The organism is Bacteroidales bacterium (assembly GCA_035647615.1).
Taxonomy (GTDB): Bacteria; Bacteroidota; Bacteroidia; order Bacteroidales; family 4484-276; genus SABY01.
On record DASRND010000002.1, the window covers coordinates 1 to 103849 of the forward strand.

The 103849-nt window shown below is 44.1% G+C and carries 69 protein-coding genes and 1 pseudogene; 48 read left to right on the forward strand and 22 right to left on the reverse strand.

What is annotated here, in order from left to right; all coding sequences use genetic code 11:
* Positions 1-89 precede the first annotated feature (89 nt).
* Positions 90-542, reverse strand: a complete 453-nt coding sequence (locus VFC92_00325; protein ID HZK06619.1) for a DUF1573 domain-containing protein — start codon at positions 540-542, stop codon at positions 90-92.
* Positions 543-823: 281 nt separating this feature from the next.
* Here VFC92_00325 and VFC92_00330 point away from each other — a divergent pair, with 281 nt between their 5' ends.
* Positions 824-2158 (forward strand): BamA/TamA family outer membrane protein, encoded by a 1335-nt coding sequence (locus VFC92_00330; GenBank protein HZK06620.1) that lies wholly within the window; start codon positions 824-826, stop codon positions 2156-2158.
* 430 nt (positions 2159-2588) lie between these two features.
* Positions 2589-3569, forward strand: coding sequence for a trypsin-like peptidase domain-containing protein (locus VFC92_00335; protein HZK06621.1), 981 nt, complete (start codon positions 2589-2591; stop codon positions 3567-3569).
* Between the two features lie 139 nt (positions 3570-3708).
* Here VFC92_00335 and VFC92_00340 read toward each other — a convergent pair whose 3' ends face one another.
* Positions 3709-6519, reverse strand: coding sequence for a prolyl oligopeptidase family serine peptidase (locus VFC92_00340; GenBank protein HZK06622.1), 2811 nt, complete (start codon positions 6517-6519; stop codon positions 3709-3711).
* 431 nt (positions 6520-6950) lie between these two features.
* Between VFC92_00340 and VFC92_00345 the strand changes: the two genes are divergently transcribed.
* The 5 genes and pseudogenes from VFC92_00345 to VFC92_00365 all read left to right on the forward strand — a co-directional run bounded on the left by VFC92_00345 (position 6951) and on the right by VFC92_00365 (position 13223).
* Positions 6951-8897: an amylo-alpha-1,6-glucosidase gene (locus VFC92_00345; GenBank protein HZK06623.1), complete on the forward strand. Its 1947-nt coding sequence runs from the start codon at positions 6951-6953 to the stop codon at positions 8895-8897.
* Positions 8898-9102: 205 nt separating this feature from the next.
* Positions 9103-10398 carry a glycosyltransferase family 4 protein gene (locus VFC92_00350; protein HZK06624.1) on the forward strand — a complete coding sequence of 432 codons (1296 nt, stop codon included), beginning with the start codon at positions 9103-9105 and terminating at the stop codon, positions 10396-10398.
* A gap of 146 nt (positions 10399-10544) precedes the next feature.
* Positions 10545-11723, forward strand: a pseudogene (locus VFC92_00355) (glycoside hydrolase family 57 protein).
* A complete protein-coding gene (locus VFC92_00360) occupies positions 11715-12104 on the forward strand; it encodes a FliG C-terminal domain-containing protein (protein HZK06625.1) in 390 nt (129 codons plus the stop codon). The pseudogene VFC92_00355 and the gene VFC92_00360 overlap by 9 nt, the downstream one beginning before the upstream one ends.
* 129 nt (positions 12105-12233) lie before the next feature.
* Entirely contained in the window at positions 12234-13223 is a 990-nt protein-coding gene (locus VFC92_00365) for a D-alanine--D-alanine ligase (GenBank protein ID HZK06626.1), read from the forward strand.
* Between the two features lie 32 nt (positions 13224-13255).
* Here VFC92_00365 and VFC92_00370 read toward each other — a convergent pair whose 3' ends face one another.
* On the reverse strand, positions 13256-14494 hold the full coding sequence (locus VFC92_00370; protein HZK06627.1) for a diaminopropionate ammonia-lyase: 1239 nt from the start codon (positions 14492-14494) through the stop codon (positions 13256-13258).
* A gap of 123 nt (positions 14495-14617) precedes the next feature.
* Here VFC92_00370 and VFC92_00375 point away from each other — a divergent pair, with 123 nt between their 5' ends.
* A complete protein-coding gene (locus VFC92_00375; GenBank protein ID HZK06628.1) occupies positions 14618-15430 on the forward strand; it encodes a 5'-nucleotidase, lipoprotein e(P4) family in 813 nt (270 codons plus the stop codon).
* Positions 15431-15788: 358 nt separating this feature from the next.
* Here the strand turns inward: VFC92_00375 and sprA are convergent, their stop codons facing one another.
* Together sprA and ruvA are read right to left on the reverse strand one after the other, a co-directional pair.
* A complete protein-coding gene (gene sprA / locus VFC92_00380) occupies positions 15789-23012 on the reverse strand; it encodes a cell surface protein SprA (protein HZK06629.1) in 7224 nt (2407 codons plus the stop codon).
* Between the two features lie 170 nt (positions 23013-23182).
* Positions 23183-23779, reverse strand: a complete 597-nt coding sequence (ruvA, locus tag VFC92_00385; GenBank protein HZK06630.1) for a Holliday junction branch migration protein RuvA — start codon at positions 23777-23779, stop codon at positions 23183-23185.
* 555 nt (positions 23780-24334) lie between these two features.
* Between ruvA and VFC92_00390 the strand changes: the two genes are divergently transcribed.
* From VFC92_00390 to VFC92_00400, 3 genes are all read left to right on the forward strand, one after another.
* The gene (locus VFC92_00390) at positions 24335-26653 is read left to right on the forward strand and encodes an NADP-dependent malic enzyme (GenBank protein ID HZK06631.1); all 2319 of its coding nucleotides are present in this window, start codon (positions 24335-24337) and stop codon (positions 26651-26653) included.
* 291 nt (positions 26654-26944) lie between these two features.
* Positions 26945-28651, forward strand: a complete 1707-nt coding sequence (locus tag VFC92_00395; GenBank protein ID HZK06632.1) for a Na/Pi symporter — start codon at positions 26945-26947, stop codon at positions 28649-28651.
* A gap of 8 nt (positions 28652-28659) precedes the next feature.
* Positions 28660-30927 carry an inorganic phosphate transporter gene (locus VFC92_00400; protein ID HZK06633.1) on the forward strand — a complete coding sequence of 756 codons (2268 nt, stop codon included), beginning with the start codon at positions 28660-28662 and terminating at the stop codon, positions 30925-30927.
* A 954-nt stretch (positions 30928-31881) separates the two neighbouring features.
* Here the strand turns inward: VFC92_00400 and prmC are convergent.
* Positions 31882-32754 carry a peptide chain release factor N(5)-glutamine methyltransferase gene (prmC, locus tag VFC92_00405; protein HZK06634.1) on the reverse strand — a complete coding sequence of 291 codons (873 nt, stop codon included), beginning with the start codon at positions 32752-32754 and terminating at the stop codon, positions 31882-31884.
* Between the two features lie 20 nt (positions 32755-32774).
* Between prmC and VFC92_00410 the strand changes: the two genes are divergently transcribed.
* From VFC92_00410 to VFC92_00420, 3 genes are all read left to right on the forward strand, one after another.
* Complete coding sequence (locus VFC92_00410; protein HZK06635.1) at positions 32775-33536, forward strand: XdhC family protein; 762 nt, start codon at positions 32775-32777, stop codon at positions 33534-33536.
* Positions 33537-33791: 255 nt separating this feature from the next.
* Positions 33792-36398 carry a M14 family metallopeptidase gene (locus VFC92_00415; protein HZK06636.1) on the forward strand — a complete coding sequence of 869 codons (2607 nt, stop codon included), beginning with the start codon at positions 33792-33794 and terminating at the stop codon, positions 36396-36398.
* A gap of 144 nt (positions 36399-36542) precedes the next feature.
* Positions 36543-37922: a redoxin domain-containing protein gene (locus tag VFC92_00420; protein ID HZK06637.1), complete on the forward strand. Its 1380-nt coding sequence runs from the start codon at positions 36543-36545 to the stop codon at positions 37920-37922.
* A 124-nt stretch (positions 37923-38046) separates the two neighbouring features.
* On the opposite strand, the gene VFC92_00425 is transcribed toward VFC92_00420, so the two are convergent.
* Together VFC92_00425 and VFC92_00430 are read right to left on the reverse strand one after the other, a co-directional pair.
* Entirely contained in the window at positions 38047-38598 is a 552-nt protein-coding gene (locus VFC92_00425; GenBank protein ID HZK06638.1) for an HDIG domain-containing protein, read from the reverse strand.
* A gap of 12 nt (positions 38599-38610) precedes the next feature.
* On the reverse strand, positions 38611-39807 hold the full coding sequence (locus VFC92_00430) for an isocitrate/isopropylmalate family dehydrogenase (GenBank protein HZK06639.1): 1197 nt from the start codon (positions 39805-39807) through the stop codon (positions 38611-38613).
* 378 nt (positions 39808-40185) lie between these two features.
* On the opposite strand from VFC92_00430, the gene VFC92_00435 reads away from it, so the two are divergent.
* The 6 genes from VFC92_00435 (at position 40186) to VFC92_00460 (ending at position 52274) form a co-directional block, all read left to right on the forward strand.
* Positions 40186-41433 carry a radical SAM protein gene (locus tag VFC92_00435; GenBank protein ID HZK06640.1) on the forward strand — a complete coding sequence of 416 codons (1248 nt, stop codon included), beginning with the start codon at positions 40186-40188 and terminating at the stop codon, positions 41431-41433.
* Between the two features lie 3 nt (positions 41434-41436).
* Positions 41437-43401 (forward strand): GNAT family N-acetyltransferase, encoded by a 1965-nt coding sequence (locus tag VFC92_00440; GenBank protein ID HZK06641.1) that lies wholly within the window; start codon positions 41437-41439, stop codon positions 43399-43401.
* Between the two features lie 163 nt (positions 43402-43564).
* Positions 43565-47812, forward strand: coding sequence for an alpha-glucan family phosphorylase (gene glgP / locus VFC92_00445; protein HZK06642.1), 4248 nt, complete (start codon positions 43565-43567; stop codon positions 47810-47812).
* Positions 47813-48111: 299 nt separating this feature from the next.
* Complete coding sequence (locus VFC92_00450) at positions 48112-48945, forward strand: PASTA domain-containing protein (protein ID HZK06643.1); 834 nt, start codon at positions 48112-48114, stop codon at positions 48943-48945.
* Positions 48942-51101, forward strand: a complete 2160-nt coding sequence (locus tag VFC92_00455; protein HZK06644.1) for a T9SS type A sorting domain-containing protein — start codon at positions 48942-48944, stop codon at positions 51099-51101. Before VFC92_00450 ends, VFC92_00455 begins: the two co-directional genes overlap by 4 nt.
* 132 nt (positions 51102-51233) lie before the next feature.
* The gene (locus tag VFC92_00460) at positions 51234-52274 is read left to right on the forward strand and encodes an RluA family pseudouridine synthase (protein ID HZK06645.1); all 1041 of its coding nucleotides are present in this window, start codon (positions 51234-51236) and stop codon (positions 52272-52274) included.
* Between the two features lie 179 nt (positions 52275-52453).
* Here VFC92_00460 and VFC92_00465 read toward each other — a convergent pair whose 3' ends face one another.
* The 4 genes from VFC92_00465 to VFC92_00480 all read right to left on the reverse strand — a co-directional run bounded on the left by VFC92_00465 (position 52454) and on the right by VFC92_00480 (position 56622).
* The gene (locus VFC92_00465) at positions 52454-52645 is read right to left on the reverse strand and encodes a cold shock domain-containing protein (GenBank protein HZK06646.1); all 192 of its coding nucleotides are present in this window, start codon (positions 52643-52645) and stop codon (positions 52454-52456) included.
* Between the two features lie 295 nt (positions 52646-52940).
* Positions 52941-54059: a peptidoglycan bridge formation glycyltransferase FemA/FemB family protein gene (locus VFC92_00470; protein HZK06647.1), complete on the reverse strand. Its 1119-nt coding sequence runs from the start codon at positions 54057-54059 to the stop codon at positions 52941-52943.
* A gap of 155 nt (positions 54060-54214) precedes the next feature.
* Positions 54215-55171 carry an aldo/keto reductase gene (locus VFC92_00475; protein HZK06648.1) on the reverse strand — a complete coding sequence of 319 codons (957 nt, stop codon included), beginning with the start codon at positions 55169-55171 and terminating at the stop codon, positions 54215-54217.
* 71 nt (positions 55172-55242) lie between these two features.
* Positions 55243-56622 (reverse strand): MATE family efflux transporter, encoded by a 1380-nt coding sequence (locus VFC92_00480; GenBank protein ID HZK06649.1) that lies wholly within the window; start codon positions 56620-56622, stop codon positions 55243-55245.
* Between the two features lie 1156 nt (positions 56623-57778).
* On the opposite strand from VFC92_00480, the gene VFC92_00485 reads away from it, so the two are divergent.
* A complete protein-coding gene (locus tag VFC92_00485; protein HZK06650.1) occupies positions 57779-60082 on the forward strand; it encodes a cbb3-type cytochrome c oxidase subunit I in 2304 nt (767 codons plus the stop codon).
* 174 nt (positions 60083-60256) lie between these two features.
* Here the strand turns inward: VFC92_00485 and VFC92_00490 are convergent, their stop codons facing one another.
* Complete coding sequence (locus VFC92_00490) at positions 60257-60748, reverse strand: hypothetical protein (protein HZK06651.1); 492 nt, start codon at positions 60746-60748, stop codon at positions 60257-60259.
* 153 nt (positions 60749-60901) lie between these two features.
* Between VFC92_00490 and VFC92_00495 the strand changes: the two genes are divergently transcribed.
* The 5 genes from VFC92_00495 (at position 60902) to VFC92_00515 (ending at position 66509) form a co-directional block, all read left to right on the forward strand.
* Positions 60902-62020, forward strand: a complete 1119-nt coding sequence (locus VFC92_00495) for a site-specific integrase (protein ID HZK06652.1) — start codon at positions 60902-60904, stop codon at positions 62018-62020.
* Between the two features lie 121 nt (positions 62021-62141).
* Positions 62142-63296 (forward strand): alpha/beta hydrolase-fold protein, encoded by a 1155-nt coding sequence (locus VFC92_00500; GenBank protein HZK06653.1) that lies wholly within the window; start codon positions 62142-62144, stop codon positions 63294-63296.
* A 105-nt stretch (positions 63297-63401) separates the two neighbouring features.
* The gene (locus tag VFC92_00505) at positions 63402-64157 is read left to right on the forward strand and encodes a CPBP family glutamic-type intramembrane protease (protein HZK06654.1); all 756 of its coding nucleotides are present in this window, start codon (positions 63402-63404) and stop codon (positions 64155-64157) included.
* A 34-nt stretch (positions 64158-64191) separates the two neighbouring features.
* The gene (locus VFC92_00510; GenBank protein HZK06655.1) at positions 64192-65301 is read left to right on the forward strand and encodes a serine hydrolase; all 1110 of its coding nucleotides are present in this window, start codon (positions 64192-64194) and stop codon (positions 65299-65301) included.
* Positions 65302-65684: 383 nt separating this feature from the next.
* A complete protein-coding gene (locus VFC92_00515) occupies positions 65685-66509 on the forward strand; it encodes an SDR family NAD(P)-dependent oxidoreductase (GenBank protein ID HZK06656.1) in 825 nt (274 codons plus the stop codon).
* Between the two features lie 452 nt (positions 66510-66961).
* Here VFC92_00515 and VFC92_00520 read toward each other — a convergent pair whose 3' ends face one another.
* The 3 genes from VFC92_00520 to VFC92_00530 all read right to left on the reverse strand — a co-directional run bounded on the left by VFC92_00520 (position 66962) and on the right by VFC92_00530 (position 69241).
* Positions 66962-67561 (reverse strand): nuclear transport factor 2 family protein, encoded by a 600-nt coding sequence (locus tag VFC92_00520; GenBank protein HZK06657.1) that lies wholly within the window; start codon positions 67559-67561, stop codon positions 66962-66964.
* A 564-nt stretch (positions 67562-68125) separates the two neighbouring features.
* Positions 68126-68767, reverse strand: coding sequence for a hypothetical protein (locus tag VFC92_00525; GenBank protein ID HZK06658.1), 642 nt, complete (start codon positions 68765-68767; stop codon positions 68126-68128).
* A 90-nt stretch (positions 68768-68857) separates the two neighbouring features.
* A complete protein-coding gene (locus VFC92_00530; protein ID HZK06659.1) occupies positions 68858-69241 on the reverse strand; it encodes a hypothetical protein in 384 nt (127 codons plus the stop codon).
* A gap of 120 nt (positions 69242-69361) precedes the next feature.
* On the opposite strand from VFC92_00530, the gene VFC92_00535 reads away from it, so the two are divergent.
* The 4 genes from VFC92_00535 to VFC92_00550 all read left to right on the forward strand — a co-directional run bounded on the left by VFC92_00535 (position 69362) and on the right by VFC92_00550 (position 73031).
* Positions 69362-70036, forward strand: coding sequence for an RNA polymerase sigma factor (locus VFC92_00535; protein ID HZK06660.1), 675 nt, complete (start codon positions 69362-69364; stop codon positions 70034-70036).
* Positions 70037-70286: 250 nt separating this feature from the next.
* Entirely contained in the window at positions 70287-71090 is an 804-nt protein-coding gene (locus VFC92_00540; GenBank protein HZK06661.1) for a hypothetical protein, read from the forward strand.
* A 241-nt stretch (positions 71091-71331) separates the two neighbouring features.
* The gene (locus VFC92_00545) at positions 71332-72381 is read left to right on the forward strand and encodes a DUF5655 domain-containing protein (GenBank protein HZK06662.1); all 1050 of its coding nucleotides are present in this window, start codon (positions 71332-71334) and stop codon (positions 72379-72381) included.
* Between the two features lie 146 nt (positions 72382-72527).
* The gene (locus tag VFC92_00550; GenBank protein ID HZK06663.1) at positions 72528-73031 is read left to right on the forward strand and encodes a DUF4405 domain-containing protein; all 504 of its coding nucleotides are present in this window, start codon (positions 72528-72530) and stop codon (positions 73029-73031) included.
* Between the two features lie 324 nt (positions 73032-73355).
* On the opposite strand, the gene VFC92_00555 is transcribed toward VFC92_00550, so the two are convergent.
* The 4 genes from VFC92_00555 to VFC92_00570 form a co-directional block, all read right to left on the reverse strand.
* Positions 73356-74837, reverse strand: coding sequence for a glycoside hydrolase family 130 protein (locus VFC92_00555; GenBank protein ID HZK06664.1), 1482 nt, complete (start codon positions 74835-74837; stop codon positions 73356-73358).
* Positions 74838-74851: 14 nt separating this feature from the next.
* Positions 74852-75865 carry a glycosyltransferase family 4 protein gene (locus VFC92_00560; GenBank protein HZK06665.1) on the reverse strand — a complete coding sequence of 338 codons (1014 nt, stop codon included), beginning with the start codon at positions 75863-75865 and terminating at the stop codon, positions 74852-74854.
* Between the two features lie 306 nt (positions 75866-76171).
* Entirely contained in the window at positions 76172-77107 is a 936-nt protein-coding gene (locus VFC92_00565; protein ID HZK06666.1) for a glycoside hydrolase family 130 protein, read from the reverse strand.
* A 234-nt stretch (positions 77108-77341) separates the two neighbouring features.
* A complete protein-coding gene (locus VFC92_00570; protein HZK06667.1) occupies positions 77342-79576 on the reverse strand; it encodes a glycosyltransferase family 4 protein in 2235 nt (744 codons plus the stop codon).
* An 824-nt stretch (positions 79577-80400) separates the two neighbouring features.
* Here VFC92_00570 and VFC92_00575 point away from each other — a divergent pair.
* Positions 80401-81681, forward strand: a complete 1281-nt coding sequence (locus VFC92_00575; protein HZK06668.1) for a DEAD/DEAH box helicase — start codon at positions 80401-80403, stop codon at positions 81679-81681.
* Between the two features lie 522 nt (positions 81682-82203).
* Here VFC92_00575 and VFC92_00580 read toward each other — a convergent pair.
* Positions 82204-82830: a hypothetical protein gene (locus tag VFC92_00580; GenBank protein HZK06669.1), complete on the reverse strand. Its 627-nt coding sequence runs from the start codon at positions 82828-82830 to the stop codon at positions 82204-82206.
* 646 nt (positions 82831-83476) lie between these two features.
* On the opposite strand from VFC92_00580, the gene VFC92_00585 reads away from it, so the two are divergent.
* The 14 genes from VFC92_00585 (at position 83477) to VFC92_00650 (ending at position 93641) form a co-directional block, all read left to right on the forward strand.
* Entirely contained in the window at positions 83477-83704 is a 228-nt protein-coding gene (locus VFC92_00585) for a hypothetical protein (GenBank protein HZK06670.1), read from the forward strand.
* Entirely contained in the window at positions 83685-84107 is a 423-nt protein-coding gene (locus VFC92_00590) for a putative toxin-antitoxin system toxin component, PIN family (GenBank protein ID HZK06671.1), read from the forward strand. The genes VFC92_00585 and VFC92_00590 overlap by 20 nt, the downstream gene beginning before the upstream one ends.
* A gap of 22 nt (positions 84108-84129) precedes the next feature.
* Positions 84130-87783 carry a TaqI-like C-terminal specificity domain-containing protein gene (locus VFC92_00595; protein HZK06672.1) on the forward strand — a complete coding sequence of 1218 codons (3654 nt, stop codon included), beginning with the start codon at positions 84130-84132 and terminating at the stop codon, positions 87781-87783.
* A gap of 65 nt (positions 87784-87848) precedes the next feature.
* Positions 87849-88088, forward strand: a complete 240-nt coding sequence (locus tag VFC92_00600) for a KilA-N domain-containing protein (GenBank protein ID HZK06673.1) — start codon at positions 87849-87851, stop codon at positions 88086-88088.
* Positions 88089-88210: 122 nt separating this feature from the next.
* Positions 88211-89011: a KilA-N domain-containing protein gene (locus tag VFC92_00605; GenBank protein ID HZK06674.1), complete on the forward strand. Its 801-nt coding sequence runs from the start codon at positions 88211-88213 to the stop codon at positions 89009-89011.
* A 19-nt stretch (positions 89012-89030) separates the two neighbouring features.
* The gene (locus VFC92_00610) at positions 89031-89336 is read left to right on the forward strand and encodes an ASCH domain-containing protein (protein ID HZK06675.1); all 306 of its coding nucleotides are present in this window, start codon (positions 89031-89033) and stop codon (positions 89334-89336) included.
* A 268-nt stretch (positions 89337-89604) separates the two neighbouring features.
* The gene (locus tag VFC92_00615; protein ID HZK06676.1) at positions 89605-90168 is read left to right on the forward strand and encodes a hypothetical protein; all 564 of its coding nucleotides are present in this window, start codon (positions 89605-89607) and stop codon (positions 90166-90168) included.
* Positions 90169-90683: 515 nt separating this feature from the next.
* A complete protein-coding gene (locus VFC92_00620) occupies positions 90684-90866 on the forward strand; it encodes a hypothetical protein (GenBank protein ID HZK06677.1) in 183 nt (60 codons plus the stop codon).
* Entirely contained in the window at positions 90854-91153 is a 300-nt protein-coding gene (locus VFC92_00625; GenBank protein HZK06678.1) for a type II toxin-antitoxin system RelE/ParE family toxin, read from the forward strand. The genes VFC92_00620 and VFC92_00625 overlap by 13 nt, the downstream gene beginning before the upstream one ends.
* A gap of 11 nt (positions 91154-91164) precedes the next feature.
* Positions 91165-91356 (forward strand): hypothetical protein, encoded by a 192-nt coding sequence (locus VFC92_00630; protein HZK06679.1) that lies wholly within the window; start codon positions 91165-91167, stop codon positions 91354-91356.
* A 14-nt stretch (positions 91357-91370) separates the two neighbouring features.
* Positions 91371-91592: a hypothetical protein gene (locus tag VFC92_00635; protein ID HZK06680.1), complete on the forward strand. Its 222-nt coding sequence runs from the start codon at positions 91371-91373 to the stop codon at positions 91590-91592.
* Entirely contained in the window at positions 91582-91737 is a 156-nt protein-coding gene (locus VFC92_00640) for a hypothetical protein (protein ID HZK06681.1), read from the forward strand. Before VFC92_00635 ends, VFC92_00640 begins: the two co-directional genes overlap by 11 nt.
* Positions 91738-92069: 332 nt before the next feature.
* On the forward strand, positions 92070-92489 hold the full coding sequence (locus VFC92_00645; protein HZK06682.1) for a putative toxin-antitoxin system toxin component, PIN family: 420 nt from the start codon (positions 92070-92072) through the stop codon (positions 92487-92489).
* 171 nt (positions 92490-92660) lie between these two features.
* Positions 92661-93641, forward strand: coding sequence for a phosphatidylserine decarboxylase (locus VFC92_00650; GenBank protein HZK06683.1), 981 nt, complete (start codon positions 92661-92663; stop codon positions 93639-93641).
* 307 nt (positions 93642-93948) lie between these two features.
* Here the strand turns inward: VFC92_00650 and VFC92_00655 are convergent, their stop codons facing one another.
* On the reverse strand, positions 93949-100242 hold the full coding sequence (locus tag VFC92_00655; protein HZK06684.1) for a T9SS type A sorting domain-containing protein: 6294 nt from the start codon (positions 100240-100242) through the stop codon (positions 93949-93951).
* Between the two features lie 559 nt (positions 100243-100801).
* Here VFC92_00655 and VFC92_00660 point away from each other — a divergent pair.
* The 3 genes from VFC92_00660 to VFC92_00670 all read left to right on the forward strand — a co-directional run.
* Complete coding sequence (locus VFC92_00660) at positions 100802-102286, forward strand: potassium/proton antiporter (GenBank protein HZK06685.1); 1485 nt, start codon at positions 100802-100804, stop codon at positions 102284-102286.
* A 1-nt stretch (position 102287) separates the two neighbouring features.
* On the forward strand, positions 102288-103106 hold the full coding sequence (locus VFC92_00665) for a universal stress protein (protein HZK06686.1): 819 nt from the start codon (positions 102288-102290) through the stop codon (positions 103104-103106).
* Positions 103107-103417: 311 nt separating this feature from the next.
* Positions 103418-103849, forward strand: a 432-nt coding sequence (locus VFC92_00670; GenBank protein HZK06687.1) for a hypothetical protein, incomplete at its 3' end; no start/stop codon positions are given.

Genomic DNA, 103849 nt, shown 5'->3' on the forward strand with positions numbered 1-103849 from the left:
GTCTTCACTTGTGTGAAGACCGGGACAAATTTCAGCATTTTATTACGCTTGCAAGCGGATGTAAGAAAAACTAATATCCGCAAGTGGTATTAATTGCCACCCATTGGCTTTGCGTTTTCAGGAGGCGTTGTTTGTTCGGGCTGCATCACCTGACCGGTGACACGCAATACCACGTTAGAACTCTTGGCATTGCTCTGTACGGTAACTGTTTTGTTGATTTTACCGATGCGGTTGGTTTTGTATTCCACGTTGATAATGCCGGTTTGGCCGGGAAGGATCGGTTCTCTTGGCCATTTGGGCACAGTGCATCCGCAAGAAGAACGGACATTGGTGAGGATCAGCGGCTCTTTGCCCACATTGGTAAAGGTAAACTCGCAGTTGCCGTCGCCATTATAAGGAACGGTGCCATAGTCGTGAACGTTGTTTTCAAACTCAATTTCAGGTGCATTCGGGTTTTCTTGCGGTGCAGCCTGATCCGGTGCCTGCGCCATCGCGAAAGCGGCAAACATCAGCATTGTGAACATTAAAGCGATCTTTTTCATGTGTTTGTTGGATTTATGTTATTGACTGTTATTAAAATTTCTTTTTCAAAACTATGCTGACAAAAATAGGAAAGATTAACCGGCTCTCCGAAAATTATCATTTTATTTATTTAATAAAACAAAAATACCTTTCGTGTAATCTGAATATCATCACATTAAAGCCGTTTTTTCTTTGTTAACGAAATGTAAACTAAACATACTATTTTTGGCGCCATCAATCAAAACCAGACTTTATGTCGAATATGCAGATAAAAAGAATAAATGTTTTAATAACAATTTTATTGTCTTTAATAGCGGTTACTGCAAATGGGCAGAAAAGCATTGCCGATACTACCGTGATGCAGGATAAAGTAAAAACCGGCTGGAACTTTGGCTTGCTGCCGGCCATCTCCTGGGACAACGACCTGGGCTTTCAGTATGGCGGCCTGATCAATCTTTATCATTACGGCGACGGAGCTCGCTATCCACTCTACAACCATTCTATTTACTTGGAAGTGTCGGCATATACCCGTGGCAGTGGCATTTACCGAATGATGTACGACAGCGACCAACTGATAAAAGGCATTGGTCTCACCATCGACGTGAGTTATCTTCCCAACCAGGCCTACAATTTTTATGGCTGGAATGGCTACGAAGCGGCCTATCAGCCGGAGTGGGAAGATGATGGAGAGCCTGCCGAAATTTACCGGTCGCGTGTATTTTATCGTTATGACAATCGCATGTTTCGTTTCAAAACAGACGTAAACGGGAAACTATCCGGGAAGTTCCGTTGGCTGGCAGGCCTGCAGTATTACCATTTCGATATTGCAACAGTTGATGTAGATAAGCTCAACAAAGGCAAAAACGATGACGATAGACTTCCGCCCACCAGCGAGCAACCCGGACTTTACGATAAATATGTCGATTGGGGATTGATCCCTTTCGACGAAGCTACGGGCGGCAGCCTTGCGCTACTCAAGGGCGGCGTGATGTACGACAGCCGCGACAACAAACCCAACCCCATGCGCGGCATTTGGAGTGAAGCTGCAATCGAAGTTGCGCCCAAAGCACTGGGGACCATCAGTAAGGGTTATGCTAAACTTAGCATCACGCATCGCCAGTATTTTACAATTATTCCGCGCCAGCTCGCTTTCGCTGCCAGAGTATCCATGCAAACCACCGTGGCCGGACATACACCTTTTTATATGCAGCCGCTCATCATCACTTCGCTGCTGCGTGGCGCCACCGAAGAAGGGTTGGGAGGAGTGCGCAACCTGCGCGGCGCACCCCGCAACCGCGTGGTGGGAGATGGAATTGCATATGGAAATTTTGAGCTGCGTTGGAAAGCGCTAAGAGCCACGTTCTGGAATCAAAACTTTTACCTGGGCGTCAATGCTTTTGCCGACGCTGGGCAGGTAATCAAGAAAATAGATATCCGGGAACACGTGGAATCGCTGAAATTCCCCGATCAGGATGATTATTTCGATTTTGGGGCTGAGGGGTTGCATGTTACGTATGGCCTGGGAATCCGCATCGCTATGAATCAAAACTTTATCGTTGCCGCCGATTATGGCATCGCCGTCGATAAACGCGATGGCACAAGCGGTTTCTACATCGGGCTGAACTATTTGTTTTAAACAAATTTCAAACACGCACAACGGTTTGGATTTTTTGAATTTTGATCGTTGAGATTTATTTGGAATTGTTTACTCCGACTACTGGCGAATGCTTTATTGTCTTGTGGAATTTTTCCTTCTGGACGTTTGGACGAGGCTTCGGTGGCTGTGGTGGCTGTGGTGGCTGAGCTTGTCGAAGCCAGCTTGTCGAAGTCCTCGTCCACATTATTCTTACAGGCTTTGCCAGCTGAAGCAAATGGATAATGCAAGCAGGCAAAGCCTGCAAAAATAGATACAGCTTAGGTTGAGTTGGTTGAGCGTCGGCTGGTGAGCGGAGCCGAACCAAGTCGAAACCAGCGTTGGTTGGTGAGCGGAGTCGAACCAAGGAGTGGCAGTTGCTATATTGTCTTTTGGATTTTGTTAAAGTAATTTCATTAAAAGTAGAAATAGTATGTTCAAAACAAAAAACACCTCCTCTGATAAAAATGACCAGTCGCTGCTGGATAGTTATTCGCAAACCATTGTCGGCGTTGCACGTCGCGCTTCGGGATCGGTGGTCAACATTCGCATCACCAAAGAAAATATGCCACAGCCTGCCAACGCACCTCAGCCTTTTGGGGCGGGATCAGGTTTTGCAATAGCCGAAAAGGGAATCATCCTCACCAACCATCATGTGATACACCAGCACAAAGAATTGATGGTGACGCTACCTTCGGGCAAAATGCTTCGCCCGACGGTGATAGGCGTCGATGCAGCCACAGACCTGGCAGTTTTGAAAATTGACGACAATAGCCTGCCACCGTTATCCTTTGCTGATTCCGACAAACTGCAGCCCGGGCAAATCGCCATAGCAATTGGCAATCCGCTGGGCTTTCAGCATACGGTGACGGCGGGCGTGGTGAGCGCGCTGGGACGCAGCCTGCGCTCGCAAAGCGGCCGCATGATCGATGATATCATACAAACCGACGCAGCCCTGAATCCCGGCAGCTCCGGCGGCCCATTGATGGACTCTGCCGGAAATGTGATTGGTGTCAACACAGCCATCATCAAACAGGCCCAGGGCATCTGCTTTGCCGTTTCTTCCAACATGGCCAAATACATTTCCGAAACCCTAATCAACGATGGGAAAATTCGCCGCGCCTGGCTGGGTATCACAGCTCAAACCATCAGACTGCAACCGGAAATGATCAAAACACATGTTTTGAAGCAAAACTCGGCAGTATATGTTTCGGCAGTAAGCCAAGTGCCGGGTATCGACAACAGCGGGCTGCATAAAGGCGACCTACTGGTGGCAATCGACAGCCGGGCGATATCCTCCATCGACGATCTGCACAAAGCACTCACAAAGGAAACTATCGGAAAACCTTTATCAGCAACGCTGCTGCGCAACAACCAACTGATAGAGCAAAAGCTGGTGCCAGCGGAAATGTAAGTGGAAGGTTGAGGTGGTTGAGCGTCGGCTGGTGAGCGGAGCCGAACCAAGTCGAAACCAGCCTAAGCCGAACGAGGATTTATTTGGAACTGTTTACTCCGACTACTGGCGGATGCTTTATTGGCTTTTTAAAATTTTATTATTCCTCTTCCAACTCGTATCCTCTTTCGGTAGCCTTGTCGATGGCGGGCACGCCGTCTTTCATCCACACAGGTTCCGGCGCATCTTTTAGGTAGTGATCGAAAAACTGCATCATTCGTATGCTAAGATCTACACGATTGGGCCAACGGGTGAGATTGTGCTCTTCGTCGTTGTAGGTAAGCATCCACACAGGTTTTTGCAGTCGCCGTAAGGCCATAAACATTTCGATGCCCTGATACCACGGCACGGCACCGTCGTTATCGTTGTGCATGATGAGCAGCGGCGTTTCTACTTTATCAGCAAAAAACAGAGGGGAATTTTCTATGTATCGTAATGGCATTTCCCAAAGTGAACCGCCCAGCCGGCTTTGCGTTTTTTCATACAGAAACATTCGGCTCATGCCACTACCCCAGCGTATGCCGCCATAAGCACTCGCCATGTTGCTCACCGGAGCGCCCGCCATAGCAGCAGCATACAGGTTAGTTTGCGTCACCAGATAAGCCACCTGATAGCCGCCCCAACTCTGACCCTGGATGCCCATTCTATTGCGGTCGATGTAGGGAAATTGTCCAGCCATTGCCAACGTGCCGCTCACGATAGCATTTTCGGCACTTTGGCCCGGAAACCCGGTTGTGTAGGGAATGTCGGGTACAAAAACCACGTAGCCATTGCTCACGCACCATGCCGGATTGATAATAGAGCGGCTTGGAGTGACGTGATAAAAGCGATGAAAGTTGTCGGCATTGCGCTCGTAGAAATATGCCAACATCGGATATTTTGTGGAAGCATCCAGGTTTTCCGGGGTGTAAAGCAGGCCTTCGAGGGAATCACCATTGGCGGAGATCCACTGCACCTGCTGCACATCGCCCCAGCGCCAAGGTGCACGCTGACTATCGAGGTGGGAAATCCGCACAGGATTCTCAAAGTTTTCGTCACTGTAATAAAGATCGGGATAGAGATCGAAATCCGATTTCCGCCAGATCAGCGTTTTGGCATCGCGAGCCTGGCTCAGGTCGTCGAAGCTATACGGCTGCATAATCAGCTTGCGGGCTGCTGCAGCTTTTTCCGCTGTAGCGGAATAAAATCCACTTGCACGGCTCTTCAGGTCAAAAGCATAAAGCATCATTTCCTTCTCAATGTAATCCTGACGCCGGTCGAGTTTCCAATATCTAAACTGCAAATTGTTGTCACGCCCCACTCCATCGGTGATACGCACCGGCGCCTCTTTGCCACGCATATCGAAGCGCCAGATATCGTAGCGATCGTTGATGAGCACATATCGGTCATCTTTGGTAAAGCCTGCATAACCATAATTGCCCGGCAGTTGCGGCACATCGTTCAGCTCGTCGTAAAAAGCAAAAGGCAATGGTTTGGTAAGCGAACGGACCTCGTCGGTTTTCACATCGCGCAGGTACCAGGCCGAATCGGTGGGTGAATACCAAACGAAATATTTCCCTTCCGGCGAAAGCGCTACCGACGAAGAAGCTTTGGCCGTGAGCAATTTTTTGCTGCCATCGTTCACGTCGATGGTGTAAAAGTCGCGATAGAAACCATCCCACTGCGCCTCAATCCGATATGGTTTGTTAGAATAGCCCAGCACAAAAGGCGTTTTATCTTTTCCCGGAGTTGCTACATCCTGCACCAGCTCATCTGCGAGCTGCACCATGCGCCGGCCATCGGGATGCCACACAGCCAGGTAGCTGCGTTTGCGCTCATTGTCGACCATTTTCTTTTGCTGGGGCTGGATATAGTCGTCGCGCCAGTTCCAAACATCTACCAAAACTTTTTCGTCTTTGGGGACCGTATCTTTTGGCTCCGGCTCGTTTCGGGGAGCCGTACCGAAATAAAGCTGCGCTCCGTCACGCGTAAAAGTAGGCGCACGGTGCTCGCTCACACGCCATCCGGCAGTCAATCCGTCGGCAGCGCTATCTACAATGATGGCAGCCAGCGCTTTTTCTTTCTGCCAATATGCGAGGTCGAAATTTTTAGTTTTGGATGTGTCAGCCGAATAAACAAAAGCGAGTTGGTCTCCCTGCTCATCCACGGCCAACTGTCGCGCAAAACCTTGGCTGTTAAATAAGGTATCTGCAATTGCCAATTTTGGGTCGAACCTGAACACGCGCGTGCTGTCGATAGAATCGCTGGTGCAGGTAATGAAAGCAATCAGTTGTTCATTTCGCGAAAGCGAATAATCCGTCACATCTTCAAAACGGTACATGCTGTCGTTGGCCATATTGAGCAGTACCAGCCGCGATCCTTCGGCTTTTTTCTTTTTCTTTTTGCCACGAACCGGCTTTTCTTTTTCGGTTTTGGCGGTATCCGATTTATCGGTTGTATCTTTTACAGGCTGCAGCTTTTCATGCAGAAAAGCCACCCAATCGCCGCCTTCCTCCGCAACTTTAAACGATTTTACCTGCGCAAACTTACGCACCGGCACTCCCGGCGCAAAGATACCCAGCGAATCTTTGGGCAAATCATCCTTCTCTTTTTTGGCCAGCTTTGCTTTGCGCAATGTATCTTCAGTAGGTTTAATTTTAAAAACAATGTATTCCGAATTTCCTGCAAACCGGGCACCATAGCCACGCGCCACGGAATCGGTGGTTTGGCTTTTTGTATTAAAAAAATAGAGCATACCGTCGCCCTTGCCGGGATTTACTTCGTAGGTCACCCACTCTCCGTTTGGCGAGATGTTGGTTTTTTCGAGAACTTTCCACTTATCGTAAATGGTGTGATCAAGGGGTTGTTGCTGCGCATGCGCAATCATTACCAACATCGAAATAGCAAGAAAAGCAAAGGGTTTCTTAATCATAATATTCTATATTTTGAGGCCAAAAATAATTGAAATTTAGGAAAAACAGTAAGCCGGCTCGCTACTCAGTTAGTAAAAGTCAGATGAGTTCTGATTTTATGAATGTAGCATCATAAGTTTTCGATCTAATATTTTAATTGGTGGTTGTAATAGGCACAGCCTATAAGAATAGAGTGGATGAGGCTAAGCCTCGCCCAAATCGCGAAACTGTGATTTGAGAACGATTAGTAAAATCCATCAAATACACTTCTGATTCACAATTGCTCCGAGCGCCAGTACTTCGTATTTTGCGCCCTGAGGCACGCGCCACGCACATCATTTGTTAATAAACCTAAAAAATTACTGTGCCAAAAGGAATTAATTATCTTTGATTTTTCATTTTACCAACGAAAAATTAAACCCAATTTATTGATAACAAACACATTGTCATCATGGCTTACATTTATTTCGATAAAGAGCAGCTGATCAACCTGGAGTATTGCCTCAAGCGGGAGTGGCTGCGCACCAACCGTGCAGGGGCTTATTCGGCGAGTACCATCGTCAACTGCAACACACGCAAATACCATGGATTGCTGGTGGTTCCGCAGCCACATTTTGGAGATACGCCGCATGTGCTGCTCTCGGCACTGCACGAAACTGTGATACAGCACGATGCCGAGTTCAACCTGGGAATTCACAAATACCAAAACAACGTTTACCATCCCAAAGGTCATAAATATGTTAGGGATTTTCAGGTGGATCCGGTGCCGGTAATCACCTATCGCGTCGGTGGTGTGGTGCTAATGAAGGAAATCGTGTTTTCGTCGAACGAAGAGATGGTGATGATTAAATATACGCTCAAAGAAGCACACTCTCCTACTACATTGCGGCTCACGCCATTTCTGGCTTTCCGGCAAATCCATGCACTCAGCAATGCCAATAACGATGTGCTTACAGATTATCAACCGGTGCCACACGGCGCTGCTTTTTGCATGTATCCGGGTTATTCCACATTATTTTTACAAACGTCAGTAGAAAATAAATACACACACCAGCCCGACTGGTATTACAATGTGGAATACACGCACGAAAAGCTGAGAGGGTATGACTATTTGGAAGATCTGTATGTGCCGGGGTACATGGAGTTTAAACTTAAAAAAGACGAGAGCATCGTCCTCTCGGCCAGCATCCGGCAGATAAAACCCAAAGCTCTTGAAATGAAATTTGCTCAGGAGCTAAAAAGCCGCTCCGCCGCCACCGACTTCCGTTCGGCACTCGAAAACACCGCGCAGCAGTTTGTCATCACCAAAAACGACAAACCCGAAATAGTGGCCGGCTACCCGTGGTACGGCTTGTTGGGGCGCGACACTTTTATGGCTTTGCCGGGCTTGCTGCTCACACGCGGCGACACCACCACTTATCTTCGCATCATCGACAATATGATTGCCCGCATGAAGGGAATTTTCTTCCCGACCGCCGTGCTCGACACACATACGGAGTATCATTCGGTGGACACGCAGCTTTGGTTTTTCTGGGCTTTACAAAAATATGCAGCTCATACACATCAGGAGCTGAACCTTTGGCAGCAATACCAGGAGGTGATGAAGAATATTTTGAACGCTTACGCCGAAGGAACCTGGTTCAACATACGGATGCAAAGCAATGGACTGCTCGCCGCCGGAGAAGAGGGCTATCCACTTACGTGGATGAACGCTGTGGATGAGGGACGTCCCGTTACGCCTCGTGCCGGTAATCCTGTGGAGGTAAATGCACTGTGGTACAATGCGATAATGTTTGCTTTGGATTTGGCGAAAGCCGCCGGCGATAAACCCTTTATAAAAAAGTGGATGAACATCAGCCATCAGATTAGGATGGCTTTTGTGGAAAACTTCTGGAGTGAAGCAAACAGCTACCTGGCCGACTTCACCAGTGCTGATTTCAAAGACTTCTCGGTACGTCCTAATATGCTGCTGGCTGCAAGCCTTCCGCACTCGCCGCTCGACGAGCTGAAGCGCAAAAAAATCCTCGATATCATCGCCCGTGAGCTACTCACCCCGCGCGGTTTGCGCACCCTCTCGCCCAAACATATTCGCTACAAAGGCGTCTATCAAGGCAACAGCCAACAACGCGACGAAGCCTGCCATCAGGGTACGGTGGTGGCGTGGCTCGCAGGACATTACGCTGAAGCCTACCTGATGCTTTACGGAAAGAGTGGCTTGCCAGTAGTAAAAAACATTTTTAAATCTTTTGAAGAAGAAATACAGAAATCCGGATTGGGCTCCATCTCCGAATATTTTGACGGTGACCCACCCCACGATTCTGCCGGCGCAACGCACATGGCCACCGCAGTGGCCGAATTGCTGCGCATCGATCAAATGATAAGACAGGTGGAAAAGTAAATTTTAAATTATAAAACTCAAAAGACAAAGGATAAAAGACAAATAAATCTCAATATTTGAAATCCGAGAAATCGTATTTCAGAATTTACTTGAAAATTGAAATTTGTATTTTGGGATTTTATTTGGAATCTGGAATTTGCAATTTGGAACTTCTTAATGGGTTTCAAAAGCGTAAAGTAAATGCATTAAATAAGAATTATTGTTCATGAAAATACTCATGTTTGGCTGGGAATTCCCACCACATATCACCGGCGGACTAGGAACCGCCTGCTACGGACTCACCCAGAGTCTGGCGGGCGAAGGCGCCGAAATCATTTTTGTAGCACCCAAAGCTTACGGCGACGAAGACCAGTCGGCAGTAAGGCTGATGGGCGCTTCCGACATCGAAATTGACGCCTCTGATCCCGACACCATCGAATTTTGGAAACGTGTGACTTATCTCGAAATCGGTTCTAACCTAATCCCGTACGTAACTCCTGAAGCATTTCGCCGCATCGTGGAGGAACAACAGCAGCAAAAAGAATCCACCGAAGACCTGGTACTTAAAACGAAATTCATCTTTAACGGAGGATATGGCGCCGACCTTCTAGCCGAGGTGTCGAGGTATGCTCTGATTGCGGCAGGTCTGGCAGGTAAACAACAATTTGACGTGATTCATGCACACGACTGGCCCACCTATCCGGCAGGAATCACTGCCGCCACCATCAGTGGAAAGCCACTGATAGTGCACGTGCACGCTACCGAATTTGACCGCTCAGGGCCCAACATAAACAAGGAAGTGTACGACATCGAACGGCGTGGAATGATAGCTGCCGACCGCGTGATAGCGGTGAGCAACTACACCCGCAACACCATCATCGAAAAATACGGCATCGCACCGGAAAAGGTGGTGACGGTACACAATGGCATTGCAGCAGCAACAAATTACACAGGAAATAAAACGCGCCATCTGAAAGAAAAAATAGTGACTTTTCTGGGGCGTCTCACGCAACAGAAAGGACCCGAATATTTTATAGAGGCAGCGCACTTGCTGTTGCAACACAGCGACAATGTTCGTTTTGTAATGGCCGGCTCCGGCGATATGCTCCCCAAATTGGTACGTCAGGTGGCACGGCTGGGGATTGGTACACGCTTTCATTTTACGGGCTTCCTCGACGAGCAGGAGGTGCAGCAGCTTTTTGCCGTAAGCGACGTCTTTGTGATGCCATCGGTATCGGAGCCTTTCGGGCTGGTACCTTTGGAAGCTATCCGCGCCAACGTGCCTGTGGTTATCTCGCGGCAGTCGGGCGTATCGGAGGTACTCGACCATGTATTGAAAGTAGATTTCTGGGACGTGGATGCTTTGGCCGACGCGATCCATGGCTTGCTCAGCTATAATTCGCTGGCAAATGAATTTAAAAAACATGGCAAAAACGAAGTGAACCAACTGAATTGGGATAATGCTGCGCGCGAAGTGATGAAAGTGTACGAGGATGTTGTCGCCGTAAGTCAACTCACCTGAGGCAGCCTTGATATTAACAATTGAAAAACTGTAATCCGAGACAAAAAAATGGGTTAAGAAATTATTAAACTTCAATCAGTAGAAAATAAGTAGCGTCTTAAATCATTGAAGTGCGCTGGCATTCATACTATATTTTTCAAAAATTTATGAGATCAATTTGCTTTTACTTCCAGGTTCACCAGCCTTACCGGCTGCGCACGTATCGCTTTTTCGAGATGGGTCACGAGCATCATTATTACAATGATTTCGAGAACAAGCACATCCTGAACCGTGTGGCACAAAAATGTTATCTACCCATGAATGAGCTGCTGCTGAGCCTGATTAGCCGCTACGGCGATAAATTTAAGGTAGCTTTTTCTATTTCGGGAAGTGCCCTCGAACAGTTCCGCGACTATGCTCCCGAAGTAATCGAGAGCTTTGCGCAACTGGCACGCACGGGCAACGTGGAGTTTCTTGCCGAAACCTACGCCCACTCGCTGGCTTCGCTCAAAAGCAAAGCGGAGTTTGGACGGCAGGTAAATCTACATCGCAAAACCATCGAAGAACTCTTTGGCCAAAAGCCGACAACTTTTCGCAACACCGAATTGATCTATTCGGACGAAATCGGCGAAATGGTGTACGACCTGGGCTTTGACACCATGCTCACCGAAGGCGCCAAACACGTACTTGGATGGAAGAGCCCCAACCACCTCTACAGCAGCGTCCACAAGCCGGAGCTTAAAATTCTATTAAAAAACTTCAAACTCTCCGACGACCTTGCCTTCCGCTTTTCGCAACAGAGCTGGAAAGAGTGGCCACTGACACCTGAAAAATTCACCGGCTGGCTTGCCAAAACCGACAAAACCGACGAGGTGGTAAATCTTTTTATGGATTACGAAACCTTTGGCGAGCACCAATGGCGCGAAACCGGCATCTTTGACTTTATGAAAACCTTGCCGGAAAAGGTTTTGAAAAACACCGATTTTACTTTTCGCACACCGTCGGAAGTTTCCAAAATTTTGCAGCCTGTGGCAGCGATTCATGTCCCCTACCCCATCTCCTGGGCCGACGAAGAGCGCGACCTCACCGCCTGGCTGGGCAACGAAATGCAGGACGAAGCCTTCGGTAAACTGCTTGGCCTCGAAAACAAAATCGATCACTGCAAGCAAACTGACATTTTGCGCGACTGGTACCGCCTGCAAAACAGCGATCATTTTTATTACATGTGCACCAAATGGTTTTCGGATGGCGACGTGCACAAATATTTCAACCCCTACACTTCGCCCTACGAGGCTTTTATCAATTATATGAATGTGCTTTCTGATTTTACTATTCGTGTGGATAAGCAATGCGGGGCACAAAACGTTGAAGAAACTGCAGATGGAAAATCTTATCGGCAAGCAGAGCCGGAGAATGCAGATGCCGGCGGCGCTAAAAAACAAACCGACGAACGTGACCGGAGCAGTGATTTTTCATTTGAACATCTTAAAGATATTTCCAATGAAAAGCTGAAAAAACTCCTAAAAGACATCGATGCCGAAAACCTGGCTTATGCGCTGCGCGATGCTGGCGAGGACATTCGCGACCGCGTGCTGCCCAACCTCACCAAGTCGGCACGCCAGGAATACGATCAGATGATGGAGAAAATGAAGAAGATCAAAAAAGAAGACATCGCCCGTGGCCGCGAAAAGATTGCGCAAGCTTTCAGCCGGCTTTTTAATTCATAGTTTTTTCAGATAATCAATCTTAAATTTCACTTTTGAAAAGATAAAATCAGATGCTGCTATCCGAGAGCTGCATCCGATGCTGTAGCAGCATTTTGTTACATTTGCGCACTTAAAAAATTGATTGCTGTGATGACAAAAAAAACGATAGCCGTTATTGCCGGTGGCGACTCAGGCGAATATGATATTTCGATAAAAAGCGGCGCTGTTGTGGCCGAAACGCTCGATACCCAAAAATACGATGCCTTCCTGATCCATATCCGCGGAAGCGAATGGTTTTACCAAAGTGGTGAAGAAAAGATTGCTATTGATAAAAATGATTTCAGCCTTTTGCTGCCTGGTGGACGCATCCATTTCGACTGTGTTTTTTGCGCCATCCACGGCACTCCCGGCGAGAATGGGCGTATGCCGGCTTATTTTGAGATGCTCGGCATCCCTTTTACTGCTTCAGGTTCGTTGATCTCGGCGCTCACGTTCAACAAAAATTACTGCAATCGTGTGGTTGCTTCTTACGGCGTGCTTACAGCGCGTTCTATTCATCTTTTTGCCGGAGATCAGGTGGATGCAGATGAAATTTTGCAACAGCTCACCCTTCCGGTTTTTGTAAAACCCAATGCCGGTGGGTCGAGTGTGGGGATGAGCAAAGTAAAGCTTGAAGAAGAGCTCTTGCCTGCCATCAAAAAGGCTTTTGCCGAAGACACCGAAATACTCATCGAAGAATATGTGGAAGGTCGCGAGCTGACCTGTGGCGTGTTTCGCAATAATGGGGAGCTGCTGGTGCTGCCGCTGTGCGAAGTTGTGAGCAAGAATGATTTTTTTGATTTTGAAGCCAAATACAATCCATCGCTTGCCAGTGAACTGGTGCCGGCACCTATTCCCGAAGAACTGGCAGAGCGCATCGCCGACATTTCGCAGTTTGTATATCAAAAGCTCAATTGCAAAGGTGTGGTTCGTGCCGACTATATTTATTCCGCGAAAAGCGACCAACTTTATTTTATCGAAATCAACACAGTTCCCGGCCTCACCCGCGAGAGTATCGTGCCCAAGATGGCGGCCGCAGCGGACATCTCCCTTACCGGGCTTTTTACCATGCTCGTCGAGGAAACACTAAAAGATGAGTGATGAGCGGTGAGCGCTGCATTTTTTCGCTTTCGCTAAATATTCTCTTGTTTTTCCGGTAACGGAAATCTTCCATCCCACACTATCTTCAAATAATCCTCCGGATCGGTATCGCCTTCGGTATTAAGAAGCAAAACCTGCGAATTTTTATCCAAGCCAAGCTTTTGGCGCAAAGCCTCATATTCAGGTTCCATTATCGTCAGCAGTGCTCCGAGTGTTACCGCGCCCGACTCACCCGAAATAACGCGCGGGTCGTTGCCGGCAGGAGCGCCATACACGCGCATTCCGCGTGCGGCCACATAATCGGGGCAGGTTACGAAAACATCTGCGTAATCGCACAGGATGTTCCATCCCAACGGACTGGGATCACCACACGCCAGACCTGCCATGATAGTGTTTAGGTCTCCGGGAAAGCTGTGCGCCTGACCGTCGGCACTGCGGCATGAACTAAACAGACAGGCTGCGGCTTCTGGTTCTACCACCACAAAACGGGGTGGAGCTTCGTAATAAAGTTGCTTAAAAAAGCCCACTACGGCTGCTGCCAATGCTCCCACACCGCCTTGCACAAAAACGTGCGTTGGTTTGCTGATATGCATAACTTTCATCTGCTGCTGTGCCTCGGCAAGCATGGTGGTGTATCCCTGCATAACCCACCGTGGTATCTCTTCGTAGCTTTCCCAGGAAGTATCTGAAATCACCTGCCAGCCATTTTTTTCGGCATCAGCACCTGCCTGTCTCACGGCATCGTCATAGGTTCCAGGCACGACCACTACGCGCGCTCCCTGCCGGGCTATGGCGTCGATGCGCCCGCGGCTGGTAAGCTGATGCACGTATATAATGGCCTGATACCCCAGCTCCCGTGCAGCCCACGCCACCCCAATACCGTGGTTGCCATCGGTGGCAGCTACAAAAACGTATGGTTCAGCATTCGCATACAAGTTTGTGCTGCGAATTTCATCAAAAGTGAGCGGCTGACCGTTCGCGTGTATCTGCTGCAACCGTTTGTAAATTGCATAGGAGCCGCCAAGCACCTTGAAAGCATTCAAACCAAGTCGCAACGATTCGTCTTTTACAAGGATATCTTTTACACCGGCTTTGTCAGCAAGCACCGAAAGCCGTTGCAGCGGAGTTGACGCAAAGCCGGGAATCTGATGGTGGAATTTCTGTGCTTCTTCAGCGGCATCAGCAGGAAATAAAGTGTCGAGCACTTTTCGATCGGCTGGGCGTGTCGCAAGATTATTGGCAACCCATTGGAGGGCATGAGAACTTTTCATTGGATTTTTCTGTTTTGTTTTGACCGGCAAAGGTAAATTTTTGAGCGATAAAGTAAATATCTTTGCGCCCTGTTTGGCTTTGCCATCCAAAACCATTTAATTATTGAATAAAATTTAAAGATTATGAACCAACGCACCCTCCTCATTCCATTGATTATAATACTAATGTCAGCCCTTGCTTGTAACCGGCCTCAGCCTGCATCCAAAACCACAAAAGACAGCAACGACTATTTGCTTGCTGCTACGCTTTATCAGCAGCAGGCCGCAGAGTTCCGTGCGCTGTGCTATCAGGCCTACAACATTGCGCACAGCAACATGAACGCCATTTACGACACCGCCACCGATCTCAGCCGCCTTGCCATTGTGATGGATCTTGACGAAACAGTGCTGGACAACAGCGCCTACGAAGCACAAATCATTCTCGACTCGCTGGCCTACCCTCATGGTTGGGATGAATGGATGTACGCGGCAAGCGCCAAAGCACTCCCTGGAGCTGTCGATTTTATAAAGTCTGTCGAAGCAAAGGGTGTACACGTGTTTTACATCACCAATCGCCGTGAGAAATACCGCGAGGCAACAATAGAAAATCTTAAGAAACTGGACATAGCTCCTTTGGATAGCAGCTATCTAATGTTGCGCCTGGAGCAATCGACCAAAGAACCCCGCCGCCTGAAGGTGCTCGAAAACTACCAGATCGTAATGCTCTTTGGTGACAATCTGGTCGATTTTGCTAAAGCCTTCGACGGGCCCCAAAGCAGTAGTCGCCGGGCCGAAGTTACCGACAGCCTACGAGATGCGTTTGGCAATCGTTTTATCGTTTTCCCCAACGTTATGTACGGCGACTGGCTCAACGCGATTACAGATAATGACCATAGCTTTTCGCCACAACAAAAACTGGAGAAATACAAAGCTGTTCTGGAAGGTTTTGAATATTGATATCATGAAGTAGCAGCCGGCAGCTTCAGAGACGCATTGCATGCGTCTAGAAATGATCAATTCCATTCAATTGCTTCGACAAAGTTCAACTTAGGCCTGGCCTATGCTGCATCTATCTTTGCTGACTTTGCCTGCTTTCCTACTTAAATGTTTTAAAAAAAATAGGCAAAGCCTATAAAAAATAGAAAGGACGAGGACTTCGACAAGCTCAGCCACAAAGCCTCGTCCAAACACCAGACATCATACAAACGTCAGTATCGAATCCTGCTGGCAAGGAAATTTCATGAATTTTCTTCACATCAACCCGACAAAGTCTTTGTCTTCAATGGATTCAGATTCGTAAATCAGATATGCATATCTATTGCGCCAGCGTAAAGCGCAGGCTGATACCGCCATTGGTGGTAGAGTTGTGATATTGTGAGGATACGTAGGGATTGTTGATAACCTTGTCGAAGAACAGACGAATGTTCAGCCGTTGGTTCACCATATAATCAGCTGAGGTGTTGATAGAAAGCACCTGTTGGCCCGACGAAACCTGGTTGATTTCCTCATCGATACGGCGCAGAATGGTTTTGTTGTTGCGGATGGAGAAGTCGGCGCGAACGTTCAGGTCGCTCTTCACATTTTGCTTGCCCCCGCTACCGCCCATGCTTTTCACAGCAAATTTCACATCTTTAAAACGATAGCCCAGTCCGATCACAAACTCCTCTGTGTTGACTTCAGTAAGCTGGTTATTCACAAAACTCATCGATAGGTTACGCGATTTCTTGATTTCAAATTTCGTCATCAGACTGTTGATCCAGGTCATGTCGAAGGCAATGAGTGGATTGAATTGCTCGATGATGCTCACCTGCGCATATTGATATTCGGGAATAAAGTTGTCGTTGCTCTTGTATTTAGACGCCGGAAAGCCGTCAATTTCGCGGTAGTCGATCACCGACTGGAAGGAATTGATAGAGTAGTTGCTTCGATAGCCGTGAGTGATGGTGAGGTTGCGCAGGAATTTCTTGAAAGGCTCCACGCGCGACAGTCCGTTGTATGTAACGCGCCAGTTGAGCATGGGTATGTCGGGCATGGGATTGAGGCTGTAGCCGCCGGCAGATTTTCCGGAATAGGCTGCCAAAAACGAGTAGAGAAGTACGTCCTGTTGTGTGGGTCCATATCCTTCCGGATAAAACTGCCCGGTGACGCTGTCTACGACAATTTGCCCGTTGTAGTTGGGATTTTCCGCTGCCAGCCGATAGGCAACCTCCTGCCGGTTATCTTTGAGCTTGATGAAGTTCTCGTTCTGATCTTTGTCGTTATCCTTTACCCAGGCGGTGCCCCACGAGAAAAACGACATACTGAAGCTGCCCTGTTCTACGGGCGAGAACGACGAGAAATCGCCATTTGCATCTGCTTTAAAATATTCCTGATGACTAAGGCTGAAGGTACGGTCGGCGCTCAGTTCTATTTTAAAATCCTGGAATGGCTCGATGGTTCCTCTGAAGTTGAGCTGTTGGTTGTATTTGGTAATGTAGGCCGAGTTGAGCAATGTGTCGGTGGTAAGCCAGCCATTGCGGACAGCTTCGCCACGTATGTCGGCCTGGCTCCCAAACACAAACCCAAGACCGGGAGCATCCATCGCCCAGTTGTTGCCTATCAACGAAGGTTCGGGGATAAAACCGGGCATATAGATTCCGTTGCCTTCGGTGTAGGAAAGCGAAGCACGCTTGAAACTCATGAGTATTTTAAGAAAACCATTGCCAACAATTTTGAAATAATCTTTTTTGGGCTTTGTGGTATCCGCTTCTACACTCTGGGGTTTCTGGTTAGGTTGCCGCGGCGCTGCCCGTTGGTTTCGTTTTGCGCCACTACCCTGGTTAACCTTGGCCAGGAATGGCAGCTTATTGTAAAGTTTGTCGAGCGACACGTTGCCGTTGAGCTGAATGGTATTGGCATTTTCTATCTGGTTGCCGAGCCGTTCCTGCAGCGAAATAGGCGATGCCTGCCACTTGTAGTTAGTCTGGTAGCGTGCTGTTGCCGTCACCCAGTCGAGCAGTGGTATTTTATTGATCGGTAATGTATAGGTCACATTCAGATTGTGGGTGTAGGTATTTATGGTACCCAGATCGAGAATCTGATCGTGTATTCGCTCTCGTTTCACATCGTAGTTGGGATCATCTTTTTCAAGCGATCCGGGTAGCTCGTCGATGTAAGCGAGCACATTGGCTTTGTAATCAAAACGCAGCGATGTGGCGAGATCCCAGCGTAAATCGTAAATGCGCCGCCAGTCCCACTTTTTCATGTAGGTAGGTTCTATAAGCACCTCGTACTCACTCTTGTTGCGCAGCAGCCGCTTGCCATACTCACGCGTCATGTCGGTGCGCACGGAGAAAAGCTTGGGCATCAGGTAAAAGTTGAAATCTTTGATTAGCGCAAAAGCCTTGCCCTTGAACAGTTTCATAGTACCAAATGGCTTGAAATTCTTGGGGTTGTTATTAAAATTATAACCTATACCTCCCTGGTAGATTTTCTTTGAATCGTAGGCAATATCAATATTTCGTGCAAAGGTTTCTGAATAAGAAAAGGTAAAGTCGAGATTTTCGACATCATAAAAATGGCTTTTGTTGGTAGCTCCCACACGATCCTTGCGCATATTAATAAAGTTGAGATTTTTGCGCATAACAAAATCCTCATTCATGGCTTTTATCGAGTCACGTGCTGAAGGGTTGTGGGTTTCCAAATCTTTTTTAAGGATAATGTCCGGGTCGAGCTGGTTGTATTTGGGCGTGATGCGTGATTCCGAATAGTCGAAATGCATCGGTATGCGTATGCCAAATTTCTCCGGAAAGAATTTACCCAGCTCCAGGTTGGTGGAGATGTCGAAGTTTTTAACGAATTCCTGCGAACGCTGGGTGGTTTTTTTCTCAATGCTACCATAGCCGGGCGTGCTGTAAAGGCCGGAAATGGAGAGATTACCCAGATCGGCCAGGTCTGTTTTTATACGTGCAGTAGCTGCCAGTCCACCTTCGTCGTTGAAATCGGTGAGGCGCATTTCGTTTATCCAAATTTCAGCAGATTTGCTCAGGCCATCGTCGCTGCTGGTAGCCGAAGTTTTCTTGGGATTGCGCACTCCGATCATAATGGCTTTTACATCGCTGATGCTCGGGCTTCCTAATACCGTAACTTTGTTGGGACCATCAAAACCATAATAGGGTACATTGAGCGAAACACCAGAGCCGGCGGTACGCATCTGCACATTACGCTGAAGTTTAAAATCCACCAATCGTTTCAGGTCGATGTTAAAACTATTTTCACTGGGCCAAATGGCTTCGACGCTGGACCTGGAGGTACCCCATGGCGTGAAGGTGAGCGGTATTTCATACTCATAATAGTTCTCGGTAAGGTCGGCACCAATGCGCATAAACACGGTGAGGTCGCCGTAGCTGAGATCTTGCTCTTCGAGTAGCTTTTCGGCATGGACAAACATTTGTAGTTTTCCATATTGACGGAAGTCAAAATCAGTGGTTTTGTAGGCACCGCGGGCATCCCCATCCAAGAGGTTGTTTACGCGCAGCACCATGGCCTGTTCGTTGAGCTGCTGCAGGTTGGTGGTACCGATGTTTATTTCGCGTTCGATGCCGGGAGGAATAACGTAAGGGATAGGCTGCCGGCTGCCGTTTTCTTCGATATTTACCGAAAGGATATCAAAGGCTGTTTCACTTTGGATGTCGTTGGGAATATATTCGCCGGGCGAAAGCAGATCGTAGCGATAACGCCGCCAGTTGCCGCGCACCAGCTCGAGGGTTGCAAAGCGCAAAACAGTAGGTGCATTAAAACCTTTCATAAACATGCGCATGAAGCGGATGCTCTGGAAATCCTGAATTCCGCCCACAATTTTATCCGGGTCGCGCACGGGTATTTTAAACTGATACCATTTCACTTCCCCAACCTGGTTGTTGGGCAAACGAATTCCTTTGGCATCATAAACATCGGTGATGTAGTTCTGGCCGACTTGCATAGTGTTTGGATCGAGCACCACCTTGTACTGGAAATAGCGTTCCGATTCGCTCAGCGTGTTGTCGCGGTTGATGTCTTCCACGTCGGGCAGATTGGTGGCAAGGGTGGAGTTGCCTCCGACATTATCGCCTTGTTCGGGTGAGTTGCCTTCGGTACCGTTGTATCTTTTATAACGTTCCAGAATACTGCTGTAGGTTGGATCTTCGTCGTAGTCGGCACCTCTGAAATAATGGTAATTGTCGTTGGAAGGGTCTTCATAGGCACGCTGGAAAGCTTCTGAATTGTTGCCATGCAATGCGATGATGCGCTGCAGATAGATGGGATCGAAGAAGCTTCGTTCGTCATCATCGCCTAGGCCGTCGAGGCCCACATCCTGAAACTTGCGGGCGCCAGGCTCATTGCTAAAGTTAGGCACCAGTGCCTGCAGCGTGGGTACACGTCCCCAGATAGTTGTGTCAACATTTTCGACAACAGCAGAGGTAGGAAGACCGTGTTCGTATGATTTACGCGAATCGCGCAGAATATCTTCGGAGATGTCGCCCAGGTTAAAATAGAGTGCTCCCGCGGAATTCTGGCCACTGGTAAAAGGATCCATCATCCAGAACTCGATATACTCCACGTTGGTGGCCTCAAAATCCGTTGATGATATTTCGCGCATAACGCCACCCCAGCGGCTTTCGGGATCTTTGAGCGTTCCGTCCGGGTTGATACCCGCCGAGATGCCCGGCTGTCCCTCTACGTCGTAGTTGTAAGGACCACGCTTGTTAGGATAAAAAGCCAGGTTGAGAATAGGAATATTGGTAGGAATGCCGTTGATAACATCTTTGTTGGGAAACACTTCGGTTTCGAGTACCTGACGCACCAGGTTGTCGGAGAGTTCATTCAGGTCGACGTTGGGTGGCCGCGTGGTTCCGGTTTGTTCGTAGAACAGCGGGTCTATAACGTACCAGGCCAGCCTGCCGCGGTTGTAACCATACATCCGTCCTGTTCCCGGAGCACCTTCCGGAAAGAGGCCGGTTTCGGTTTGCTTTTCTGGCGTACTGGCCAGTTTCCACCAGTGTGGCTGCTTCAGGTCGATGGTAGATTTGCTGCCTTCAAAGTCGTCGATGTAGGAGGTGCCGCTGCGACCAATAGCCTTGCTGTGTCCCGGAATAAAATGCGCAAACTCCCCATCGATGGTCACACGCGATTCCTTTTTGGTTTTGATAAAAGGGAGCGCATCCACCATTTTGGTGATAAATCGCGATTTGGTCTGCCAGGCAAAATCCATCCCCCAGATGGTGTTGGAGATGGGGTCGTCGCCATAGTTTACTTTTTGCGTAAGCGGGCGCTCGGTAAGGTTGAGGATTGTACCACCAATGTTAAAATCTTCGTTTATGCGATAATCGATGTGGGTACCTATCAGCCGCTTTGTCTGGATATTAAAAAAAGACTGGCTTTCCATCGAAATATTAATAGGCGTTCCAGAATTGAGTACGCCTTCGTTGATAATGTTGACGCGGCCTAGCGTGTAATCTACTGTATAGTCGACATTTTCTGCGAGCGGCACTCCACCTGCAGTAACCCTTACCGAACCCTGTGGTACATTGATGGCATTGAGCGAAATCTCCGATCCCGAAGAGGATTTATAAAAGCCATCCAACATGAATTTATTTTTTTCAGGATATTGTTGCGCCCCGTTTTTGGTGAGGGTGTACAAAGAGTCGTAGGCGTAGCGGTCAGCGATTTCAGGGTCTCCGATTTTGGAGCGGAGGTAGTTGCCGAAAGGCTGCAACATTGTAAAGTAAATGCGGCCGTTGGAACCCTGGATTGTACCACCACTGGTGGACGCGCCATTAATAAAGTCGAAGATGCCATCGTGGGGCGGGTTGAGCTGCGGATCGAGATTATCAAAATTCAATACCCTAATCAGCGGTATACCACTGGCGTTGCCGGCATCCACAAGATAACTGGTAGGAACACCATTGTCGTTTCCCGAATAGAGAATATTGAGAATAAAATCTTCGGCCTGCACCTGATAGGCTCCGATGGCGTAAACGTTTTTCATCATCAGATTCCAGATGGGCACGCGGGTGTTGAGCGATGTGCTCTTAAGCAGTTTAACAATCAGGTTTTTGGGCGTGTTGATCCCTTCATCCGAAAATTCGCCCACCTGATAAATAGTGGTGTCGCCAATCACATTGTATTGATAAGCTACTCCCAGCATCTGGTCGCTGTTGAGAGTGGTGTTGAGCGAGATAAATCCCAGCTTGCTGTTGAAGCTAAATTCATTTTGCGAAAGCTTCCTTGCGTTTTCCACTTTTACAAACTCGATACCTGCATCATAACCAAAGGGAGGCCCTTCGAGCAGCGTCGATACGGTGTTGATGTCGCGGACTTGCGTTTGGTACTGCATCAGCATCTCCATCAGGTTGTTGGAGCGGTACATGTCGGGAAACACGAAGTAACCGGGGGTGAGGTTGCCGGAGTATGGATTGCGTTCGCCCAAATCCTGGAAAGCTATGATGTTGCGGTTTTCGGTAACGGCAGCGCCAATGTTGGTAACCCACACCTCTATCTTGGTGATGTTCACATTGGAGCGCACTACGGGCAACTCGGTGAGGGCGCTGTCGTAGTTATTTACAAAATATTGTGCCAGCAGGAAGTGCTTATTTTCTTCGTATTGGTCGGCCCGAAGGGTAAAGGCATTGGTTTGCCCGCCGCCCTGCACTGTGATGTTGCTGGTCTCACTTTTTTGTTCTGAATAAATGGCTGTAACAGTGGCGCGCCCAAACTTGAGTTGTGTCTTGATACCAAATAGTGCCTGGCTTCCGGTGATCAGCGTGCTGTTGAGCGGCAGGGTAACGTTACCGGCTTCGATGAGCTGGATGATTTCGTCTTCTTTGCCTTCGTATTTTAGGTTGAGTTTGTTTTCAAATTCAAAAGTAGCCTCGGTGTTGTAGTTGGTCTGAAACTCTATTTTGTCACCAATCTTGGCCAGCACGCTCATCTGGATGTTTTGCCTGAAGTCGAAATTCACCACATTACGCTGCCGTACGTTGAGGGCCGGGTCATCGCGACGGTTGGCCAGGATGCCAAAGGTAAGTTCGGCCGATCCTTGCGGGCGGATGTCGATGGTGTTGGAGCCGAAGATGCGCTCGAAAGCCTCGCCGCCGATATAAATCTGCGGGATGATGCCGTCGCCGCGAGCATTGGCGCCGGATGCTCCGGCACGCTCGCGCCAATAGTTGTCGACAGAACGATCCAGGTCATATTTCAGATAATCATCCAGAGTCATGCTATAGGGCGAACGATAGTCGATATTGCCCATCTTGCGCCGGATGATGTATTCGTTGGTTTCCGGATTGTATTCAGTTTGGGTGGTAATGTTGGAAGGCTCTTTGAGATAAAGCGGCGATTGCGCCGGAACGTCTGTGGCGTTCACCGTTTTGTCGCGAAAGGGATAAATAAGATCCAGGCTGTCGGGGGGAGCTATCAGCACCATTCCGCCTTTTCCTTTCGCCGTGGGGTTGCCAAAGCTGGTAAAATTAAGGAGTGTAAAGAGTGAAAGGATCAGCAGGTATGTTGTTTTCTTTCTCAAAAAAAGGCCTTTTTAACTGGTTTTTGCTCTAGGGTCGACTTGCACGTAAAAAGTGGCCTGGAACTCCGACGGGCAAAACATTGCTCTATTGGCGTACGCGATGAAAATGTGTATGCTAAAAAGATTTGTCCCCGATTCATTATGGCTGGTTTTCCGAAGCTCTGTATTTATCACAAAATTTTTAACGCATCTCTTATCAGTAGCTCTACCGACAAGTCGGGATTTTTGCTTAGCAGTTTCTCCAAAGCCTTTGCAGCCGTCGCTTTGCTAAACCCCAGCGTAGTAAGTCCAATTAACGCCTCATCCTTACGGGTATTGTGCGCAGTTCCTAAAAATTCAAGTGCCGAAGTTTCTTTGCCAATCTTATCCTGAAGGTCTACGATGATGCGTTGTGCCGTTTTGTTGCCGATGCCTTTTACAGCTTTAAGTGCTACCAGGTCGCCCTGCGAAATGGCTGTAATAATTTTGTCGGGCGAGAGCGACGAAAGCATCAGCAAGGCCGTGCTGTTGCCCACTCCCGACACGGAAATGAGTAACTTAAACAACTGCCGCTCTTCCTTCTGAAAAAATCCGTACAGCACAATTCCAACCGGTGTGGTGGCCTCCACGCGAAAAGTCTGATGAGCGAAAAGCCGCACTCGCTCCAGGTCTTTAATATTAGAAAAAGTTTGCAAAGAGATATGCATCAGGTAGCCTATGCCGCCATTTTCGATGACAACAAAAGCCGGATTTTTTTCGATAAGTTTCCCATCAATAAATTCAATCATAACCGTAGTATCTTAATAATTTTTGTGTTGATGCAAAAGTAATAATTAGTGCCTGCCTGGGAAATCGAAGAAAATAGGTTGTCGCGTTGATGGGTTATCTGGTTGTCTCGTCGAAGGAGTAGTAGCCGGCATTTGGACGAGGCTGTGACTCGTCCTTTCTATTTCTTAGGCTCTGCCTGGTAAAATTTAAAAAACATTTGTGTAGAAAACTGCCGAAGCCTGCAAGGAATAGATGTATCATAGGCAGAGGCAGAAGCAAAGCCAAGGCTGAACTGTTGGGATGTCGGCCAGAAGATTCATGAGTTTTTAGAAACTTTTTTTAATAACGAACCGCAACTACCGGCTGCGGACTGGCGACTGACCCGTTCTGCTGTCGGTCTCGAAATTTATAAAGGTTCTAAATAACAATTTGATTCGCTGATAAACAACACGATAGGCAACGATCAAAATATTTAATTGGCCAAAAACAGGGAATAAAAGAAATAACGTCAGGTTATTCGTAAATTTGTCCGAATAACAATTTTCGATACAAAAAAAATAAATGAACAAATAGTTATGGATACATTATTCAGAAAAGACGCCCTAACCTATCATGCGGAAGGACGCCCGGGGAAACTTGAAGTAATCCCCACCAAACCCTACAACACCAGACGTGACCTCTCACTGGCCTACTCTCCCGGAGTAGCCGATCCATGTCTGAAAATCGCCGACAATCCCGATGATGTTTATAAATACACCGGCAAAGGCAACCTTGTGGCAGTTATCTCCAATTGCACTGCGGTACTTGGGCTGGGCGACATCGGCCCGCTGGCAGGCAAGCCTGTGATGGAAGGCAAAGGACTGCTGTTTAAGGTTTTTGCCGACATCGATGTTTACGATATCGAAGTTGACCTGAAAGACACCCAAAAATTTATTGATACTGTGGTGGCCATCGCTCCTACTTTTGGCGGTATCAATCTGGAAGACATCAAAGCTCCCGAATGTTTCGAGATAGAGCGCCGGATACAAGAAGCAGTAGATATTCCGGTTATGCACGACGATCAGCATGGTACGGCCATTATTACTTCTGCCGGATTGCTTAACGCGCTCAAGATTAACAAAAAGAAAATCGAAGAGGTAAAAATCGTTGTCAATGGCGCCGGAGCTGCGGCTATCTCTTGCTCGCGGCTTTACCTCAAGCTGGGCGCCAGGGCCGAAAACCTCGTGATGCTCGACAGCAAAGGCGTGCTGCGCCGCGATCGTACCGATCTGAACGAGACCAAGAAGGAATTCGCTACCGACAAGGATATCCATACCCTCGCTGAAGCCATCGACGGTGCCGATATGTTTTTGGGACTTTCCAAAGGTGGCGTGCTCAAAAAAGAGCTGCTGCTCAAGATGGCCAAAGACCCCATTGTTTTCGCCCTGGCCAATCCTGATCCTGAAATAACCTACGAGGATGCCATGTCTACCCGCGACGATATTATTATGGGCACCGGCCGCAGCGACTACCCCAATCAGATCAATAATTTACTGGGATTTCCTTTCATTTTCAGAGGAGCGCTCGATGTGCGCGCCACCAGCATCAACGATGAGATGAAGCTGGCAGCCAGCTACGCACTGGCCAACCTGGCCACCGAGCCGGTGCCTGATCAGGTAAATGTGGCTTATCACGCCTCCAACTTTACCTTTGGGCGCGAGTACATCATTCCCAAACCTTTCGATCAGCGGCTTATCACCCGCTTAGCTCCGGCAGTAGCCAAGGCAGCCATGGCCAGCGGCGTGGCGCGAAATGAAATTACCGACTGGGCTGCCTACAACGAACGCCTTGTAAAAATGATTGGCATCAGCAATCCGTTGTTGCGCCAGTTGCGCTTCCGCGCAATGGCTGATCCAAAAACCGTAGTGTTTTCGGAGGCTGAGAATTTTACGATGCTCAAAGCTGCCGAACATGTATTCAACCAGAAATTGGCTACACCCATCCTGCTAGGCAACGAAACGAAGATAAAAGATCTCATCAGACAGCACGAACTTGAGCTGCCCGACATCGAAATTATCGATCCCACCAGCGAAAAGGAAACCGGACGACGTGAGCAGTTTGCCAGGTTGCTGTTCGATAAACGCAAGCGCAAAGGTATTACCTTACAAGCAGCGCTGGGCCTTATGAACAACCGCAACTATTTTGCACCCATGCTTGTCGAAACAGGATTTGCAGATGCTATGGTTTCGGGGCTTACCGACAACTATCCGGCTACCATCGGCCCTGCTCTGCAAGTGATAGGAACGAAGAAAAACGCCAGCGTGGTTTCAGGAATGTATATCGTCAACACCAAAGAAGGTCCGATCTTTTTGGCCGATTGCACTGTAAATAAAAATCCTGATACCGAAAAAATGGTTGAGATCGCTCTGCAAACGGCTTCTGCTGTAAAGCAGCTCAAGCTGGTTCCACGTGTGGCGCTGGTCACCTATTCCAACTTTGGCAGCAATCGCGGGCGCGTTCCTGATATGGCTTCCGATGCCGCAAAGATTTTGCACCGCGACTATCCCGAGCTGGTGGTGGATGGTGATATACAAGCCAATGTGGCGCTTAATCAGGAATTGCTCGAAGAAAACTTCCCGTTCTCCAAACTCATAGGCGGACCGGCCAATGTATTGATTTTCCCCTATCTCACTGCAGCCAACATTGCTTACAAATTACTGCAGCAGTTGGGCAAATTTGATGTGATAGGCCCTGTGATTACCGGGATGAACAAGTCGGTACACGTTCTTCAAATGGGCAGTTCTGTTCAGGAGATAATTAATATGGTGATGGTTGCTGTGATAGATGCACAATGCACACAAAAACGTGAAGCCAGCGGCGAAGACGATAACTTTTTTCAAAAAAAGGAGGAATAGGAAAAGGTTGTCGGGTTCCGGAGTTTTGATTTTATATTTGTTTGAGATTTATTTTATGATATCAGCAGACAGCCTTTGCTTGCTGTCTGGCAATTGATAGTCCTTTTAATCCGAAAAAGAGGCTGACAGTAATTACCGAAAATTACGTCAGCCTCTGGTTTTTATTGGCGACCTTTCATATTAACAAATCCTTAAGTTTTGGTTAAATATTTTGTTGCCCGAAACGAAAACAGGAGTTTTGTACCACTTTTTAATGCTTGATACAAATCGTGAAAACAGGTAACAAAACGAATGACTCCAGGTGAGATAATATTGCAGATACTTTCGCTTGCAGGATCAGTAGTGATTTTTCTGTATGGGCTGAAAACCATGAGCGAGTCGCTGCAGAAGCTTGCCGGAGAACAGTTGCGCAGGTTGCTGTCACGCATAACTACCAATCCCTTCAGAGGTGTAATTACGGGCGTAGGTGTTACGGCAATCGTTCAATCTTCATCGGCTGTTACGGTGATGCTGGTAAGCTTTGTTAATGCCGGTCTGATCACTTTTACGCAGTCGCTCGGCGTAATCTTTGGCGCTAACATCGGCACCACCATTACTGTCTGGGTCATTTATCTCCTCGGATTCAGCACCCCCTTTAATATCCAACAATTGCTGCTGCCTTTGGCGGCGCTGGCTTTGCCACTTCTGTTCCTACGCAAAGCAAAAAATAAGGCTTTCGCCGAAATGATTATCGGCTTCGTGCTGATCTTTACCGGCCTAATCTTTTTTAGGGAGGTTCTGCCGGCTATCAGCGAAAATTTCGTCCTTTCACATCACCTGCTTTTCCCTGATAATTTTTATCTCAACTCTTTTTTATTTGTTTTGATGGGTATTCTTGCAGCGCTGATATTTCAGTCGTCGGTTGTTACCATCACGCTCACCATGGTTCTTGCATCGCAAGGCTGGCTTGGCTGCAGTGCAGCTCTGGCCCTGTTACTGGGCGCAAATGTCGGAACTACTTTAACAGCTAATCTTGCTGCAATCGTCACCAACCGACCAGCCAAAAGAACCGCATTGGCGCATCTGCTTTTCAATACGCTGGGTGTAGTTTTGATTTTCCCGTTTATCAATATTATCGCCCATTTCATCGAAGGTTTTACCCTGCCAGCGACTAATCCTGAAAATTCAATTCCGCTGGGGCTGGCTATTTTTCATACAATTTTTAATATCATCAATACAGTGATAATAATAGGGCTGCTGACACCTTTTAGTAAAATGTGCTTTGGGTTTTTGCCCAAACAAAAAAGTTCAGCAAAACGTTTTTCATTGAAATTTTTGAGTGGAAACCTATTTTCAACAGCCGAGCTGAGCATTCTGCAAGACAAAAGAAAGCTCGATGATTTTATCAAAATCATTTCAGAAATGTTTACTATCGTATCCTCATTACTGAATGAGAAAGACGATCGGAAATTTGCCAGGAAACACAAAGCGCTACGGCGCAATTATAAAATGGTAAAGGAAACACAACAGGAAATCGACGTGTATCTGCAAAAGCTTTCACAGGAAAAGCTGACGCCCAGCGGAGGCTCGCATTTGAAAGCTATGACTCAAATCAACGAAAGTCTGGCAGACATAGCCGCCACAGTCATGAAGATGGTGCAGGTAATCGAACAAAAAAATGAAGCGAAAGCCTGGTTTTCGCAGGAACTAAGAAATAAACTGACGCATAGTCTGCAACTTATCCCGGAAGCTCTGGCCCATAATAACAATATGTTTGCAGGCGACTTATCCAATCCATTAGATTCCTCAATTCACGAACTCCGATTTTACCCTGAAACTTTGGCACAGGAGCCCGAAGCATTAAAAACCCAAATCGCCTCCAATGCCGCATCGCATTACCAACAACTTCTGGATTTGATCATTATCTCGGGCGGGCTGGCTGGGCGCATCGATGCTGCTGTTTTGGAGCTTGACGAAAACATCTCTTTACGTAATAACCGAACGAAAAATAAACTTTAGAAGAAGCTATGGAAACACTCTATTTGATTATTGTCGTAGTGCTACTTATGCTGGCCGTCTCCGATCTGATTATCGGCGTAAGCAACGATGCCGTCAATTTTCTCAATTCGGCTGTCGGTTCACGCGTAGCGCCTATGCACGTCATTATGATTATTGCCAGCGCCGGCGTGCTCATTGGTACCACCTTTTCGAGTGGACTGATGGAGGTGGCCCGTAAAGGAATTTTTCATCCTGAGCAATTTGCCTTCTCAGAAATCATGATCATTTTTCTGGCGGTAATGATTACCGACGTCATGCTGCTCGACCTTTTCAACACTTTTGGATTGCCCACCTCCACCACGGTATCCATTGTATTCGACTTGCTGGGAGCATCCGTAGCCATGTCGGTGATCAAGATCAGCCAATCGCCACTGGAAACATTGCACGACATCGGCAAATACATCAACTCCGAAAAGGCGCTGGCCATTATTACAGGTATCCTGCTCTCGGTGATCATAGCTTTTGTTGTCGGAGCGGTGGTGATGTATCTCTCGCGATTGCTCTTCACTTTTCGCTACGAGAAAAAACTCAAATATTTCGGCTCGGTATGGGGCAGCATCGCCATCACCGCCATTACTTTTTTTATGTTGATAAAAGGAGCCAAAGGCGCAAGCTTTATCACCCCGGATATGAACATCTGGATTGAAAGCCATACGTTTACCATCATCACCTATAGCCTGATTGGCTGGACTGTTATTCTGCAATTGTTGTATTGGATTTTTAAAATAAGTGCGCCCAAGCTCATTGTTCTGATAGGAACTTTTGCGCTGGCCATGGCCTTTGCCGGCAACGACCTGGTAAACTTTATCGGAGTGCCGCTGGCAGGTTTAAAATCATACCAGTTGTTTATGGCCGATGGGGGTGCCAATCCCGATGGTTTTATGATGAAGGCGCTGGCAGATCCGGTAAATACGCCCACTTACGTCCTGTTGCTGGCCGGAATGGTGATGGTACTAGCACTCTGGTTCTCCAAAAAAGCCCGTTCAGTGCTGGCCACAAGCATCGATCTTAGCCGCCAGAGTCATGGCGAGGAGCGCTTTGGCGCTTCGGGGCTTTCCCGCTCGGTAGTGCGTGGCGCCCTTAACATCAACAAAAGCATTTCAGCATTGATTCCTGCGTCCATCAGTGCCCGTCTCGAAAAGCGTCTTGAATATCCCAAAGACCTGAAAAAGAAAGCCAAGGCCAAAGATGCTCCTTCTTTTGATGTCATCCGCGCCTCGATGAACCTGCTGGTAGCAAGTATTCTCATCGCTATAGGGACTTCTATAAAATTACCGCTCTCTACCACCTACGTTACTTTTATGGTAGCCATGGGTACCTCGTTGGCCGATCGCGCATGGAATCGCGACAGCGCGGTGTATCGTATACAGGGCGTATTTTCAGTTGTCGGCGGATGGTTTCTTACAGCCATCATGGCTTTTACGGTTGCTTTTACCGTTGCCAACATCATTTACTGGGGCGGCGTAGCAGCTATTTTCATCATGCTACTGTTGGTTGCAGTATTGATTTATCGTACCCATGTGATGCACAAATCCAAAGAGACTGAAAAACTTGAAGAGGAAAAAGAAAACATGTATGTTCAAGAAATCCGCAACATGTCGTCGGTCTATGCCGAATGTCAACATCAGACCACACATGCCCTCACCAAGGTACCGCAGTTTTTTGAAGCTTTGGTGAATGGTATTAATAATGAAGATCGTATTGCTCTGAAGGAGCTTAGAAAGGATGTTAAGAAATTCAACAAGAAAACTAAGAAAGCCAAAGACAACATCGACGAAACCTTGCGTAATCTTCAATTTGAACAGATAGGTACCGGTCATTTTTATGTTCAGAGCATCGACTATCAGCGAGAAATTGCCCATTGTATCAATTACATGGTCAATCCGTCTTACGAACACATTCGCAACAACCACACGGGCTTCAACGAGAAGCAGGCCGAAGAGATGCTGCAACTCGCCAAAGGCATTACCAAAATGTACCGCGACATTATCAAAAGCATCGACTCGGGCAACTATGTTGGTCTCGACAACATTTTGCTGCTACAGCAAAAATTGCTGGACTTGATCAATGAGATACGCATCAACCAGGTGAAACGTATCCGTACCGACGACAAGCACCCGCGCACCAGCCTCCTGTTCCTCGATGTTTTAGCGGAAACAAAAAATATGTTGTTGTATTCTATCAACCTGTTGAAATCGCAGCGTGATTTCATTAATGAGATCAACAACAAAAAATAGAATTTAAATATACAAGACAACAGAATTCTAAGAAACAAAGCAATTCGTACAGTAAATATTTCAGCTTCCAAGCAGGAGATCTCCCCTCTCCTGACTTCGACAATGCGTCACCCTAAATTTTTTGTCCGGATTTTCTACCTTGTTTTGTAGGCCACTTTATAGCTTCGTAACCGATTAAAATCCTACGACAATTTATTAAATTTCAAGGGGGGAAAAAGCTCCGTAGGAGCGATATTATGGTAGAATGAAGTAACGGTAAAAACGCAAATCTCCTCAGGAGCGGCATTATCGAGAACTAAAGATATTTTCTGTTGAATTATCAATTTTAATGCTTCCATAATATCGCCTCTACGAGGCTTTTTTCTCCGGTTCTCAATTTTCTACCATACTGTCACCTCTACGAGGCTCTTGCCACAAGCCTTTATTTCATTCAAGTACTACTCAAAAATAATTTTTTGTCACTATTGTTGCCCTGTTCCCCAGTACAGTAAATATTTCTGCTTCCAAGCAGGAGATCTCCCCTCTCCTGACTTCGACAATGCGTCACCTTAAATTTTTTGTCCGGATTTTCTGTTTTGTTTTGTAGGCTCACTTTATAGCTTCGTAACCGATTAAAATCCTACGACAATTTATTACATTTCAAGGGGAAAAAAAGCTCCGTAGGAGCGATATTATGGTAGAATGAAGTAACGGTGAAAACGCAAAGCTCCGTAGGAGCGGCATTATCGAGAACTAAAGATATTTTCTGTTGAATTATCAATTTTAATGCTCCCATAATGTCGCCTCTACGAGGCTTTTTTCTCCGGTTCTCAATTTTCTACCATAATGTCACCTCTACGAGGCTCTTGCCACAAGCCGTTATTTCATTCAAGTAGTACTCAAAAATAATTTTTCGTCACTATTGTTGCCCTGTTCCCCAGCATAACGACTGATACCTGTTTTGCCTATCCTTAGTTATTCCGACTTTTGCGCCCTCACCATACGGATGCATCCACGCAGATCGTGGCGCAGCTCAATGTTTTGATAACCTGATGCGGCCAATATCCCGCGCGTTTCATTACCAAAGCGTTCATTTATTTCCATAAAAATATTGCCACCCGAAGTCAGATGCGTTTGCGCAAAAGCTATGATGTGCCGATAAAATAGCAGTGGATCGGCATCGCTTACGTAAAGAGCGCCCGCCGGTTCGTAATCCAAAACGTTGGCCTGCATCTGAGCTTTGTCCGATTCGGTGACATAAGGCGGATTGCTGACGATAACATCAAACAGAGGGAATTGATGGTGTTGACTGCTGTCGGTAATATCGATTCTGAACCATTTCACCGATAGCTGCAAAGCTGCACCATTGGCCGCAGCAACTTCGAGTGCTTCGGCGTTTACATCCAATCCCCAAATTTCGGCTTTAGCCAAACCTTTACAAAGTGCCAAAGCTATGGCTCCGCTGCCGGTGCCGATGTCGAGAAACCTTAATGAATCAGTGGTTTTGTATGTTTTAACAATCCATTCCACAAGCTCTTCCGTTTCCGGGCGGGGTATCAGCACCCGCTCATCCACGAGCAGCCGAAGGCCATAAAAGTCGGTATGACCAAGGATGTATTGAATAGGCCGATGCTGCAGAAGCTCTTTGCATGCAAAATGTATTTTAAGGATTTGAGATTCCGAGAGACGCAAATCTTTATTGGCAATACGCTCTACCCGGCTAATGCCTGCAGTTTCTGAAAGTAAAATATCGAATAGGCTGTTTGCTTCCTGCTCAGGATATAGCTTTCGAAGGTTTCCAGTGTAGGTTGCCCTGATATCTGTAACTTTGTTGCTTTTAATGTTCAAAACAAAACCTTGTTGATAAAATGGAAAATATTTTTGCAAAAATAGACGAAATAAAAAGCTCGGGACAAGTGGCCGCGTTGTGCATTATAACTGATACCAGCGGCTCGGCACCGCGCAAAGCGGGCGCCAAGATGATTGTAACAGAAGCAGGCGCGTCGTACGGCACCATTGGCGGTGGCCAGCTGGAGCAACAGGTAACGGAGCAGGCACTCAGGCTTTGCCGCGAGCGTCAGCAACCTGTCACGCTACACATCGATCTCAAAGACGACACCTCCATGCACTGTGGCGGCAAAGTGTCGGTGTATGTGGAACCGCTGCTGCCCGATGAGCGGCTCGTGATCTTTGGCGCCGGACATGTTGGAGCAGCCCTGGCGCGTCTGGCACGTATGCTTGGTTTTTCGGTAACGCTGGTCGACAATCGTGAAAATCTTACCAAACCATTGATCGAAGAAGGTTTTGAAGTGATCGCGGAGGAGTATATTCCGGCAGCACAAAATCTCGCAACCAATGATCATAGTTTTTTGGTTGTGACAACACCGCAGCACCGGTACGATCATGAGGTGACGGGCATCCTGGCGCAAAAACCAAACAGATATCTGGGCATGATTGGCAGCCGCCGCAAGGTAGCAGAAGCGCAACAATATTTTCTCGACAATAAAATTATCGATCAACCGACAATTGATAAGATAGACATGCCCATCGGGATTCCTTTCAATGCACAAACGCCCGCCGAAATAGCCATAAGCATCCTTGCCAAAATTATCGACGTGCGGAATAGCTGATGGAAGAAGAGCATGGCGCGTGGCGCGTGGAGCATGGCGCGTGGAGCATGGCGCTTGATCGAGAAAAAAATTTTTTGAATTTCCTGAAACTTTTTTTGAATATTTAATGATGAAATTAAAAACCACCTGCTGTGGGCTGGCAACTGCGAACTCTTGACTGTCGGCTCACTAACCTCTAATTTCTAACCTTTTATATCCAATTTCTATTTCTAAAATAGTCATTCGTTATTCATGGGCAAAAAAATAGTTTGATGAATGGGTCGCGAACTCATAGTTTTGGATACATTTGCCCTGTTAATAGAGACCAAAGGCATGGTGAGACGATTATTGTTATTGATAATTCTTTGCGGAACAGCAAGCGTTATTTCTGCACAGGAGACTGATTATTACCTCATACAAATTAATTCTGATGCTGCTTTGCTTCGGCAGATTTCCGAAATGGGAATTTCTATCGACCTCCAGGGAGCAGATGGAACAGCTACTTTGGAGGTTTCGGCTGACGAGCTGAAGCTGCTCGACCGTCATCATATCAGATATAAAACACTAATTACTAACTTATCGGGATACTATGCTGACCGCAATAAAGGCATGAATCCGACGGAAGTCACCGAACATTTCCGAAATTCTAAAGCGTATCGTGTTCCCGAAAACTTTTCCCTGGGCAGCATGGGTGGCTTTTGTACTTACGACGAAATGCTGGCACACCTCGACAACATGCGCGCGCTCTACCCTGAGCTTATCAGTGCACGTGAGGCGCTGCCCGGTTTTACCATCGAAGGACAACAGGTGTTCTGGCTTCGCATCTCTGACAATCCTGACCAGGACGAACCGGAACCTGCAGTTTTTTACAACTCCCTGATCCACTCCCGCGAACCAGTATCGATGCAGCAGATGCTTTATTACATGTATTTCCTGCTCGAAAATTATTACTCTGATGCTAACATCCAGCGCCTGGTGGACAACACCGAGATGTATTTTGTCCCCTGCATCAATCCCGACGGTTATTTGCACAATCAGGCTACCAATCCTAATGGCGGCGGCATGTGGCGCAAAAACCGGCGGCGGATCAACAACAAGCCTGTTGGTGTGGATATAAACCGCAATTTTGGCTACAAATGGGGATACGATAATTATGGCTCCTCGGCTATTCACAGTAGTAGCACCTACCGGGGGGAAAGTCCTTTTTCGGAACCGGAGACTTGTATAATCCGCGATTTCGCCCTGCAACACTCCTTTAACATCGTGCTCAATTGTCACTCTTACGGCAATTATCTGTTACAACCTTTTGGCTATTCCAACACTGCCAATCCCGCCGATTGTGATTTGTTGCAGCACACCTCCGACCGGCTCACCGGCTGGAATAATTTTACCGGCGGATCTACCTCGCGTTTGCTTTATCTGGTGAATGGCGACGCCACCGATTGGTTTTACGCCGACACCACCAAACAGATGGCGCTAGCCTATACCGTGGAGATCGGTAACAATCTCGATGGCTTCTGGCCGTCGATGGCGCGCATCATTCCGCTTTGTGAGCAGATGGTGCAGGTTAATCTGGAGGCTGCCAGGATTGCCGGATCGTATGTGGAGGCGCACGATTTCTCACCGATGAATCTTTCTGAAAAGAATGGTTATTTAAAAATTGGTTTAAATCGCTCAGGATTGGAAGATGCTCCCGTAACACTTTCGATAAAACCATTGGGCGAAACGTTTGCTTCGACTGGCGCCGCCAAAGTCATCCCATCATTGCCATTGCACGAGCTGATGATCGATTCGATAAGTTATGCGCTAAAACCCGGATTGCTGACGGGACAAAAGTTGCAATATGTAATTACCATCCAAAATGAAAGATTTGTAACGCACGACACGATTACTAAATACACGGGCGAAGCGGAGCTAATCTTCTACGACAATTGCGACGATGCCAGCCATTGGATCAGCAATGCATGGATTTCCGATACACTGCATGCGCACTCAGCGCCGGGCAGCATCATCAGCAACAGTGGTTCGTATTATCCGGTAAATCAGGAGGCGCTGATCGTACTTGACAGAAATATTCCCGTTGCCGGAACTGACGCTCTATGGGTGCGTTTTTTTACAAAGTGGGATTTGGATGGCGGGCGCGATTTTGTGCGTTTTATTGTCTCAAGCGATGGCGGCACCAGTTGGGAGCCGCTTGCCGGACGCTATACTTTGCCAGCCTGGATCGACGGGGAGCAGATGCCCGTTTTTATGAATAAATGCAACAAGTGGGTGGAAGTGTGGATTTTGGTGCCGTTAAAAGATACCGCGCCGCTGCAGCTTGGGTTTTTGCTAACGAGCGATCACAAGATAAGCAAAGCAGGGTTTTGGTTTGATGATTTCCGTATCGAAGCCCTTAGAAATTCAGAGCAGCAGCTAATCACTATTCCTGAAGGCTGGTCGGGTATCAGCTGCTATTTGTATTCCGGCGCTCCGGAACTGCCCGAATTTTTTGGGGAGCATCTCGGTGAAGTTGTTTTCCTGGAGGATGAGCAGGATTTCTATCAGCCCGGCAACGGCAACAGCACGCTCTCGGCGTGGGATTCAGATTATGGCTATCTCATCAAAACAGCGGCGCCCTTTGTCCTTGAAGTGAAAGGACAAACAAAAAAAACCGGGTCGTATCTGCTTTCGGCCGGCTGGAGCCTGATGCCTGTATTTTCGGATACTGAAATAGCGGTAAATACGATCTTCAGCGAGCCGGCCTCCAGTATTGTGATGCTAAAAGAAGCTGCCGGAACACAGATTTATTGGCCGGCCAAAGGAATCGAAACTTTGCAGACCTTGCAGCCCGGCAAATCCTATTTTATCTTTTTGAATAATGAAGCGACGATTACATACTAGGGAGTTTTCGGGTTATCAGTTTGTTGGGTTATTGATATTATGACTTGTTAATTTTTTGTTTTTTTGCTTTTGGAAATTAATTATGAAATGAAGGAATTGTAAGCAACGATAAATTACCCAAAGCTGATGAATGCAAGAAGAGTTATGAGACGAAACTTTTTATTTTTAATAATCATTCTTTTGCCTGCCGGGCTTTTGGCACAGCAGGCAACCATTACAGGCACCATCACCGGGTTGCCGGATGCCGCCATCAAAATCACCGATTTTTACGGTAACGAAAACCGGTTGATCGATTCGGTGAGAACGGATGCCACGGGATCTTTTGGCGTTTCTTTTTCGCAACAGCAGCCTACAGGTCTTTATCGGCTGCGCTGGAACGACCGCGATTATCTCGATATTATTTACGATCAGCAGCCTGTGGTTTATAAAACTGACCTCAGCGCTTTGATTGATAGCCTTGTTTTTATTAAATCATTGCAAAACCAGCATTATTATCAATATCTCAATCTGCGCAATATGACGCAGTTTAAGCTGGAGCTGATAGAGCCGGTGCTGACCTATTATCCTGCCGACAGCACCGATTTTTATAATGCCGTACGCACCGAACATGAGGAAGTGCAGCAGCAACTGGCCGATCTTGTTGCTTCCATTCGCAACCAACACCCCGAAAGCTTTGCTGCCAGCCTGGTGCAGGCCGACTATATGCCGCCGATGCCCGAAACCTTGCAGCCAGAAGAACAGTTGCAATACCTGCGTGTTCACTTTTTTGATGCCGTCAATTTTGAAGACACTTCGCTGCTTTACAGCAATATCGTTTCTAATAAAATTCTTCAATATCTTTCTTTGTATCAAAATAACCGGCTCAACAAAGACCAGCTTGAGATTGAGTTTATCAAGGCTGTCGATCGCATCATGGCGGTTACCAGCGTCAACCAGATGATGTACGAATATGCGCTCGACTTTCTCATACGTGGATTTGAGAGTTATGGTTTTGATAAAGTAAATAATTACATTGCCGATCATATTTCTTTCGACGAAAGCTGCGTGAACAGTGAGCGCAAGGCAGCTCTTGAGAAAAAGGTGGAGCGTTTCAAAAAATTCGCCATCGGCGAAAAAGCACCCGACTTTACTGCGGCAACCCTCGACGGCAAAAAGATCACCTTGTCGGAAATGAAATCTGGTTACACGCTGCTTCTGTTCTGGGCGACGTGGTGCGCACATTGCCCGCAATTGGTAAAAGATATTGCCACCATTTACGAACCGGCACACAACAAAGGTCTCGAAATTGTCGCCGTTTCGATGGACGATAATCCCGAAAAACTGCAAAGATTTCTTAGCGAAGGAAATTTCCCGTGGATACAAATTGCCGACTATCAGAAATGGCAGGGGCCGCTGGTGCAGCAATACGATATTTACGCCACGCCCACCATGCTGTTGCTCTTCAGCGACCAGACCATCCTGGCGCGTCCGGTCAACTTCGATGAGCTGAAGAATGCGCTGTTTGAACGAAATATCCTGCACTAGCAAATTTCATCGACAATAAGATCGATTCTAATTTCCAACCTCTAACTTCAAAAATCATCAATAAAAAAAGGCTGTTGCAAATCAATGCAGCAGCCTTTTTTCAATTTATTCTAAAATTAAAAACCTAAACTTTCAATCTTTCTTTAAAGGGCAGGAAGGTCATAAAGTCGGCGTGGTGAACCACGTAGGCTTCGGTGGTGCGCTTTACGAGGTTGCCTTCGCCGGCGTGTGTGGCAATGATATGACAAACTTCGGGCGGACAGCCGCAGGCCTCGGCCAGCGAGACACCCGAAAACGGATGACGTAGATATTTGCCATAGCTTCCCTGCACTGCAGTTCCGCTGGCGTCGAGTTCATATTCGAGCAGCTTGCCCACATCGGCCAGGATGGCGCCGGAGATGACCACATCCATATCCACGGTAAGTTCGCCATTGTACATGCCGTTGATGGTGTTGCCGGCATCGCGGGCAATGTGCACCACCGAGCGTTTGTGCTCCATAAAACTTACCTTGAGGTCGGGGCCGCAAAGCAGCGTGAAGGGGATACGACGCAGGTCGTCGGCGGTTAGCACACTCTTTTCGAGTGCCAGCTCCCAGGTGCGGGCGGTTTGTTCGCGCAGCGTTTCGTCTTTAATCCATTCCAGCTCGGGCCACAGATCCAATATTTCTTTTTTCATTATTAAAAGCTTTTAAAGTTTTGCAATAATGGCGTCGGCCATCTGATGGGTAGAGGCAGCACCTTTTTCAATAACGTCGGCACGACCGGTCATCTTCATCATATCATAAGTACGCACCTTGCCTTCGGCGATAACTTCGGCTACTGCTTTGCGGATACGTTCAGCCATTTTCTTTTCGCCAACAAAGTCAAGCATCATGCAAGTCGATTCGATCATGGCGATGGGGTTGACGATGGATACGGGATAGTCGGCATATTTGGGCGCCGATCCGTGGGTAGGCTCAAACAGGCCGATGCCGCTGTCGGGGTTGAACTGCGCGGAACAGGCAAAGCCCAGTCCGCCGATGAGGCCTGCAAAACCGTCGGAAGCGATGTCGCCAAACATGTTGCCGGCCACGATCACACCGTATTTTTCGGGATTTTTGGTGAGCCACATCATCTGTGCGTCGATGTTGGTGTTCCAAAGTTCGATGCCGGGATAGTCGGCTTTTTGAATCTCTTTGGCCAATTTATACATCATGCCGGAAGTTTCGCGGATGACGTTGGGCTTTTCGGCAAGTGTCACGGATTTGTAGCCGTAGTTTTTGGCATGCTCAAAAGCGGCGCGCAGAATGCGTTCGGTATGTTTCCGGGAGAAGATACGCGTAGAGATGGAAATCTCAGCTTTTGGATGCATGCCGAAGTTCTTCTTAAACTTGGTATGTGTAAGCATAGCTTCATAAACTTGCTGTGGAGGGTCGCTCCATTCCACGCCGCCATAAAGGCCTTCGGTGTTTTGACGGAAGATCACCACATCTACTTCCGGTTCTTCGATGGTACCACCTGCGCCACGGCGGATAAAGTTGAGCGGGTTGCCTTTGTAAGTATGGCAGGGCCGCACACAGATGTCGAGGCCAAAGTGCTGGCGCAGTCCTACAATTGGGCTAGCATACACAAGACCTTTTTCTTTGAGTTCGGGTTTTAGTTCGTCGAAGGCAGCATCTTTGGGCTTGGAGGTGATGGCGCCAAAGAGTCCGATTTTGTGTTTTTCGAGCAGTTGGAGAGTGCGGTCGGGCAGCGGGTTGCCTTCGTTGCACCAAAAATCCCAGCCGATGTCACCGTGTACGTATTCGGCTTCAAAGCCCGCGGCATCCAGCACGCGGATGGCTTCTTCCAAAACAACTTTTCCAATGCCGTCGCCGGGCATCGTTACAATTTTTCGTTTTCCCATAGCAGATTCTCTTTTCGTTTATCAATTATTAAAAATAAAGTTTGTCTTCATTTTGATGAATGGTGCAAAATTAGGAACTTCTTTGGTACCTGAGGACCCAGCCTTTGATTTTTAATAATTTCTCTCCAATTGGAGGATTTATTGCGGAACGTGTTCCATTAAATAGCAGTACAAAAGCAATTGATAATAAACTACTTTTGACGCCATTATGAACCGGAAATCTGCAACACATCAACCCGCCAAAAGCCGCTCAAGCACGCACAAGCTGCTGATGTTTCTGTACATCTTTTCCTTTTTTTAAGATTGCATCCTTCCCTTACGGAATCTTCTTCTTGTTTCTCTTTTCTTCTTTTTTAAAAAATAATTTTGACTTGTTCCATGGAAGCGTTGTACTCATATTTCAATCAGCTGTTATCAACACAAAAAAAGGCTTTTGCCTCCTGGCCGCAGTTGCGGTGGCTCAATGCCTGGGAAAATACCGCATTAGGCGATCGTCGCCAGAGTCTTTTGCAGGACGAGCGTCACGGATGGTTATTTAAAAACACCAAACCCTTTCACAAGCACATTTCCAAAGGATGCATGCAATGCGGGCTTGGTCGCTGGAGCTGTTTGTTTATCACCAACAAGTGCAACGGCGGTTGTTTCTACTGTCCGTCGGCGCAAGTGACCGACACGGTGCCATCGTCGCAGATGCTCACCTTCGACACGCCGGAGGCTTACGCCGAATATGTGCGATGGATGAACTTTGCCGGGGTGAGCTTTAGCGGAGGCGAGCCGCTGCTTTACTTTGAACGTACATTGTCTTACCTCCAAAGCGTTCGCCGGCATTGCGATGCTTCCGTTTACATCTGGCTTTACACAAATGGCATTGCCGGAAATACCGACATGTACCGGCGACTGGCAGCCGAAGGTCTCGACGAGATACGCTTTGATATTGGCGCCACCGCCAACAGCCTGGAAAATGTGAAGCAGGCCTGCGGCATCATTCCCAACATCACCATCGAAATACCGGCAGTGCCCGAAGACGTCGAAACGCTGAAAGCCTTGCTTCCGCAAATGATTGATCTGGGAATTACCAACCTAAACCTGCATCAGATGCGATTGACGCAACATAATGTAAAACATTTGGCCAAAAGAAATTATACTTTTGTGGCTGCCGAACGACCTGTTGTGCTGGAGTCAGAAATGGCGGCGTTGGAAATATTGGATTTTACCCACAGCCTGGATTGGAATATCGGCATCAACTATTGTGCTTTTGATTATAAAAACAGATTTCAAAAGGCCGGCTATCGGCACATGTTGGCCGAAAGATTTGCGGAAGCCGGAGAGACGATAACAGAAAATGGATACATCAGAAAATATAATGAACAAGCGTTGAGTTATGAAAATATTTTGCTGACCGACGATCAGCGCCTGGTGGCAAATCATTTGAAAACAATCACATTAAAACATAAAGTTTATTCATTGATGAGGACAGAATCGGTAAGTGTCGACATAGAAACAGAAGCGCAGGTAGAAATAACCGCTCTGATGGAGCAACGCCCGGCGCAGCCTCCGGAGCAGCAGCACCTGTTTGAGATATGGCGACACGAATACATCGAGGAAGGTCTTCGGAATTATTTTTAAATAATGGACAGAAAATTCAAACGTGCCGAAATCGACGATTTGCCCTTTTTGGAAAAAGTAGAAGAGGCATGTTTCCCCACATTTCAACAGACTTCGCGACGGATGCTCCGACTGGGCATCACCAGCCTCTTTCAGGACGTGCTGATTTGTCGCATCAAAATTAAAAATCAATGGACCGAAGTGGGATCGCTGGTGATGCATCTGCACAAGCACACCCTGCGCCTTTATTCCATTGGTGTGCTACCCGAATACCGCGGCATGAACCTGGGCAAGATGATGCTGACATACTGCATCGATCTGGCGCGCGGCAAAGGTTTCGAGAAAGTTACACTCGAAGCTTACGCCGGCGATGAGATGCTGATAGCCTGGTACGAGAGTTTTGGTTTTAAAATTGCCGGACATCTGAGCGATTATTACGAAAAAGGCAAGGACGCCGTAAAAATGAACTACCAGCTAAAGGTGGTGAAAGAAAAAACCACCCGCGAAAATATCGTGGTGGTGGACAGCGTGCGCAACTTCCGCCCTGACATCGAAAATGTGAAAGTGGTCTCGGCCAAAAAGTACATCTCCGATCAGAAATACCAGGAGCTGAAGAATGCCCGGGTATTCAACCTTTGTAACTCCTATCGCTACCAAAGCATGGGATATTATGTTTCGCTGCTGGCTTCGGCGCGCGACCACCGCGTGATACCCAGCGTGGCCACCATCGGCGACTACCGCAATATCTCCATTATCAAAAGCATTTCTACGGAGGTAGATGATCTGATACAAAAATCGCTCAACGGGCTGGAGCAAACGAGGCTGTCGATTGTGTTGTACTTTGGGTACACCCTAAATGAGAAATACAAACTGCTGGCCGGACGACTTTACAAACTTTTCGAGACGCCCATCCTGCAAATTAGCTTTACCAAAAGCGACAAATGGTACATCCAGAAGGTAACGCCCATGGGCATCAATAAACTCGACGACGCCGACAAAGAGCAGCTTTACGAGTTTATGCAGGAGTTTTTTGCGCGAAAGCGCTTTGCGATCCCCAGGTTGAAAAACTACAAATACGACCTGGCCATTTTGGTGAATCCTGATGAGAAGAATCCTCCATCTGACGCGCGGGCACTCGAGAAGTTTAAGGCTGTGGCCGACAAACGCGGGTTTTATACCGAATTTATCACGCGCGAAGACCTGAACCGATTGAGTGAGTTCGACGCACTTTTTATTCGCGAAACCACCAATGTGAACAACTACACCTACAGCTTTTCGCGCATGGCCTACAGCGAAGGCCTTGTGGTGATTGACGATCCGTGGTCGATCCTCAGGTGTTCTAACAAAATTTATCTCTACGAGCGGATGGCGCTCAACAAGATAAAAATGCCTTACTCCAAAGTGATCAGCAAGTGGGGCTTCAAAAGTAACTCGATGGCCGGGCTTAAGTTCCCGATGGTACTCAAGCAGCCCGATGGCTCTTTTTCGCTTGGCGTAACCAAGGTGGAAAACCATGAAGATATGAACGAGCAACTGAAGGAGCTTTTCAAAAATTCAGAGCTTATCATCGCACAGTCGTTTATGCCCAGCGAATACGACTGGCGCATTGGCATACTGGATCACCAGGTACTTTTTGGGTGCAAATATTATATGGCCAAAGGACATTGGCAAATTTACAACTGGAAAGGCAAAGCCGCCGACCAGGAAGGCAACTTCGAAACGGTGCCGCTGCATCTGATACCACCCAAAATCATCAAGACGGCGCTGAAGGCTTCGGCGCTCATCGGCGACGGACTTTATGGCGTAGACCTGAAGGAGGTGAACGGCGAAGTTTATCTCATCGAGGTAAACGACAATCCCAACATCGACGCGGGCGTGGAAGACAAGCTGCTCAAAGACGATCTCTACCGCCGCATCGTCGATTCGCTTTTCAACCGCATCGAACTCTCGCGCAACATGTCCAAATTTATCGCCGCCGACCCGGTGTAAAGGCCGATGGGGATAGAGAATTAGCACAAGCTATTGTTAAAAAATGAATTAGCAAAACAGTTATCACTACTATCCTTTTAATAAAGTAGCGAAAACCGGGTTCGGCCAAAAACCATATTTTTGCATGCTTTTAAAGGAAACGTCATTCAACTAAATTTCAACTATGGAAACTAAAGAATTAAAAAAGCCTAACTATATTTTCGAAACGAGCTGGGAAATCTGCAACATGATCGGTGGCATCTACACGGTGCTGTCGACCAAAGCGCCTCTGCTGCAACATGAATATGGCGACCACTACATTACCATTGGACCGGACGTATGGAAAGAAACGCGCGCCAACCCCGATTTTATCGAAGACCACGAACTACTGGCCGAGTGGCGTGAGGCTGCCGCCGACGAAGGTCTGCATTTCAGGGTGGGCAGATGGAACATCCCCTCCCACCCTATCGCTCTGCTGGTGGACTTTACAGGCCTTTTCCCGGAAAAAGACATCATCTTTTCCAGGTTGTGGGAAAAATACAAAGTCGACTCCATCAGCGGCGGCTGGGATTACGCAGAGCCGGCAATGTTTGGCTATGCCGTGGGAAGAGTGATAGAGAATTTTTACAAATACAATCTTTCGTTCAGCGACCGTGTGGTAGCACATTTTCATGAATGGATGACGGGAACGGGGGTACTTTATCTCAACGAGTTTGTGCCTCAGGTTGCCACCATTTTTACTACACACGCCACCACCATCGGGCGCGCCATTTCCGGAAACGGCCTGCCTTTGTATGGTAAGATGGATCAATACAACGGCGAAGATATGGCCCGTCGTTTTGGAATGATTTCGCGCTTTTCGCTGGAACAGAAAACTGCACAAAACGCCGACGCCTTCACAGTGGTGAGCAATACCACCGCCCGCGAAGCCGATAAACTGCTTAAAAAAGCGGTTGACGTTGTTACACCCAATGGCTTTTCAAAGTCGATGATACTCGACGAAAAACCTGCAACAGAGAAACGCGAAAAAGCACGTGCAAAACTTTTCCAGGTTGCCGATGCACTTTTTAATCAAAAAGTACCCCGCGACACATTTATCACCCTCACCAGCGGTCGTTACGAATTTCGCAACAAAGGCATCAATCTTTTCATTGAAGCCATCGGACAACTGGCGCAGCAACATCCCGATAAGGAAATTTTAGCTTTTGTAAAAATTCCCGGAAATCAAAGCGGCCCGCGTGCTGAGCTAAAAAAACGCATGGAAAATCCGGATTTTGATCATCCCACCTCCGGCGAATTACTGACGCATGACTTATACGAAATAGATCAGGACGCCATCCTGAAAGAGATCAAAAAAGTTGGTCTTAAAAATCAGCCCGGCGACAAGGTGCGCGTCATCTTCGTGCCCGCCTACCTCAACGGGCATGATGGCATTTTCGATTTGAGTTATTACACACTTCTTACCGGCTGCGACTTTACGGTATTTCCATCCTACTACGAACCTTGGGGATATACTCCGCTGGAGAGCGTTGCCTTCCGTGTGCCAACACTTACCACCGAGCAGGCTGGCTTTGGCCAATGGGTAAAAAGCTCATTCAAAGACAAACACCCCGGCGTAGTGGTGGCCAACCGAACTGACGACAATGATGCCGAAATGGTGGTGCAAATCACCGAATCGATACTGCACTATGCCGGCATGGATAAAAACCAAATGCTTGCAGCACGCGAGAATGCTGCGCAAGTAGCAATGGCCGCTCAATGGGAAAACTTTATCGACTTCTATCGCCAGGCGTATTCTATTGCACTCGAAAAAGTAGCCGGACGCACAAAAACTTTCCCGACAAGTATTATCAAGGGCACAAAGAAAAAACTCACCGAAGCTCCAAGCAAAGACATGCCGATATGGAAGCGGGTGACTATAGAACCCAGTATTCCCGAAAAGCTCAAAGGCTTGCAGGAGCTTTCGCGCAACATGTGGTGGTCGTGGAATTACAAAGCTACTGAGCTGTTCGAATCCATCAACCCGCCCCTTTGGAAAGAATTTAGCCAAAACCCCATTGCCCTGCTCGACACGCTAAACATTTATGAGTGGGAGAAGCTGGAGAAAAATAAGGACTTTATTAAACGCTACCATGAAACTTACGACAAGTTCAAGAAATATCTGGATGAATCCAAAAATAAACCCTCCAAACAAATCGCCTATTTCAGCATGGAATATGGCCTGCACCAGTCACTGAAACTCTATTCGGGCGGTCTGGGAATTCTGGCAGGCGACTACCTTAAAGAATGCAGCGACTCCAACGAGAATTTGGTAGGCGTTGGGCTGCTGTATCGTTTTGGCTATTTCCAGCAAAGCATCTCCTTGTTTGGTGATCAGGTGGCGGAATATCAGACACAGAAGTTTTCGAAGTTGCCCGTGCAAAAAGTTATGGATACGGATGGCGACCAACTGACAATAAAAATCGGGCTGCCGGGTCGGGTGCTTTTTGCGCGCGTATGGCGGTGCGACGTAGGTCGTATCCCTCTGATTTTGCTCGACACCGACTTTGAGAAAAACGCTGATTTTGACCGCTCGATTACGCATCAGCTTTACGGCGGTGATCTGGAAAACCGGCTCAAACAGGAAATACTGCTTGGCGTAGGTGGCATACGAGTCTTGAAAGCTATGGGGATAGAACCTGACATATACCACAGCAATGAGGGGCACTCTGCTTTTATCGGACTCGAGAGGCTGCGATATCTTATTCAGGCCGAAAAACTCGACTTCAACAAAGCCCTCGAAGTAGTGCGTTCTTCTACGTTGTTTACAACTCATACTCCCGTACCGGCAGGACACGATTATTTTAGCGAAGACCTCCTGCGTACCTACTTTCCACACTACCCCGACCGGCTCAATATTTCGTGGAACGACATGATGAATCTGGGCAAGTTTCACCCCAACAGTCCGCACGAGATGTTTTCGATGAGTGTGCTGGCGGCGCGCCTGTCGCAGGAGATCAACGGTGTAAGCCGCATCCACGGGCGTGTATCGAAAACGATGTTTGCGCCACTTTTTGAAGGGTATTTTCCCGAAGAAAACCAAATTGGGTACGTTACCAACGGCGTGCATCTACCCACCTGGGCCGCCAAGCCCTGGAAAACGGTCTATAAAAAAGAATTTGGTGAAGACTACAAAAACAATCAGCTCAACTTCGATATGTGGAAACGCATACAGAAGGTGGATGATGCTGAGATATGGAAAACGCGCAAGCAGCTCAAAAAAGAGCTGATCGAATACATCTGCGATCGTCTGGGTAGCGACATGACCAAACGTCAGGAAAATCCAAAGCTGGTGATCAACACCATAGAAGCCATAAAAGACAATGCGCTGACAATAGGGTTTGCCCGCCGTTTTGCAACTTACAAACGCGCCAAGCTTCTATTCTCCAATCTGGATCGTTTGGCTCGCCTTGTTAACGCTACCGGACGCCCAATGCTGTTTATCTACGCCGGAAAAGCCCATCCGCGCGATACTATGGGACAGGAGCTTATCAAAAGAATTATCGAGATCAGCAAAACGCCCAACTTTATCGGAAAAGTCATTTTTATCGAAAATTACGATATCGATCTGGCGCAAAAACTTATCCCCGGTGTCGATATCTGGCTCAATACACCTACCCGACCACTGGAAGCTTCCGGAACGAGTGGAATAAAAGCCGTCATGAATGGCGTAGTCAATTTCTCGGTACTCGACGGCTGGTGGGCCGAAGGATATCAGCCCAATGCAGGCTTTGCCGTCTCCGAAGCCCGCACCTATGCCAACCAGCAGTTTCAGGACGAACTCGACGCCGAAATCATCTACAACCTCTTTGAAGAAGAAATCGTTCCGTTGTATTTCGATGTAAACGAGCAGGGAATTCCCACACGATGGATTCAGCATATCAAAAACACCATCTCGGAGATTGCCCCCAACTTTACCATGAAACGAATGCTCGAAGATTATCACACAAAATTTTATGATAAACTCATCGACCGTGCCAAAACCATGAATCGCGACAACTACAAGCTGGCAGGCGAATATGCCGCCTGGAAGCAGGAAATGACCAACAAATGGCCGCATCTGCGTCTCGAAAAACTAATGGTACCCGATTCCAGCACACAAGCGCTCACCATCGCGGATGATTTTTCGACAGAAGTCGTCATCTACACCAACGGCATAAAAGCTGAACACCTGGGTGTAGAAGTGCTCTTTGGCAAAAAATCGGAAGGGAAAATCAGCAAAATACTTTTCAGCAAAGAGATGCCGCTGGTAGAGGTAAAAGACCAAATGGCGCGTTTTGCTACTGATATTCATGCTTTCAAAGCGGGCACCTACAACTATTCTTTCCGCATCTTCCCGAAGCATGAGCTTATGCCCCACCGTCAGGATTTCTGCCTGCAGAAGTGGGTGTAGAGAAATAGTTTTTTATCAATAACCAATAAAAGATGCCGGAATGTTTTTCCGGCATCTTTTGCTTTCTGAATATCATTGACGAAAATTTGTCATTTAATCATAAGGGGTTACCACACAAAACGCCATCCGATTCTCTCACTTTCGGAAAGTCATTTATCTGCTATCTTTGCCCTGCTGCAACTGCAATAAAAACAAGCATTAGCAGTTATTATTTTTTAAAAATTAGTGTCTTTTATTCATAAAGAAAAGGATATGACGGCTCCTGGTCATCAAAAGAATGTATGCGGATAACAACGTTTTTGAAAAGCAAAATTTTTCTTAAAAATCTGGCCATAGCTGTGGTAGCTTTGGCGCTGCTGCTGTGGATTGCCATGATGAGCATCAATTTATACACACGTCACGGTGAGAATATCCGGGTACCGATGTTTACCGGCTTACATGCCGCACAGCTTGCAGAGCATAATCAGGCCAACGATTTTGAATTTATCATCGTCGACTCCATTTACGACGACAAATATCACAAAGGAGAAGTTGTGCTGCAAAATCCCTATCCCGGCGCCACCGTAAAACGTGGACGCAAAATTTATGTCACGATCGTTGCCAGCGCTCCCGAAATGGTGAAGATGCCCAACCTTAGGGATTTGTCGCTGCGCCAGGCCGTAAACCAACTCAAGATTGCCGGTTTGCAGGCAGGCACCCTCACCTATGAAATCAACTTTGCCCGTAACGCCGTGCTGGATCAGCAGCTCAACGACACCACCGTCGTCCCCGGCACCGAGGTGATGAAAGGCACACACATCGACCTGACGCTGGGCACCGGCCTGAACAATGAAAAAACCATCGTGCCGTTTTTACTTGGTATGACTTTGCAGCAAGCATCCGAGGCTATCCTCAACGCTTCGCTTAATATGGGTAGAATAAAATATTTTGACGGCAGCAGCAACGATCCCATGCGTGTTTATGCGCAACATCCCGACTGGCGGGAAACGGAATGGGTTGATATGGGCACACCGATGGAGCTGTGGCTGCGCTCAGATGAATTTTACGATTTCGATTCGCTTGTGCAATCGATAAATGATCCTCCAGAAGAAATCGACGAAATCATTAATCAAGAGGAAGAACCAACAGAATGAAGTATTTTTTTATTTCGATATTAATATGTCTTTTAGCGGTTAATCTGCCGGCACAGGAAATCCTGACAGGATTACCTGTTAATCCTATCATAAAGCAGGCACCACCGCAACAACAAAAGGCTTTTGAACAAAACTTTTTGAAATCTTCCAAACTGGAAATTCCACAACCTGTGACGCTGCCATTTTTCGACGACTTCAAGCAGCCGGGCATTTTTCCGGACACCGCACGGTGGATGAACAATGACGTCTATATCAACAGCGACTTCGCCTTGTTTCCTCCTTCGTGGGGTGCAGCCACCTTCGATGCCATCGACAGCAAGGGCAACATTTATGGCAACGCCAATCCATTGCAATTCAAAGCTGACCAACTCATCTCCCGCCCCATCCGACTCGACTCTATTTTTTCGCCATCGAAAAAAGCTCTTTCACCGGCCGATTCGATTTATCTGAGTTTTTATTACCAGCCTGAAGGAATTGGTAACGATCCGCAGCCTCAGGATTCGCTGGTGCTCCACTTTGGCTACTATACCGGCAACACCGCCTACAGTCGTATAGATTCTATTACGGTTCCAATGGATATTTATAATGTCGACACCATCTTTCCCGGCGACACTTTGTTTTCGCCGTGCGACTTTTCCTGGGGAACACGCATCCTCGACACACTCTTTCGTGGCGACATGGTGACGCTGCCATGCGATTCGGTATTTATTCCGGAAACTCGCTGGCAGCCGGTTTGGGGGGTTCCGGGCTCTACGCTTGAGGAGTTCCGTGCCGCAAACGATTCGCAATATTTCAAACAGGTTTTTATCCCAATCATCGATTCGATATGGTTTAGAAACGACTTTCAGTTCAGACTGATGAACTACGCCAGCATTGCCAGCGACAACCTGCAGAGCTGGCAGAGCAACTGCGACTACTGGAATGTTGATTATATCGTGCTGGATCGCAACCGCCGCCGCCTCGACACCACGCACCGTGATGTTACCTTTTCGCAGCGGGCACCTTCATTTCTCAAAGAGTTTCAAAGAATGCCTTTTTATCAATACAGCAATGATCCGGGGGAAGCCATGAAAACTGTTTTTGAAATGTATGTCAGTAACCTCGACAACGGTAACCAGACAGTGAAATACATGTACGAAGTTTTTAATGATTTGGGACAACTCGAATTTGACAAAGATCAAGGCAGCGGCGACTTGCAGCCTTTCAATATTAGCGGCTTTTCTAACTACGCCAACTTCGCCTACCCACCGGTTAACGGTGTTTATCCGCCTTTCGGCAATCGCGACAGTATCTATTTCGACATCCGGCACTACCTGCAGGGCGACCTTGTACTCGGACTTGGCGACACGATGACTTTTCGCCAGAAGTTTTATAACTACTACGCTTACGACGATGGTACCGCCGAATTTGGCTATGGACTTACCCCTGCCGGTTCACAGCTCGCCTACCAGTTTCAGCTAAACCGGCGCGACACATTGCGTGCTATCGATTTTTATTTTAATAAAACACTGAGTGGTTCCAACCAGCAGTTTTTCACTTTGACGGTATGGAACGACCTGAATGGCAAGCCCGGCGACATCATCTACGCCAAAGAGCGACGTAAGCCACAATTTAGCGACAGCCTCTATCAATTTTACCGGGTCCCTCTGGATGAGCCGCTGCCGGTGCAAGGGACCATTTATGTGGGATGGATTCAAAACACAACGCACAATCTCAACGTAGGATTTGATGCTAATAACGACGTGAGCCACCGCATTTTTTACAACACCACCGGAACCTGGACCCGCTCCAGCTACAAGGGAGCGCTGATGATACGGCCTGTGCTTGGAAAATCTCCCGCCACCCAACCAGACAGCAAATCATCACCCATCGAACTCTTTCGCCTCACCCCTAACCCAAGCTACGACGGACAAATCAGCTTTAAATTCCTGAACTACCCCAACCAAACCAGTGAACCTGGATTTGTCTCACCACAGGAAGATGAGCTTTCGCGGATAAAGGTGCTGGTGTACAATCTGATGGGGCAGCGTGTGTACGACGGGCAATACCAACCCACAATCAATCTCTCTCATTTGTACAACGGAATTTATATCGTACGACTAATCGATCCTGTAAAAGGACGCGACATGTCGGAAAAGTTGCAGATTCTTAGATAGAATTTCCTGATTGCAAATGGTATGAAGATCTAAATCATACAATGCAAATAAAATCCCCATGCTGAACAAGTGGGTTAAAGGGTAAATCTATTCGATAAAAGATTTTAATTCTAAAACAGATACTACATAATTATGCGCGACATTACCCCCGCCTCCGACGCCGAACAGGAAGATCAGGAAGAACTTTTTGAGCATTATCGAATCGTTTCCGACCCGGGGCAAGGCGCTATGCGGCTGGATAAATTCCTCTTTAACCGCCTGGAAAACATCTCGCGCAACAAAATTCAGAACGCCGCCAGAGCCGGCAATATCCTGGTAAACGACCTACCACAAAAACCCAATTATAAAATTCGTCCTAACGACGTAATCAGTATCGTGTTGCCACAGCCGGTGCAGGACTTTGAGCTTATCGCCGAAGATATTCCCATCGAAATTGTATATGAAGACGCCGACGTGCTGGTGGTAAACAAAGCTGCCGGCATGGTGGTGCATCCCGGTCACGGCAACTACACCGGCACCCTGCTCAATGCGCTGGCATATTATTTCAAAGATCAGCCCGACGTGTTGCCGGCGCTGGTGCATCGCATCGACAAAGATACTTCCGGGCTGCTACTGGTAGGAAAAAATGAGCTGGCGCAAACGATCCTGGGCAAACAGTTTTTCGATCACGACATCCACCGCGAATATCTGGCGCTGGTGTGGGGCGATTTTGATGAAGACCAGGGAACCATCACCGGCAATATCGGTCGAAACCCCGACAACCGCCTGCAAATGTTTGTTTTTGACGACGAAACTCAAGGGAAGCCGGCCATCACGCATTACCAGGTGATAGAGCGCTTTGGTTACGTCACCTTGCTGAGCTGCCGATTAGAGACAGGCCGCACGCACCAGATCAGAGCGCACATGAGATATATAGGCCACCCAATCTTTAATGACGAACGCTATGGCGGCGACAAAATTCTGAAAGGAACCACCTTTACAAAGTACAAACAGTTTGTCGAAAACTGCCGCCAGATGCTGCCTCGACAAGCACTGCACGCACATTCGTTGGGATTTGAACACCCAATCTCCCTCCGCATGATGCATTTCGAATCTGATTTACCGACCGACATGCAGCAAACCATCGACAAATGGCGCCATTATGCGAAGCACATGGCGGAGGAAAGGGATTAAAAGCTTTCTTTCAAATCAATTTCATTGCGCAAAGCCCTAAACAAAATTACCCAACCTCAAGTAGCCGGTGTAATCAGGGCAAATAAATTTTCAATAAAAAAATTCCTAACCACTGTAAAACAAAAAAGCCCGCTTCTTTTGAAGCAGGCTTTTTCTACTTAAAGTATTAAGAAAGACGATTACGCAACTTTAACGTTGATTGCGTTCAATCCTTTTTTACCTTCTGTAATGTCAAACTCGACAGCGTCGCCTTCCTGAATTTCGTCAACCAGGCCGGTAGCGTGTACAAAGTATTCTTTTTTCGAGTCGTCCTCGACAATAAATCCAAAACCTTTGGATTCATTGAAAAATTTCACTGTTCCTTTTCTCATTGTAATAATTGTAATGTAATGGTAATTGTATTGAATTAATTTATAAACGGCAAAAGTATATTTTAATTGAATACAACAAGTAGTTATTTTATTTTATTTTTTCGAAAAGTTAGGTATTGACAACAAAAGTTCAAGAATCACCAACTCCAGCCTTCAGGCTAAGGATAAACGGTGTAAAACAAAAGGACTTTAGCCCAAATATTTATTTACACGACGGATCCAACAACCGGAACATTACCAATCAAAACTCAAAAGCCTGTGTGGTTTATGACTTCGTGATGTACGATTTGTTTTTTTAATTGATATGAAATCCCTGTCGCTGCATTTCGCAAGCGGTAAGTTGCACATATTCATCTGCCAATAGCGGATAATCCCAGCATCCAAGCGCATGGAAAACATCTCCACCAAATCCTTTTTTAAACTGATAAAGTCCGTTCATAGGATGCGCCGGATCGGCGCCGGGCGACACGCCGAACATATCATACTCCGTGCAGCCATGTTTCTGTGCCATTTTTATGGCATACCATTGCAGCGCATAGGTTGGCATCAGGTTGCGATGCTCCGACGAGGAAGCGCCGTATAAATAGGAACAGCGTCGACCCGACATAACCAGAAACATAGCGGCCAGCGGAATCCCGTTAAATTCGGCTATCAGCAATTTCACCTTTACTGAATCATTGTCGGGATGCGTAGAAAGTACGGTTTTGAAATAATCGATATCGTTGAGGAAAATGCCGTTGCGACGCGCAGTTTCCTGATAGAGCTTATTCCAAATCTCTATCTCATCGACACCTGCCGTGCGCACCTGCACGCCTTTACGCGCCGAAAGCCTAATGTTGTAGCGTGTCTTTGGTTTCATTGCGCCAAGCAACTGATCGGTTTGCTTTTTTAAATTTAGAAAAATGGTATTGCTGGGAAGAATGTTGGAAGGTGCTTTTCGCAGATTCCAGTTTACAGTGTTGTAGTTGAGTCGCATCTCCTGAATGCGACTGTCGGGCGTCCCCAGCCAGGCTCCTCTTTCATCAAAAAATGATTCCTCAGTAGCCCAGGGCGATTCCCAGAGCAGATCGTAACGAATCATGATGCACGAAACAGGCAAATAAGGCCGCAGACTCTCCGAGAGTTCTTCGAGGAAAGCCCCCTGATTTTCAGCCAGCGGCTCCAGCTCCGGCCCGTAAGGCACATAAGCATAGGTGTGTTTGCTGTCGATGGGTTGAAGTATCACCAGCAAATCTGAAAGCACTGAGGCAGATGCAGCGACAGCATCATTTGTTTCATCTTGTGGTAATTTATAATCGAGCGCCAGGGTTTGGTAGCCCATATTTTTCTTTACATCCGACCAATAGGCTGTTTGGTGTAAAATAGGTGTGTCGAACAGGTATTCGGTATCTTTTTGAAAAACCTCACTAATCATGCTCTTGCCCTTAACTGGTGAAACATTTCATTTCTGTTGTTAGACAGGCAAATATAGAATTAAGGGCACTATTTCCGGGAATCGCAACATTTTGTAATACGCAGGGCGTGAGACGCAAGGCGCAAAGAGCAAGGCGCGGAGCCTGCCAACTGAGATTACTTTTCGTCCCAAAGACTGTCGGAGGTGTAAGGCGCACCTTTCATGTACCAAAAGCTTCCGGTGACGTAGCGGAAATGCCGGTCGAGACGAGCAGTTTTTTCCATCTCATCAGCGGTAAGCTCAAAGTCGATGGCTTTTAGGTTTTCGATGAGGCGCTCTTTGTGCACCGATTTGGGAATAACAATAGTGCCACGCGCCACCGCCCAGTTGATGAGCACCTGTGCCGGTGTCATGCCGTGGTTATTGGCCACCTCATTGATAACAGGGTTTTCGAGCAGGCTGGGTTCGTTGTCGCCTTTCATCGACGGGTGCCGGTCGCGCGAACCAAGCGGCGCATAAGCTGTCAGAAGAATATCGTTATGGTGGCACCATTGGAGCATCTTTTCCTGTTGCAGGTAGGGATGCAGCTCTATCTGGTTGAGTTCGGGTTTTACGTTGGCCTTGCCGGTAATTATTTTGAGTTTTTCGAGGCTAAAATTGGATACGCCAATGTGACGCGCCAGCCCATTTTTCTGAGCCTGCTCCATGCCGCGCCAGGTTTCACTTAGCGGCAGCTCGTCGGGTGCGAAAATATCTTCGCCCTTGTCGGGAAAAACCACACCATTTTTGAGCGCCACCGGCCAATGGATCAGATAGAGATCGAGATAATCGAGCTGCAGATCGATAAGTGTCGATTTGAGCGCAGGCAGCACCTGATCGGCACGATGAGCATTGTTCCAAAGTTTGGAAGTGATAAAAAGTTCGTGACGACGCACAATACCTGAGCTAAAAAGATGATCGAGCGCCAGACCAATTTCGCGTTCGTTGCCGTAGACAGGTGCACAATCGATGTGACGGTAGCCGGCTTTTACAGCATCTATCACTGCCTGATACACGTCGCCAGGCTCCGACTTCCAGGTGCCAAGTCCCACCATCGGGATGGTGTCGTTGTTTTTGAATACCAGTGTTTTCATGATGTTTTGTCTTTATTACAAATATGATAAAGTGAGGTTTTTATTGATACTCCTTTAACACCTGCAACGCCTTAAAGTTTTTCGGTATCAGATGCTTGCGATGCTACGAGTGGTATTTTGCGAAGTTTTTTTGTCACGTAAATTACCGCAAAAATCGCTGCTGTCCAGTTGATGGCAACAAGTCCCCACCAGATGGCCGTTAGCTCCAGCTTCATCACCCACGAAAAAATCCCAAAAAGCGTAATGGGCATCACCACCTGCCTAAACAAACCTATCCACACAGCAAACATTGGTTTTTTCATACCCTGCAGCGCGGCCACGGAAACATTCAGCAGCACATAGCTATAAAACATCATCACAGCAATTTTGAGATAAGTGGCGCCAATGCCAATCACGGGTGGGTCGACGGTAAAAAACTTCATAAGCAGGTCGCTGAGCAGAAATACCCAAACCATACCGGCGCCCATAATGATAGCACCATATTTTAAACTTTTGCGATAAGCTTCATGAACTCGTTCGTAATGACCAGCGCCGAAATTTTGTCCGACGATGGCCAACACCGCTATGTTGAGGCCGATGGTAGGCAAGAGCGCAATCTGCTCGATGCGGGTGGCAATACCATAAGCTGCGACAGTGTCGTTGCCGTAGCCGCTGATAAACCAGGTGATGATAAAAATTCCGATGGCAACGGTCATCATGTTGAGGCTGGCAGGAAATCCCTGCTGGGCAATTTCTTTGAAATATTCCTTTCGCGGGATGAAATAACGGGGCCTGATACGAATAAAAAGTTCGGTACGGCTCACGCGGTAACCCATATAGATGAGGCCGGCGGCTTGTATGAGTACGGTAGAGAGCGCAATGCCCTGAATACCCATTGCCGGAAACGGCCCCCAGCCAAACAATAGCAGCGGGTCGAACCCAATATTGAGGATACTTCCAACTACCAAAACATTGCGATACGAGCGGGCATCGCCACGTGACGACAAAATTCCATTGAGGATGCCGTTGAGCAAAAAGGTGACAGTCGAAATCAGAATCACATTCATGTAGTCGAGCGCAAGTTGCAGGTATTCGCCGGTGGCATTCATAAATCTAAAAAGATAAGGTACCACCAGATAGCCAACCACACTCAGCAGCAGCGAGAGCAGAAAGCCAAAGGTAATGGCCTGTCGTGCAAACATGCGCGCCTTCTGTAGATTACGCCGTCCAAGCGCGTTGGCGATCAAGGCGGTGGTACCGGTGCCGATGCCCATGCCCACCGACAGGATGATGAAAAACACCGGGAACGAGATGGCCAGCCCGGCCTGCGCCAGCGTGGAAATTTGGCCGGCATAAATGGTATCCACCACGTTGAACATGGTGTTGAAAAAGAAACCCACGCTGGTGGGAATGGCCAGCCGCCGGATAAGCAGCGGGATGGGTGTATTGATAAATTCGAGCCGTGGGGGCATTAAATGTTTCGTTGGTTAAGTTCTGTTATAAAATTTTGTTGACAAAATGCAATCATGGTTAAACCCGCCGGGCGGGCAAATGTTCGTGAAGGGAGGGTGAGGATTTGAAATATTTAGTCTGATTTAATTGGCTTGTTGATTCCCTACAAGAGTTTTCTCCACGAATTAGCGCCAATTAGGCGAATTAGCGTTAATTATTATCTTAGTGTTTCCACCTTCTCGTTTCCTGAGCGATGGAAGGTTGTTCGCTGAAGGAAATATTATTTCGTCAGCCAATTGCCTTACCTTGTGTCCTCATAATAAAAATGAAAAATTGAGGAAATGCTCTCCGCAATGAAATAGTTTGTTAGTTTTGGCTTCTAATAAAAATATCCTTCTGCAAATGAGAAATCCTGTTATCAAGTTGGCTAACAACACACACCGCGACATACCGTTGGTGAGCAAGAACTCTGAGAGGGAACGAGTGTTCGATGGGAAGCAATTTCTAAGAGGCAAGAACATTAAAACAACGGAAATTTACACGCACGTATCGAAAAAGGAATTGGGTAAAATTGTCAATCCACTAGATGATTACGGCTAAGTTTTGCAAAAGGTACACATACACGACCAAATTTGGCTGTGTAAGTGTAACTTTTGCAAGTAGTAATGAAGAAATAAACGTAATATTACATTTACACAGACGTTGTGTGCAAGCAAAACAGAAAAATATCTATCTGTATTTAACTAAAAATAATTAAATTGCAGAAAAAATATTATGAATACTAAAACAGTATTTAAGGAAATTAAAAACACCAATGAAAATTGGGCGAGAATTTTAGAGTGAGAGAGGATTGTTTACAGTTTTAGAATAAGTCAAATGGGACAAGTTTTTAATTGTTGTTGATAAAGCAAGGCAGGCATGTCAAAGCATAGGACAAGAACCAGAAGACCATTTTCCCCGTGTGGAGAAAAGGGATTGAAAAAAAGTCAAAATATTCTTGACCATATGGGGAGCACCGAATTAGCTGCAAATTTATTTCGTGCTACTCAAACAAAGGGTAAACTAAAACGAATGAGCAAATAATAGAAGTACATGTTCTCATATTCAATCATATACAATCCAGTAAACAAACATACTTGAATTAATTATAGTGCTAATTTAAAATCAAAGAACAATATGGAAGATCAAGAGCATTATTTTGAACCAAAAAAACTATCTCCTTGGTGGAAAAGAGGGATAGTACTTATTCTGATTCTAGAGTTTGCAGTGCTTATATGGGTAACAACCGGACAGCATTACCAAGAATCAAAACCACCCGTACCAGAAAAGGTTGTGAATGAAAGCGGACAAGTTATTTTTTCCAAAACTGACATTGAAACCGGACAGCAAATCTTTCTAAAAAAGGGATTGATGAACAATGGGAGTATTTGGGGGCATGGTGCTTACATTGGACCTGATTTTTCTGCTCAGTACCTTCATAATCTCTCCCTTAATGTGCGAAATAAAATCGCAACCGAACAGTTCGATGCTAAAGCATCTGAACTTAGTTCAGAACAAGAAGGAGCCCTTGTTAGCAGAACTGGTGATTATCTGAAAAAAAACAGATACGATTACAACACACACACTTTAGTTTACACGTCAGTTGAAATAACTACGTTTGAAGAACAAATAGGCTATTGGGAAAATTATTTCCAACGAGGAGAAATCAATCGTGGACTTGCCAAAGACCAATTGGTTGACAAAGAAGAGTTGAGACAACTCATTGCTTTCTTTTCATGGGCTGCATGGGCATCAGTTGCTAAGGGACCAGGAAGAAACAGCTCTTACACTAACAATTTCCCTTATGAACCACTAATTGGCAATGGTCCTTCAGGTCCAACCATTCTATGGAGTGCATTAAGTTTGATAAACTTATTAGCTGGAATTGGCTTAATTCTGTTTTTCTTTGGACGCTACAATCATTTGGGATGGAAACGTACAAGAGAGCCCATACTTCCACAGATAATTCCTGGCGCAGCCACCCCAGTTCAACGTGCATCGCTTAAATTCTTTCTTGTAGCAATAGTTCTCCTATTATTTCAAACTTTTGCCGGAGGCACAATGGCTCACTACTTTGCAGAACCCGGAGAGTTTTTCGGATTCGATTTAACTACTATTTTCCCTTCAAATATTCTTAGAACATGGCATGTGCAATCCGCCATTCTGTGGATTGCAACAGCATTTGTGGGCGGAGGAATTTTCATTTCATCTATACTTTCCAAAAAAGAGCCTAAAGGACAGGTTGGTTTGATAAACTTTCTTTTTGGCGCTTTTGCAGTCGTAATTTTCGGAAGTTTGATTGGCCAATATCTTGGTGTGAAAGATATGCTAAAAGATCTTTGGTTTTGGTTTGGAAATCAAGGTTGGGAATATCTGGAAATTGGCCGAGGCTGGCAAATATTGATGGCAATTGGTCTGGTGATTTGGTTTCTATTACTTTATAGATCTGTAAAACCGAAAAAGAATGATCCTGACAGAGAGTTAAAAATATTATTCCTTATTGCAGCTTTTTCAATTCCATTTTTCTATTTACCAGCGTTTTTCTACGGTTCAGCAACCAATTTTTCACTTGTTGATACATGGCGATTCTGGATTATCCACTTGTGGGTAGAAGGTTTCTTCGAAGTTTTTGCCACTGTGATGGTAGCTATTATGTTTTATAAAATGGGATTGGTGGCAAAGCAAACAGCTATTCGTATCATCTATTTAGATGCGGTGCTATTCTTAGGCGCAGGAATTTTGGGAACGGGGCATCACTGGTATTGGAATGGACAAACAGAGGCCTCTATGGCTATTTCTGCTTCTTTCTCTGCACTCGAAATTGTTCCTTTGATATTGCTCACGCTGGAAGCATCTGACTTTGGGCGACTCATAAAAACGCAGCGTGACGCACTTGGTAATAAAATACCTTTTCCACACCGTTGGACATTCAATTTTTTAATTGCAGTAGGTGTGTGGAACTTTATTGGTGCGGGAATATTTGGATTCTTGATAAATCTGCCAGTAATAAGTTATTACGAAACTGGTACAAATTTAACTCCTAATCATGGACATGGTGCAATGATGGGTGTTTTCGGAATGTTAGGTGTAGCTTTCGCTGTCTTTGCTTTACGCCAAATATCGTATGAAGATCACTGGCGTAAAATAGAAAAATATATCAAAATATCATTTTGGGGACTTAATATTGGATTGGCGTTGATGCTATTACTTCAATTGTTCCCAAGTGGAGTGCTTCAACTCATTGACGTGATTGAAAATGGCTACTGGCATGCAAGAAGTCTTGAGTTTTCAGGACAATCACATATTGTTGGTTTAGCGTGGTTGCGTATGCCTGCGGATGTTATCTTTATTGGTGCAGGAGTGTTACCCTTATTATGGGCTATTTTTATTACGTATATAAACATGTTGAAAACAAAAGGAGGAAAAGTAACTTCTAAATAATTTTTCTTTTCTACATGAAGATGGCGCAAGGTTAAAGCTTAGCGTCATCTTTTTTATATACTTACTATTTTTTAGATGGTTAAGGTTTATTCTTTTTTCTCACTGAAAAACAATTACTTTTCTATAATTAAAAGAGATACATGCAAAAAGAGAAGAATAGTAAAATCCACTTTGCTATGCAAGCCACTTTTTGTCGGGCGAAGCCTTTTCGTTGTCGTTGGTTTTCGCTTCGGCGGGAGATAGCTCCTCCGTATGGTTTTCCGTGTTGAGCAGCCAGGTTTTCCCTCGGGCTGTTATCAGCAATTTGCCGGCGGCTTTGAGTTCTATTTTATCAATGGGAAGGTCGTTGGCTTCAATCTCAGCGCCCACCGAATCCGACAGTATCTGCGCCAGCTTCAGCTGATCGAAAAGTGGCGACTGCGCGAGATCAGGGAAAGTTATTTTTAGAAATTGCTTCTCATCCGCCGATTGACGGATCCACCACACGCCCGTGCTATCCGGAAACCAGTTGGCGCGGATATTCAGATTAAACACCTTTTTGTTGTAATAATTTTTGTGGAGGTACCCGATGGCGCGGTTGTAATCTTCAATAGTAATTGCGTCCTGGGCGGACAATGTGCCCGAAGGGAGCATTGCGAGTAGGAGCAGCGTGGTGAAGCGTTTCATAGCGTTTTCTATTCATTTTTAAACTAAGTGCAAAACTACAAACATAAGAGATTATGATCTTTTCAGATTTCAATGTTAAAAAAATAAATTTTTGAGCCGTTCTCAAAATGAAATTGTTCTTATGCGGTTCGGTTCATTAAATGTATTTGGCAAATGAGATCTCCTGAGAACACATTGGCTATTGACACCCGCCACGGCAACCCTATGGTGAGCATAAGCTTTGAGAATGATTTTGCGCTCATCGCCAAAGTAAAAACGCTCAAAGGAGCTATCTGGAGCCAGAGCCGGGGGTTTTGGCACATCGCCAAAAGCGATTTTAAACTGAACAGCGTTTTTGAAACCTTGAAGGATGTGGCCTGGGTAGATTATTCGGCGTTGAAAAGTAATACGTCGAATGAGGCATCGAAAACCGAAAAACAAAAGCCAGATTCTAAACCGAAGATTACACTTCCACAAGCCTACACCGATTTGCTGGGGCAAAAGCGCTATGCCGAAAACACCAAAGCAATTTACCAAAATTACTTTGCTGATTTTATTCGACGTTTTGACGGAAGGGATTTACAAGAAGTTACAAAAGAAGAGATCAATGGCTACATCCTGGAGTTGATCAGGGAAAAGAAAATTTCTTCAAGCCAGCAGAATCAGCGGATAAATGCCATCAAGTTTTACTATGAGAAAGTTTTGGGCAGGCAAAAAGAATATTATGACATTGAGCGGCCGAGGCAGGAGAAAAGGCTGCCCTCGGTACTCAGCAAAACAGAGGTAATTAAAATCATTGCTGTATTAGAAAATCTTAAACATCGAGCAATCATCAGCACAATCTATTCAGCGGGTTTGCGCAGGAGTGAGGTAGTGAGGCTAAAACCTGAACATATTGATTCGGATCGAATGCTGATTAAAATTTGTGGAGCTAAAGGCAAAAAAGATCGCTACACATTATTATCGCAAAAATTACTAGTGCTACTGCGTGAATACTTCAGGGAGTACAAGCCAGGGGAGTGGCTATTTGAAGGACAAACAGGAGGAATGTACAGCGTCGAAAGTATCGCCAGCATTTTATTCTGGGCTGTTCAAAAGAGCGGCATTAAAAAGCATGTCACACCCCATAAGCTGCGTCATAGTTTTGCCACACACTTACTCGAGCAAGGAGTTGATCTGAGATACATACAAGAGCTACTGGGGCATGCGAGCAGTAAAACAACGGAAATTTATACGTACGTATCGAAAAAGGAATTGGGTAAAATTGTCAATCCACTAGATGATTACGGCTAAGTTTTGCAAAAGGTACACATACACGCCCAAATTTGGCTGTGTAAGTGTAACTTTTGCAAGTAGTAATGAAGAAATAAACGTAATATTACATTTACACAGAAGTTAGCAAATATTAAAACAAATGAAAAAAACCATTTACCTGCTCTTATTTATCTTTATCTGTTCAAATAATCTATTTGGACAGAATTATGAGAGATATAAAAAACTACGCGATACAACGATAACTTCAAAGTATCTTGGTTTTGACAAGAATATCACGATTACTGTTCCGTTTGAATGGCAAAAAGACCAAAAGCGAGATTACCCATTGATAATTATTTTTGACAGACAAAATCAAAGAAGCCATAATTATATCTTAAATACAATTGATTACCTCACTAGTAATGAGCAAATACCTTCAGCTATAATCATAGGTGTTGAATCAGAACAAAAGTACCGTTATTTAGAAACACTGCATAAAGCTTCAAGTCAAAAAGGACTTGCGGAGGAAAATGAAAGTTTCATATTTAATGAACTGATACCGCTCGCTGAAGAGCAATACTATGCTTCTAATTTCAGACTATTTATAGGACATTCGCGCTATGGCTATTTCACAAGTTATCTTCTAGTATCAAGAATTAATGAATTGAATGGGGTTATTTCATTAAGTCCATTTTTTACTCAAAATAATGTCGATTTAACTGATTCAATAAGGACAATAAAAAATCAGGTCTTTAATTCAAAAAAATATTATCGTTTTGGAATTGGAAAAGACTACCCCTCAGACTTTAGTAAAATGGATTCCACAATTAAACAACTCAATAATTCCAAATTAGATTGTAAAGGATTTCTTTTTAAAGAAGCAGACCACAATGTAACCCCGGGTTTAACAATTGGTACTTCACTTTATGAAATATTCGAAGATTGGTCCAAAATTCAATCTAAATACATTTCTAATGAACAGAAAGAATTAGAGATAATAGATTCCTTAGAAGAAGAAGTTCTTTCTATTTATGGAAATAGATTAGAATTTTCTCTTGGAATATTAAACGGTAAAGGATGGTATTTTTACAATGAGGAAGAATATGAAAAAGCAATTGAAGCTTGGACAATAATGTTGAAGGCTTATCCCAATTTCTCAGAAGGATATTTATACATTATTGATGCTCAAATTAAACTAAACCAAGATATATCTAAAAATATAAAAAGGTTTAATCAATCATTAGTAACTTCTCAAATCTATTCTGAAAAAGACAAGAAAGAATTGAAAGATGAGTTAAATATTATGATGAAGTAAACATTTACTAACATTCTGTATAGTGCATACCCTGCGGGATACGCACCATACACAAAACGTTAGCAGCAAGCATTTTGACAGACAACAAAACTTAAACGATAAATTATGACATTTAAAATAAAGTTAGGACTTACATTATTTGCCTTGGGAGCATTAGGCATTTTATCATTGCTAACTGTATCTATTCCACTTGACAATTTGCCAAAACAAGTCTTAGATAAATTCACACCAGAGACTATTAAACTTTTGACTTTGATAAAACCAGCAATATTATTGCTTGTTTCTGTTGTTATTGGGACGATTTTGTTTGAAAAAGTTAAACTTACTGTCCCAACAATCACGTCTCTTCTTAAATCAGAGAATGAACAAATTTCATTTTTAGAGCAAATAAAATTTGGGGTCATTTTAGGCCTAATAACAGGCATTTTGACAATAACTGTTGGGATTATTTTTAAATCTTCATTACCGCAAGAGTTTGTAGAACTAGGCAACAAAATTAAAATAACAATAATTGCGAGATTTGCATATGGTGGTCTGACAGAAGAGTTATTAATGCGATTTGGGTTTATGACTTTAATCGTTTGGCTTGTTTTTAAAATGACCAAACAACTTAATAGCTATACTTATTGGACAGGTATAATTTTGGCTACTATTCTTTTTGCATTTGGACATTTTCCAGTTGCCTTCAGTGTTGTTAGTAATCCAACAATTTCATTATTAACTTATATTTTAGTTGGTAATTCAATCGCAGGAATTTTCTTTGGATGGCTTTATTGGAAAAAAGGACTTGAAGCTGCATTTGTTGGACATATATTTGCTCACGTTGCAATGTTGGTTGGAGAACAATTATTTCGACTCTAAAAAGAATAAAATTAATAATTAAACAAAATAAAATATGACTAAATTAAAATTGTATCGAATAGGAATTGTAATTATTATTTCAATTGTTTTTTCATCCTGTAAACTTGGTCGATTTGTGGTTTATAACTTCGCTGATATAAAAGATTATAAAAAATTTCCATCACGACAATTAACGTCTAATGAAAGTAAATTTAAGTTCAATTCAATTTCAAAAGGTAAATATCCAGATACATTAAAATATGGTGGTAAATCTGTAGCTTTTGACAAGGTATTAGAAGATAATAAAACTGTTGCTTTTCTAATTATTAAAAACGATACTATTCAATATGAAAAATATTTTAAAGGATATAATCAAGAAAGTATTATTCCTTCGTTTTCTATGGCTAAATCAGTTACTTCCATTTTAATTGGTTGCGCAATCGATGATGGTTTAATAAAATCCATAGATGAACCAATAACAAATTATATTCCTGAATTGAAAAAAAATGGATTTGAAAAAGTCACAATTAAGCATTTGTTACAAATGACTTCTGGAATAAAATTCAGTGAGAGTTATTTCAATCCATTTGGCGAAACTGCATCATTTTATTACGGTAGAAATTTAAAGCTTGAGGTTTCTAAATTAAAATTAAAAAGAACACCTGGAGAAAAATTTGAATACGTCAGTGGAAATACACAACTTCTAGGTTCTGTTTTACAAAGCGCATTGGAAGAGAAAACGATTACGCAGTATTTTCAGGAAAAATTATGGACACCTCTTGAAATGGAATATGATGCTTCTTGGAGTATCGATAAAAAAAGTGAAGGAACTGAAAAAACGTTTTGTTGCATTAATGCGAGAGCAAGAGATTTTGCAAAAATTGGGAGACTATATTTGAATAAAGGAAATTGGAACGGCAAACAAATAGTGTCTAAAAAATGGGTAGAAGAATCTACAAAAATTGATGTAACCGAAGGAAGCGATGAAGGGTATCAATACCAATGGTGGTTGCCATCGAATAATGGTGAATTTATAGCTGAAGGAATATTAGGTCAATTTATTTATGTTAACCCATCTAAAAATATTGTTATTGTAAGAATGGGTAAAAATTACGGAAAAGTAAATTGGTCAGACTTATTTAGTTTATTAGCGAAATATCCTTAAAAATAAATTACCACTGGATATAACAGCGGTTACAAGAAATGGCGAAAAATGCGGTAAATTCACATTTTTCTTTTGCAAGAAATTTTATCTTAGCAGAAAAATCTCGGTTCCGAAGTTCACCACTTCTTGTAGCTGCAAACCGTTGTAGGTACTGGGCTATTACTAAGCTGCGCCCTCAAAAAAACCGGAAAAGCGAGAGCCAGAAAACGTATGCGTTTAATGGTGAAGCTATCGACACCCCGGCGGTTGTTGACCCCTTGTGGGAAGGTTTTTAGAGCCTTATCCTTTTCGCTAATTTGATTTTTTCAACCCGTTAGCAATTGCAACAAACCAAACTGCCAGCTGTTAACGAATCTGACACTTTACATTAAAACTATATCAAAATGATAGAAAACAAAGTAGCAATAATAACGGGTGGTAGCGAGGGCATTGGCTTTGGGATAGCTTCCGCTTTGGCGGCGCAGGGTGCGCGCGTTTATTTGGTGGCACGAACACTGGAAAAGTTGGAGAAAGCACAGGAGAAATTACTAAAACAAGGTGGGAATGTAGATATCAGATCTGCTGACATTACTGATTTTGATGCCATGAAGACGGTGATTGAAGGTGTTTACAACGACAATGGCCGCCTCGATATTTTTATTAATAACGCCGGAACCTGGAAAGGCCAGTCACTGGATACCCCTTTTGCCGACATCTGGAAACTCATTGAGCTCGACATGAAAGCGCCTTACGAAATAGCGCATTATCTGGCCGGCAGGTTTAAGGATGAGAAAAAAAATGAATTAAGGATATTGACGGTTGTTTCTCAGTCAGCACTTGTCGTTATGGGTTCTGGACTTGGCTATGGCACAGCAAAGATGGGTCTTGCTGCCGGACTATTCCATCTCGAAAAAGATCTGCAAAAAGAGAGCGTCGAAAATATCAAACTTTACAGGTTGTACCCCAACACTGTTGCTACCGATAAAATGATCGACACGATGAAAGCTCACGGGGCCATGGATGCGGTGAAAGTAGAAGCTGTGGCCGACACAGCGGTTGATATGCTCCTGGACAAAACGCCTACCCGAGACGTTCGGGTTGGATATTATAAAGGCAGAGGCATTGTAAGAACCTATTTCCCATCAGACCCCGGCGATTTCTATCACCCGGCCGAAACATCCGAAGAGGTTATAGATGCTGACTTTACTCCTCAAGAGCTATTGAAATAATATTGTAATCAATTAAGTGCTAATGCTCCATCACCGATCTTTTCGTCCGCCCACTGACGGACGGAAAGGGAACTCTCTTCCATGACATAATAGGTTGGCTCAAGTCAAAGCAATTTGTTTAACAAACTCTCTTATAGCCATGCAGAGAGTTCACCTCTCCAATTGACTAAGGTGTGCAAACATACAAGGATTACTAACCCCGGCCTGAAGGTCGGGGATCAAAGGATGCGAGAATCAGTAGGGCTTTAGCCTCAAACATAAAAAAGGCTATGATTTTATGAAGAAATACGGACTTCAAAGGACAGCTGGCTAAAGCCCGCGAATATTTTGGTGGTTTACCTGACCCCCGCCCTGAAGGGCAGGGTTAGTGAATAATGCGTGCGCACTGTTGCTCCAATTGGGGAGGTAAAAAAAGCGTTAATTATTAAAATTCCCCGATGAGCTGTGTGGGATTATTCTGTCGCTGGTTTGCGATTCGTTGGCCCCCAGAAGGCGCGCATTGAAACAATCTTTCCTGCTTCATCAAAACGGAATACATCAATGATATCGGTTACCATCGGTGTGCCGTCTACATTCATCAGCAACTGAAATGGAAACGCTATTTCAATACCGGCAACACGCACCGGACCCGTCCGCGTGAGCTTCAGGTCAATGTTAACAGCCCCGGAATAGAATTTCCGCAGCGCCGCCATTCCGATCACCAGTTCGCTACCAACCGGGTCTTCTACGGTAGCATTATCTGCGTAGAGCGAAAGAATACCTTCCAGGTTTTTTTCGTTCAGATAAAGCAAGTAGTTGTCTGCGACCTCATTATAGTGTTGTGCTTTCATAAAAGTGTTTGCGTTGCCAACAATTTGTTCGGTGTCTGCCTTGCTTTGCGCCGAAGTAAAACTAAAAAGCATTAACCCAAATGACAGGGTTAAAAACATAGGTAAAATTCTCATTTTATGCATCCTTTTAAATTTAAAAAACGAAACATTTTCAAAACTAATAATGAGCGGGTAAACACGCATGAAAACACCAACAAGCCAAACATGAGAAAAGTTGACCATTAAGATTCATTTTACACAAAACATGGCCGATAGCGATTTTGCTTTCATTAGTTGACCTTGCGTTATTCACGGAGTGATTTTTTAAAACAGTTCTTTTTATGTTTTTATTTCTTCAAAGGTCGGATCGCAAGAAGTTGTACTCCGACGGCGACATTCGATCGTCCACAGGACATCGAATCGTCAAAAAATAAATCCCAGTCAGCCGTTGAATTTGATCTAAACCGAGTGGCTATTAAGCTTGTACGATTTCAAGGGATTTCTATCATAATCCAACTAATTCTTTGTCCTCCTATTCGCTAATACCTTATCCATTAATGCTCGTTTTGCAGCTTAATAGCTAAACTAATGGCCGATGATAGCTGACGGGAAGTTACTTTTTAAACTCCAGAAGCGATATTACCTTTTCGTGTTCATTAGCATCATTCGCGTGAATTCGTGGATTCGATTTATCATTAGCTCCAAAAACAACATCACGCAGCGGGTTTTAGGCCACTACGTGATGTGTAGAGTTTTTTAAGCTTTCTCACGTCAGGACAGCGTTTCCCTGAGCTTTCCGGTTTTTAATTAAAACCTATCGGGAAAATGTTTTGCGATTCCATCTGCGATCCCATCAGACATGTGCATCAATTGCTCATAAACGTGATCATAAGCTTCTATTTCGGCAGCGTAATTCCCTTGTAAGTGAGCAACTGCTTCGGCCAGGGTGAAATCCAAATGGTCTTTCATGTGCTGCTTCATGTGATCGAGCGCCCAGTTTTCAGGGTTTGCAGTATTTAAGAATATAGCTATGTCGTCGCCATTCTTATACCATTTGGCATTTGCATCATCAAAACCCCGCGTATCCCCATCCCTGGCCGCAACGAGTAACTCGCCTGCCACAACAATATGTTCGGTGAGCAGATCAGTTAATGCCTGACCGCCAGCATCGCCATAATAGGGCTTGATAGCATTGCCGATGTCCACCTGATTTGCCAGCAACCGCTGTAATGAAGCGTCTGTAACAGCGCTTTGGTCTAGGATTGCAACAATTACATCGCGTGTCCATACGGCATGATCAGACCATAAGTACCGCATTTGCTCTTTAAACACAGCATTATTCAATCCGGTGTCTGGTACTACAACATCATCTTTTTTGCAGCTTGTGAAAAACATTGCGCCAATGCACAGTGAAAGTATGACCAACTTTTTTAGATTTAGATTTTTCATAATTATATTGTATTAATTATTAATGATTTATTGAAGTTTGTTTGTCAATGAGCATTGGATTTAGAATGCCGGAAAAGGTTACAAATCTTTTTAATTATTTGATTTAATGAGATTATTCTCTGATAGCTTCGCTAACGAAAAAGCAGCAATGGCCATCACCAGATCGCGCACGGCCACATCCATATAGCTCCAGCTAAATAGCAGTGACAATGCAATGGCTGCCAGCCAGGCGGAAACCACGTAGGCACCGATTTTCGTTTTTACTAAAACGAGTATCCCCGCTACAATTTCGATAACCCCGACGATCATCATAAAGGTAGAAGGTTCGAAAGGAAGCATGGCAGCCATGCCATCAGAGACATAATGACTCCACGTAGTTAAAATGTTGAGGAACTTGTCGAGCCCTGCAACGATTGGCACCAAAACAAAGGTGTACTTTAAAATGTTTCTTACTAAAATCGCATTTGAGTTCATAGTATTAATATTTAATTGTTTATAAATTTGTTACAGCTTTTGATGAGGGATTACGAAAAAAGTTACAAAACCCTGTAACCTTTTTCAATCTTTCCAATCTAAACCTAAAAGACTATTAAAATGGAAGCTATAAAATTCAATGATTTTAACAACCACAAAATTGAAGAGAGCGAAGTCATCAAACGCATCATAGGTGGCGAAAAAGAGCTTTATGAAATTTTGGTCAGAAGGAATAATCAAAAACTGTATCGGGTAATCAGAAGCTACATAAAAGAGGAGGCTGAGGTTGAAGACATAATGCAGGATAGCTATGTTAAGGCTTTTACCAAACTGTATCAGTTTAAATTAGAATCCTCTTTTTCCACCTGGCTTATCCGCATAGGAATAAACGAGACGCTGGCCCGATTGAGAGAAAAAGGCAAGTTGTACGATTTTAACGGGCAATCGGATGACCTGAAGAGTGACCTGATTTTCGAAATTCCAGATGACAAACAACTAAATCCGCAGGATAAAATGATACGGAATGAAGCCAAACAACTATTGGAAAACGCCATAGACCAGCTGGACATTAAGTACCGGACGGTTTACATAATGAAGGAAGTGGAAGAGATGAGCATAAATGAAATCGCGACTGCTTTGGATTTGACGGAGGTGAATGTAAAAGTACGCATACACCGCTCGAAAGAGATGCTAAAAGAGAAGCTCTACGAAGTTACAAATGACAATAACGTCTTTGAATTTGGATTCAGCCGATGCGACCGAATCACCGAAGGCGTGATGCAACGAATTAGATAAATTAAACTTGTAATACTTCTCAAAAGCTTCCTCAGGCCAGTGCGCCTTCGGGAGCTTTTTTTATTAAAACGTACTACCAAAATCGATCGTGTTCGAAGAAAACTATGTGGATTTCAAATGCATAATGTGTGATTGATGTAAATTTTATTCTGAATTTTGTAATGCTGTTATTCATAAGGTTATTACTTTTGCACCGTGAAAATATTTTCACAACTGACCCATCAGTTATGGGAAATTTATTCAAGGTAAAATGATAAAAATAAAAAAAGCATACACTGCATTTGCAATGGTTTTGGCGGCATTTCTATTATTAACCGTAACCTCTTGCAAAAAAGATGATTCACCTGCAAGAGAAACAAGCTACACGCTGAAGACGCAAGATGTTCTTGGTGTTACAGGCACTGTCACTTTCATCGAAACAAGCTCGACCACATCAACCATTACTATCAAGTTGTCTGGTGCTCCTTCAGGAAGTCATCCCGCTGCTTTGTACAGTAATTCAATTGCCGAAGGAGGCACAATTGTTCAGGTGCTTAATCCTGTTGATGCTTCCGGCACCAGTTCTACCGAAGTAAATTCTTTAACCTACAATCAGTTGATAGTTTATGACGGATTTGTAAAAGTCGTTAAAAGTAGCACCGAACCCAATGTAATTTTGGCCCAGGGCGACATTGGCGGAAATGTACTTACTGCCCTGAAAAAAACCTATACAATGGATACGATTGGCACATTCGGAGTATCCGGAATCGCAACGTTTGAAAAAAGGGTAAACGGGAATACGCTTGTAACCCTCGACCTTTCAGGAGTTATTGCCGAGGAGGTTTATCCCGCAGCCATTCACGTGGGTTCGATTACAACAACTGGACCTGTAACAAAAACACTGAGCAGTGTTGACGGTACCACCGGCAAAAGCTACACAAATATCAGCAAACTGAACAGTGGTGAGGTTATCACTTATGATACCTGGCTGGTTTACGCTGGCTATATTAATATTTATCAAACAGCAGTGGCGCCTAACAACATTATTTGCCACGGAAACATAGGTGCTAATTAAACGAAAGTTGTTTTTAAAGAGAACTACCTGCGTTTTTTACAAAAAGCCATAACACAACAAGCTCCCGAAGGTCAATCGATCTTCGGGAGTTTTTTATTTAAATAGAAATGACCACAGTTAAAGAATGCTATTAACAGGTAGCGATGATAAAGAAAATAGGTGATGCTGTTGTTCCCTATCAAAATCCTTTTTAACTTTGGGCGATTTTTAGAATATAAAAAAAGGAATAAAATGTTTGTACTTGATAAAGAAAAAAATAGCACTACAAAATATGAATACAGTAATTTATCAAAACGGAATAAGATATTGTGAGAAACAATACAAATTAGAATCAGACTTTGAGAGAGTAGTTGTTGAAAACTCTAAAACTTTTTTTGGAGAGAACACAATCTACGTTGATGCAAAAAAGAAAATTGATAATGACACTTTTGGTGGCGTAATTCCAGATGGGTTTTTAATCGATTTTTCTGACAAAAACAATCCTGAATTTTATTTGGTTGAAGTTGAATTAGTTAAACACAGCTTCTTTAACCACATATTCCCTCAGATAACAAAGTTTTTTGCTTTCTTTAAAAACCCGAATAGTCAAGGGAAGTTAATTGAAAAGCTATATTCAATATTTGAAAATGACGAACTGTTGCGACAGGAATTGAAATCAAAGATTGGGTTTAAGGAGATTTTTAAATTTATAAAAGACACAATTGAAAACAGCCAAAACATTCTCTTAATCATCGATGGAGAGAAGAGGGAACTGCCGGAAATAACAGAAACCTATACAGATACCTGGGGAAAATTGGTGAAAGTCGCCATTTTAAAAGAGTATTGCCACAATGGCAATCCGACTAATTCAATATTTACATTAACACCTGACTTCGAAAACATTGAAAACATTGACATTGTTTCGGAAAAACAAGACGAAGAAAAGGCGAAATCAGTATACTCTGAAAGCTTCCATTTGGAAGATGTTGACGAAAATGTTAAGGCAATTTATTTAAAGATTAAAGGAATTTTAGCTGAAAAAATTCCCACTTTACAATTTAACTCTCAGAGATATTATATCTCATTACGCAAGAAAAAGAATTTTGCGTTTTTGAAAATCCGAAAAAAGAAAATTATCATTGTTGCAATGATGAAAGAAGAAGAAATTAGAGAAATAATTACAAACCACGAAATAGCAACCTTATCAGAAGGAGTTCAGAAGTTTTATAATGGACCATGTGCAAAAATTGAAATTGTTAATGATGAAAACTTGAGTGAGATAATAAATTTGCTAATAGAAATTCAGAAATGATAAAATCTCAAATTGTTGTTTAGCAAAAAATGCAATAAGATTAAAACCAATGTAATAGAAAACACTAGCCTAAAGGTAGACGATCTAATTTGTAAACTCATTGATTTGCCAACAAAAGAGATAAAAATTATGGAGGAGAGCGCATCATGAAAAAATCAACAATCAATTTTATAATAGACGTTTTAATGTTCATCTGCATGGCAGCCGTTGCCGGAATCGGGTTTTTAATAAAATACACATTGATCTCCGGGCGAGAAAGCTGGATTGTGTACGGCGACAAAGTTGATCTTTATTTCCTTGGAATTTACAGGCACGAATGGGGGACAATTCATCTCATAATAGGATTTGTATTACTTGCATTAGTAGCGCTTCACGTCATTTTACATTGGAAGCTGATTGTTAGTTTGTACAATAGAATGTTTCAAGGAAAGCTGGTAAGGAGAATAATTACAGTAGTATTCATCGCTATTTGTGCCCTGTTTATTATTGTTCCTTTTTTGATAAAGCCTGATGTAGTCAAAATTGAACATGGCAGAGGAAGACATACAACAATTGATAATATTAGTACCAATAAGAAAAGTAGTAAGGCTAACACCAATAAAAATAAAAGACTAAAGAACTTCAGAAAAAAAAGGAATAGACAACACTGACGAACACTTTGTATCGGTAATCACTACTGTTCGGTTAAAATCCATAGATTCTTCGCATCGCTACTACTAATGACAAGTTTTTGTAAATAATTGGAATGCAGTAGATTCCGACTGGAAAACTCTGCGTGGCAGAGTTTGGAGGGAGAAAACTATTTCAAAAAACCAATATCATTAACACCATGACTTTAGTGCTATGAAAACGGTTTTGTCATATCGTTATGTGGACCAATTTTTTCTTGGTCTTCTCACTCAGAATGACAAAGGTTCTGTAAGTTTTGGGTTGTGGAGTGGCGGTTGGCGGCTTTGCCGCCAACCGCCACTCCCCTATTTAACTTTAGCACTGAATTTCATTTTCCCAAAGAGCTCATCCAAATTTACCACAGCAATTCGGGATGCAATATCAGACATGGCATACGGAAGAATCAGGGTATTATTAAACACCATCCCTCCACAGGAATAGATAACGTTTGGGACATATCCTTCCCGTTCTTCTTCGGTGGCCGATAACAACGGTTGTTCTAGACGCGCAATTATCTTGGTAGGGTCGTCGAGGTCCAGCAAAATCACTCCAATTGCATATTGGCGCATGCTACCCACACCGTGCGTGAGTACCAGCCAGCCTTTATCTGTTTCTATGGGCGAGCCACAATTTCCAATCTGCACAAATTCCCACGGTTGTCTGGGCCGCTGGATGAGCTTGGAACTGTTCCAGAAGTGCATATTATCGGAAAACATGATGTAATTGTTCTCACCGTCCTGCCGCGACAACATAGCAAATTTGCCATTCACCCTTCTGGGAAAAAGAGCCATACCTTTGTTCTTTACCCCTTCCCCGTTAAGGGTTATGATGTCGAAAGTTTGAAAATCTTTTGTCGCAATTAATTGGGGCAAAATGCTCTGCCCGTTGAAAGCAGTATAGGTTGCGTAATATTTTACGGTTCCGTTTTCATGGGTGAATTTAACGAAACGGGCATCCTCAATACCTTTACTTTCATTAGATGAAACAGGAAATATTACCCGTTCGGAAACAGCAGTTTCATCATCAAATTTCACCTTGTAGTTAGAGTCTGCCAACCAATTAATAACATTGATAGTCCAGCCGTCTGCTTCAAAATCGGTATTTGAATAAATCTCCTGAATACTCAGTTTCAAATCCGCATAGGTAAAAAACGCAGGGACCTGGCTCAAAATCCTCTTGCTGGTTTCGTTCCAGGCTTTTATGTCTTCTAATTTCAGTTTAAACAACTCATTGTTATAGAAAGGATCGTGAACCATGGCCGGAGTTTCCACAAATTCTGAAACACTATCGAAGTTGAACAGGAAATTTTTATCTACTGTTCCACTTCTAAAAACGATGGACGAAATATGTCCTTCACCCGTTGCCCGCAAACTCATAATAAACCTCATGCTCCCTTTTGGAAGTAAGGTTTGATCGGGATGAGGAACAATGGATGGATTGAAAAGTGCAGCAGATTCAATGGAATACTCCATGGTGAGATAGGCTCCAATAAGTAGTTTTTTGGTTTTGTTAATAATGGTGACCTTTGGAACGTAGTCAGCTATTTTGTCGTAATGTTTCAAAAATTGCTCTTGAATGTTTTTATGACGATCGGCAAACAGAAATAAGGTTTCCTGCAAAAGTTTTTCAGCCTTCTTATCAGTAAGTTTTAGAACTCTGAATATTATATTTCCTATTCGTGACAACTCGGTCGGAATATGAGGTAATGCAATTACCCGAGAGGGATCTCCTGCTATTTTTATTTTTTTTCGTTTTACAATTCGTTGTAAATCCATTGACTTCATCATAACTATTTTATCAATTACTTTTTGTGTAAAATTCGTTTATAAACATCCTGATAGCCATCCACCATTTTTTCGAGGCTAAAATTAGACAATGCCCAATCACGGCAATTTTTTCGGCTGATGGAATCTATTTTGCTTAAAGCTTCAACGGCTTCTTCCACAGTATTTACAAGAAACCCCGTTTTTGAATGATCTATTAATTCGGGCATAGAACCTCGGTTGAAAGCTATTACAGGCGTTCCGCAGAACATAGCCTCAGCCACGCTCAGTCCGAAGGGTTCGTCAAAGCTAATGGGATGAAGCAAAGCAAGGGCTTCTCCCAGCAATTTATCTCTTTCTTTTGGCCCGGAATTGCCAACAAAAACAATATCCTTATCGTTGATAAAAGGTTTTACTTTCTCATTGAAATAGGCTTCATCCTGAATTAAACCCGAAATGATCAATTTCTTGTTTGCCTTTTTTGCTATCTGAATGGATTCCGAGGTTCCCTTCTCAGGATGTATTCTGCCAAAAAACAATAGATAGTCTTTAGGATTTGCGTTAAAAGTAAAATCCTTGCTTTCTATCCCGTTGTAAACTGTGGCAGTATAGTCAAGTTCAGGGCTTCGGTCGGAATTGCTAATTGAAACATAGAAATTGTTGCTGTTGTATTTTTTAAAAACCGGAATTATTTTTTGAGACGAAAAGCCGTGGATAGTTGTAACAATTGGCGTTTCGATTAATCGGGAATATGTAAGCGGAAGAAAATCGAAGTTGTTGTGAATGATGTCAAACTTCGATGCCTGTTCCATTACGTGGCTGATGTGCAGACACTCCCACACCTTGGGATCAAGCGAATGATCTTCGGCATAGGCCGTTTGCGAAACATATTGCAGCTTTCCTTTGGTGTGCGAATTGCCCGAGGCAAACAAAGTTACATCCACTCCTTTTTTTACAAGTCCTTCGGTAATATTAGATGCCACCTGTTCCCAGGGACCATATTTTTCGGGCGGTGTGCGCCAGGCTATGGGTGATAAAATTGCGACTTTCATAGTTATGCTGTTTTTATTTTAAATGCTTTTGTCCGACAAACATAATATCCTTTTAAATAGATTTCTCCCTCCAAATTTGCTTCGTACATTTTCCAGTCGAAATGACACGCTGTGTTAGGGATTAGGGGTGGAAGGTTCGCGCGCTACGCGCCCGAACCTTCCACCCCCTCTACCCGCGCCAATCGTGTCATTCCGACTGAAAGGAGGAATCTACTGCGTTCCAATTAATTACAAAAACTTGTCATTAATAGCGTAGCGAAGAATCTTTGGATTTTAACCGTACACAAATAATTAGAAATTTTCATGCTACAGAGCGCTTCTGCTGCTGTTGAGACAGTGATCCACGAGTTCCTCTATGTTTGCTGTCCCGACACACATCACCGTATCGGCTGCGCCCCAATAAATTTTTACGGTTCCGTCAGGTTCGGGAATTGCGCCACACGAAAACACAACATTGGGCACATAGCCCGTAATTTCGTAGGTTTCCTCCGGCTGAAGAATCCATTCATCGCCTACTGCTATTATTTTTGCAGGATTATTTAAATCGTGCAAAGCAACACCAAGCCGATAAACACTGCCCGACATGGTTGGGTAAACACCATGATAAATATTGAGCCATCCGCGCGGAGTTTTAATGGGCGTTGCACCGGGCCCGATTTTCATTTCATCCCAATGATACTGCACGGGCTTCATTATCAATTCCGAATCTCCCCAATACCTCAGGTCGGGCGAAAAAGAAATCCAGATAGCCCAGGGCGAAATGTCGGAATGAGGACGATCCAGGCGCGCATACAATCCGTTAAACTTTTCGGGGAAAATTACCACATTTCTAAAATCGGCTTCGGTAATCATCGAAAATCGTTCTACGGATTGAAAATCTTTGGTTTTTGCCAGTCCAATCCTCACACCATGCTGCGAATAAGCACTGTAGGTGATTAGGTACTCACCATCGATAAATACAATGCGGGGATCTTCTACTCCATAAGCTTCGTAGGTTTTAAAAACTCCTTCGGTAGCAGGTGTTAAAAACGGTTCTGAATCTACCTTAAAATTAAACCCATCGCTACTCACAGCTTTTCCAATAATGCTCCGACCATTTAGGTTGTGTGACCTAAAAAGCATGATGTATTCGTCATTGTGTTTTGCCATGCCGGCATTGTGTACCGTTGCCACCGGATACGGAATATCGTCCTTAGTGAGAATAGGATTGTTGGGATATCTTTTAATTAATGTTTTCTTCATTTTTAGTGTTTTAATTATTGTTGTCCATTAAATTATGTCGTCCCTGCGGGTCTTGATTATTTCTCTCAACTTTTTCTCTACCCATATTTTGTCCCTAAAGAAACAGCTCCGTTAAAAGCTAAATTTAGGTAGAAAAAATTAGGAAACACCAATTTAACCAAGTCCCGCAGGGACGCAATTTATCAGACATTTAAGCATCAATCGTTTCATTTTACCAGACAACAATGTGTTATCTTATTCTTTAAGGTAGTAATCCTCTTGTGCTTTCAACACATTTAAATAGGAAATTAAATAGGCCAAAGTACTTTCAGCTCCCTGATTTTGGTTTACGCCATAGCTCTCAAGGCCATCAAAACAACCTTTTGTTTCATGGTTAAAGAGATTCATTCGCAAATCATTTTCTCCCAGGAACCATTTAAAGGATTTGAATAATTTACTTAAATATTTTTTGTCGTTCGAGATATTGTAGGCTTGTCGAAACATCAAAACCATCCCCATAGCATCGATAGGCTGCTGGGCAAATACAGATCGTTCACCATCTTTTTTAAACCATTTTTCGTTTCCAATAACAGATAAGTATCCATTACGCATGGTGTGATCCATTAAAAAATGCATCGAATCGAAAGCAACTTTTCTAACAGCATCTTCATTCAAAATCTCAGCTGCATGGAGCATTGCTAAGGGAAGTATGGCATTATCATAGGCCAATAGCTGTTCAAACCAATTCCAGTTATCATGTGAGTTTTGCTCATAATGCTCAACTAAAACATGGGTCAGCTTTCTCAGTCTTTCGATCATCACATCATCCGACATATTACTCCTTAAATAGTGACAAACGCCTGTTACTGTATTGGCAATGCTTCTAATGGATTTCAGCTTATCGAAAACCGGTGTGGCTTTATCGAAAATAAGTCTGCCAATTTGGTAATAAGAGTCGTTAGGTGAATTATCCAGCATATATCCAATTGCCCAAATCGTTCTTCCAAAAGAATCTTCCGATCCTACCTCGTCGAGGAATTGCCTGTTAAAGCTCATGAAGTTTCTAAAAGTGCCACCGGGATTTTGCATATAATGAATGTAACTCAGATAGATCGGGCACAACCTAAGGGCAGAAGTGTCTTTTTTAACTTTATAGGTCATCAGAGCCATCAGCAGCGCCCTGGAATTATCGTCAAGGCAATAGCCCTCTTTAAGGTTGGGTATTCCAAATTTCGCATGTTGAATTATGCCGGCATCATCGGTAAGACGCTTTACATGCTCAATAGAAAACGCTGGTAAAAGAGAAATATCGAAGGGGATAACCTCTTTCTTTTCAATTTTAATATCTTCATCAACTACTTTTTCAACTATGTCATTGTAGATGGAACCAATTTTTGGCCAGGTTATCTTTCTTCCGTGCTCTAAAGCTTTCTTGCGTATCGCAAGGCGCTTTTCGGGATTATCAAGCAGGTCTATTAAAATGTTTGACAACTCATCGGTATCGCCGAAATCAAAGAGAACACCTCTGCCGTGGCTCAATAGCTCAGTAGCATGCCAGTAGGGAGTTGAGACAACTGCAGAGCCTGTTCCCACGGCATAAGCGAGCGTTCCACTGGTTATCTGTGCCTCATTTAAATAGGGTGTAATGTAGATATCGGATGCATACAAATACTTAAAGAGCTCTTCTTGTGTTGCAAATTTGTTGAGCAAAACCACATTTTTCTCAAGTTTTAAGTCTTCGATGAGTTGGGTTAAGTAAAGACGATACTCCTCTCCCGAATGCCTGATTACGTTGGGATGGGTTTTACCCAAAACAATATATAAAACATCCGGATGCTTTTCGACTACCTTGGGCAGCGCTTGTATGGCAGTCTCAATACCCTTGTTTCGGCCAACAAAGCCAAATGTGAGCATGACCTTTTTCTTTTCGAGCTTAAACTCCTTCTTTACCTCCTCCTGAATATACCGGAAGTTGGGCACACCATGTTCTGCATAGGCAATCTTCTCTCTTGGGACTTCATAAATCTCAACAAGCATTTCTATTGCTTTGTAGCTCATAACCACTATCCGGTTGGCCATCTTACAAATCCGTTGCAGTATTTCTTTCTGGGCGAAAGAGGGAGATTGTATCACGGTGTGCAGTGTTACTATAAGCGGCACATCCAACTGGTGGAGCAAGGGCAAAATATACACCCCGTCCTTGCCACCAAAAACACCAAACTCATGCTGCAATATGCAACAATCGGCACCGCTCATGTTTATGTATTTTGCGGCAACCAGATAATCTTCCTGAAACTCTTGCCTAATGGAAAGCTTCACCTCTTCGGGATAGTTTAACTCCTCCTCAGAATCGTTGATGGCTATGATGAAACTCTTTTTATGGTGAGGTTCATCAATATCCGAAGCCACCATGGAATTGAAAAGATTTCTGGTAAAAGTCCCTATCCCACATTGGCGGGGAGGATATGTTGCAATATAAGCATTTTTCATACTTTATGTTTTAGTTCAAAAAACTAACGGGCTGTTCAACAAATGGTTCACTTGGCATTTACCCTGTTTCAAGAGTAGTTTCGCGTGTTTTTATTTACAATTAACCATTATGATTTCGTTCTAAAAAGTCAGCGTTCATCGAATTTAAATTCACTTACCGCTACCCTTCCGATAAATTTAAAGGATAAAGGCATTTGACTTTTTGAAATGGACTTAATCATATAAATCTTGGCCCGAATCGGAATAAGACTCATAAAATGAACGGATTATAGAAACATGTTTCGAAAAGGAGGGCTACGGGTGTTTGACTAATGTGCAGAATTACGCATCGCATCAAGAGCTTTTTTGTGTAGGATTACAACTTTTATGAAAAAGTAAAATCCCTACCAGTTTCAACCCGTAAGCCAAAGCTGGAAACTTTTGGCACATCGCCAGAAATGACATCAAACTGAACGAAAATGTTAACCAGTTAAATGGGTTCGACTAATTGGAGGAAGGTTCACAATAGATCCCCAATCAGGTGTACATATCTATCTTTTCGAATAAACGTTTTAGTTGAAGACCCACCAGATGAGTTTCTTAACCAAGTAAAAACTCCCGAAGGCCAATGCGTCTTCGGGAGCTTTTTTATTATAAATCAGTCACCTTGTGAATTCGGTCTAAACCTAAAACATTAGTCAGAAGGTTCGTTTGTTGGCCTGGCGGTATTCACCGGGTGACTTTTTCTAAACACCAGTCACCATTGGGAATTATCGCGGCTTTCTGCTGAATAATATTGGTAGTTTTGTAAAATGACAGCTAGAAATAAAAATCTGCAATCCATATTGGATAAATTGGGAATCCAGGAGCTCAATCAGATGCAGCAGGATGCGCACAAAGCCATCCGAACACATTCCGAGATAGTGCTTTTATCACCCACGGGAACGGGAAAAACCCTGGGTTTCCTCTTGCCCATTATTGCCGATCTCGATCCTGACTGCAAGGAAGTCCAGGTTTTGATTTTAGTCCCTTCACGCGAATTAGCCATCCAGATAGAGCAAGTTACACGTGAAATGGGAAGCGGTTTTAAAACCAATGCTGTGTATGGTGGAAGGGTCGGATCGAAGGATAAAATTGATCTGGCGCACCCTCCGGCTATTTTAATTGGAACTCCGGGTAGAATTGCCGATCACATGCGGCGACAAACCGTTTCGACGAAAAGAATAAAAACTTTGGTGTTGGATGAGTTTGATAAATCCCTGGAAGTGGGCTTTGAAAAAGAGATGATGGAAATCGTTGAAGCCTTACCAGCTGTCGAAAAAAAGATCCTCACCTCTGCTACCCAAAACATTGAAATACCTGAATTTGTCGGGATCAAAAATGCCGAAAGGTTGGATTACCTGCATGAGGCTCCAAAACTACTCACCATCAAAACCATTATTTCTCCATCAAAAGATAAGTTGAATACCCTTGTGAAATTGCTGGCATTCGTTGGTGATGCAAGCGGAATTGTATTTTGTAATTTCAAGGAAACCATTCAATATGTGAGCGACTTTCTCAACGAAAATCACATCCCCCATGCTTGTTTTTATGGCGGGCTTGAGCAAATTGATCGCGAACGCGCATTGATAAAATTCAGAAACGGCACCCATCGTTTATTGGTCGCCACCGATCTGGCTGCCCGGGGCATCGATGTCCCCGAAATGGATTTCATCATCCATTATCAGCTTCCACCAAAGGAGCGTGAATTTATACACCGCAACGGACGAACAGCAAGGATGCACAGCAATGGCACCGCCTACGTTTTGAAATGGGAAAATGAAGATCTACCTGATTTCATCAAAGGATCGGAAGAGCAAGAAATTAAAGCCATATATGCACCGGTTAAAAGTAAATGGGCAACGCTTTTCGTTTCGGGTGGTAAGAAGGATAAGATTTCCAAAGGCGACATTGCTGGATTGTTTTTCAAGCTGGGAAATCTTGACAAGGACGAACTGGGAACCATCGAATTAAAACAGGATTGTGCTTTCGTAGCGGTACCTGCCACAAAATCGGCTGAATTGATTAAACAGTTAAACAACAGCAAACTTAAAAAGAAAAAGGTGCGGGTAAGTTTGCTGGAATAAAACGAATAGAATTATTGGTCAAGTGGCTGACATCGAATCGTCAAAAATAAACCCATCAGGAGTCACCCGGTGAATGCTGTTTGAGATTGAAACGTTCCTTTGAGAGGCAGAGCTTCTATTTGAAGTTATTCACGGAGTGACTTTTCACAAACACCAGTCACACCGTGAATTCTGCTTGAGCATAAAACGCTATTTTCGGGGAGCAGAACTTCTGCCTTGGGTTATTCACGGCGTGACTTTTACCAGCATTTCGCAGTCACACCGGGAATTTTGTCTGAGATCGAAACGCTCTTTTTGAAAGGCAGAGCTTCTGTTTGGAGTTATTCACGGCGTGACTTTCACGAGTGTTTTGCAGTCACACCGTGAATTCTGCTTGAGCATAAAACGCTCTTTTCGGGGAGCAGAACTTCTGCCTTGGGTTATTCACGGCGTGACTTTTACCAGCATTTTGCAGTCACACCGTGAATTTTGTCTGAGATTGAAACGCTCTTTTCGGGAAGCAGAGCTTCTGTCTTGGGTTATTCACGGCGTGACTTGTCGCCCAGATACATCAACATATTTTGCAGCAAGCGTCTTATTCACGAGCTTTCCCTGCCTCAAGCCTGCATAATCTCTTGCCGAAGAGTATTCCCAGTCTGTACTTCGTTTCACCAACCCTGCTCTTACAGGATTTTGATGGATGTAATCGAAACATATTTGCGGGTATTGCATTTCAGGAATGGTAATGTTCATTTGTGTAATTCCATCTTGTATAAAAAAAGATGGTGCTATTCCTTTCGGACAATTTATACATTCTGCTTTTGTTTTTTCGCGAAATAATTTTCCGCTTAGGCCATTTTGAATATTGAAAGCACGGGTGTAAGAACGCAGCATAATCCCAATGGAGTCATTAAGTGATCGTGGCTTTTGTCTGTTTTTATCTTGAACAGCCTCTTTTATGCTTGAACATTCTATTTCTACCTTATTCACTAACACCATAAAATGAAAGTGATTGGGCATTAAACACCATGCAAGAAGGTCAGCATAGGGGCTGATAAATGTTTTGACCTTTTTCAGAAAGTAAAAATAGTTGTCCTGATTTAAAAAAACCTTACACCTGTTGTTGCCCTGATTGTAAATGTGGTAGAGGTATCCTGTTTCAAAAATCATAGTATTTTTTGGGGTTAAAGATAGAATGTTTTTATCAGTCACAAGTATTTTGCAGTCACACCGTGAATTCTGTCTGAGATTGAAGCGCTCTTTTCGGGAATCAGAGCTGCTATTTGAAGTTATTCACGGAGTGACTTTTCACAAACACCAGTCACACCGTGAATTCTGCTTGAGCATAAAATGCTCTTTTCGGGGAGCAGAACTTCTGCCTTGGGTTATTCACGGCGTGACTTTTACCAGCATTTCGCAGTCACACCGTGAATTTTGTCTGGGATCGAAACATTCTTTTGGAAAGCAGAACTTCTGCCTTGGGTTATTCACGGCGTGACTTTCACCGAAACTTTATCAGTCACACCGTGAATTCTGCCTGAGATCGAAACGCTCTGTTAGGAAGCAGAGCTTCTGTCTTGGGTTATTCACGGCGTGACTTTCACCGAAACTTTAACAGTCACACCGTGAATTTTGTCTGAGATCGAAACACCTATTCAAAATCCTTTTTAACTTTGGGCGATTTTTTAGAATCAATCATTTTGGGAATGAGTAGCAAACCGTCATGGGCATGGCAAAAAACCGATTCAACGGGTAAATAACTATGACCTTGAGAAAAAAGTCGTAATTTTGAAACTGAATTTAAACACAAAAAGTGATGCAAACTATACAGATAAAGATAAGCAATAGCGACTTTCAAAAGTATAACTTAGGAAATAGGGAAATCAAATTTACGGATTTGGTGGATTTGATTAGTAAAGAATATGCTCGAAAAGCACTCTTGGAATGCAATGAAATTGCAGGAAAAGAAGGGCTTTCACAAATGACAATGGATGAAATAAACGCTGAAATAAAGGCTGTAAGAGATGCGAAAACTCATTCTTGATACAAACATTATTGTCTCAGCTCTGATTTCAAACTCTATCCCGACAAAAATTTTATATGAATTGGTGTTAACCCAAAAGGTAAAAACTTGTCTTTCAGAAGAAATATTCGCAGAGTATGTGGAAGTGATGAATAGGGAAAAATTCACCAAATACACCAACTTCAAGTTAAAAACGGATATTGTGTTAAACAAGCTTCGTGAAATATCAAAATTTTACAAAACAGACCGAAAGATTGAAATTTTAACTGATACAAGTGATAACAAATTTTTGGAGCTGGCTGCCGTAAGTTCAGCAGACTATTTAATCACGGGGAACATACTTGATTTTCATCTAACAGAATTTGAATACACCAGGATAATGACACCGAGAGAATACTGGGATTACTTTGACCCGAAAAAATAGCTAACAATAATTCCAGTAGAACATGACCCTAAAGCAGCTCAAACCCCGCAAGGCACTCAATAAAGCGTTTCTGAAATTAAAGCCTAACCGCGCCGATATCGATACGTTTAAGAAACATCTTATCCAACTGCTCGACAGGATGAACGAACGGGAGTCGGAGGAGTTTCATAAAAATCTGGTCTCCGATTTTCTCAAAGAGACCTACTACAAAGAGCGTCATTTTATTAATACAAAAGGCCGAAACGACCTGGTGATCCACAACACCAACAGCGCCACCGGCAGCGTGGGTGTGATAATAGAAGCCAAAAAGCCAACCAACTATTCGGAGATGCTCACCCCGGCCAACATCAACGTAAAAGCGTTTCAGGAGTTGGTGCTTTACTATATGCGCGAAAGATTTGACGAAAATAATCTGGAGATCCGCTACCTCATTGCCACCAACATCAACGAATGGTTCGTTTTTGATGCCAACCTTTTCGAGAAGTGTTTTGCACAAAACAAAGATTTCGTAAAGCAATTCAACGATTTTACCGCTGGCCGCCTTGCCGGGAAAACTACCGATTTTTTCTATACAGAAATAGCAAAGCCTTTTATCGAGCGCCTTGCCTGCGAAATAGAATACACCTGGTTCGACATTCGGGAGTACGAAGAACCCTTGCGCAACTCCGACCCCGCCGACGACAACAAACTCATCGCGCTCTACAAACTGCTTTCGCCCGAGCACCTGCTGAAGCTCCCTTTCGCCAACGACAGCAACACGCTCGACAAACGTTTTTACGGCGAGATGCTCCACATCATCGGGCTAACCGAAACCAAAGAGGGCAGCAAAAAGATCATCGAACGGAGCCGGGAGGGACAGCGCAACGCCGGCTCGCTGCTTGAAAACGCCATCATGGAAATCGACAGCCTCGACAAAATTATCCGTCTGGAAAAGCCCGCCCAGTTTGGCGCTACTATGCCCGAAAGGCTTTTCAACGTGGCGCTGGAGCTGTGCATCACGTGGATGAACCGCATCCTTTTCCTGAAACTCCTCGAGGCGCAGCTCATCACTTACCACCGGGGCGACAAGTCGTACAGCTTCCTGAATCTGGATAGAATCCAAAACTACGACGATCTCAACAGCCTTTTCTTCAAGGTGCTGGCAAGGAAGTTTGAAGATAGAAACAGCGCCATAAGCGCCGCATTCAGCAAAGTCCCCTACCTCAACAGCTCCCTTTTCGAACCCACCGAACTGGAGCACACCACGCTATTTATCAGCAACCTGGCCGACGACCGCCAACTGCCCATCTATGGCGCAACCGTGCTCAAAGACCAGCAGGGCAAACGCAGAACCGGTACGCTCTCCACGCTCGAATATCTGTTCGCGTTTTTGAGCGCCTACGACTTTGCCAGCGAAGGCTCCGAAGAGATTCAGGAGGACAACAAAACGCTCATCAACGCCTCCGTTCTCGGGCTTATTTTCGAAAAGATAAACGGCTACAAAGACGGCTCGTTCTTCACGCCCGGTTTCATCACCATGTACATGTGCCACGAAACCATACGCAGGGCGGTGGTGCAGAAATTCAACGAGGCCAAGGGCTGGAGCTGCCAAACGATTACCGAAGTTTACAACAGGATCGACAACACCGACGAGGCCAACCAGATTGTAAACAGCCTCAAAATTTGCGACCCGGCCGTTGGCTCCGGCCACTTCCTGGTTTCAGCGCTCAACGAGATCATCGCCGTAAAGAACGATTTGAAAATATTGCAAAACCGCGATGGCAAACGGCTCAAAGAGTACCATGTAGAAGTGGAAAACGACGAGCTGATTGTAACCGACGAGGAGGGCGTCATCTTTGAGTACAATCCCAAAAGCCCCGAGAGCCAGCGGGTGCAGGAAACGCTCTTCCACGAGAAACAAACCATCATCGAGAACTGCCTCTTCGGCGTGGACATAAATCCCAACTCCGTAAAAATATGCCGCCTGCGCCTGTGGATAGAACTGCTCAAAAACGCCTACTACAAAAACCCGACGGAGCTTGAAACCCTGCCCAACATCGACATCAACATAAAGTGCGGCAACTCGCTCATCAGCCGCTTTGCCATCGACGCCGACCTGGGGCAGGCGCTCAAAAAGAGCAAATGGACCATCGACAGCTACCGCCTGGCCGTGGCCACCTACCGAAACGCCGAAAACAAGGAACAGAAACGTGAGATGCGGCGGCTCATTGCCGACATCAAGAGCGACTTCCGCAGCGAGATAGCCCGCAACGACCCGAAGCTAAAACGGCTGCAAAAGATCAACGGCGAACTTTTTGGGCTCACCAACCAAACCACCCTTTTTGAGCAGAGCAAAAAGGAAAAGGAGGCGTGGAACAAAAAGGTAAACAAGCTGGCGGATGCGATAAAAAAGCTGGAAGCCGAAATAGAAGCAATCAAAAACAACAAAATCTACGAACACTCCTTCGAGTGGCGGTTTGAATTTCCGGAGGTGCTGAACGAGGCGGGGGATTTTACGGGGTTTGACGTGGTGATTGGCAATCCACCGTATGTGTTTGCAAGAGAAAATTTTGATGAGCAGTATAAGAAATATTATTACGAAAACTTTAAAGGCATTGACTATCAGATAAATCTTTATGTGCTTTTTGTAGAACTCACTTTAAACATTCTTCAATTTAAAGGACATTATAGTTTGATTGTTCCAAATTCACTTCTAATGGTTGGTTCAACATCAAAAATCAGAAAACTGATTTTTGAAAAAGGTTGTATTGCTGAAATTGTCAACTTTTTAGGTGAGTCATTTGAGGGAGTTAGCGTTGAAACTGTTGCGTTTTTTGGAGCAAAAGGAATTACAGAAGAGAACATTAATGTGTCTATTGGAGAACAAGGTCAGATTAAATTTTCTCATCATAAGAAAACGAATACAGTTTTGAAATCCCCTGATTTAACTTTAAACGTTTTTTCAAATGACAGTGCTGACGAACTACTCTTGAAAATTAAAACGAATACAAATATTCTTGACAACTTGGTTGAAATTAAAGCAGGGTTGCAAGCCTATGAAGTAGGAAAAGGGAATCCGAAACAAACAAGAGATGATGTAACAAACAGAATTTACGATTTCGATTACAAAGTTGATGAAAAAACATTTCCATACATAGAGGGAAAAGATGTTCAAAGGTATTATCAAGGGGAACATTCTTCATTCTTAAGATATGGAGATAATCTTGCCGCTTCCAGAAATTTCGAGATTTTTAGTAGCCCTAAAATAATTATAAGAGAGATTACAAGTCAGCACCCACATTCCATCATTTCTTGCTATTCAGAAGATATTGTCTTGTTCAATAGAAGCAATATTGCCATTAATCGAAAGGTAAACTCGAGCATAGAATTAAAGTATATTCTAGCCTTAATCAACTCTACTTTAATGTCATACTATTTTCAAATAAACACAGCCAAGGCTGTTAGGAAATTATTTCCTAAAATAATTCTTACAGACCTAAGGCAGTTTCCAATTAAGGTTATTTCAAAAAAGGAACAAAGTCCAATTATTAACCTTGTAAATAGTATTCAAAATATCAAAAAGCAAAATCCTCAAGCAAGCACTTTTGACCTTGAAACCCAAATCGACCAATTGGTCTACCAACTGTATGATTTAACCGAAGAAGAGATAAAAATTGTGGAGGAGAGCGTATCATGAAAATGGGTCGGAAAAATTAAAAATCAAGACATGGCAAAATCACTGTAATAGATACAGAAATCACAATAATCCGGGTAGCGGAAAAGGATTACATCTCGCTTACCGACATGGCCAATGCAAAAGAGAGCGTAAGCCGGGCTGCCGACATTATCAAGAACTGGCTAAGAAATCGGTATACCCTTGAGTTTTTGGGTACCTGGGAGCAAATCAACAACCCAGAGTTTAAAGTGGTCGAATTCGACCACTTTAAATCCCAGGCTGGCCTACCAGGTTTTGTTTTGAGTGCTTCGGAATGGATAAATTAATAAACCAGCGTATCATGAAAATTGACCAAAAAAAATGTTTTGCATCTAACCTTGAGAAAGAAGACTATTGTGAGCAAAGGTTAAATTTGAAGTAACATAAAAAATATTTAAAAAAACAAGACATGGCAAAGCTTACTATTAAGGACACCGAGATAAACATCCTAAAAATCAATGAAACCGATTACATTTCATTAACTGATATGCTGAGAGCAAAAGACGGTAGTTTTTTTATTGCCGATTGGCTTAGAAACAGGAATACACTCGAGTATCTTGGGATTTGGGAAAACTTGTACAATCCTGAGTTTAATTATGGCGAATTCGCCACAATTAGAAATCAAGCCGGATTGAATAGTTTTAAAATCAGCGTTAAAGAGTTTGTGGAAAAAACAAAAGCTATTAGTTTACAGTCCAAAGCCGGCAGATATGGCGGCACTTATGCTCATAAGGATATTGCATTTGAATTTGGAATGTGGATAAGTCCCGAATTTAAAATCTATTTGGTTAGGGAATTTCAGCGGCTCAAAGAAGAAGAGCAAAAGCAACTGGGATGGAGCGCTAAACGGGAATTGGCGAAAATCAATTACCATATTCACACGGATGCTATTAAGCAAAACCTGCTGCCTGCCGAACTCACTGCACAACAAACATCGATAGTTTACGCCAGCGAAGCCGATGTGTTGAATATTGCACTTTTTGGAAAAACAGCCAAACAATGGCGCGATGCCAATCCTGAATTAAAAGGAAACCTCCGCGACTATTCGTCAATCAACGAGCTGATCTGCTTGTCGAATATGGAAAACATAAATGCGGTACTCATCAATGATGGAATCTCTCAAAAAGACCGATTAATCCGGCTCAACAAAATTGCAATTCAACAAATGAAAATTCTTGCAAGTGTGGGTAACAAGAAATTCTTGAAATAATAAACTAAACCAACATATCATGAAAATGGACAAAAAAAATGTTTTGCATCTAACCTTACGCAAGGAGCCTTTCGACGACATCAGGAGTGGCGAGAAAACCGCTGAATACCGCGAATACAAAAGCCACTGGATAAAGCGCCTGATGAATGATGATGGCAGTTTTAAAACCTACGACCTGATATTTTTCAAAAATGGCTACCAATCCGCCGCACCCCAAATGCTTGTTGAGTTTAAAGGAATCAAAATCATTAATGATTCGGATTGGGGAAAAATGTTTGAAATAAAACTGGGGAAAGTTGTGGGGGAAGAGAATATTCGTGGATGAGGGAAGGAGGTGGCAGGGAGTTGTTAATAAAAAAAGAAGGCGGAGATGGCTTCGCCAAACAAAATCCTGATTACTTTTGGTGATTGAAAAATTAAAATTTTGAGAAATGAGAAATTCAGATTTTAAAATGCGGGGATACAAAGTTACTAAGTTTAATGCATATAAAAAAATCCGAAATATGATTATGAGAATTGATCGAGTTTGAAATTTTTTAACCGCTATTAAAAAAATAAGCCATTTAAAATATTTACACTTAAAATTAATTATCATGTCTTGGTGTCCAGTATGCAGTAAAAATACTCAAATTGTTGTATCATCACATACAGAACCAGGCTATGGAACGGTTACAACACCTCGTTGTTCAATTTGTTATTCCAAGCTTCGTTATCCTGGTGCTCAAACTGCAAAAGAAATTGATGATATCTACAAAGAACAGTTTTCACGATGGAAATCAAGCCATGAATCATCATTACAAAATGAGATTTATCATCTTGAAGATTTACCTCCACCTCCTAAAGGCCAAATAAATACTGGGTGTTTAATTAAAAAAATAATTCTGGTAATAGGAGGTATTGGAATCTTTATATTATTTTCTACTGAACATTGGGTTTATGCCATCATGTTAATTTTTGCAATTTTCTGGATTTTTGATAAATTAGATGATTCTATATTATCTATTCGTGATGATTGTCATGATCGTGAAACTAAAAAATATAATGAGAATGTCAAAAATCTTTCAAATCTTCCGAAATTAAAAAGTGAGTTACAGAAAATCAAATCCTATCAATATACCGGATACGATTACAAAAGCGACAAATTTTGTTACAGATAGCAATTACATATTAGATACTAAAAAGCATTTGTTCGTTTGTCAAACAAGAATTTATCTCAATTTAGGATGTTTTTTGTAAATAGATTAATTTTTTGAGGAAAATTAGCATACCCTATATTTATAGTTATTAATTCATTCGAAAAAATTTCGTTTTTGGCAAAATATTTTATCGCTTAAAAGATTAATTGAAAAGGAAATTTTCTATGAATAGAAAAGGCTAAACCTTTAAAACCCGCTCAAAAGACACAAAAGAATTCCATGTCATTTGTAAAAAGTGAGAACAAAAAAACTCCCGAAGACCAATCTACTTTCAGGAGCTTGTTAATTAAAATGAAAACAATCACAGCTTTGAAAGCAACAAATTAGACAAAAGAGCGGTCTTTGAAAAACCCGGCAACGAACATGGAATTTAATCTGCTGACACGAAACCTGCTTGGCGCCTACTTTGGATATTAAAATAGAGAGCAGCCATAATGTAAAAGGTTATCTTTGGAACAAATTTAAAAGAGAATACAATGTTGACAAAAGCGAAGCTAAAAGAACAAATTGAAAATTTTCCTGATGAATTCTCAATCGATGATTTGATTGAGAAGCTAATTTTAATGGAAAAGATTGAAACAGGAAAAAAACAATCGGAAAACGGAGAAGTGTTTTCAGAAAGTGAAATAGAAAATGAAATAGAAAAATGGTTCAAATAAATTGGACGTTTCAAGCAACTGGCGACTTAAAAGGAATCGCTGAGTATATCTCAAAGGACTCTAAACGATATGCAAAACTACAAGTTGACAGAATTAAAAACCGAACCAAAGTTTTAAAAACCCAGATTCGTTCAGGTAAAATTGTTTCTGAAATAAACCACGAAAATATTCGGGAACTAATTGAAGGGAACTATAGAATTATCTATAAAATAGTGGCTACCAATCAAATTGACATTTTAACAATTCATCATTCAGCAAGAGATTTGAAGAGAAGGGAAATTAAATAAGCAGGCCCAAAATGGAATTTAATCTACCGACACCAAATCTGCTTGAAGCCAACACCAACGCGGTGAAGGAATCGCCATTGGAGAAAATCGCCCGCATCAAGAAAAGCCTCGATTTCTTACTGATGACCGTTTCCGGAATTGAAACTGGTGCGAAAAAAAACTACAAGTTACGATTAGAATTTTGTAAATTCGCGAATCAATAAACACAGATTGAACGATGAAAACAGCAATGCAAATAGATATTACGTACGAGCAAATCCTTTCGATGGTTAGGCAACTCCCGAGGCAACAAAAAATTAAGCTGACAAAGGAACTGGAAAAAGAGGTTATTGATTCAAAATTGTCTAGGTTGCTAAAGACATTTAAAGCAGAAGACCTTGACCTAAAAACCATAACCGAAGAAGTGGAAAGTGTAAGACAAGAAATTTATGAAAAATAAAGAGATTAAAGAGATGAGGGAAAAGAGTTTCAAGCCATTTACAGAAGAACAACTAATCAAAAGGGCCAGAAAATCAAACAGCGATTACCTTGTAGGCAAATTTAAAACACAAGAACAATTAGAAAACGAATCACAAAAGTGGTAATCAAATGAAAATTATTTGGTCGGACTTTGCCTCTGAAACGCTTAAAACAGAAATCCGGTCGCATCAAAAAAAATTGCTACTCGTGAGGTTTTGCCTATTTTTGACAAAATTTAGTTTTTGAATTATGGGAACAATAAGCATAGAGCTAGAGAAAAGCCAGTTTATCAGGATACTTAACGAATTGGATGATACCGACAAATTGGAGATATTCAATGCGTTAAAAAAATCATTGTTTCTAACCAGGTTTAATACCCTTTTAGAATCAACTAAGACCTCAGAGTTGACAATGGATGAGATTACAAAGGAAGTTGAATCAGTTAGGCAACAACGATATGACAACAGTAAGCAAGTCAATTAAGGTTATTGTTGACACAAACATTTGGATTTCCTTTTTGATTGGTAAAAATCTGAAAGGACTTCAAAACCAGATTGATTCTCAATTTATAAAAATAATTAGCTGCAATGAACAGCTTCATGAATTAGCAGATGTCTTCAATAAGCCAAAGTTTAAGAAGTACTTTACCCACGATCAGATTACAGAGTTTTTTGAATTATTTGATGAGTTTTCTGAATTGATTGCAATAAAGACAGTTTCTAATATCTGCAGGGATCCAAAAGATAATTATCTGGTTTCTTTGGCAATAGATTCTAAAGCTGATTTTTTAATAACCGGTGACAAGGATTTATTAGAACTTGAGAAGATTGGTAAAACAATTGTCCTCAAATTCACTGACTTCGATAAAATTCACTAAATCACCTGTATCCATTTTGTGAGTCCCTGTTACACAAATTGAGCTAATGGACTCGATTTTTTAAGTTTGGCTGTTTCCTGAATTGAAACGAAATGATGCGGTAAGACGGCAAATCCTCCGGAGGATTTCGGCTACTTTTGCAAAACATAAGGAAAGGCAAACAAAGCAAACATGAAATTTACAAAAACCAAAAAAAGGTGGGGCATCATTTTGTTGTTGCTGGCCGTGGTGGCCACGCTGGCTTTTTATCCGTTGCCGCCACAAGCTCCCATCCAATATTACGATAGGGAAAGTGGCCTGTTGAAAACGGAAAAAGTGGCTGCAGAACATTGGTTGGTTTGGCTGTATAATAATCCGGTGGGCGAAGCAACCTTGTGGGCGCTGGCGAAAAGAAAGGTGGTTTCGTCGGTTTATGGCACCAGGATGGATCGTCCTTCATCTATCCAAAAAATAGAACCCTTTGTTGAAGAATTTGATATCGACATGCGCTCCGTCAAGGAGCAGGAGTTCGACTCTTTCAACGATTTCTTTACCCGGAAACTGACGGATAATGCCAGGCCGGTGGATACCATCGCAACTGTTGCAGTGTCGCCAGCCGATGGGAAATTACTGGCTTATGCCGACATAAGCCACAGCGATTTTATCATCAAAGGAACCCGCTTCGATGTTTTATCATTTTTGAACAATGCCAAACTTGCTCAAAATTACGTGGGTGGCGCATTGGTGGTCGTAAGACTTGCCCCTCCCGATTACCACCGTTTTCATTTTCCCGTTGGTGGAAGCGTGTCGCCCCTCACACGTATCGACGGTGATTATTATTCGGTAAACCCCCTTGCTTTGCGCAAAATGACCGAAATATTCTGCCTCAACAAAAGGGAAATTACCATCGTTACCAACCCTTTGTTTGGCGATGTGGTGGTGGCCGAAGTAGGTGCAACCATGGTGGGCAGCATCGTGCAAACTTATACCGGGGATTCGGTAACGAAAGGAGAAGAGAAAGGGTATTTCAAATTCGGGGGATCCACGTTGGTGCTGCTGTTCGAAAAAAACAAGATTCGCATCGACGCCGATTTATTGATGAATACTTTAAAGGGATACGAAACCGCCGTCGAACAAGGAGAAAGAATGGGTGTATCGATGATTTCACCATAAATCTCAGGGTTGGGTTTTAATGGATTAGTTCGAGCCTCGTGAAGTTCAGGAAAATTTGAATGATTGGATGTTAAAGACCCTCTCTAGCTCCTCCGTCGACTGACGGAGAGAATGCCAACGCACTGGCTATTGCAGCGGCTTGTGCGGCCGATGATTAGATGCTTGCTTACATCCGATCTGCCTGAAGCCTGCACCAGCGCGATGAAGGAAGCGCCATTGGAGAAACCTGTCACACAAAGCATAAAAAAAACTCCCGAAAGCCAATCTGCCTTCGGGAGTTTTTTATTAATGTAGAAAAATGGAAAACCTATTTCCGGATCAGCTTTTTAACCAAAGCCGCGTGGTTCGCTGAAAGTTTCAATTGATATACGCCCGGTGGCAGCGCCGAAACATCCCAGCTTAGCTCGTCGGCAGCATCGTTGGTGCGCTGCAGCAGCAGCTCGCCACGTACCGAAAAAAGCTGTAACAAATCATACTGACCAATTCCGGTAATAGTTACGGAGCCGTCTGTCGGGTTCGGATATATTTCCACTGTGATGGATGAAGCGGTTCCAATACCCGTGGCGGTTTGCTGGATGTGCGTGATCACCGATAAGCCATGATCGGCAAAGACGCTTCCATCTCCAGTAGGATCATAAACGACTGCCAGCATACCGACTTCGTTTGTGGCGGGGCAGTATATCTTCAGACTCATCGTTTGTCCGCTCACGTATCCGCTTATGCCTGGCAGCTGCGCGTCGTCGGCAAAAGCAGTGATGGCCAGAGGCTTGCCGGGCAGTTCAATCTGTGCAACGCCGCAGCAAATATTGTCGGGCGTAAACAATCCTACAATGTCACCGACCCGAAGCTCTGCAGTAACGCCGGGAGCGAAAGCAACCAGATGTGAAACGGGCGAAGCTTCCGGCTGGTTCCAAGGAGTTTCCAGCATTGGCATTTCGGGATATTTGCCATTCCAACCTGCATCGGTATTGGCGGGGAAAGTGACAATACCCGGTGAAGTCACGCGCACATAATAGGCTTTGCCGGGCAGCAGGTTGCCCAAAGTATTGATGCCATAGGCCGGCCAATAAACGCCCGTGCCAGCTACATCTTTCACCATCTGAAAACTAACCGTGGTGGACAAGGTTGCTACGTTTACCGGATTGTTAGCGATAACGGGAATCAGATTCCAGCCTGCGGCTATGGGCAAGGTTTTGTCGGTTTCGGGCATCCCAGATATGGAGAGCGACGCTGGATTTGCCATTTTCACAGAATAAGCTGACTGGCTCAGCCAGTTTCCAATGTTATTGATAGGCCCTGCCGGATAATAAATACCGCTCATGGTTTGGGCAATGATAAATTTAGGTGCCAGAGGAGCAAACACATTTTCGATGTTATTATCGGTGGGCATGACGTAGCTCGACAATCCCTGCCATCCGGCAGCCAACATAACGTTGTGTTGTTGGGTTTCTCCGTCCCACATAATTCTGTTGTATGGGTCGCTCTCGTGGGCAGACCCGGAAAAAGTACCGCTATAATCATAAAAGGTGATGCGCCCGGCATCGACAGATTTCTTCACGTTGCTGATTACGCCACCGGAGTTGAATGGGAATATAGCACCGGTGCATTTGAGCGTCTGCGTGCTGTTCATGGTAAGAAGCGTGCTCAAATTCGTACCCAGACGGAAAGTACAGTTGTTGAAGGCCTGCGCCGTGTCAACCAATGCGCCGCTGGAAATATTAACACCGTTAACACTCATGTACTCGAAAATGGTGTTGGAGACGCCAATGTCCCCCCCCGACTGAACATCGAACGAGTATCGGTTTGTGGCGGCACGCGTAACCCAGTTTGTTAGATATGAAAAGCCCACTGAACGGAAAGTTCCTCCATTCTTCACCGTCAGCGAGGTGTTGAGCTTTAATTTAGACGGAATCAACATTTCGAGGGTTGCGCCATTTTCGATGCTGGCGCTGCCCATGCAGGTAAGAGCGTAACTCCCACTTGTGTTGAGTTTCCCGGCATTAACTGTCAGATTGCCATTAATTAAAACATCACCACTTAAGCCAACCAGGTTGGCCCGTGAAGTGGTTATTGTTTCCCCATTGCGATCCTGGAAAGTAAGCGGCTCAGAACTTTCATCTGATCCTCCGGATTTGTTGACGGTAAGATTATGGAAATTGGTTCCGGCACCATTTTCTATCAATGCGTCGGTACCACCATACAACTCAACAGTTCCACCTGCCGGAGTAAAAGCAGGGTTAAAAACAATAAAGTTTCCTGATGTTTTAATAGTACCACCGGTTATGTTCTCGGTAAGGGTATAGAAGGGATGATCGGCAACCCAAATACCAACATCTTTAAAATCGAGCACACCCCCGGTCATGGTGATAGAAGCATTTGCGCCATAAGGCCAGTAGCTATCTCCGTTTCCACCATAAACATTTAATGCTCCGGCGAAGCCAACGATGACCCCTCCGTTAAGGTCAACAGATTGCATATTGTCCTGGTGCAAGTCGATTGTTCCGTTATAAACGAAAAACGTTCCAAACAATCCATTATCGACCAGGTCGGCTGCGCTAAAGTAACCGGAAGATATATAAATTCCTCCGCTTGTCCAGTCGTAAATTTGACAAGTGTTGGAGGTTCCTCCTGAAACATTACACAAAAGTCCGCAAGACATGTTGGTTTCGAGAGTATAGAAATCTTCGGAGGAGCAATACTGGGTGCCGGTTCCATTAAAGATTACCCGGCCATTCGATTCATCAAAACCGGAGGTACCAACATTATTATGCCAGTCGCCGCCGATGCTTATTGTCTTGTTATTTGAATTTAAAATGCCGGCATCGATCGTCAGATCGCCCAGAATAGTAAGTTGGGAGCCAGATACAAAAATAGTGCTCCCCCTGGTTTGCTCTATTGGGTTTCCTTCCCGGTCGAACAAAGGCGTGGGCGGTGCGTCGTCGGCGCCTTTGTTGATAACAACATTATCAACACTACATCCCTCACCAGTAATCAGCACTGCATCGGCAGTTCCATACATTTCAAAAATGTTTCCTGTGGGGGTAAAATCAATCCGTTGATTGCTAAACGTACCCACAGTACGAATTACCCCACCGGTTATGTTTTCGGTTAAGGTATAGCCGTAAGCACTGGTAATGGAAATACCAACGTTTTTGAAATCGAGAACACCCCCATTCATGGTGATCGAGGCATTTCCACCATAAGGCCAGTAGCTATCATAGGTACCACCATACACATTAAAGTTCCCGCCATAAATGTTCAGATTTCCGGCTAAATCTACATAGCCATCGCTGTTGTGCAGGTTGATGGTTCCCCCTAAACTGAGCATGAAACTGCCAAAAATTCCGTTGTCGTAGAGGTCCAAAGCAGTAAAAGTCCCGGCTAGAACATCAATGCCTCCGGTTGTCCAGTCGTATTGGTTGCAGGTTACATCAACGTAATCTATGCGTAAGGCAGCGGAAGCGAACATATTGGTTTCGAGAATATTAAAGGTTTCGTTGGTTGTCACATAATTGTATCCGGTACCATCAAAAATCACACGACTGGTGCCTTTGTTGAAGCCGGCAGGGCCAACGTTGTTGGTCCAGCTTCCACCAACACGCATGGTTCTGTCCTGTAAATTTAAAATTCCTGATTCGATTAATACATTGCCATCAACTTCAAGTATACTGCTCAGGGTATTGTCTATTGTAACAGTACCAGTCTGGCTGAAAGTGAGATGGTTGAAATAGTCTCCAACATTCATTCGCAGCGATTGTGTTGTGCCATCAAGAATAATCCTGCCATAGATGCCGTTAAACGACCCGCTGGATTTGATATCCCCCTTCACTTTAACATCGATAGTACTGTAAACACGAAAGCTTGCCCCCGATTCCACATAGATATCTCCGTTGATCGTCAGAGGCTGTGTTGACTGAGTAGGAATAATAAGGCCTGCACCTCCTGTTTTTTTGATCTCGATATTGTTAAATGAGCAGGAAGATGAATTGCAGGTAATGTATTTGTCAGTTGTTCCCCAGAATGAAACGCTACCGTTAACCAGGTTAACATTGGCACCACTTTTAAAAACCCAGTCTCCATATACTAAAAACTGAGAAGTGGCGGTGATGTTTGCACTTGAACCCGAATGCCAGTTTACATTACCCAATACTGCTAATGAACCGGAAGCATTATTCATATTCAGTACACCCCAAATATCAAGATCGTTCGTCATAATTAAGGAAGAACCTCCAATTGTCAGCATTGCTCCTGAGTTAATTGTGAGGCTTTTGATAGACGCATTTGCAGTGTAAACATAAGGCTGGTTTGGTGTACCGGAGGGTATTGTAACATCCATATCAAAAGTTGGCAATATGTTTCCACTCCAGTTACCCGGGGTGTTCCAGTTGGTACTCAAAAGTCCCGTCCAGGTTCCGGGCTTTTCTACTTTCAGCGTATAATTGGCTGAGTTGCCATTATTGGCCCAAACACAGAGTCCGTACCAATCGGCTGTGGTTGCAGTGTAAGTGAAATACTCATCAGCACCAGATCCACCTGAACCCGACATGGCCTTATAGGCATTCCGTGGCGCATAGTAAGCTACTCCGTTTGAACCATACAAAGCAAAATCAAGGTCGGCAGAACCCGATGTTATATCAAGAGTAAAACCATACAATCCGGGATTCAGATAAACATCATAGATTTCCACCACATCACCTGCCGGCCAGGAAGTGATAACTGGTGAACCTAAGCTAACTATATCCATCCCTCCTTCAAATTCCACCTTTGCATTACCTGTTCCGGAATATCTTGTTACCTTGACCCCTCGGGCAATTGAACTGGTATGGCCGCCATCAATCACAACAAAATCAACCGCTGGTTTACCATAAGAGGATGAAGTAATTATATCATTGAATGAGGTGCTTCCATGAAGTTGAATATCCCAGTCGTCAGCGCTATTGTTTGATCTTACCCCTACTACACTCCAATAATTGGTGGTGTTTGTAAACTGGAAATAATCGGGAATGGTAGTGGTGGTTACAACTACATCTTCACTAAGCGTAGGCAAACTTCCACCTGCATGAAAATCAAAATTTCCATAACTACCATCTGCTGCTGCCAGCCCTTTTGAAGGATCTCTCACTTCAATCTTCACCCGACCCAATGTTGAACCTGCCAACCCTGAAGGAATCCTCCAGTCAAAAATACCATCGTTGGGAGTATTTTCTACGATTTGGGTCCAGTTTAGACCTCCATTGGTTGAATATAGGATCCTTGCATAAGAATCAGGATGATAATCATAGTCCCATTTAATTTCAAATACGTCGCCCGCATATAAATCTTCACCCTGGTTTGGTAAAGTAGCCACATCTGAATAACGCGGATCGCCAAATGGACTTACAATATTTACAGCAGCACCGTATTGTCCGCCGGGTACAATGGTGCCTACAAGATCACACTCTGTGTAAAGCACATTGCTGTGAGCGGCATACCAGGTTCGATGGCAAATTACAAAATTATCATCAGTATAACCTACTGCAGTTTGTGAGTGGCCTGGAGTTCCCCAATGTATGGGTCTGCCGTTATCAATTTCTGTCTTGGTCCAGCTAAGGTAGTAAGATGAAGTTCCATATTTATTCTGGCCTGTAAAGCCATAACCCCTGGCATTAGTCGCATTGATAAAACCATTCAACCAGTGAGATGGAGAGGTGTTCCCTGTCATTGAATCAGTGTGCATAGCAATGGCAAGGGCTTTTTGCAAATCTGGGACGTTTTTATCGGTTTCACCCTGCGCATGGTCATAACGCTGAAAGTGATGCTTCACCAGGTTTCCATAGTCACTTGCGAATGACATGCCTCCATTATCCCAGTATGCAAGTGCCATGGCAAAAGCTGTTGGAGTGCAACCATAGCTCCAGTCGTAAAAAGGAACATACTCTTCGTGTGGAATCAAATGATTTGCTTTGGATATCAGCGTTTTACCATCAAGAAACTGATCCCATTTATGATCTATGTCTTCCGACAACTTCCACAATCGCGGAGCGTTATATTTTTGAATCACAACGCTTTGGAATTCCTGCTCAAGATATACCTCTACAGGTGGAAAGACTTTTACAAAAACCTTCTTATTATTGTCAGTAAAGCAATACCATTTGGCTATATCGTTCATAAGATAAATTCTGTAAAGGCTTGGATTATCAGTATTTAATTTTTGAGCAGCCAATCGCTTTACTTCTGCACCATAAGCGTATTCATCTGATATTGATTGCTGATAATTTATAATAGGCGCAGTGTTTTTGGATGCAGACACAAGCATATTTCCGAAGCTTCCTATCTGCCACCGGTCGTTTTTATTATTAGAATCAATAGGAATATTACATTGGTCAATCAGCGATTCTCTTGCAGGAAAAGGATGACCAATCGAGAAATTAAAAGTGTAAGCCAAAAGCTCATCCTGAAGATTGTACAAAGGAATGGGTTCGTCGGCATAAACCTCTCCCCAGAGAGATTGTGCGTTTTGTAAAGCAATTTGCTTTACCTGTTCGAATGGAACATAATCAACCTGTGCTGACAAATTGATGTAAGCCAGGATCATGAACATAAAAAGTACAAGTTTTCTCATGACGTAAAGTATTAGGTTTATAAATTAAAAAACAATGAAACGTCAATTCAAAATCAATCTCAGAAAAGGGAAGGAATGCCTGTTCGAGTGGCATTTCGCCTTGTTGGCAGGAAAGTTTAAGAACTTGTAGTTTGAAAAAGTAGTCTGAAAAACTATTAACAAATATAAAAAAAATATCAAACACCAAAGTCGCTTTACACATTAACCTGTTCTCGTCAAATTCAAAATTCGTGTAGTCTTTTCATCGAAAATCCTTTGTCGGAGCGGTATCCAATATGCTTTCAGGCCTCATTTAAAAATTCATAAAAAAGTCGATTGCAATAAACAGGCACTTCCATACTTCCAAAACATATCTCTTCATTTTTTGTGATGGGAAGTCGTCCACGAGTTTTTGTCAATTAAGCGAATTGCCGTTAACTATGAGTTGTTAGCAGTTATGAAGCTCCGCCAAGGCGCAATCAGCATTCGATTTGACAAGACATTACAAAGCCATAATTTTTGTAGAGCCTCCGGGCAAGAAACCGTAAGTTTGCACAGTTGGTTTCTATAAAGTAAAACGATGAGTTTAACGATTGAAAATATTTTATTGGTTGGCTCTTTATTACTTTTTATCAGCTTAATAGCCGGTAAAACGTCCTATCGGTTTGGCGTTCCTACGCTTCTACTCTTTTTGGCAATAGGAATGCTGGCAGGCTCCGACGGCATTGGTGGCATCCGGTTCGATGATCCCAAAATCGCCCAATTTATCGGAGTTGTTTCTCTCAACTTCATTCTCTTCTCGGGCGGGCTCGACACCAGTTGGACCAACGTAAAGTCTATTGTAAGACAAGGGGTTATTTTATCCACGTTGGGCGTTTTGCTCACCGCCGTTACGCTGGGAACCTTCGTTTGGTGGATTACCGATTTTACCTTTTACGAAAGTATGTTGCTTGGCTCCATAGTTTCTTCGACAGATGCTGCCGCGGTATTCTCAATTTTGCGCTCAAAAAGCCTCTCTTTAAAATCCAATCTAAGGCCCACCCTCGAGTTGGAAAGCGGAAGTAACGACCCGATGGCGTACGTTTTGACCATTGCCTTTTTGACATTGGTAGTAAACCAGGACCAAAGCTTTGTTTCCATCATACCGTTGTTTCTGAAGCAAATGATAATAGGCGGCATTGCAGGCTTTGCTTTTGGAAAGTTGGGCAAAGTCATCATCAACAGAATAAAACTCGATTATGAAGGGCTTTATCCTGCATTGGTCATTGCGATCATGTTTATTACATTTTCGGCAACGGACTTTGTGGGGGGCAATGGATTTCTTGCCATCTATATTTGCGCGGTTTATCTCGGAAATCAGGACCTGATACACAAAAGAACCATTTTAAATATGTACGACGGGCTGGCATGGCTTGCGCAGATTGTTTTGTTCCTCACGCTGGGCTTGCTTGTATTCCCGTCGCAGGTTCTTCCGGTTTTCGGAATTGGATTGGTCATTTCATCGTTCCTTATCATCGTTGCCCGCCCGGTAAGTGTTTTTCTCTGCCTTGTATTTTTTAAGATGAAACTACGCCGGCGTTTTTATATATCCTGGGTTGGGTTGCGCGGCGCCGTTCCCATTGTGTTTGCGACCTATCCGCTGTTGGCAGGTATCGAAAAAGCCGATATGATTTTTAATATCGTGTTTTTCATTTCGGTTACCTCTGTTTTAATTCAGGGAACCACCTTGCCAATCGTTGCCAAATGGCTCAACGTATCACTGCCTGTAACGTCCAGGCCACTTTCAGAAGCTGAAAAGCTCATATTAGATATTCCAAAAACGGCCATGAGAGAAATTGAAGTGCTGCCGGATGGATATGCGGTAAACAAAAAGCTCGTAAATTTAGGCTTCCCGAAAAACGCCATCATTGCAATGATTAAACGAAATGATAAATATCTCACTCCAAATGGCTCCACGGTAATTAAGGCCAACGATATTTTGGTGGTACTTTCCGACCATCTGGAGGGACTCAATGAAGCAGCCGATTGTTTGAATAAACAAATACGTCCACAAAATATTTCATGATATGAAAAAGCGATTTATCTTACTCGTTGACTTTTCGGAAAGTTCGGAAAACTTAGTAAAATACGCCTGCGACTGGAGCACACAAGTAAATGCAGAGCTTCTTCTGGTGCATCATACCGAAGCTTTACTACCTGCGTTTGCCGACGATATGGGCAGAGAAAGTCTGGTAAGAATTGCCAATAACGAGGCTGTGGAAAAAATGAAACATCTCATCACCACAACGCTACCTACAAGCGCAAAAGTTTCCTATTCCGTTTCGGATAAACATCTTCATACGACTTTAAAAAAACTCCTTACCGAGCCATACGATGATTTAGTTTTTATGGGATTGAAGGGAACCAGCCAGCTCAAAAAGATATTTATGGGCAGTGTAGCTATTCAGGTCATCGAAAAGACCGATAACATTGTGGTAGCAATGCCCAGGGAGATCGCTCGCTTTTCGCACGAGAAAATATTTGTGGCAGTTACCGATAAGCATCCTTTGAACATCCTGGCACTTAATAAATTTCTAAGCTTCATCGATAAAGACAAAACAACCATCACCTTTTTCCATTTGGCCAAACCCTCCGAAAAGACCAAAAGCATAGAAAAGCAACTTAAAGATCTGGCCAAACTCTTTTCCGTCACATATAGCACCTCGTATGCTATTTACGAAGGGAGCAGTTCCTTTAATGAAATAAAGAAGGTGATCAACAATACAATTGACGAACTGTTGGTGGTTCAAAAAGGCTCCCGCCACCTGACAGATCAACTGTTCAGGAAATTCATGATCAACGAGCTGGTTTTTGAAGGGCAAACCCCGCTGATTGTTTTGCCATAAATACGCAGCGCTGATATTCGTCAGTCACCCCGTGAATGTTGCATAAACCTGAAACATTGGTTGACTGGCCTTGCGCTATTCACGGGATGACTTTTTAGAAGCATTTTTTTAAGTTGCTCCCTGGCGCTGACTTTCAAATCCCAAAGTTTCGGGACAGGATTTAGAAACGCCCAATATAATTTAGCGTTTTTATTTTACACTTTGCTTCCTCTTTGAGAGCTTTGGGATTCATTATTACCTGGACTAAGATGTTTCGCGACATTTCAGCAAATTTTTTGTTTTACCTTTGTAACCATCAATACTTTTAAAAAATGGAAAACGATAGCGTAAACGAACCTATGGGTACATATAGCCAACCGCTCAATTTCGACCTGGTGTGGAAGATGTTTCAGGAAACCAGAGAGCGGATGAAAGAGACCGACCAGCAGATTCAGGAAACTGGCCTACAGATGAAAGAAACGGATAAAAAGATAAAGGAATTATCCGCGCTGTTCACCTCACAGTGGGGTAAACTTGTCGAGTCGTTGGTAGAGGGCGATCTGATTAAACTGCTAAACCAACACGGAATTGCCGTCGAAAAAACACTTCAGCGGGTAAAAGGTAACAAGGGTGGTGAAAATTTTGAATATGATATAATTGCCGTCAACGGGCACGAAATTGTAATTGTGGAGGTGAAAACCACACTGCGGGTTGGTGATGTAGAGGATTTTCATAAGAAGATATGGAAATCAAAAACCTACTTG

Excerpts from the sequence above, each read along its gene's own strand:
- VFC92_00480 (HZK06649.1), bottom strand. The coding sequence starts at position 56,622 with ATGCCCCCACGGCTCGAATTTATCAATACACCCATCCCGCTGCTTATC.
- VFC92_00570 (HZK06667.1), bottom strand. The coding sequence starts at position 79,576 with ATGAAAAATGCTTATATTGCAACATATCCTCCCCGCCAATGTGGGATA.
- VFC92_00435 (HZK06640.1), top strand. The coding sequence starts at position 40,186 with ATGGAAGCGTTGTACTCATATTTCAATCAGCTGTTATCAACACAAAAA.
- VFC92_00635 (HZK06680.1), top strand. The coding sequence starts at position 91,371 with ATGAAAACAGCAATGCAAATAGATATTACGTACGAGCAAATCCTTTCG.
- VFC92_00595 (HZK06672.1), top strand. The coding sequence starts at position 84,130 with ATGACCCTAAAGCAGCTCAAACCCCGCAAGGCACTCAATAAAGCGTTT.
- VFC92_00395 (HZK06632.1), top strand. The coding sequence starts at position 26,945 with ATGACTCCAGGTGAGATAATATTGCAGATACTTTCGCTTGCAGGATCA.
- VFC92_00550 (HZK06663.1), top strand. The coding sequence starts at position 72,528 with ATGAAAAAATCAACAATCAATTTTATAATAGACGTTTTAATGTTCATC.
- VFC92_00540 (HZK06661.1), top strand. The coding sequence starts at position 70,287 with ATGATAAAAATAAAAAAAGCATACACTGCATTTGCAATGGTTTTGGCG.
- VFC92_00425 (HZK06638.1), bottom strand. The coding sequence starts at position 38,598 with ATGAAAAAAGAAATATTGGATCTGTGGCCCGAGCTGGAATGGATTAAA.
- VFC92_00650 (HZK06683.1), top strand. The coding sequence starts at position 92,661 with ATGAAATTTACAAAAACCAAAAAAAGGTGGGGCATCATTTTGTTGTTG.
- VFC92_00625 (HZK06678.1), top strand. The coding sequence starts at position 90,854 with ATGGTTCAAATAAATTGGACGTTTCAAGCAACTGGCGACTTAAAAGGA.
- VFC92_00555 (HZK06664.1), bottom strand. The coding sequence starts at position 74,837 with ATGATGAAGTCAATGGATTTACAACGAATTGTAAAACGAAAAAAAATA.
- VFC92_00500 (HZK06653.1), top strand. The coding sequence starts at position 62,142 with ATGAAAAAAACCATTTACCTGCTCTTATTTATCTTTATCTGTTCAAAT.
- VFC92_00365 (HZK06626.1), top strand. The coding sequence starts at position 12,234 with ATGACAAAAAAAACGATAGCCGTTATTGCCGGTGGCGACTCAGGCGAA.
- VFC92_00415 (HZK06636.1), top strand. The coding sequence starts at position 33,792 with ATGGGTCGCGAACTCATAGTTTTGGATACATTTGCCCTGTTAATAGAG.
- VFC92_00530 (HZK06659.1), bottom strand. The coding sequence starts at position 69,241 with ATGAACTCAAATGCGATTTTAGTAAGAAACATTTTAAAGTACACCTTT.
- VFC92_00475 (HZK06648.1), bottom strand. The coding sequence starts at position 55,171 with ATGAAAACACTGGTATTCAAAAACAACGACACCATCCCGATGGTGGGA.
- VFC92_00590 (HZK06671.1), top strand. The coding sequence starts at position 83,685 with ATGCGAAAACTCATTCTTGATACAAACATTATTGTCTCAGCTCTGATT.
- VFC92_00375 (HZK06628.1), top strand. The coding sequence starts at position 14,618 with ATGAACCAACGCACCCTCCTCATTCCATTGATTATAATACTAATGTCA.
- VFC92_00460 (HZK06645.1), top strand. The coding sequence starts at position 51,234 with ATGCGCGACATTACCCCCGCCTCCGACGCCGAACAGGAAGATCAGGAA.
- VFC92_00520 (HZK06657.1), bottom strand. The coding sequence starts at position 67,561 with ATGGTCAACTTTTCTCATGTTTGGCTTGTTGGTGTTTTCATGCGTGTT.
- VFC92_00515 (HZK06656.1), top strand. The coding sequence starts at position 65,685 with ATGATAGAAAACAAAGTAGCAATAATAACGGGTGGTAGCGAGGGCATT.
- VFC92_00660 (HZK06685.1), top strand. The coding sequence starts at position 100,802 with ATGAGTTTAACGATTGAAAATATTTTATTGGTTGGCTCTTTATTACTT.
- glgP (HZK06642.1), top strand. The coding sequence starts at position 43,565 with ATGGAAACTAAAGAATTAAAAAAGCCTAACTATATTTTCGAAACGAGC.
- VFC92_00370 (HZK06627.1), bottom strand. The coding sequence starts at position 14,494 with ATGAAAAGTTCTCATGCCCTCCAATGGGTTGCCAATAATCTTGCGACA.
- VFC92_00465 (HZK06646.1), bottom strand. The coding sequence starts at position 52,645 with ATGAGAAAAGGAACAGTGAAATTTTTCAATGAATCCAAAGGTTTTGGA.
- VFC92_00640 (HZK06681.1), top strand. The coding sequence starts at position 91,582 with ATGAAAAATAAAGAGATTAAAGAGATGAGGGAAAAGAGTTTCAAGCCA.
- VFC92_00455 (HZK06644.1), top strand. The coding sequence starts at position 48,942 with ATGAAGTATTTTTTTATTTCGATATTAATATGTCTTTTAGCGGTTAAT.
- VFC92_00430 (HZK06639.1), bottom strand. The coding sequence starts at position 39,807 with ATGGGAAAACGAAAAATTGTAACGATGCCCGGCGACGGCATTGGAAAA.
- VFC92_00605 (HZK06674.1), top strand. The coding sequence starts at position 88,211 with ATGGCAAAGCTTACTATTAAGGACACCGAGATAAACATCCTAAAAATC.
- VFC92_00580 (HZK06669.1), bottom strand. The coding sequence starts at position 82,830 with ATGATTTTTGAAACAGGATACCTCTACCACATTTACAATCAGGGCAAC.
- VFC92_00335 (HZK06621.1), top strand. The coding sequence starts at position 2,589 with ATGTTCAAAACAAAAAACACCTCCTCTGATAAAAATGACCAGTCGCTG.
- VFC92_00345 (HZK06623.1), top strand. The coding sequence starts at position 6,951 with ATGGCTTACATTTATTTCGATAAAGAGCAGCTGATCAACCTGGAGTAT.
- VFC92_00525 (HZK06658.1), bottom strand. The coding sequence starts at position 68,767 with ATGAAAAATCTAAATCTAAAAAAGTTGGTCATACTTTCACTGTGCATT.
- VFC92_00470 (HZK06647.1), bottom strand. The coding sequence starts at position 54,059 with ATGATTAGTGAGGTTTTTCAAAAAGATACCGAATACCTGTTCGACACA.
- VFC92_00485 (HZK06650.1), top strand. The coding sequence starts at position 57,779 with ATGGAAGATCAAGAGCATTATTTTGAACCAAAAAAACTATCTCCTTGG.
- VFC92_00325 (HZK06619.1), bottom strand. The coding sequence starts at position 542 with ATGAAAAAGATCGCTTTAATGTTCACAATGCTGATGTTTGCCGCTTTC.
- VFC92_00400 (HZK06633.1), top strand. The coding sequence starts at position 28,660 with ATGGAAACACTCTATTTGATTATTGTCGTAGTGCTACTTATGCTGGCC.
- VFC92_00340 (HZK06622.1), bottom strand. The coding sequence starts at position 6,519 with ATGATTAAGAAACCCTTTGCTTTTCTTGCTATTTCGATGTTGGTAATG.
- VFC92_00535 (HZK06660.1), top strand. The coding sequence starts at position 69,362 with ATGGAAGCTATAAAATTCAATGATTTTAACAACCACAAAATTGAAGAG.
- VFC92_00655 (HZK06684.1), bottom strand. The coding sequence starts at position 100,242 with ATGAGAAAACTTGTACTTTTTATGTTCATGATCCTGGCTTACATCAAT.
- VFC92_00350 (HZK06624.1), top strand. The coding sequence starts at position 9,103 with ATGAAAATACTCATGTTTGGCTGGGAATTCCCACCACATATCACCGGC.
- VFC92_00420 (HZK06637.1), top strand. The coding sequence starts at position 36,543 with ATGAGACGAAACTTTTTATTTTTAATAATCATTCTTTTGCCTGCCGGG.
- VFC92_00645 (HZK06682.1), top strand. The coding sequence starts at position 92,070 with ATGACAACAGTAAGCAAGTCAATTAAGGTTATTGTTGACACAAACATT.
- VFC92_00495 (HZK06652.1), top strand. The coding sequence starts at position 60,902 with ATGAGATCTCCTGAGAACACATTGGCTATTGACACCCGCCACGGCAAC.
- VFC92_00440 (HZK06641.1), top strand. The coding sequence starts at position 41,437 with ATGGACAGAAAATTCAAACGTGCCGAAATCGACGATTTGCCCTTTTTG.
- VFC92_00615 (HZK06676.1), top strand. The coding sequence starts at position 89,605 with ATGTCTTGGTGTCCAGTATGCAGTAAAAATACTCAAATTGTTGTATCA.
- VFC92_00505 (HZK06654.1), top strand. The coding sequence starts at position 63,402 with ATGACATTTAAAATAAAGTTAGGACTTACATTATTTGCCTTGGGAGCA.
- VFC92_00665 (HZK06686.1), top strand. The coding sequence starts at position 102,288 with ATGAAAAAGCGATTTATCTTACTCGTTGACTTTTCGGAAAGTTCGGAA.
- VFC92_00610 (HZK06675.1), top strand. The coding sequence starts at position 89,031 with ATGAAAATGGACAAAAAAAATGTTTTGCATCTAACCTTACGCAAGGAG.
- VFC92_00490 (HZK06651.1), bottom strand. The coding sequence starts at position 60,748 with ATGAAACGCTTCACCACGCTGCTCCTACTCGCAATGCTCCCTTCGGGC.
- VFC92_00620 (HZK06677.1), top strand. The coding sequence starts at position 90,684 with ATGTTGACAAAAGCGAAGCTAAAAGAACAAATTGAAAATTTTCCTGAT.
- VFC92_00565 (HZK06666.1), bottom strand. The coding sequence starts at position 77,107 with ATGAAGAAAACATTAATTAAAAGATATCCCAACAATCCTATTCTCACT.
- VFC92_00510 (HZK06655.1), top strand. The coding sequence starts at position 64,192 with ATGACTAAATTAAAATTGTATCGAATAGGAATTGTAATTATTATTTCA.
- VFC92_00585 (HZK06670.1), top strand. The coding sequence starts at position 83,477 with ATGCAAACTATACAGATAAAGATAAGCAATAGCGACTTTCAAAAGTAT.
- VFC92_00410 (HZK06635.1), top strand. The coding sequence starts at position 32,775 with ATGGAAAATATTTTTGCAAAAATAGACGAAATAAAAAGCTCGGGACAA.
- ruvA (HZK06630.1), bottom strand. The coding sequence starts at position 23,779 with ATGATTGAATTTATTGATGGGAAACTTATCGAAAAAAATCCGGCTTTT.
- VFC92_00390 (HZK06631.1), top strand. The coding sequence starts at position 24,335 with ATGGATACATTATTCAGAAAAGACGCCCTAACCTATCATGCGGAAGGA.
- VFC92_00560 (HZK06665.1), bottom strand. The coding sequence starts at position 75,865 with ATGAAAGTCGCAATTTTATCACCCATAGCCTGGCGCACACCGCCCGAA.
- VFC92_00630 (HZK06679.1), top strand. The coding sequence starts at position 91,165 with ATGGAATTTAATCTACCGACACCAAATCTGCTTGAAGCCAACACCAAC.